Annotated in this window: 98 protein-coding genes, 1 pseudogene and 1 riboswitch (1 of these 100 running past the window's edge); of the genes and pseudogenes, 69 read left to right on the forward strand and 30 right to left on the reverse strand. The window is 70.1% G+C overall.

What is annotated here, in order from left to right; translation table 11 throughout:
* The 3 genes from ACGFX9_RS17935 to ftsH form a co-directional block, all read left to right on the forward strand.
* Positions 1-540, forward strand: partial view of a [protein-PII] uridylyltransferase gene (locus tag ACGFX9_RS17935; RefSeq protein ID WP_393472137.1) — the end only. It extends 1,914 nt beyond the left edge of the window; the window shows 540 of its 2,454 coding nt (coding positions 1,915-2,454); the start codon falls outside the window, past its left edge; it ends in the stop codon at positions 538-540.
* 365 nt (positions 541-905) lie between these two features.
* Positions 906-2,462, forward strand: a complete 1,557-nt coding sequence (ffh, locus tag ACGFX9_RS17940) for a signal recognition particle protein (protein WP_393472140.1) — start codon at positions 906-908, stop codon at positions 2,460-2,462.
* Between the two features lie 118 nt (positions 2,463-2,580).
* Positions 2,581-4,518, forward strand: a complete 1,938-nt coding sequence (gene ftsH / locus ACGFX9_RS17945) for an ATP-dependent zinc metalloprotease FtsH (protein ID WP_393472142.1) — start codon at positions 2,581-2,583, stop codon at positions 4,516-4,518.
* Here ftsH and ACGFX9_RS17950 read toward each other — a convergent pair.
* Positions 4,515-5,138, reverse strand: coding sequence for a maleylpyruvate isomerase family mycothiol-dependent enzyme (locus ACGFX9_RS17950; protein ID WP_393472144.1), 624 nt, complete (start codon positions 5,136-5,138; stop codon positions 4,515-4,517). The genes ftsH and ACGFX9_RS17950 overlap by 4 nt on opposite strands.
* A gap of 70 nt (positions 5,139-5,208) precedes the next feature.
* Between ACGFX9_RS17950 and ACGFX9_RS17955 the strand changes: the two genes are divergently transcribed.
* Positions 5,209-6,117 (forward strand): LysR family transcriptional regulator, encoded by a 909-nt coding sequence (locus ACGFX9_RS17955; protein ID WP_393472146.1) that lies wholly within the window; start codon positions 5,209-5,211, stop codon positions 6,115-6,117.
* Positions 6,118-6,137: 20 nt separating this feature from the next.
* Here ACGFX9_RS17955 and ACGFX9_RS17960 read toward each other — a convergent pair whose 3' ends face one another.
* Positions 6,138-6,998 (reverse strand): SAM-dependent methyltransferase, encoded by an 861-nt coding sequence (locus tag ACGFX9_RS17960; protein WP_393472149.1) that lies wholly within the window; start codon positions 6,996-6,998, stop codon positions 6,138-6,140.
* Between the two features lie 216 nt (positions 6,999-7,214).
* On the opposite strand from ACGFX9_RS17960, the gene proS reads away from it, so the two are divergent.
* The 18 genes from proS (at position 7,215) to ACGFX9_RS18050 (ending at position 21,888) form a co-directional block, all read left to right on the forward strand.
* The gene (proS, locus tag ACGFX9_RS17965) at positions 7,215-8,654 is read left to right on the forward strand and encodes a proline--tRNA ligase (protein WP_393472153.1); all 1,440 of its coding nucleotides are present in this window, start codon (positions 7,215-7,217) and stop codon (positions 8,652-8,654) included.
* Positions 8,655-8,915: 261 nt separating this feature from the next.
* Positions 8,916-9,512, forward strand: coding sequence for a hypothetical protein (locus ACGFX9_RS17970; RefSeq protein ID WP_393472155.1), 597 nt, complete (start codon positions 8,916-8,918; stop codon positions 9,510-9,512).
* A gap of 199 nt (positions 9,513-9,711) precedes the next feature.
* Positions 9,712-10,149, forward strand: coding sequence for a 30S ribosomal protein S16 (gene rpsP, locus ACGFX9_RS17975; RefSeq protein ID WP_393472158.1), 438 nt, complete (start codon positions 9,712-9,714; stop codon positions 10,147-10,149).
* A gap of 2 nt (positions 10,150-10,151) precedes the next feature.
* Positions 10,152-10,391: an RNA-binding protein gene (locus tag ACGFX9_RS17980; RefSeq protein ID WP_119295199.1), complete on the forward strand. Its 240-nt coding sequence runs from the start codon at positions 10,152-10,154 to the stop codon at positions 10,389-10,391.
* 80 nt (positions 10,392-10,471) lie between these two features.
* Positions 10,472-11,032: a ribosome maturation factor RimM gene (gene rimM / locus ACGFX9_RS17985; RefSeq protein WP_393472160.1), complete on the forward strand. Its 561-nt coding sequence runs from the start codon at positions 10,472-10,474 to the stop codon at positions 11,030-11,032.
* A complete protein-coding gene (gene trmD, locus ACGFX9_RS17990) occupies positions 11,032-11,853 on the forward strand; it encodes a tRNA (guanosine(37)-N1)-methyltransferase TrmD (RefSeq protein WP_393472163.1) in 822 nt (273 codons plus the stop codon). Before rimM ends, trmD begins: the two co-directional genes overlap by 1 nt.
* 132 nt (positions 11,854-11,985) lie before the next feature.
* A complete protein-coding gene (gene rplS / locus ACGFX9_RS17995; RefSeq protein WP_351165399.1) occupies positions 11,986-12,336 on the forward strand; it encodes a 50S ribosomal protein L19 in 351 nt (116 codons plus the stop codon).
* Positions 12,337-12,381: 45 nt separating this feature from the next.
* Positions 12,382-13,101, forward strand: coding sequence for a signal peptidase I (gene lepB, locus ACGFX9_RS18000; RefSeq protein ID WP_393472166.1), 720 nt, complete (start codon positions 12,382-12,384; stop codon positions 13,099-13,101).
* Positions 13,094-14,173, forward strand: a complete 1,080-nt coding sequence (gene lepB / locus ACGFX9_RS18005) for a signal peptidase I (protein WP_393472169.1) — start codon at positions 13,094-13,096, stop codon at positions 14,171-14,173. Before lepB (ACGFX9_RS18000) ends, lepB (ACGFX9_RS18005) begins: the two co-directional genes overlap by 8 nt.
* Positions 14,064-15,035 carry a signal peptidase I gene (gene lepB, locus ACGFX9_RS18010; RefSeq protein ID WP_393472172.1) on the forward strand — a complete coding sequence of 324 codons (972 nt, stop codon included), beginning with the start codon at positions 14,064-14,066 and terminating at the stop codon, positions 15,033-15,035. The genes lepB (ACGFX9_RS18005) and lepB (ACGFX9_RS18010) overlap by 110 nt, the downstream gene beginning before the upstream one ends.
* Positions 15,036-15,116: 81 nt before the next feature.
* Entirely contained in the window at positions 15,117-15,884 is a 768-nt protein-coding gene (lepB, locus tag ACGFX9_RS18015; RefSeq protein ID WP_393472176.1) for a signal peptidase I, read from the forward strand.
* On the forward strand, positions 15,874-16,371 hold the full coding sequence (locus ACGFX9_RS18020; RefSeq protein WP_393472178.1) for an NUDIX hydrolase: 498 nt from the start codon (positions 15,874-15,876) through the stop codon (positions 16,369-16,371). The genes lepB (ACGFX9_RS18015) and ACGFX9_RS18020 overlap by 11 nt, the downstream gene beginning before the upstream one ends.
* A 55-nt stretch (positions 16,372-16,426) precedes the next feature.
* Positions 16,427-16,735 (forward strand): DUF2469 domain-containing protein, encoded by a 309-nt coding sequence (locus ACGFX9_RS18025; RefSeq protein ID WP_003965949.1) that lies wholly within the window; start codon positions 16,427-16,429, stop codon positions 16,733-16,735.
* 139 nt (positions 16,736-16,874) lie between these two features.
* Positions 16,875-17,252, forward strand: coding sequence for a YraN family protein (locus ACGFX9_RS18030; RefSeq protein WP_393472181.1), 378 nt, complete (start codon positions 16,875-16,877; stop codon positions 17,250-17,252).
* Positions 17,252-18,871: a YifB family Mg chelatase-like AAA ATPase gene (locus tag ACGFX9_RS18035; protein WP_393472184.1), complete on the forward strand. Its 1,620-nt coding sequence runs from the start codon at positions 17,252-17,254 to the stop codon at positions 18,869-18,871. The genes ACGFX9_RS18030 and ACGFX9_RS18035 overlap by 1 nt, the downstream gene beginning before the upstream one ends.
* The gene (gene dprA / locus ACGFX9_RS18040) at positions 18,868-20,028 is read left to right on the forward strand and encodes a DNA-processing protein DprA (protein WP_393472187.1); all 1,161 of its coding nucleotides are present in this window, start codon (positions 18,868-18,870) and stop codon (positions 20,026-20,028) included. Before ACGFX9_RS18035 ends, dprA begins: the two co-directional genes overlap by 4 nt.
* A gap of 328 nt (positions 20,029-20,356) precedes the next feature.
* On the forward strand, positions 20,357-21,199 hold the full coding sequence (gene whiG / locus ACGFX9_RS18045) for an RNA polymerase sigma factor WhiG (RefSeq protein WP_393472190.1): 843 nt from the start codon (positions 20,357-20,359) through the stop codon (positions 21,197-21,199).
* Positions 21,200-21,330: 131 nt separating this feature from the next.
* Positions 21,331-21,888, forward strand: coding sequence for a TetR/AcrR family transcriptional regulator (locus tag ACGFX9_RS18050; protein WP_393472534.1), 558 nt, complete (start codon positions 21,331-21,333; stop codon positions 21,886-21,888).
* Positions 21,889-21,991: 103 nt separating this feature from the next.
* Here the strand turns inward: ACGFX9_RS18050 and ACGFX9_RS18055 are convergent.
* Positions 21,992-22,570, reverse strand: a pseudogene (locus tag ACGFX9_RS18055) (peptidoglycan DD-metalloendopeptidase family protein); the annotation flags it as partial.
* Positions 22,571-22,883: 313 nt separating this feature from the next.
* On the opposite strand from ACGFX9_RS18055, the gene rpsB reads away from it, so the two are divergent.
* The 9 genes from rpsB to ACGFX9_RS18100 all read left to right on the forward strand — a co-directional run bounded on the left by rpsB (position 22,884) and on the right by ACGFX9_RS18100 (position 32,758).
* Entirely contained in the window at positions 22,884-23,834 is a 951-nt protein-coding gene (gene rpsB, locus ACGFX9_RS18060; protein ID WP_393472193.1) for a 30S ribosomal protein S2, read from the forward strand.
* 93 nt (positions 23,835-23,927) lie between these two features.
* Positions 23,928-24,764, forward strand: a complete 837-nt coding sequence (gene tsf, locus ACGFX9_RS18065; RefSeq protein ID WP_393472196.1) for a translation elongation factor Ts — start codon at positions 23,928-23,930, stop codon at positions 24,762-24,764.
* Between the two features lie 185 nt (positions 24,765-24,949).
* Positions 24,950-25,711, forward strand: coding sequence for a UMP kinase (pyrH, locus tag ACGFX9_RS18070; protein ID WP_393472199.1), 762 nt, complete (start codon positions 24,950-24,952; stop codon positions 25,709-25,711).
* 151 nt (positions 25,712-25,862) lie between these two features.
* Complete coding sequence (gene frr / locus ACGFX9_RS18075) at positions 25,863-26,420, forward strand: ribosome recycling factor (RefSeq protein WP_365824123.1); 558 nt, start codon at positions 25,863-25,865, stop codon at positions 26,418-26,420.
* Positions 26,421-26,454: 34 nt separating this feature from the next.
* Positions 26,455-27,528, forward strand: a complete 1,074-nt coding sequence (locus tag ACGFX9_RS18080) for a phosphatidate cytidylyltransferase (protein ID WP_393472202.1) — start codon at positions 26,455-26,457, stop codon at positions 27,526-27,528.
* A gap of 87 nt (positions 27,529-27,615) precedes the next feature.
* Entirely contained in the window at positions 27,616-28,722 is a 1,107-nt protein-coding gene (gene rlmN, locus ACGFX9_RS18085; RefSeq protein WP_393472204.1) for a 23S rRNA (adenine(2503)-C(2))-methyltransferase RlmN, read from the forward strand.
* Between the two features lie 39 nt (positions 28,723-28,761).
* Positions 28,762-28,878, forward strand: a riboswitch (TPP riboswitch).
* A gap of 78 nt (positions 28,879-28,956) precedes the next feature.
* On the forward strand, positions 28,957-30,057 hold the full coding sequence (locus tag ACGFX9_RS18090; protein WP_393472207.1) for a thiamine ABC transporter substrate binding subunit: 1,101 nt from the start codon (positions 28,957-28,959) through the stop codon (positions 30,055-30,057).
* A 50-nt stretch (positions 30,058-30,107) separates the two neighbouring features.
* A complete protein-coding gene (locus ACGFX9_RS18095) occupies positions 30,108-31,718 on the forward strand; it encodes an ABC transporter permease (RefSeq protein WP_393472211.1) in 1,611 nt (536 codons plus the stop codon).
* Complete coding sequence (locus ACGFX9_RS18100) at positions 31,718-32,758, forward strand: ABC transporter ATP-binding protein (protein ID WP_393472214.1); 1,041 nt, start codon at positions 31,718-31,720, stop codon at positions 32,756-32,758. The genes ACGFX9_RS18095 and ACGFX9_RS18100 overlap by 1 nt, the downstream gene beginning before the upstream one ends.
* 118 nt (positions 32,759-32,876) lie before the next feature.
* Here the strand turns inward: ACGFX9_RS18100 and ACGFX9_RS18105 are convergent, their stop codons facing one another.
* From ACGFX9_RS18105 to ACGFX9_RS18130, 6 genes are all read right to left on the reverse strand, one after another.
* A complete protein-coding gene (locus ACGFX9_RS18105) occupies positions 32,877-34,049 on the reverse strand; it encodes an LOG family protein (RefSeq protein WP_393472216.1) in 1,173 nt (390 codons plus the stop codon).
* Positions 34,050-34,086: 37 nt separating this feature from the next.
* On the reverse strand, positions 34,087-34,491 hold the full coding sequence (locus ACGFX9_RS18110) for a VOC family protein (RefSeq protein WP_393472218.1): 405 nt from the start codon (positions 34,489-34,491) through the stop codon (positions 34,087-34,089).
* A gap of 163 nt (positions 34,492-34,654) precedes the next feature.
* On the reverse strand, positions 34,655-35,824 hold the full coding sequence (locus ACGFX9_RS18115; protein ID WP_393472220.1) for a hypothetical protein: 1,170 nt from the start codon (positions 35,822-35,824) through the stop codon (positions 34,655-34,657).
* The gene (locus ACGFX9_RS18120) at positions 35,806-36,609 is read right to left on the reverse strand and encodes an ABC transporter ATP-binding protein (protein WP_393472222.1); all 804 of its coding nucleotides are present in this window, start codon (positions 36,607-36,609) and stop codon (positions 35,806-35,808) included. The genes ACGFX9_RS18115 and ACGFX9_RS18120 overlap by 19 nt, the downstream gene beginning before the upstream one ends.
* Before the next feature lie 204 nt (positions 36,610-36,813).
* Positions 36,814-38,193, reverse strand: coding sequence for an aspartate aminotransferase family protein (locus ACGFX9_RS18125; RefSeq protein ID WP_393472225.1), 1,380 nt, complete (start codon positions 38,191-38,193; stop codon positions 36,814-36,816).
* Positions 38,178-38,675 (reverse strand): Lrp/AsnC family transcriptional regulator, encoded by a 498-nt coding sequence (locus ACGFX9_RS18130; RefSeq protein WP_393472228.1) that lies wholly within the window; start codon positions 38,673-38,675, stop codon positions 38,178-38,180. The genes ACGFX9_RS18125 and ACGFX9_RS18130 overlap by 16 nt, the downstream gene beginning before the upstream one ends.
* Positions 38,676-38,851: 176 nt before the next feature.
* Between ACGFX9_RS18130 and ACGFX9_RS18135 the strand changes: the two genes are divergently transcribed.
* From ACGFX9_RS18135 to ACGFX9_RS18155, 5 genes are all read left to right on the forward strand, one after another.
* Positions 38,852-40,291 carry a gamma-aminobutyraldehyde dehydrogenase gene (locus ACGFX9_RS18135; RefSeq protein WP_393472230.1) on the forward strand — a complete coding sequence of 480 codons (1,440 nt, stop codon included), beginning with the start codon at positions 38,852-38,854 and terminating at the stop codon, positions 40,289-40,291.
* A gap of 249 nt (positions 40,292-40,540) precedes the next feature.
* The gene (locus tag ACGFX9_RS18140; RefSeq protein WP_393472232.1) at positions 40,541-43,135 is read left to right on the forward strand and encodes an MXAN_6230/SCO0854 family RING domain-containing protein; all 2,595 of its coding nucleotides are present in this window, start codon (positions 40,541-40,543) and stop codon (positions 43,133-43,135) included.
* A 109-nt stretch (positions 43,136-43,244) separates the two neighbouring features.
* Entirely contained in the window at positions 43,245-44,435 is a 1,191-nt protein-coding gene (locus ACGFX9_RS18145; protein ID WP_393472235.1) for a spermidine/putrescine ABC transporter substrate-binding protein, read from the forward strand.
* Between the two features lie 340 nt (positions 44,436-44,775).
* On the forward strand, positions 44,776-45,594 hold the full coding sequence (locus ACGFX9_RS18150; protein ID WP_393472537.1) for a hypothetical protein: 819 nt from the start codon (positions 44,776-44,778) through the stop codon (positions 45,592-45,594).
* Positions 45,591-46,256 carry a class F sortase gene (locus ACGFX9_RS18155; RefSeq protein WP_393472237.1) on the forward strand — a complete coding sequence of 222 codons (666 nt, stop codon included), beginning with the start codon at positions 45,591-45,593 and terminating at the stop codon, positions 46,254-46,256. Before ACGFX9_RS18150 ends, ACGFX9_RS18155 begins: the two co-directional genes overlap by 4 nt.
* A 36-nt stretch (positions 46,257-46,292) precedes the next feature.
* Here the strand turns inward: ACGFX9_RS18155 and ACGFX9_RS18160 are convergent, their stop codons facing one another.
* The 4 genes from ACGFX9_RS18160 to ACGFX9_RS18175 form a co-directional block, all read right to left on the reverse strand.
* Positions 46,293-47,468: a serine hydrolase domain-containing protein gene (locus ACGFX9_RS18160; RefSeq protein ID WP_393472240.1), complete on the reverse strand. Its 1,176-nt coding sequence runs from the start codon at positions 47,466-47,468 to the stop codon at positions 46,293-46,295.
* A gap of 361 nt (positions 47,469-47,829) precedes the next feature.
* On the reverse strand, positions 47,830-47,997 hold the full coding sequence (locus ACGFX9_RS18165) for a hypothetical protein (protein ID WP_393472243.1): 168 nt from the start codon (positions 47,995-47,997) through the stop codon (positions 47,830-47,832).
* 29 nt (positions 47,998-48,026) lie between these two features.
* Positions 48,027-48,725, reverse strand: coding sequence for a glycerophosphodiester phosphodiesterase (locus tag ACGFX9_RS18170; protein WP_393472246.1), 699 nt, complete (start codon positions 48,723-48,725; stop codon positions 48,027-48,029).
* A 20-nt stretch (positions 48,726-48,745) separates the two neighbouring features.
* Positions 48,746-49,804: an adenosine deaminase gene (locus ACGFX9_RS18175; RefSeq protein ID WP_393472249.1), complete on the reverse strand. Its 1,059-nt coding sequence runs from the start codon at positions 49,802-49,804 to the stop codon at positions 48,746-48,748.
* Positions 49,805-50,141: 337 nt separating this feature from the next.
* Here ACGFX9_RS18175 and ACGFX9_RS18180 point away from each other — a divergent pair, with 337 nt between their 5' ends.
* Complete coding sequence (locus ACGFX9_RS18180; protein ID WP_393472252.1) at positions 50,142-50,591, forward strand: DUF4190 domain-containing protein; 450 nt, start codon at positions 50,142-50,144, stop codon at positions 50,589-50,591.
* Between the two features lie 310 nt (positions 50,592-50,901).
* Here the strand turns inward: ACGFX9_RS18180 and ACGFX9_RS18185 are convergent, their stop codons facing one another.
* Positions 50,902-51,453, reverse strand: a complete 552-nt coding sequence (locus ACGFX9_RS18185; RefSeq protein WP_393472255.1) for an NADAR family protein — start codon at positions 51,451-51,453, stop codon at positions 50,902-50,904.
* A gap of 207 nt (positions 51,454-51,660) precedes the next feature.
* Here ACGFX9_RS18185 and ACGFX9_RS18190 point away from each other — a divergent pair, with 207 nt between their 5' ends.
* The 7 genes from ACGFX9_RS18190 to ACGFX9_RS18220 all read left to right on the forward strand — a co-directional run bounded on the left by ACGFX9_RS18190 (position 51,661) and on the right by ACGFX9_RS18220 (position 59,481).
* On the forward strand, positions 51,661-53,163 hold the full coding sequence (locus ACGFX9_RS18190) for a gamma-aminobutyraldehyde dehydrogenase (protein WP_393472258.1): 1,503 nt from the start codon (positions 51,661-51,663) through the stop codon (positions 53,161-53,163).
* A 53-nt stretch (positions 53,164-53,216) separates the two neighbouring features.
* A complete protein-coding gene (locus tag ACGFX9_RS18195; protein ID WP_393472261.1) occupies positions 53,217-54,461 on the forward strand; it encodes a PotD/PotF family extracellular solute-binding protein in 1,245 nt (414 codons plus the stop codon).
* Positions 54,462-54,525: 64 nt separating this feature from the next.
* Positions 54,526-55,686 carry an ABC transporter ATP-binding protein gene (locus tag ACGFX9_RS18200; protein ID WP_393472264.1) on the forward strand — a complete coding sequence of 387 codons (1,161 nt, stop codon included), beginning with the start codon at positions 54,526-54,528 and terminating at the stop codon, positions 55,684-55,686.
* Positions 55,683-56,612 carry an ABC transporter permease gene (locus ACGFX9_RS18205; protein ID WP_393472267.1) on the forward strand — a complete coding sequence of 310 codons (930 nt, stop codon included), beginning with the start codon at positions 55,683-55,685 and terminating at the stop codon, positions 56,610-56,612. The genes ACGFX9_RS18200 and ACGFX9_RS18205 overlap by 4 nt, the downstream gene beginning before the upstream one ends.
* The gene (locus ACGFX9_RS18210; protein ID WP_393472271.1) at positions 56,612-57,415 is read left to right on the forward strand and encodes an ABC transporter permease; all 804 of its coding nucleotides are present in this window, start codon (positions 56,612-56,614) and stop codon (positions 57,413-57,415) included. The genes ACGFX9_RS18205 and ACGFX9_RS18210 overlap by 1 nt, the downstream gene beginning before the upstream one ends.
* Positions 57,416-57,447: 32 nt before the next feature.
* Entirely contained in the window at positions 57,448-58,875 is a 1,428-nt protein-coding gene (locus ACGFX9_RS18215) for an NAD(P)/FAD-dependent oxidoreductase (protein ID WP_393472274.1), read from the forward strand.
* A gap of 129 nt (positions 58,876-59,004) precedes the next feature.
* Positions 59,005-59,481 (forward strand): hypothetical protein, encoded by a 477-nt coding sequence (locus tag ACGFX9_RS18220; protein WP_393472278.1) that lies wholly within the window; start codon positions 59,005-59,007, stop codon positions 59,479-59,481.
* A 27-nt stretch (positions 59,482-59,508) separates the two neighbouring features.
* Here the strand turns inward: ACGFX9_RS18220 and ACGFX9_RS18225 are convergent, their stop codons facing one another.
* From ACGFX9_RS18225 to gabT, 4 genes are all read right to left on the reverse strand, one after another.
* Positions 59,509-60,810, reverse strand: coding sequence for an McrC family protein (locus tag ACGFX9_RS18225; RefSeq protein ID WP_393472281.1), 1,302 nt, complete (start codon positions 60,808-60,810; stop codon positions 59,509-59,511).
* Between the two features lies 1 nt (position 60,811).
* Positions 60,812-63,322, reverse strand: a complete 2,511-nt coding sequence (locus ACGFX9_RS18230) for an McrB family protein (RefSeq protein ID WP_393472284.1) — start codon at positions 63,320-63,322, stop codon at positions 60,812-60,814.
* Between the two features lie 22 nt (positions 63,323-63,344).
* Positions 63,345-64,025, reverse strand: a complete 681-nt coding sequence (locus tag ACGFX9_RS18235; RefSeq protein ID WP_393472286.1) for a phosphatase PAP2 family protein — start codon at positions 64,023-64,025, stop codon at positions 63,345-63,347.
* Between the two features lie 379 nt (positions 64,026-64,404).
* On the reverse strand, positions 64,405-65,739 hold the full coding sequence (gene gabT, locus ACGFX9_RS18240; RefSeq protein ID WP_393472288.1) for a 4-aminobutyrate--2-oxoglutarate transaminase: 1,335 nt from the start codon (positions 65,737-65,739) through the stop codon (positions 64,405-64,407).
* Positions 65,740-66,051: 312 nt separating this feature from the next.
* On the opposite strand from gabT, the gene ACGFX9_RS18245 reads away from it, so the two are divergent.
* From ACGFX9_RS18245 to ACGFX9_RS18290, 10 genes are all read left to right on the forward strand, one after another.
* Complete coding sequence (locus ACGFX9_RS18245) at positions 66,052-68,238, forward strand: ATP-binding protein (protein ID WP_393472290.1); 2,187 nt, start codon at positions 66,052-66,054, stop codon at positions 68,236-68,238.
* Between the two features lie 223 nt (positions 68,239-68,461).
* A complete protein-coding gene (locus ACGFX9_RS18250) occupies positions 68,462-70,060 on the forward strand; it encodes a PucR family transcriptional regulator (RefSeq protein ID WP_393472293.1) in 1,599 nt (532 codons plus the stop codon).
* Between the two features lie 145 nt (positions 70,061-70,205).
* Positions 70,206-71,651: an aldehyde dehydrogenase family protein gene (locus ACGFX9_RS18255; RefSeq protein ID WP_393472296.1), complete on the forward strand. Its 1,446-nt coding sequence runs from the start codon at positions 70,206-70,208 to the stop codon at positions 71,649-71,651.
* A gap of 223 nt (positions 71,652-71,874) precedes the next feature.
* Positions 71,875-73,821 carry an acyl-CoA dehydrogenase family protein gene (locus tag ACGFX9_RS18260; protein WP_393472298.1) on the forward strand — a complete coding sequence of 649 codons (1,947 nt, stop codon included), beginning with the start codon at positions 71,875-71,877 and terminating at the stop codon, positions 73,819-73,821.
* Positions 73,822-73,931: 110 nt separating this feature from the next.
* Complete coding sequence (gene dxr / locus ACGFX9_RS18265; protein WP_393472301.1) at positions 73,932-75,188, forward strand: 1-deoxy-D-xylulose-5-phosphate reductoisomerase; 1,257 nt, start codon at positions 73,932-73,934, stop codon at positions 75,186-75,188.
* Entirely contained in the window at positions 75,185-76,486 is a 1,302-nt protein-coding gene (locus ACGFX9_RS18270) for a M50 family metallopeptidase (protein WP_393472304.1), read from the forward strand. Before dxr ends, ACGFX9_RS18270 begins: the two co-directional genes overlap by 4 nt.
* 163 nt (positions 76,487-76,649) lie before the next feature.
* Positions 76,650-77,807 (forward strand): flavodoxin-dependent (E)-4-hydroxy-3-methylbut-2-enyl-diphosphate synthase, encoded by a 1,158-nt coding sequence (gene ispG / locus ACGFX9_RS18275; RefSeq protein ID WP_393472306.1) that lies wholly within the window; start codon positions 76,650-76,652, stop codon positions 77,805-77,807.
* Positions 77,808-78,606: 799 nt separating this feature from the next.
* The gene (locus ACGFX9_RS18280; RefSeq protein WP_393472309.1) at positions 78,607-79,455 is read left to right on the forward strand and encodes a GNAT family N-acetyltransferase; all 849 of its coding nucleotides are present in this window, start codon (positions 78,607-78,609) and stop codon (positions 79,453-79,455) included.
* A gap of 81 nt (positions 79,456-79,536) precedes the next feature.
* The gene (locus tag ACGFX9_RS18285) at positions 79,537-80,082 is read left to right on the forward strand and encodes a GNAT family N-acetyltransferase (RefSeq protein ID WP_393472313.1); all 546 of its coding nucleotides are present in this window, start codon (positions 79,537-79,539) and stop codon (positions 80,080-80,082) included.
* Between the two features lie 105 nt (positions 80,083-80,187).
* Entirely contained in the window at positions 80,188-81,885 is a 1,698-nt protein-coding gene (locus ACGFX9_RS18290; RefSeq protein WP_393472316.1) for a proline--tRNA ligase, read from the forward strand.
* 117 nt (positions 81,886-82,002) lie between these two features.
* On the opposite strand, the gene ACGFX9_RS18295 is transcribed toward ACGFX9_RS18290, so the two are convergent.
* Genes ACGFX9_RS18295 through ACGFX9_RS18305 form a run of 3 tightly spaced genes read right to left on the reverse strand, consistent with a single transcriptional unit; the run spans position 82,003 to position 83,933 of the window.
* The gene (locus tag ACGFX9_RS18295) at positions 82,003-82,896 is read right to left on the reverse strand and encodes an aminoglycoside phosphotransferase family protein (RefSeq protein ID WP_393472319.1); all 894 of its coding nucleotides are present in this window, start codon (positions 82,894-82,896) and stop codon (positions 82,003-82,005) included.
* A 54-nt stretch (positions 82,897-82,950) separates the two neighbouring features.
* Positions 82,951-83,409 carry a ferritin-like domain-containing protein gene (locus ACGFX9_RS18300; protein ID WP_393472322.1) on the reverse strand — a complete coding sequence of 153 codons (459 nt, stop codon included), beginning with the start codon at positions 83,407-83,409 and terminating at the stop codon, positions 82,951-82,953.
* Positions 83,406-83,933: a hypothetical protein gene (locus tag ACGFX9_RS18305; RefSeq protein WP_393472325.1), complete on the reverse strand. Its 528-nt coding sequence runs from the start codon at positions 83,931-83,933 to the stop codon at positions 83,406-83,408. Before ACGFX9_RS18305 ends, ACGFX9_RS18300 begins: the two co-directional genes overlap by 4 nt.
* 252 nt (positions 83,934-84,185) lie before the next feature.
* On the opposite strand from ACGFX9_RS18305, the gene rimP reads away from it, so the two are divergent.
* The 9 genes from rimP to ACGFX9_RS18350 all read left to right on the forward strand — a co-directional run bounded on the left by rimP (position 84,186) and on the right by ACGFX9_RS18350 (position 96,224).
* Complete coding sequence (gene rimP / locus ACGFX9_RS18310) at positions 84,186-84,686, forward strand: ribosome maturation factor RimP (RefSeq protein ID WP_393472328.1); 501 nt, start codon at positions 84,186-84,188, stop codon at positions 84,684-84,686.
* A 2-nt stretch (positions 84,687-84,688) separates the two neighbouring features.
* Positions 84,689-85,687 carry a transcription termination factor NusA gene (nusA, locus tag ACGFX9_RS18315; protein WP_393472331.1) on the forward strand — a complete coding sequence of 333 codons (999 nt, stop codon included), beginning with the start codon at positions 84,689-84,691 and terminating at the stop codon, positions 85,685-85,687.
* Positions 85,688-85,766: 79 nt separating this feature from the next.
* Positions 85,767-86,057, forward strand: coding sequence for a YlxR family protein (locus ACGFX9_RS18320; RefSeq protein ID WP_393472334.1), 291 nt, complete (start codon positions 85,767-85,769; stop codon positions 86,055-86,057).
* Positions 86,058-86,202: 145 nt separating this feature from the next.
* Positions 86,203-89,415, forward strand: coding sequence for a translation initiation factor IF-2 (infB, locus tag ACGFX9_RS18325; protein WP_393472336.1), 3,213 nt, complete (start codon positions 86,203-86,205; stop codon positions 89,413-89,415).
* 139 nt (positions 89,416-89,554) lie between these two features.
* Entirely contained in the window at positions 89,555-89,848 is a 294-nt protein-coding gene (locus ACGFX9_RS18330) for a DUF503 domain-containing protein (RefSeq protein WP_363310789.1), read from the forward strand.
* A 31-nt stretch (positions 89,849-89,879) separates the two neighbouring features.
* Complete coding sequence (gene rbfA / locus ACGFX9_RS18335) at positions 89,880-90,353, forward strand: 30S ribosome-binding factor RbfA (protein WP_393472339.1); 474 nt, start codon at positions 89,880-89,882, stop codon at positions 90,351-90,353.
* Positions 90,350-91,258 carry a tRNA pseudouridine(55) synthase TruB gene (gene truB, locus ACGFX9_RS18340; protein WP_393472342.1) on the forward strand — a complete coding sequence of 303 codons (909 nt, stop codon included), beginning with the start codon at positions 90,350-90,352 and terminating at the stop codon, positions 91,256-91,258. Before rbfA ends, truB begins: the two co-directional genes overlap by 4 nt.
* 177 nt (positions 91,259-91,435) lie before the next feature.
* Complete coding sequence (locus ACGFX9_RS18345) at positions 91,436-95,155, forward strand: trypsin-like peptidase domain-containing protein (RefSeq protein WP_393472344.1); 3,720 nt, start codon at positions 91,436-91,438, stop codon at positions 95,153-95,155.
* A gap of 115 nt (positions 95,156-95,270) precedes the next feature.
* Positions 95,271-96,224, forward strand: a complete 954-nt coding sequence (locus ACGFX9_RS18350; RefSeq protein ID WP_393472346.1) for a bifunctional riboflavin kinase/FAD synthetase — start codon at positions 95,271-95,273, stop codon at positions 96,222-96,224.
* 25 nt (positions 96,225-96,249) lie between these two features.
* Here ACGFX9_RS18350 and ACGFX9_RS18355 read toward each other — a convergent pair whose 3' ends face one another.
* From ACGFX9_RS18355 to ACGFX9_RS18380, 6 genes are all read right to left on the reverse strand, one after another.
* Positions 96,250-97,248: an ABC transporter ATP-binding protein gene (locus tag ACGFX9_RS18355; protein WP_393472348.1), complete on the reverse strand. Its 999-nt coding sequence runs from the start codon at positions 97,246-97,248 to the stop codon at positions 96,250-96,252.
* Between the two features lie 95 nt (positions 97,249-97,343).
* Positions 97,344-98,495 (reverse strand): ABC transporter ATP-binding protein, encoded by a 1,152-nt coding sequence (locus ACGFX9_RS18360; protein ID WP_393472351.1) that lies wholly within the window; start codon positions 98,493-98,495, stop codon positions 97,344-97,346.
* A complete protein-coding gene (locus tag ACGFX9_RS18365; RefSeq protein ID WP_393472355.1) occupies positions 98,384-99,316 on the reverse strand; it encodes an ABC transporter permease in 933 nt (310 codons plus the stop codon). Before ACGFX9_RS18365 ends, ACGFX9_RS18360 begins: the two co-directional genes overlap by 112 nt.
* Complete coding sequence (locus ACGFX9_RS18370) at positions 99,313-100,395, reverse strand: ABC transporter permease (RefSeq protein ID WP_393472359.1); 1,083 nt, start codon at positions 100,393-100,395, stop codon at positions 99,313-99,315. The genes ACGFX9_RS18365 and ACGFX9_RS18370 overlap by 4 nt, the downstream gene beginning before the upstream one ends.
* A gap of 3 nt (positions 100,396-100,398) precedes the next feature.
* Positions 100,399-102,288, reverse strand: a complete 1,890-nt coding sequence (locus ACGFX9_RS18375; RefSeq protein ID WP_393472363.1) for an ABC transporter substrate-binding protein — start codon at positions 102,286-102,288, stop codon at positions 100,399-100,401.
* Between the two features lie 400 nt (positions 102,289-102,688).
* Entirely contained in the window at positions 102,689-105,943 is a 3,255-nt protein-coding gene (locus ACGFX9_RS18380; protein ID WP_393472365.1) for an SCO5717 family growth-regulating ATPase, read from the reverse strand.
* A gap of 584 nt (positions 105,944-106,527) precedes the next feature.
* On the opposite strand from ACGFX9_RS18380, the gene ACGFX9_RS18385 reads away from it, so the two are divergent.
* Positions 106,528-108,012 carry a PQQ-binding-like beta-propeller repeat protein gene (locus tag ACGFX9_RS18385; protein ID WP_393472368.1) on the forward strand — a complete coding sequence of 495 codons (1,485 nt, stop codon included), beginning with the start codon at positions 106,528-106,530 and terminating at the stop codon, positions 108,010-108,012.
* Between the two features lie 77 nt (positions 108,013-108,089).
* Here ACGFX9_RS18385 and ACGFX9_RS18390 read toward each other — a convergent pair whose 3' ends face one another.
* Positions 108,090-108,410, reverse strand: coding sequence for a DUF397 domain-containing protein (locus ACGFX9_RS18390; RefSeq protein WP_393472371.1), 321 nt, complete (start codon positions 108,408-108,410; stop codon positions 108,090-108,092).
* 318 nt (positions 108,411-108,728) lie between these two features.
* Here ACGFX9_RS18390 and rpsO point away from each other — a divergent pair, with 318 nt between their 5' ends.
* From rpsO to ACGFX9_RS18415, 5 genes are all read left to right on the forward strand, one after another.
* On the forward strand, positions 108,729-109,016 hold the full coding sequence (gene rpsO / locus ACGFX9_RS18395) for a 30S ribosomal protein S15 (RefSeq protein ID WP_160507553.1): 288 nt from the start codon (positions 108,729-108,731) through the stop codon (positions 109,014-109,016).
* 517 nt (positions 109,017-109,533) lie between these two features.
* Positions 109,534-111,762 carry a polyribonucleotide nucleotidyltransferase gene (locus tag ACGFX9_RS18400; protein ID WP_393472374.1) on the forward strand — a complete coding sequence of 743 codons (2,229 nt, stop codon included), beginning with the start codon at positions 109,534-109,536 and terminating at the stop codon, positions 111,760-111,762.
* Complete coding sequence (locus tag ACGFX9_RS18405) at positions 111,759-113,138, forward strand: M16 family metallopeptidase (protein WP_393472377.1); 1,380 nt, start codon at positions 111,759-111,761, stop codon at positions 113,136-113,138. Before ACGFX9_RS18400 ends, ACGFX9_RS18405 begins: the two co-directional genes overlap by 4 nt.
* A gap of 40 nt (positions 113,139-113,178) precedes the next feature.
* Complete coding sequence (dapB, locus tag ACGFX9_RS18410; RefSeq protein ID WP_393472380.1) at positions 113,179-113,931, forward strand: 4-hydroxy-tetrahydrodipicolinate reductase; 753 nt, start codon at positions 113,179-113,181, stop codon at positions 113,929-113,931.
* 20 nt (positions 113,932-113,951) lie between these two features.
* A complete protein-coding gene (locus ACGFX9_RS18415; protein WP_365866697.1) occupies positions 113,952-114,404 on the forward strand; it encodes a hypothetical protein in 453 nt (150 codons plus the stop codon).
* Positions 114,405-114,432: 28 nt separating this feature from the next.
* Here the strand turns inward: ACGFX9_RS18415 and ACGFX9_RS18420 are convergent, their stop codons facing one another.
* Both ACGFX9_RS18420 and ACGFX9_RS18425 read right to left on the reverse strand, forming a co-directional pair.
* The gene (locus tag ACGFX9_RS18420) at positions 114,433-114,990 is read right to left on the reverse strand and encodes a hypothetical protein (protein WP_393472384.1); all 558 of its coding nucleotides are present in this window, start codon (positions 114,988-114,990) and stop codon (positions 114,433-114,435) included.
* 110 nt (positions 114,991-115,100) lie between these two features.
* Positions 115,101-115,340 carry a hypothetical protein gene (locus ACGFX9_RS18425; RefSeq protein ID WP_393472387.1) on the reverse strand — a complete coding sequence of 80 codons (240 nt, stop codon included), beginning with the start codon at positions 115,338-115,340 and terminating at the stop codon, positions 115,101-115,103.
* Positions 115,341-115,343 lie beyond the last annotated feature (3 nt).

Genomic DNA, 115,343 nt, shown 5'->3' on the forward strand with positions numbered 1-115,343 from the left:
CCGGACCAGCCTGGCGTGCTGTCCGCGGTCGCGGGGGTGCTCGCCACGCACCGGCTCGCCGTGCGGACCGCGGAGTTCCGGGGGATGGGGGTGCCGACCGGGGGCGATGACTCCGTGCTGCTCCTGAACTGGCGGGTCGCGGCGGAGTACGGGTCGCTGCCGCAGGCCGCGCGGTTGCGGGCGGACCTGGTGCGGGCGCTCGACGGCTCCCTCGACATCACGGGCCGCCTCGCCGAGCGGGACGCGGCCTACCCGAGGCGCCGGGGCACGGTGGCTCCGCCCCCGCGAGTGACAGTGGCTTCGGCAGGCTCCCGCCTCGCAACGGTCATCGAGGTACGGGCCCAGGACGCACCTGGCCTCCTGCACCGCATCGGCCGGGCGCTGGAGTCGGCGGGGGTGGTGGTGCGCAGTGCGCATGTATCGACGCTGGGGTCGAACGCGGTGGACGCGTTCTACGTGACGGGCACCGAGGGTGCGCCGCTGTCGGGGGAGGGGGCCGCGGGGGTGGCGAGGGTTGTGGAGGAGGCGTTGAGGGGGTAGCTCCCACTGTGGGCAGGCGTTCCGCAGGGCGATGGGGGTCCCCCCGCTCGAACGGAGTTGAGAGTGGGGGAGGGTGGGCACAGCCCGGAGCTGCGGGGTGGCGAGATACTCAGGGCCCGCTCTGGTGCGGGCGGGAGGCCCGAAGCTGCCGGGCAGCAAGGCATTGGACGTACGCCGAGGCGGGAGCGGAAGGCCTGAAGCTGCCGCGTGGCCGCGAAGCCGAGGCCCGCAGACCCCGCTCCCCCCGCCAGGGCACAACGCAGCGACGGTGCAGATACCCTGGAGGGCGACCTATCCGCCCTCCCCCACGCTCAGCTCCGCGCGAGCGGGGGGCGCCCCCTTCGACCCGAGGATTCGCGACCGCCGTGTTCGACACTCTCTCCGACCGCCTCGCAGCGACATTCAAGAACCTCCGGGGCAAGGGCCGCCTGTCCGAGGCGGACATCGACGCCACGGCCCGCGAGATCCGCATCGCGCTGCTCGAAGCGGACGTCGCCCTCCCCGTCGTCAGGGCCTTCATCAAGCAGGTCAAGGAGCGCGCCGCCGGCGTCGAGGTCTCCCAGGCCCTGAACCCCGCCCAGCAGGTCATCAAGATCGTCAACGAGGAGCTCGTCGGCATCCTCGGCGGCGAGACGCGACGCCTCCGCTTCGCGAAGAACCCGCCGACCGTCATCATGCTCGCGGGCCTTCAGGGTGCCGGTAAGACCACCCTCGCCGGAAAGCTCGGCCTCTGGCTGAAGGGCCAGGGCCACTCCCCGATCCTCGTGGCGTGCGACCTTCAGCGCCCCAACGCCGTCAACCAGCTCTCCGTCGTGGCCGAGCGCGCAGGCGTAGGCGTCTTCGCCCCCGAGCCGGGCAACGGCGTGGGCGACCCCGTCCAGGTCGCCAAGGACTCGATCGAGTTCGCCAAGACCAAGCAGTACGACGTCGTCATCGTCGACACCGCGGGCCGCCTCGGCATCGACCAGGAGCTGATGCAGCAGGCCGCGGACATCCGCGACGCCGTAAGCCCGGACGAAGTCCTCTTCGTGGTCGACGCCATGATCGGTCAGGACGCGGTCAACACGGCCGAGTCCTTCCGTGACGGTGTCGGCTTCGACGGCGTGGTCCTGTCGAAGCTCGACGGTGACGCCCGCGGTGGTGCCGCGCTCTCCATCGCGCAGGTCACCGGCCGTCAGATCATGTTCGCCTCCAACGGCGAGAAGCTGGACGACTTCGACGCGTTCCACCCGGACCGCATGGCGTCCCGCATCCTCGGCATGGGCGACATGCTCACGCTGATCGAGAAGGCCGAGCAGACCTTCTCCCAGCAAGAGGCCGAGAAGATGGCCGCCAAGCTGCAGGGCAGCAAGGGCGGCAAGGACTTCACGCTCGACGACTTCCTGGCCCAGATGGAGCAGGTCAGGAAGATGGGCAGCATCAGCAAGCTGCTCGGGATGATGCCCGGCATGGGGCAGATCAAGGACCAGATCAACAACCTGGACGAGCGGGACGTCGACCGCACCGCCGCGATCATCAAGTCGATGACGCCCGCCGAGCGGCAGGACGCGGCGATCATCAACGGCTCGCGCCGTGCTCGTATCGCCAAGGGCTCCGGCGTCGAGGTCAGCGCCGTCAAGAACCTGGTCGAGCGGTTCTTCGAGGCCCGCAAGATGATGTCGCGGATGGCCCAGGGTGGCGGAATGCCGGGTATGCCCGGGATGCCGGGCATGGGTGGTGGCGCCGGCAAGCAGAAGAAGAAGCAGAAGCAGGCCAAGGGTAAGCAGCGCTCCGGCAACCCGATGAAGCGCAAGCAGCAGGAGCAGGAGGACGCCGTCCGCCGCGAGCAGGCGGGTCAGGAGGGTGGCGCCTTCGGCCTCCCCGAAGGGCAGCAGGCGCAGAACTTCGAGCTGCCGGACGAGTTCAAGAAGTTCATGGGCTGACGGCTCATATCTCGTACGCAGCTTCGTACGCCGCCTGGGGCGCCCCTCTGTCGAGAGGGGCGCCCCAGGCGTTTTCGGAGCGGGTGCCCGGCTTCGGTTTCTGTCGTAACGTCCGGATATGAGCAACCCTGTGCCGCCGCGCCAGGCGCCCGACCAGCCATGGCGCTCCGAGGGCGCGCCTCCGCCCGCGCCCGCGCCGCCGCCGAAGAAGAAGATGCCGGGCGGGTGGCGCGGGCTCATCCTCACCGCGCTCATCGTCTATCTCATCGCCAACCTCGTCCTCTCCTTCTTCAACGAGGGCGACGAGCCGACGATCTCGTACACGGAGTTCAGCAAGCAGGTCGACTCCGGCAACGTCACGAAGATCTACTCCAAGGGCGACGCGATCCAGGGCCAGCTCAAGAAGGAGCAGCCGAAGCCGGGCGACGACAAGGGGAACTACACCAAGTTCACCACCCAGCGGCCCGCCTTCGCCGACGACAGACTCTGGGCCGACCTCACCAAGCACGACGTCACCGTCACCGCCGAGCCGGTCGTCCATGAGCGCAGCTTCCTCTCCAACCTGCTCATCTCGCTCGCCCCGATGCTCTTGCTGGTCTTCCTGTGGATCTTCATCGCCCGGCGGATGAGCTCGGGTATGGGTGGCGCGGGCGGCATGCTCGGGCGCAAGGCGCCGCCGAAGCCGGTGGAGCTCGAACCCGGCGAGCAGCGCACCACCTTCGAGGACGTGGCGGGCATCGACGAGGTCGAGGGCGAGCTCAGTGACGTCGTCGACTTCCTGAAGAATCCCGCCGCCTACCGCGAGATGGGCGCCAGGATGCCGCGGGGCGTGCTGCTCGCGGGCCTGCCCGGCACCGGCAAGACGCTGCTCGCGCGGGCCGTCGCGGGCGAGGCCGGGGTGCCCTTCTTCTCCGCGTCCGCCTCGGAGTTCATCGAGATGATCGTGGGCGTCGGTGCGTCGCGCGTACGGGAACTCTTCGCCGAGGCGCGGAAAGTCGCGCCGTCCATCATCTTCATCGACGAGATCGACACCATCGGGCGCGCGCGGGGCGGCGGCAGCGGGATGGGCGGGCACGACGAGCGGGAACAGACGCTGAACCAGATCCTCACCGAGATGGATGGTTTCAACGGGTCCGAAGGCGTCATCGTGCTCGCCGCCACCAACCGGGCGGACATCCTCGACCCCGCCCTGACCCGCCCGGGACGCTTCGACCGGGTCGTCACCGTCAGCCCGCCCGACCGCGGCGGACGCGAGGCCATCCTCAAGATCCATACCCGTGAGATGCCGATGGCGGGCGACACCGACCTCGCCCAGGTCGCTCGTACGACACCGGGGATGACCGGCGCCGAACTCGCCAACCTCGCCAACGAGGCCGCTCTGCTCGCCGTCAAGCGCAAGCAGAAGGAAGTGACGCAGTCCGACCTCTCCGAAGCGCTGGAGAAGGTCCAGCTCGGTGCCGAGCGGCCTCTCGTCATGCCGGACGAGGAGCGGCGGCGCACGGCGTACCACGAGAGCGGGCACGCGCTCCTGGGGATGCTGCAGCCGGGCGCCGACCCTGTCCGCAAGATCACCATCGTGCCCCGGGGGCGCGCGCTCGGCGTCACCCTGTCGACGCCGGACGCCGACAAGTACGCGTACACGGAGGAGTATCTGCGTGGCCGCATCGTCGGCGCCCTGGGCGGCATGGCGGCCGAGCACGTCGTCTTCGGCGTCGTCACGACGGGCGCCGAGAACGACCTGGAGCAGGTCACCAACATCGCCCGCGGCATGGTCGCCCGCTGGGGCATGAGCGAGCGTGTGGGCCGTCTCTCCGCCCTGCCGAGCGACGCCCAGCAGGCCTACGGACTCTCGGCAGCCCCGGTCACCCTCGACACGATCGACCACGAGATGCGGCGCATCGTGGACGAATGTTACGAGAGCGCCTGCGGGCAACTGAGGGACCACCGGGGCCAGCTGGACGCCCTGGCCGCCGCACTCCTGGAGAACGAGACGCTGGAGGAGGAGGCCGCATACCGGGTCGCCGGCATCACACGCCTCACCAAGGCGCCCGACTAGCCCCCTCCGATAACGAAACGACTCTGCGGCTCCCCCCGGAGACGGCCCGGGGGGAGCTTCCTGCCGTACAGGACAAGGAGAAGATCCTGCGCCGCGCCGGTCAGAAGCGTGCCTTTCCCATAGCTCCAGTCGAGGTCGTCGGCCCGCAGCTGGATGCCGTCGACGTCCGCCCCGAAGAACCTGGTGCTCTTGGGCGTGACTTTCTTAAGAAGGGTGTGCACACGGTCCAGGGGAACCCTGCGTCCGAGGCCGAGGGCGACCGAGATGTCGAGCCCGTGCACCACGTCGTGCCCCAGCGCTCCCTCGGGCCCGGTCATAGGCGGCTGCCAGGGATGGTCCGCGTTGTCCCTGAGGAACGCGGCGAGCTGACCGTCCGGGAAGGCCGCGGCGTCCCTGCGGGCACAGCGGTCGGTCATCCGGTGGAGGCTGCCGCGTGCTTTGACGAGTTCGGCAAGGGTCTTCGGGAGGGAGTACCGGAAGCCCAGCGACATATGGGCCGCGACCTCCCGAACGCTCCACCCGGCGCACAGAGTTGGCGCCTCCCACTTCACGGGCGGCAGGGCGTCGAGGAGATCGGCGAGGTCATGACGTTCGGCGGCGATCGCGGTTCTGATGTCCACCACTCCAGGGTGTCCACCGTCTCGCCATAAGTCCAAGAGCTGGATCTTCTGCCAACTAGCATGCCCAGTTATGGAACTCCGGCAGCTCCAGTACTTCGTCGCCGTCGTCGAAGAAGCCAACTTCACTCGCGCCGCCGCCCGTCTGCACCTGGCCCAGCCAGGAGTGAGCGCTCAGGTCCGGCAGTTGGAACGGGAGCTCGGGCAGCCGCTCCTCGACCGTTCGGGGCGCTCGGTCACGCTGACGGAGGTGGGCGAGGCCGTCCTGCCCTTCGCCCGGGCCGCGCTAGCCGCCGCCGAGGGCGTGCGACACACCGCGGACGAGTTCACCGGGCTGCTGCGGGGGCACGTGAGGGTCGGTCTCGTGTCGGGGGCGGCCACCCACGAGTTCGACGTGGTCTCTGTCCTGGCCGACTTCCATGACGCCCACCCCGACGTCGAGATCGCCCTCACCGAGGACACATCGGACCGGATGCTCGCCGCGCTGCGCCGCGGTGAACTGGACATCGCGCTGCTCGGCCTCGCGGACGAGGAGCCGCCACCGGGCGTCTCCACGCAGCTCGTGATCGACGAATCCCTGGTCGCCGTCGTGCTGCCGGGCGACGAACTCCTCACGCCCGAGAACCGTACGGGCGTCCCGCTCGCCGAGCTCCGCGACCGCCCGCTGATCAGTCTGCCGCGCGGCACCGGCGTACGCGGGGTGCTCGACCGTGCCTGCGCGCAGGCGGGCGTCCGGCCACGCATCGCGTTCGAGGCGGCCGCCCCGCAGGTCCTTGTGCAACTCGTCGTCCGTGGCCTGGGGGTGGCCGTCCTTCCGGCACTCGAACCCCGTACGGCAGCCGCGTACGGACTGCGGACGCTAGAGATCACAGAGCCCCGCCTCCGTGGCCGGATCGCGCTGACCTGGCGCACGGACGGGCCCGCAGGACCCGCGGCCGGAGTCCTGCTCGACCGGCTGCGGGCCGCCTTGGGCGGAGGCTAGGCCCTGTTGAGAGCAGCCCGCTACGGCGTGCGTGCGATCAAGTACCGGAACACATTGGGCATCCACACCGTGCCGTCACGCCGCTGATGCGGATGCAGGGCTTCCGTCAGCTCCTTGTCGACCTGCACCTGATCCGTCGCGCCCACCGCCGCGTCGAAAAGACCCGTCGAGAGCAGCCCGCGGACCGCGCTCTCCGTGTCCGCGTACCCGAAGGGGCACGCGACGCGGCCCGAGCCGTCCGGCTTGAGGCCCGCCCGCTGGGCGACCTCCTCCAGGTCGTCCCGGAGCGCGGGGCGCCAACTGCCGGTGTTGCGCAGCGGATCGGCGAGCTTGGCCGCCACCCTCAGTACAGAAGAGGTCGTGCAGCGCTCCGGCGGACCCCAGCCGGCCAGCACCACCGGCGTGCCGCGTTCGGTCAGTGAAGCGGTGGCCTCCAGGAGGCCGGCGAGGCCTTCGGAGTCACCCGCCATGCAGCCGATCGGCTGGAACGCGGTCACCATGTTGAAGGCGGGCACGCCCGGCCCCGACACATCAGCGGGGCCCCCTTCCACGAGCCGGGTATCACCCCGCGGCCGTGTGCCCCAGCCCGCGTCGGGCAGCAGCCGTTCGCGCGCCAGGGCGAGCCGTTCGGGCGCCGATGGGTCGACGCCGGTGACCGACGCGCCCCGCGAGGCCGCCATCAGGAGAGCGAGTCCGGAGCCGCAGCCCAGGCCGAGAAGCCGGGTCTTGCCGCTCACGTCGAGTCGTTCGTACACCGCTTCATAGAGCGGAACCAGCATCCGTTCCTGGATCTCCGCCCAGTCACGCGCGCGTGCGCACCGGTCCACACGCGGGGTCGCGCCCGCGCGGGGGAGGTGCGGTTGCACGAGTGTAGGTGTCATCGAAAGCGCCCCAATCCGCCGAGAGTTACTGGAGTGTCGTATTCCAACGGTTTACCCGCCTCCGTGCAGTGCGCTCGCACTCCCCCCGTATGCCAGAGAACTCCGCATCCGTCGCGGCGTCCAGAGGTTGTGGGGCAATGCTTGTGTGCCACCGTTGTGCGCCCCCCGGATGAATTCAATTCACACCCTCCGGAGGCCGCCCGTACCATGCGCGCCATGGCTAAGGCACCCGTTCTCACGCCCCGGGCGGAAGACTTCCCGCGCTGGTACCAGGACCTGATCAACAAGGCCGAACTGGCCGACAACGGCCCGGTGCGCGGCACCATGGTGATCCGGCCATACGGCTACAGCCTGTGGGAACGCATGCAGCAGGACATGGACGCCCGCATCAAGGAGACGGGTACCCAGAACGCCTACTTCCCGCTCCTCATCCCCCAGTCGTACCTGACCAGGGAGGCCGAGCACGTCGAAGGCTTCGCCCCCGAACTGGCCGTCGTCACACACGGCGGCGGCAAGGAGCTCGAAGAGCCGGTCGTCGTGCGCCCCACCTCCGAGACGATCGTCAACGAGTACTTCTCCAAGTGGGTGCAGAGCTACCGCGACCTGCCGCTCCTGATCAACCAGTGGGCGAACGTGGTCCGTTGGGAGCTGCGGCCCCGGCTCTTCCTGCGCACGTCGGAGTTCCTCTGGCAGGAGGGCCACACGGCGCACGCGACGTACGAAGAAGCACGCGATTTCGCCGCCCGCATCCACCGGCACGTCTACGGGGACTTCATGCGGGAGGTCCTCGCCATGGACTTCGTCCTGGGCCGCAAGACCGCCAAGGAGCGCTTCGCGGGCGCCATCAACACCCTCACCCTCGAAGGCATGATGGGCGACGGCAAGGCCCTCCAGCTCGGCACGAGCCACGAGCTCGGCCAGAACTTCGCCAAGGCCTTCCACACCCGGTACCTGTCCAAGGAGGGCAAGCAGGAGCTCGTCTGGCAGACCTCCTGGGGCAGCACGACGCGGATGGTCGGCGCCCTGGTGATGATGCACGGCGACGACAGCGGCCTGCGGGTGCCGCCGCGCCTGGCGCCCGTCCAGGCCGTCGTCCTGGCCATCAAGGGCGACGACGCCGTGCTCGCCAAGGTCCGCGAGATCGGCGACCGCCTGAAGGCCGCGGGCGTACGCGTCCAGGTCGACGACCGCACGGACATCCCCTTCGGGCGCCGCGCCGTCGACTGGGAGCTCAAGGGAGTGCCGGTCCGCGTCGAGATCGGCCCGCGCGACCTGGAGAACGGCACCGCGATGCTCGCCCGCCGGATCTCGGACAAGCACAGCAAGCACAGCAGAGGCGGCAAGGAGCCCGTCGCGATCGACGCCCTCGCGGCGCTGATCCCCACAGTCCTCGAAGAGGGCCAGCAGCTGCTCCTGGACCAGGCCCGCGAGCGGCGCGAGTCCCGCACATCGGACGTCACCACCATCGACCAGGCCGTCGAGGCGACGGCCGCGGGCGGCTGGGCGCGCATCCCCTGGTCCACACTCGGCCCCCAGGGCGAGGCGAAGCTCGCCGAGCACTCCGTGTCCGTACGGTGTCTGGTCACGGAGGAAGGGGCGGTGCCGGACGCCGATGAGACCCCCGGTAACGTCGCTGTAGTGGCCCGCGCCTACTGAGGGGCGCGCCTCCGGTACCAGCGCGCTCCTGCCCGGCTCGTACGCCTGCCCAGGCATCACAAGCCCCGGTGTGCGGAGTCGCTCTACGCGCCGGGGCGTACGCGCCGCTACGTACCGGCTTGCGATGAGGTGCGAGGCTTCTATGCAGATCAGCGCACCCGCCCTCGTCCGGACGCATCAATGGCAACTGACGGGTACGTGCAAATTATTTGAGATGCCCCGGAATGGAACCCCCGGGCTTCCCTGCTCGTTGTTCACGACGTGAGCACGACACCACCTGTTCTCGCCGCAGAGCTGGCACAGGCGTGGGCCGATATTCAGCGGCACCACCCCGAGCTGCCCGATCTTGCCGCGCCCGAATCCCTGATCGGAGAGTCGTCGTCCGCCTGCGGCGCCGAACTCTCCTTCGAGCGACTGCTCCATGAGGCAGTCCATGGCATCGCCGCGTCACGCGGCGTACGCGACACCTCACGCGCGGGCCGCTATCACAACCGCAGATTCCTGGCCATCGCCGAGGAACTGGGCCTCGACCACCCCGAGGAGCCGCATCCCAGCAGCGGCTTCTCGCTGGTCACGCTCAACCCCGAAGCGAGGAAGCGCTACCGCCCGACGATCGAGCGCCTCCAGCGCGCCCTCAAGGCGCACACCGTGGCGACCGCCGCCGACACGGCACGCAGCTTCCGGGGCCCGGCCGCCCGGCATGGCTCCTCCGGGGGCGGCGTCCGCGTCAAGGCGGTCTGCGACTGCGGGCGCAACGTCCGCGTGGTCCCGTCCGTGCTCGCCCAGGCACCCATCGTCTGCGGTGGCTGCGGCAAGCCCTTCCGCATTCCGGAAGTGGTCGGTGCCGCCGCGGGCTGACCGGCCTGAGCTGGATGGGGGTGGCCGGACCGCGTTCGGCTGCCCCGGCGACGTATGGCACAATGGCTAGCTGTACTCGACAGCCGCATAGGAACCCTCTCGCCTCCGGCTGACGCGTCCATCGGGCACCCCGAGTACCGCAACCCCACGTGGCATCTCGTTGTGCCCAACCACGTCAAGACCAGGAGACACCACTCCAGTGGCAGTCAAGATCAAGTTGAAGCGTCTGGGCAAGATCCGCGCGCCTCACTACCGCATCGTCGTCGCCGACTCCCGTACCCGCCGTGATGGCCGGGCCATCGAGGAGATCGGTCTGTACCACCCGGTGCAGAACCCCTCGCGTATCGAGGTCAACTCGGAGCGCGCCCAGTACTGGCTCTCCGTCGGCGCTCAGCCGACCGAGCCCGTCATGGCGATCCTGAAGCTCACCGGTGACTGGCAGGCGCACAAGGGCCTTCCGGCCCCCGCGCCGCTGCTCGTCGCCGAGCCCAAGGACAAGCGCGCCGCGTTCGAGGCCTTCACCAAGAGCCTCGAGGGCGACGAGTCCAAGGGTGAGGCCATCACCCAGAAGGCCAAGAAGGCTGACAAGAAGGCGGATGCGGCCGAGGCCGCGCCCACCGAGTCGACCGAGGCCTGAGCATGCTCGAGGAGGCTCTCGAGCACCTCGTGAAGGGCATCGTCGACAACCCCGACGACGTGCAGGTCGCCTCGCGCAACCTGCGCCGAGGGCGTGTGCTCGAGGTCCGGGTCCACCCGGAAGACCTCGGCAAGGTGATCGGCCGTAACGGTCGTACCGCACGCGCTCTGCGGACCGTCGTGGGCGCCATCGGCGGCCGCGGTGTCCGCGTCGACCTCGTCGACGTGGACCAGGTTCACTGAACCACAGGTAGCACCGGCTCGGGCCGGGGAGGGCTTACGAGCCGTCCCCGGCCCGTAGTCGTAACTGAGGAGAAAACGCAGTGCAGCTGGTAGTCGCGCGGATCGGCCGCGCCCACGGCATCAAGGGTGACGTCACCGTCGAGGTGCGCACGGACGAGCCGGAGCTGCGGCTCGGGCCCGGCGCCGTCCTCGCCACCGACCCCGCCTCCACGGGCCCGCTGACCATCGAGGCAGGCCGGGTGCACAGCGGGCGCCTGCTGCTGCGCTTCGAGGGCGTACGCGACCGCACGGGCGCCGAAGCGCTGCGCAACACGCTGCTGATCGCGGAGATCGACCCGGAAGAGCTCCCGGAGGACGAGGACGAGTACTACGACCATCAGCTGATGGACCTCGACGTCGTCACCAAGGAAGGCGTCGAGGTCGGCCGGATCACCGAGATCTCGCACCTGCCCTCGCAGGACCTGTTCATCGTGGAGCGGCCAGACGGCAGCGAAGTGATGATCCCCTTCGTGGAGAAGATCGTCACCGAGATCGACCTGGAGGAGCAGCGGGCGATCATCGATCCGCCCCCCGGCCTGATCGACGACCGCGCGGAGGTCGTCTCCGCCAGGGACGACGCCCCCTCGGGAGACGACGCCTGATGAGGCTCGACGTCGTCACGATCTTCCCCGAGTACCTGGAACCCCTGAACGTCTCCCTCGTGGGCAAGGCACGCGCGCGTGGGCAGCTCGACGTGAATGTGCACGACCTCAGGGAGTGGACGTACGACCGGCACAACACGGTCGACGACACCCCTTACGGCGGCGGCCCCGGCATGGTCATGAAGACCGACCCCTGGGGCGCGGCACTCGACGACGCGCTCGCCGACGGATACGAGGCGGGTGCCCACGGGCCCGTCCTGGTCGTCCCGACGCCCAGCGGACGGTCCTTCACCCAGGAACTCGCCGTCGAGCTCTCCGAGCGGCCCTGGCTTGTCTTCACGCCGGCGCGCTACGAAGGCATCGACCGCCGCGTCATCGACGAGTACGCGACCCGCATGCCGGTCTACGAAGTGTCGATCGGCGACTACGTCCTCGCGGGCGGCGAGGCGGCCGTCCTGGTCGTCACCGAGGCCGTGGCCCGCCTCCTGCCGGGAGTCCTCGGCAATGCCGAGTCCCACCGCGACGACTCCTTCGCGCCCGGCGCGATGGCCAACCTCCTTGAAGGACCCGTCTACACCAAGCCGCCCCAATGGCGCGGTCACGGCATCCCGGACGTCCTGGTGAGCGGTCACCACGGCAAGATCGCGCGCTGGCGCAGGGACGAGGCGCTGCGGCGCACGGTCCGCAACAGGCCCGATCTGATCGAGCGCTGCGACCCCGCCGCCTTCGACAAGAAGGACCGCGAGATGCTCTCGATCCTTGGGTGGAGGCCGGGCCCCGACGGCCGATTTGGGCGAGACCCCGAGGCCGTGGAAGAATAGGCCGCTGCTGTACGTCCAGCGTGCGCCCCTGCCACAGGGGGAAAGTCGCCCGTCCGACGCGAACAGCTATCGAATCCTCATCACAAACTTCCCGCTGATGACCTGTGGCATCAGTGAAGAAAGCAGACGATCATGGCTAACCTGCTCGACTCCGTCGACAGCGCTTCGCTGCGCACCGACATCCCGGCCTTCCGCCCGGGTGACACCGTCAACGTCCACGTGCGCGTCATCGAGGGCAACCGCTCCCGTGTCCAGCAGTTCAAGGGCGTAGTCATCCGTCGCCAGGGTGCCGGCGTGCGCGAGACCTTCTCGGTCCGCAAGGTCTCCTTCTCCGTCGGCGTCGAGCGCACCTTCCCGGTGCACACGCCGATCGTCGAGAAGATCGAGCTCGTCTCCCGCGGCGCCGTGCGCCGCGCGAAGCTGTACTACCTCCGTGAGCTGCGCGGCAAGGCCGCGAAGATCAAGGAGAAGCGCGACAACTGAGCTCGCGCACGGGTCCACAGCGGAGCCGGATAGCATCTGGCCCCGATGGACACCGAAGCACAGCACACGGAGCGCGACCGCTCCTCCCCACCCACCGATTCCCAGGACGCCGAGCGCGTCGGGGGATCCGAGGGGCCGGAGGACCGGTCGCGCTCCGCTTTTATGTCGCTCGTGTCCTGGCTGCCCGGCGGCAGAGCCACCCTGACGCTGCTCACCTGCATGGCTTTCCTGCTGCTCGTCAGCACCTTCGTGATGCAGCCCTTCCAGATCCCCAGCGGCTCCATGGAGCCCACGTTCCGGGTCGGGGACCGCGTACTCGTCAACAAGTTGGCGTACCGTTTCGGTTCCGAGCCGCAGCGGGGTGACGCGGTCGTCTTCGACGGCAGTAGTTACTTCGGGGATGCCGACTACATCAAGCGGGTCGCAGGTGTGGGGGGAGACCGGGTGGTCTGCTGCGACAAGCGGGGGAGGATCAAGGTGAACGGCGAGCCGGTCGACGAGCCGTATCTCTTCCCGGGGGATGCCCCTTCCACGGTGCGCTTCGTCGCCGTCGTACCCGAAGACAGTCTCTTCCTTCTCGGTGACCACCGAAGCGACTCCCGTGACTCCCGCGACCATCTCGGTCAGCCCGGCGGCGGGATGATCCCCGTCGACTCCGTGATCGGCAGGGCGGACTGGATCGCCTGGCCCATCGGCCACTGGACCTCCCTGGAGCGTCCCGACGGCTACGCGCGCGTGCCGGCACCAGGCGGCGCGCATGGGTAACCGCGGGCGGACCCGGGCCGCCAGCCATCGGGCCGACACCCGGCTGCCCACCGGATCCCGTCCCACCAGCGGTCCCGTACTGCCCGGAAGGGCCGAGCGGCGCAAGCTCGCGCGGAAGGTCAAGCGGCGCAGGCGGCGTTCGGCGATCAAGGAGATACCTCTCCTCATAGGTGTCGCGCTGCTGATAGCCCTGGTCCTGAAGACCTTCCTGGTGCAGGCCTTCGTGATCCCGTCGGGCTCGATGGAGCAGACGATCAAGATCGGTGACCGCGTCCTCGTCGACAAGCTGACCCCGTGGTTCGGAGCCAAGCCCGAGCGTGGCGACGTCGTCGTCTTCAAGGACCCCGGCGGCTGGCTCGAGGACGAGAACGCCAAGAAGAAGGACGACCCTGTAGGGGTCAAGCAGATCAAGGAAGGGCTCGCCTTCATCGGACTGCTGCCATCCGACGACGAGCGCGACCTGATCAAGCGCGTGGTCGGCGTCGGCGGTGACACCGTGAAGTGCTGTGACAAGAACAAGAAGCTCACGGTCAACGGAGTGCCGCTCACCGAGCCGTACATCAACCCGGGTGATGACCCCTCGTCCTTCGAGTTCGAGGTGAAGGTCCCCAAGGGGCGCTTCTTCGTCATGGGCGACCACCGTTCCGACTCGGCCGACTCCCGTTTCCACCGCACCGAGAAGTTCAGCGGCACGGTCTCCGAGGACAGTGTCGTGGGACGCGCGCTCGTCATCGCCTGGCCCTTCGACCACTGGCGCAAGCTGGAGGAGCCCGATACGTACGCGTCTGTGCCCGACGCGCCTGCGGATGCGGACGTCGGCCCCGGCCTGTCGCATAGGGTGGCCCCTGGCGATCGATACGGATTGACCGGACTCCCGACCCCTGCGGAACTCCCGCTCGTTATGGGAGTGGTGGGCCTGCATCGCATCAGGAGCGGGCAGCAGCACGGACTGAGGAGTGGATGTGGGGGATGTGGCGGTCGGCGCACGGTCCGGACACGGTGGGCCCGAGGAGCAGCCAGGGCGATCAGACGAGCCGGAGGTCGCGGCGGACGGCGTGAACCCCGGGAGTGAGGGTGACCGCGCGGGAGGCTCGCCCGCACCCGATGAGCTGGACGGGAAGCCGGCCAAGGGGGCGAAGAAGCCTCGCTCCTTCTGGAAGGAGCTTCCCCTCCTCATCGGTATCGCGCTGATCCTGGCGCTGGTGATCAAGACCTTCCTGGTGCAGGCGTTCTCGATTCCCTCGGACTCGATGCAGAACACGCTCCAGAAGGGCGACCGCGTCCTGGTCGACAAGCTGACGCCGTGGTTCGGCTCGGAGCCCGAGCGCGGCGAGGTCGTCGTCTTCAACGACCCGGGTCACTGGCTCGACGGTGAGCCGACGCCCGACCCGAACGCGATTCAGCGGGTTCTCGGCTGGGTCGGCCTGATGCCGTCCGCGGACGAGAAGGACCTGATCAAGCGCGTCATCGCGGTCGGCGGCGACACCGTGGAGTGCAAGGGCACCGGCCCGGTGAAGGTCAACGGCAAGGCACTGAACGAGCCGTACGTCTTCGAGGGCAACACCCCTTGCAGCGTCGACGACCAGGGTGGCCAGTTCAAGGTCACCGTGCCCGCGGGCAAAATCTGGGTCATGGGTGACCACCGGCAGAACTCGCTGGACTCCCGCTACCACCAGAACCAGCCCGGCGGCGGCGCCGTCCCCGTGGACAACGTCGTGGGCCGCGCGATCGTGATCGCCTGGCCGCCCACCCGCTGGGCGACGCTGCCCAAGCCGGACACCTTCGACCAGCAGGGCATCAACGCCGCGATGAGCGCGGCGCCCGCCGCCCTCGGGCTCGCGGGTGCGGTGCCGGTCGTCCTCTGGCGCAGGCGTCGGCTCACGGTGGCCGCCGCGCAGAGCGCGAGGGTTTCTGGCGGGGGTACCGCCGGGTAGGGTGCCGTCCCAGATCGCTGATCTTCCGTGTCCCTGTTCGAAGGGTGCGCGGGGTCGTCTCCGATATGGGGGAGCACTGGGATGAGCAGGACACAACGTACGGACGAGGGCCGCGGGCGGCTCGGCAGCGTGCTGTCGGGACTGGCCGTGGCCCTTGGCTGTGTGCTCTTCCTCGGCGGCTTCGTGTGGGGCGCCGTCCTGTACCAGCCCTACACCGTCCCCACCGGCTCGATGACGCCGACGATCGGCGCGGGCGACCGGGTCCTGGCGAAGCGGATGGACGGCAGTGACGTGCGCCGTGGTGACGTCGTCGTCTTCCGGCAGGCGAGCTGGGGCGATCTGCCGATGGTCAAGCGCGTCGTGGGCATCGGCGGTGACCGGATCTCCTGCTGCACGGACGGCAAGCTGATGGTCAACGGCAAGGAAGTCGCAGAACCGTATCTTCCCGAGGGCAAGGGCGCCGCGGCCACCGGAATCCCGGCCACCACGGTGCCCGAGGGCAACCTGTTCCTGCTCGGCGACGAGCGCAGCGGCTCCCTGGACTCCAGCGTCCACCTGGGCGACTCCAACCACGGCTCCGTGCCGCGCAGCGCGGTGGAGGGGCGGGTCGACGCGGTGGCCTGGCCGATGGACAAGTTCGGGACGCTGGAGCGCCCGGACGGATTCGCGGACATGCCGGGCGGCATCTCGGAGCCGGGGCCCGTGGGCCTGATGGTGTGGGCGGTGGTGGTCGGCGCGGTGCTCGTGCTGGGCGGCGCCGCGTACGGCCCGGTGGCCAAGCGACTGGGGCGCGGGCGTGAGCGGCCCCGGAGCCCCGGTCGTACGGGGGCGGACGCCCATGCCGGCTGAGGCGCGGCCGCTGCGAAGGGTCGCGCGGGTCGTGCTCCTCGATCCGCGGGACCGCATCCTGCTGCTGCACGGCCATGACCCGGAGGACGTGGCCGACGACTGGTGGTTCACGCCGGGCGGCGGTCTGGAGGGCGACGAGACGCATGAACAGGCCGCTCTGCGAGAACTCATGGAAGAGACGGGCATCACCGAGGTCGAGCTCGGCCCCGCACTGTGGCAGCGGATCTGCTCCTTCCCCTTCGCCGGACGGCGCTGGGACCAGGACGAGCGGTACTACCTGGCGCGTACGTCGCAGACGTCCACGCAGGCCACAGGGCTGACGGAGCTGGAACGGCGGAGTGTCGCGGGAGCGCGTTGGTGGACGTGCCAGGAACTGACCGAGGCACATGAGACGGTGTATCCGACCAGGCTCGCCGAGCTGCTTCGCAGGCTGCTCGACGAGGGTCCCCCGAGTCACCCAGAGACCCTCGACACGGAAATCGCGTAGAGGCTCCAGAGGCTGACGCACAATAGGGGGACGCACGGCTGAAGGGGAACATGCCATGAGCGCCGAGGACCTCGAGAAGTACGAGACCGAGATGGAGCTGAAGCTCTACCGGGAGTACCGCGATGTCGTCGGTCTGTTCAAATATGTGATCGAGACCGAACGGCGCTTCTATCTCACCAATGACTACGAGATGCAGGTGCACTCGGTCCAGGGTGAGGTTTTCTTCGAGGTGTCCATGGCGGACGCCTGGGTGTGGGACATGTACAGGCCCGCACGGTTCGTGAAGCAGGTGCGGGTCCTCACGTTCAAGGACGTGAACATCGAGGAGCTCAACAAGAGCGATCTTGAGCTGCCGGGGGGCTGAGTCCACGGCTTTCGCGGCTGTGGGCGTGGCCGAGTTCACCGGGACGGGTGAGCGAGTTATCCACAAAAGGTGACTCGTCCACCAAGATCCACAACGTTCGGGGCCTGGCCTCAGTGTGGGTGTCGGAGGTGGTGCCGACATGAACGCACGGGGGGCACTCGGGCGGTACGGCGAAGATCTGGCCGCGCGGCGGCTGGGCGAGGCCGGAATGACGGTTCTGGAGCGCAACTGGCGCGGTGGCAGAACCGGCGAGATCGACATCGTGGCCATGGATGGCGAAGCGCTCGTCATCTGTGAGGTCAAGACCCGCAGGGCGGGCCTGGTGGGCTCGGAGATCTATCAGCACCCGATGGCGGCCGTGGGCCGCGCCAAGGCGGAGCGGCTGCGGCGTCTCGCCGAGCGCTGGATCGAGCAGCGCGGCGGCCCGCCGCCGGGTGGAGTCCGGATCGACCTCGTCGGCGTACTGATCCCACGGCGCGGCGCCCCCGTCGTGGAGCACGCGCGGGGGGTGGCCTGATGGGATTCGCGCGTACGTGTTCCGTGGCGCTGGTGGGCGTAGAAGGTGTGGTCGTCGAGGTGCAGGCCGACCTGGAGCCGGGCGTCGCGGCGTTCACGCTGGTCGGGCTCCCGGACAAGAGCCTGACGGAGAGCAAGGACCGGGTCAGGGCCGCGGTGGTCAACTCGGGCGGGGAATGGCCCCAGAAGAAGCTCACGGTGGGCCTGAGCCCGGCGTCGGTGCCCAAGGGAGGCAGCGGCTTCGATCTCGCGGTGGCCTGTGCGGTGCTCGGGGCGGCGGAGCGGATCGACCCACGGGTCCTGACCGACATCGTGATGATCGGCGAACTGGGGCTCGACGGACGGGTGCGGCCGGTGCGCGGGGTGCTGCCCTCGGTCCTGGCGGCGGCGGACGCGGGCTATGAACAGGTCGTCGTCCCGGAGTGCACCGCGGCCGAGGCGGCGCTGGTGCCGGGGATCTCGGTGCTCGGGGTGCGCAGTCTGCGCCAGCTGATCGCCGTGCTGACCGATGAGCCGGTGCCCGAGGAGGAGCCGGACGAGCCGGGCCGGCCCGACCCGATGCTCGCGGGGCTCTGTGTGCCGGGAGCCGGGGTGGGGACGGGGCTCAGCGGCGGTCTGGACGACGCGCATGCGCTTGACCTGGCCGATGTCGTCGGACAGACGGCGGCTCGGACCGCCGTGGAGGTGGCGGCAGCGGGCGCGCACCACATCTTTCTGCAGGGCCCACCGGGCGCTGGAAAGACGATGCTCGCGGAACGGCTGCCGGCGATCCTGCCCCGGCTGACCCGCGAGGAGTCCCTGGAGGTGACGGCCGTGCACTCGGTGGCGGGCATGCTGCCACCGGGGAAGCCACTGGTGGACACGGCGCCGTACTGCGCGCCGCACCATTCGGCGACGATGCAGTCGCTCGTGGGCGGCGGCAAGGGAGTCGCGCGGCCGGGGGCGGTCTCGCTGGCTCACCGGGGCGTCCTGTTTCTCGACGAGGCGCCGGAGTTCAGCAGCCAGACGTTGGACTCCTTGCGCCAGCCCCTCGAATCGGGGCATGTGGTGATCGCGCGCAGCGCGGGAGTGGTGCGGCTGCCCGCGAGATTCCTGATGGTCCTCGCGGCCAACCCCTGTCCTTGTGGCCGTCACACGCGCAGGGACGACAGCTGTGAATGTCCCTCGTCGGTCGTCCGCCGCTATCAGGCACGGCTCTCGGGCCCACTGCTCGACCGGATCGACCTGAAGGTCGAGGTGGAGCCCGTCACGCGCTCCCAACTGGCCGGGCACGGGACACGGGGGGACTCCACACAGACGGTCGCGGACCGGGTGCGCACCGCCCGGGAGAGAGCGGCGGCCAGGCTGGCGGGGACCCGTTGGCGAATGAACAGCGAGGTCCCCGGGCATGAGCTGCGCACACGGTGGCCCGCAGAGCCCGGCGCCCTCGAAGTAGCCGAACTCGACCTGGAGCACGGGTTCCTGACGGCTCGCGGGCTCGACCGCGTCCTGCGGGTCGCCTGGACCGTCGCCGACCTCGCGGGACGGGACCGCCCCTCCGCACAGGACGTCGCCCTCGCGCTGCAGTTGCGTACGGGGGTGTCGCGGGGCGTGCCGATGGCGATCGGGGCGGTGACATGACGTCCGGCTCCCTCCCGGACGAGGAGCGGCTGGCGAGGGCCGCCCTGACGCGGATCGTCGAACCGGGGGACGAGGTGGCCGGGCGGTGGCTGCGGGAGACCGGTGCCGTCGAAGTGGTGCGGCGCCTCGCCGCGGGGGATGAGCGGCTCGCCGGGGTGACGCCCGCGCGGTGGGAAGGACTGCGGGCCCGGGCCGCGAAGGCGCGGCCCGAGCGTGACCTGGCGGTGGCGCGGGACGCGGGGGTGCGGTTCGTCTGCCCGGGGGAGGCGGAGTGGCCCGTGCAGCTGGACGACCTGGGCAACGCGCGGCCGGTCGGGCTGTGGGTGCGGGGGCGGCCGAGCCTGCGGATATGGGCGCTGCGGTCGGTGGCCGTGGTCGGCGCCCGGGCCTGCACGGAGTATGGGGCGCACATGGCGGCGGGCCTGGGGGCGGGGCTTGCCGAGCGGGGGTGGGTGGTGGTGTCCGGGGGTGCCTACGGGGTGGACGGGGCCGCGCACCGGGGGGCTCTGGGGGCGGGCGGGGCCACGGTGGCCGTGCTCGCTTGCGGGGTCGACCGGCCCTACCCACGAGGACACGCCGAGTTGATCAGGAGGATCGCGGAACAGGGTCTTGTGGTGGGGGAGTTGCCGCCCGGTGATCATCCGACTCCGAGCAGGTTCATCCTCCGTAACCGTGTGATCGCCGCCCTCACCCGCGGCAGCGTCGTGGTCGAAGCGGCTTACCGAAGCGGTGCGCTCGTCACGGCGCGCAGTGCGCAGGAGCTCGGCCGCTTCACGATGGGGGTGCCGGGCCCCGCGACCAGCGGACTCTCGGCGGGGGTGCATGAACTCCTGCGGGGTGACGGCGTGCTGGTGACCGATGCGGCGGAAGTCGTCGAGCTGGTGGGTGACATGGGCGAGCTGGCCCCGGAGCGGCACGGTCCCGTCGTGCCGCGCGACCTGCTCGACCCGGGCGCCGCCCGTGTGCTGGCCGCGCTGCCCTCGCGGGGGAGCGCGTCGGCGCGGGAGATCGCGCTCGGTGCGGGCACCGTGGTGGACGAAGTTGTCGGTCGGTTGTACGAGTTGCGCTCACTGGGGTTCGTCGAACGACACGGCGATGGCTGGCAGTTGACACGCCAGGCGATCGTGTCGGTCTTCCCACAGACGGACGGGTTGTGACCGAGCGTATTCGGCCGTCTGGATGAACCCCTGATGGCCTTGGAACGACGCGTAGTTGGCGCTCCGCGCTTGTCACACAGGGCGACGAGAGGAACCCCGTGGGGCGCCCAGCGGAACGTATCTGCGGCCTCCCGATCCCCTACTCTTCGCACACTGCGACGCTCCAGTCACGCTACGCTCACAAGGATTCCGACGCGGACAGGCAACCACAGGCAATCAGACGGACAACCTCATTCACTTCACGCAAGCTCACCACTTCGCGAGCGCGGGCGAATCCGCCGGCTCGCGTGACCCCACCAGTTCACGGCAGAACGGCTCAAGGCGACGCATGCCCCAGCACACCTCAGGGTCCGATCGGGCGGCAGCTCCCCCCGCCGCCCGTAGTGGCGAGCGGGAGCGGCCCCCCGCACCCTCGTCGCTGGACGAGCTGTGGCGGTCGTACAAGGAGACGGGGGACGGGCGGCTGCGCGAGCAGCTGATCCTGCACTACTCGCCGCTCGTGAAGTACGTCGCGGGCCGGGTGAGCGTGGGTCTTCCGCCCAATGTCGAGCAGGCGGACTTCGTCTCGTCAGGGGTGTTCGGTCTCATCGACGCGATCGAGAAGTTCGACATCGAGCGGTCCATCAAGTTCGAGACGTACGCGATCACGCGTATCCGGGGCGCGATGATCGACGAACTCCGGGCGCTCGACTGGATCCCCCGGTCCGTTCGGCAGAAGGCGCGCAACGTCGAGCGCGCCTACGCCACGCTTGAGGCGCAACTGCGGCGTACGCCGTCGGAGAGCGAGGTCGCCCACGAGATGGGGATCGCGCTGGAGGAACTGCACGCCGTTTTCAGCCAGTTGTCGCTGGCGAACGTGGTGGCCCTGGAGGAGCTGCTGCACGTCGGCGGTGAGGGCGGCAACCGGCTGAGTCTGATGGACACGCTCGAGGACACCGCGGCCGACAACCCCGTGGAGGTCGCCGAGGACCGCGAGCTGCGAAAGCTGCTCGCACGGGCGATCAACACGCTTCCGGAGCGGGAGAAGACCGTCGTCACCCTCTACTACTACGAGGGCCTCACGCTCGCGGAGATCGGCAATGTGCTCGGGGTGACGGAGAGCCGGGTGAGCCAGATCCACACGAAATCGGTGCTCCAGCTGCGGGCGAAGCTGGCGAGTTTTGGCCGCTGAGGGCGCTGAATCGTCCCTGCCCCCGGCGGCTGCCGAGGGGTGCGGATGGCGAGTCTTCCGGGATGTATCGACTCCCGCCCCGGCGATCGCGTCCGTAGAGTGGAGGCGTGCCAAGGATTCGAGCGGCCTCTGTGGCCGAGCACCGGTCGATGCAGCGCGGCGCCCTGCTGGACGCCGCGCGGTCCCTGCTGTCCGAGGGCGGTACGGAGGCGCTGACCTTCCCCGCCCTGGCTGAGCGCACGGGGCTCGCGCGGTCATCCGTGTACGAGTACTTCCGCTCGCGTGCCGCGGTGGTGGAGGAGCTGTGCGAGGTCGACTTCCCCGTCTGGGCGGCGGAGGTCTCGGCGGCGATGGAGCGGGCCGAGTCCGCCGAGGACAAGGTCGAGGCGTATGTGCGCCAGCAGCTGGCCCTGGTCGGCGACCGCAGGCACCGGGCCGTGGTCGCCATCTCGGCCGGCGAGTTGGACGCTGGTGCGAGGGAGAAGATCCGTGCCGCGCACGGGGGTCTGATCGCCATCATCGTCGAGGCGCTCAAGACGCTGGGGCATGAGCAGCCCCGCATGGCGGCGATGCTGCTGCAGGGGATCGTGGACGCCGCGGTGCGACGGATCGAGCTCGGCGTCGCCGAGGAGCCGGCCGCCATCACGGAGGCAGCGGTCGCCATGGCGCTGAGGGGCGTGCGGGGCTGAGGCCCCGGTCGCCTGCCCCCGACGGAAGCGGTCGCAGGGTCGCGCCTCCCCGGAGCGGAAGCGGTCGCAGGGCCGCGCCCGCCCACACCGGGACCAGCCGCAGGACCGGCACGTCGATCACCGGCAGCAAGCGGGACGCCCCGCGCCGCAGCAGCCACGGCGGCAGCAGCGACAGCGGGTCGAGGTATGCCTCGGCCCTCAGCAGACCCCAGTGAAGACAGCTGCCCGGGCAGTGGGCCGTAGGGAGTTCAAGCACCCCCAGTGCCTCGCCCGCCGCCACCTCGGCGCCCTTCTTGACCGTGGCCCGCACCGGTTCGTACGTCGTGCGCAGAGGTGGATCACCCGTTCCTGACAGCTCCACCGCGACCACCCCGCGGCCCGCCACCCGGCCCGCGAACGAGACCCGGCCCGCGGCCACCGCCCGCACCACGGCGCCCGGCGGCGCGGCGAGGTCCACGCCCCGGTGGCCCCGGCCGTACTCCGTCGCCGGGGGCTCCCATCCCCGTACGACAGGAGGGCGCACCCCCACCGGCCACGCGCCGCCCACCTGGGGCACCGGCTCCCCGCCGTTCACCCCCGCCACGGGTTCCCCGGCGGCACCGGCGGGCAGCACCACCGCAGTGATCAGCGCCACGGTCAGCAGCACCACGGACAGCAGCGCCAAGCTCAGCTCTCGTCGCATGTGAGACATGCGAGAACCGTCCCGCGTCGGCCCCGTCCGCGGGGATCATGAACCGGATCTGTGGACTACCAGCCGGTTGTGGACAACGGCGTCACCCACTGGTGGACAGCGGCGTCACCCGGTGCCTCGCGGGTCCCGTACACTTCTTGTGGCGATCCGGGTCACCGGGTCGACTTCGCACGCCCCGACACCAGGTCTTCAAAAGCCAGGTGCCAGCGCCTCTCGGTCCTTTGCGGCACGGCGTATCGCGGGCGTCAGGCGCGACTGCCATCCGGCGGACGCGGCACAACCGAGAACACCAAGGAGTACGGCCATGGCCGTCGTCACGATGCGGGAGCTGCTGGAAAGCGGCGTCCACTTCGGTCACCAGACCCGTCGTTGGAACCCGAAGATGAAGCGCTTCATCTTCACGGAGCGCAACGGCATCTACATCATCGACCTGCTCCAGTCGCTGTCGTACATCGACCGCGCCTACGAGTTCGTCAAGGAGACCGTCGCCCACGGCGGCACGGTCATGTTCGTCGGCACGAAGAAGCAGGCGCAGGAGGCGATCGCCGAGCAGGCGACCCGCGTCGGCATGCCCTACGTGAACCAGCGCTGGCTGGGCGGCATGCTCACCAACTTCTCGACCGTCTACAAGCGCCTGCAGCGCCTGAAGGAGCTCGAGCAGATCGACTTCGAGGATGTGGCCGCGTCCGGCCTCACCAAGAAGGAGCTGCTCGTCCTCTCCCGCGAGAAGGCCAAGCTGGAGAAGACCCTCGGCGGTATCCGCGAGATGTCCAAGGTGCCCAGCGCCGTCTGGATCGTGGACACCAAGAAGGAGCACATCGCTGTCGGCGAGGCCCGGAAGCTCAACATCCCGGTCGTCGCGATCCTCGACACGAACTGTGACCCCGACGAGGTCGACTACAAGATCCCGGGCAACGACGACGCGATCCGCTCCGTCACCCTGCTCACCCGCGTGATCGCCGACGCGGTCGCCGAGGGCCTCATCTCCCGCTCCGGTGTCGCCACGGGCGACCAGAAGCCGGGCGAGAAGGCCGCCGGCGAGCCGCTCGCCGAGTGGGAGCGCGACCTGCTCGAGGGTGAGAAGAAGGCTGACGAGCCGAAGGCCGACGAGGCCAAGGCCGACGAGCCGAAGGCTGAAGAGGCCGAGGTTCAGAAGTCCGCCGAGACCGAGCAGGCCGCCGACGCCGAGCAGGCCGAGGCCCCCGCCGAGGTTGCTGCCGCCGAGGCCCCCGCCGCGGAGACCGAGCAGGCCTGACCTTCACAGGTTCGGTAGTTGACGGCGGGGGCCTGCTGGCCCCCGCCGTTCACCCGTAGATCTTTCAGACCTCCGAAAGAGAATTTCAGGATCATGGCGAACTACACCGCCGCTGACGTCAAGAAGCTCCGTGAGCTCACGGGCGCCGGCATGATGGACTGCAAGAAGGCGCTCGACGAGGCCGAAGGCAGCGTCGACAAGGCCGTCGAGGCCCTGCGCATCAAGGGCCAGAAGGGCGTCGCCAAGCGCGAGGGCCGCTCCGCCGAGAACGGCGCCGTGGTCTCCCTCATCGCTGACGACAACACCTCCGGCGTCATCGTCGAGCTGAAGTGCGAGACGGACTTCGTCGCCAAGGGCGAGAAGTTCCAGGCCGTCGCGAACTCGCTGGCCGCGCACATCGCCAAGACGTCCCCGGCCGACCTCCAGGCGCTGCTCGCCTCCGAGATCGAGGCCGGCAAGACCGTCCAGGCGTACGTCGACGAGGCCAACGCCAACCTCGGCGAGAAGATCGTCCTGGACCGCTTCGCGCAGTTCTCGGGCGCCTTCGTCACCGCGTACATGCACCGCACCATGCCCGACCTGCCCCCGCAGATCGGTGTCCTGGTCGAGCTGGACAAGGCCGACGCCAACCTCGCCAAGGGCATCGCGCAGCACATCGCCGCCTTCGCGCCGAAGTACCTCTCCCGTGAGGACGTTCCGGCCGAGGTCGTCGAGTCCGAGCGTCGCGTCGCCGAGGAGACCACCCGCGCCGAGGGCAAGCCCGAGGCCGCGCTGCCCAAGATCGTCGAGGGTCGCGTCAACGGCTTCTTCAAGGAGGCCACCCTCCTCGGCCAGCCGTACGCGCTCGACAACAAGAAGTCCGTCCAGAAGGTCCTGGACGAGGCCGGTGTCACCCTGAAGCGCTTCTCGCGCATCAAGGTCGGCATCTGAGTCCGTACCGCGATCGACGGTAGACCCCGCTAGGGTCGACAGTGGTCGCCCGCGTACCCACGCAGTACGCGACGTACGACCGCAGATCTGACGAGGAGGCCATTGCCGAGCATGGGATGCGAACGACACCCCACCGGCAGTGGCCTTCTTCGTATGTGCGCCGAGCAAAAAGAAGTGAGAACACCATGACCACCAAGGCCGACACAAACAGTGGTGACGACAAAGTCGCCGGTCGTTTCCTGCTGAAGCTCTCCGGCGAGGCATTCGCTGGCGGGGGCGGCCTTGGCGTCGACCCCGATGTGGTGCACGCGGTCGCCAAGGAGATCGCCGCCGTCGTCCGTGACGGCGCCCAGATCGCGGCCGTCATCGGTGGCGGCAACTTCTTCCGCGGCGCGGAACTGCAGCAGCGCGGCATGGACCGGGCCCGCTCGGACTACATGGGCATGCTCGGCACGGTCATGAACTGCCTTGCCCTCCAGGACTTCCTGGAGAAGGAAGGCATCGAATGCCGCGTCCAGACCGCCATCACGATGGGCCAGGTCGCGGAGCCGTACATCCCGCTGCGCGCCGTGCGGCACCTGGAGAAGGGCCGCGTGGTCATCTTCGGCGCCGGTATGGGCATGCCGTACTTCTCCACTGACACCACCGCGGCCCAGCGCGCCCTGGAGATCGACGCCGAGGCCCTCCTCATGGGCAAGAACGGCGTCGACGGGGTCTACGACTCCGACCCCAAGACCAACCCGGACGCGGTGAAGTACGACGCGCTCGGCTACGGCGAGGTCATCACCCGCGACCTGAAGGTCGCCGACATGACGGCGATCACGCTGTGCCGCGACAACAAGCTGCCCATCCTGGTCTTCGAGTTGCTCGCCGCAGGCAATATCGCCCGTGCCGTCAAGGGTGAGAAGATCGGCACACTCGTGGGCGACGAGGGCACCCGCGCCTGAACTCGGGGACGCCTCCCGAGGGATGGACAAAGCCCTGCCGGTCGGACACGGTGCAGGGAAAGAGACGCGACGCAGCCGACGCCCCATGGACTCCCCCTACTTCACCGTGTGGGGGCGCCCCCAGCCCACTCACAACACGCAGGAGCAAGTGGTGATCGAAGAGACCCTCCTCGAGGCCGAGGAGAAGATGGAGAAGGCCGTCGTGGTCGCCAAGGAGGACTTCGCCGCGATTCGCACAGGCCGTGCGCACCCGGCGATGTTCAACAAGATCGTGGCCGACTACTACGGCGCCCTTACGCCGATCAACCAGCTGGCCTCGTTCTCGGTGCCCGAGCCGCGGATGGCCGTGGTGACCCCGTTCGACAAGAGCGCGCTGCGCAACATCGAACAGGCGATCCGCGACTCCGACCTCGGCGTCAACCCCGGCAATGATGGAAACATCATCCGGGTGACGTTCCCCGAGCTGACGCAGGACCGCCGCAAGGAGTACATCAAGGTCGCCAAGACCAAGGCCGAGGACTCCAAGATCTCGATCCGCTCCATCCGCCGCAAGGCCAAGGAAGCGATCGACAAGGCGATCAAGGACGGCGACATCGGCGAGGACGAGGGCCGTCGCGCGGAGAAGGAGCTCGACGACACCACCGCGAAGTACGTCGCTCAGGTGGACGAGCTGCTCAAGCACAAGGAAGCCGAGCTGCTCGAGGTCTGAGGGCTCGAAGTCTGAGGACTGAGGAATCCGATCCGTGAACGACTCTTCCTGGGGGGCGCCTCCCAGAGCCGGGTACTGGGGGCCGCCCGACCAGGGCCCTGCTCAAGGGGCTGCCCCGGCAGGTCCCGCGTACGATGCGCATGACGCCCTGTATCCAGCAGAGACGCAGCCCATGCCCATCGTGCCCGACATGCCTGACGTGCCTGATGTACCCCAGGAGCCCATGGCCAGCGCATCACAGCCCGCCCCCGAGGCGCCGCGAGCGCCTCAAGCGCCCAAAGCGCCGCAGAAGAAGAGCGCGGGCCGTGATCTCGGGGCGGCCATAGGAGTCGGCGTGGGGCTCGGCGCGGTGATCGTCGCGTCGCTCTTCATCGTGAAGGCCGTCTTCATCGGCGTCATAGCGGTCGCCGTCGTGGTCGGTCTCTGGGAGCTCACCTCGCGGCTCCAGGAGCGCAAGCAGATCAAGGCGCCGCTGGTCCCGCTCGCGGTGGGCGGCGCCGCGATGGTCGTCGCCGGGTACGTCCGCGGGACCGAGGGCGCCTGGGTCGCCATGGCGCTCACCGCGCTCGCGGTGCTCGTCTGGCGGATGACCGAGCCGCCCGAGGGCTATCTGAAGGACGTCACGGCGGGCGTCTTCGCGGCGTTCTACGTCCCGTTCCTCGCGACGTTCGTGGCGCTGATGCTCACCGCGGACGACGGCGCCCAGCGGGTGCTCACGTTCCTGCTCCTGACCGTCGTCAGCGACACCGGGGCGTACGCGATCGGCTGGCGCTTCGGCAAGCACAAGCTCGCCCCGCGCATCAGCCCCGGCAAGACCCGCGAGGGCCTGGTCGGCGCGGTGACGTTCGCGATGGCGGCGGGCGCGCTGTGCATGGAGTTCCTGATCGACGGCGGCGCGTGGTGGCAGGGCCTGCTCATCGGCCTGGCGGTCGCCGCGAGCGCGACGCTCGGTGACCTCGGCGAGTCCATGATCAAGCGTGACCTCGGCATCAAGGACATGGGCACGCTGCTGCCGGGCCATGGCGGCATCATGGACCGACTGGACTCGCTGCTGCCGACGGCGCCGGTGGTGTGGCTGCTGCTGGTCATTTTCGTGGGGTCCGGCTGAGGGCTGGCCTGCGTCCATGCGCGTGAGGGGTTCGTTGTCCACAGGGCGGCGGGCCCCTTGTCGTATGTCTGCGACACTGGATGGACCATGCCTGTACCCGGAGAACTCACCTTCGTCGCGCCCCGCGGAGCCAAGAAGCCGCCGCGGCATCTCGCCGACCTCACGCCCGCCGAGCGCAAGGAAGCCGTCGCCGCCGCCGGCGAGAAACCGTTTCGCGCCAAGCAGCTCTCGCAGCACTACTTCGCGCGGTACGCGCACGACCCGGAGCAGTGGACCGACATTCCCGCCGGTTCGCGCGCGAAGCTGCAGGAGGCGCTGCTTCCCGAGCTGATGTCCGTGGTGCGGCACATCAGCTGTGACGACGACACCACCCGCAAGACGCTGTGGCGCCTCTTCGACGGGACGCTCGTCGAGTCCGTGCTCATGCGCTATCCCGACCGCGTCACGATGTGCATCTCGTCGCAGGCCGGGTGCGGGATGAACTGTCCGTTCTGTGCGACGGGGCAGGCCGGGCTCGACCGGAATCTGTCGACCGCCGAGATCGTGCATCAGATTGTGGACGGGATGCGCGCTCTGCGGGACGGGGAGATCCCGGGTGGGCCCGCGCGGCTCTCGAACATCGTCTTCATGGGGATGGGCGAGCCGCTCGCCAACTACAACCGCGTGACGGGCGCCATTCGCAGGCTGACGGATCCCGAGCCGGACGGTGTGGGGCTCTCGCAGCGTGGCATCACCGTGTCCACGGTCGGTCTGGTGCCCGCCATCCACCGGTTCGCCGACGAGGGCTTCAAGTGCCGCCTCGCCATCTCGCTGCACGCACCCGACGACGAGCTCCGCGACACCCTCGTGCCCGTCAACACACGGTGGAACGTGCGCGAGGTCATGGATGCCGGATGGGAGTACGCCGCCAAGTCGGGGCGCCGCCTCTCCATCGAGTACGCGCTGATCCGCGACATCAACGACCAGGCCTGGCGCGGTGACCGTCTCGGGCGGCTGCTCAAGAACAAGCCCGTTCACGTGAACCTGATCCCGCTGAACCCGACGCCGGGTTCGAAGTGGACCGCCTCGCGGCCCGAGGACGAGAAGGCCTTCGTGGACGCCATCGCCGCCCATGGGGTACCTGTCACGGTTCGTGACACTCGTGGCCAGGAGATCGACGGGGCGTGCGGTCAGCTCGCCGCGTCCGAGCGTTAGTCTGGCCGGAACACAACTTCATAGCCGGGACACATCTTCATATTCCGACAGGGGAGCGCCACAGCGCTGAGAGTGCGGCACCAAGGACAGGTTGGCCGCAGACCCTCTGAACCTTGCCCGGGTCATTCCGGGTAGGAAGTTCGGACGCCACTCAAGCTGTTGCGCCCTGCCCGGGGACCGGTTCGATCCGGTCCGCGGGCAGGGCCGCGTCTCTTCCTGGTCACTCCAGGAGGAATGAACTCAGTGAGCACCACCACCAAGAAGGTCACGGTCACCGCGGTCGCGGTGGCCCTCGGGCTTGTCGCGCTCTCCGCGTGCGGCGGCTCGTCCGACAGCAGCGGCGACAAGACTGCGTCCAAGAGCGTCACGCTTGTCAGTCATGACTCCTTCAACGTCTCCAAGGACGTACTGAAGGCGTTCGAGAAGAGCTCCGGCTACAAGGTCAACGTCCTCAAGGACGGTGACGCCGGAGCCGCCGTGAACAAGGCGATTCTGTCGAAGGACAATCCGCAGGGCGACGTCTTCTTCGGCGTCGACAACACACTGCTCTCGCGTGCGCTCGACAACGGCCTCTTCCAGTCGTACGAGGCCAAGGGCTCGGACCAGGTCATGTCGCAGTTCCGCGTCGATCAGGACAAGCATCGCGTGACACCCGTCGACAGCGGCGACATCTGCGTCAACTACGACAAGAAGTACTTCGCCGACAAGAAGCTGGCGCCGCCGAAGTCCTTCGAGGACCTCGCCAAGCCCGCGTACAAGAACCTCCTCGTGACCGAGAACGCCGCGACCTCCTCGCCCGGCCTCGGGTTCGTCCTCGGCACCGCCGCGAAGTACGGCGACGACGGATGGCAGGGCTACTGGAAGAAGCTCAAGGCCAACGGCGTCAAGGTCGTCGACGGCTGGGAGCAGGCCTACAACGAGGAGTTCTCCGGGTCCGCCGGCGGCAAGAAGGCCAAGGGCGAGCGGCCGCTCGTCGTCTCGTACGCCTCGTCGCCGCCCGTCGAGGTGCTCTACGCCAAGCCGCAGCCCAAGGAGGCGCCGACCGGCGTCGCGACCGGCACCTGCTTCCGGCAGGTCGAGTACGCGGGGCTGCTCAGCAACGCCAAGAACGAGAAGGGCGGCAAGGCGCTGCTCGACTTCCTGATCAGCACCGAGTTCCAGGACGACATGCCGCTGAACATGTTCGTCAACCCGGTGCGGAAGACCGCCGAGCTGCCCGAGCTGTTCGTCAAGCACGGGGTGAAGATCGACCACCCGGAGACCATGGAGCCGGGGAAGATCGCCGACAACCGTGATCAGTGGGTCAAGTCGTGGACCTCGCTCGTACTGAAGTAAAGGGGTCCCGTAAGGGGCTCCCGCGCGGGAGCGCGGCTCGGCTCGGCCTGATGGCCGTGCCCGTCGCGTTCTTCGCGGTCTTCTTCGCCTATCCGGTCGCCGCGATCGTCGCGCGCGGCCTGAAGGTGGGCGGCCAGTGGCAGTTCGGGCGGATCGCGGACGTCATCGGGCAGTCCGACGTGCGGCACGTGCTGTGGTTCACCACCTGGCAGGCGCTCGCGTCGACGGCGCTCACTCTCCTCGTCGCGCTCCCCGGCGCGTATGTCTTCGCGCGCTTCGATTTCAGGGGCAAGCAGATTCTGCGGGCGGTCGTCACGGTTCCGTTCGTGCTGCCGACGGTCGTCGTCGGGACCGCGTTCCTCGCGCTGCTCGGGCGCGGCGGGCTGCTCGACGAGATGTGGGGGGTGCGGCTCGACACGACCGTGTGGGCGATCCTGCTCGCTCATGTCTTCTTCAATTACGCCGTCGTCGTACGCACGGTGGGCGGGCTCTGGTCGCAGCTCGACCCGCGCCAGGAAGAGGCCGCGCGGATGCTCGGCGCCTCGCGGTGGCGGGCCTGGCGGACGGTGACACTGCCCGCGCTCGGACCCGCCGTCGCCGCCGCGGCGCTCATGGTCTTTCTGTTCACCTTCACCTCCTTCGGCGTCGTACAGATCCTCGGCGGACCCGCGTACTCGACGCTCGAAGTCGAGATCTACCGGCAGACCGCCCAGCTCCTCGACCTGCCGACAGCCGCCGTCCTGACGATCGTGCAGTTCGCCGCGGTCGGCGTCATCCTCGCCGTGCACGCGTGGACCGTGCGCCGCCGGGAGACCGCCCTGAAGCTGGTCGACGCCTCCACGGCCGCGCGGCGGCCACGCGGGGCGGGCCAGTGGGCGCTGCTCGGCGGTGTCATGCTCACCATCGCCGTACTCATCCTGCTGCCGCTCGGCGTCCTGATCGAGCGCTCGCTGAGCACCCCCGACGGCTACGGCTTCACGTACTACAAGGAGCTGACCTCGGCGGACGGCGGCGCGTTCCTCGTCCCGCCGATCGACGCGATCTGGAATTCGCTTCAGTACGCGCTCGCCGCCACCGCCATCGCCCTGCTGATCGGCGGGCTCGCCGCCGCGGCGCTGACGCGCAGGGCGGGGCGGCTGGTGCGCGGCTTCGACGCCCTGCTGATGCTGCCGCTCGGCGTCTCCGCGGTGACGGTCGGCTTCGGGTTCCTGATCACGCTCGACAAGCCGCCGCTGGATCTTCGCTCCACGTGGATCCTGGTGCCGCTCGCGCAGGCCCTGGTGGGTGTGCCGTTCGTCGTACGCACCATGCTCCCCGTCCTGCGTGCGGTGGACGGACGGCTGCGCGAGGCGGCGGCCGTGCTCGGCGCGTCGCCGCTGCGGGCGTGGCGGGAGGTCGATCTGCCGATGGTGCGACGGGCCCTGCTGATCGCCGCCGGGTTCGCCTTCGCCGTGTCCCTGGGGGAGTTCGGCGCGACCGTGTTCATCGCGCGGCCGGACAACCCGACCCTGCCGGTCGCCGTCGCGCGTCTCCTCGGGCGGGCCGGTGAGCTCAACTACGGGCAGGCGATGGCACTTTCGACGATCTTGATGGTGGTGTGCGCGGTGTCGCTGCTGCTGCTCGAACGCCTCCGTACCGACCGCACGACTGGGGAGTTCTGATGAGTGTGGGCCGGGGTGCGGGTCTGCTGACGCTGGTGGACGCGACGGTGCGGTTCGGGGCCCGGGCCGTCCTTGACGGCGTCGGCCTTGAGGTCGGCGAGCACGAGATCGTGTGCGTGCTCGGACCGAGCGGCAGCGGAAAATCGACGCTGCTGCGGGCCGTCGCCGGGCTCCAGGAACTCGACGGCGGACAGGTCCTGCTGGACGGCCGCGATCAGCGGGGCCTGCCCGCGCACAAGCGTGGCGTCGGCCTGATGTTCCAGGACCACCAGCTCTTCCCGCAGCGCGATGTGGCGGGCAATGTCGGCTTCGGGCTGCGGATGCATGGCGCGTCGCGCGGTGAACGGGCCGGCCGGGTGGCCGAGTTGCTCGAACTGGTGGGACTGCCGGGAGCGCAGCGGCGGGCCGTCGCCTCGCTCTCGGGCGGTGAGCAGCAGCGGGTCGCACTCGCGCGAGCGCTCGCTCCCAGGCCGCGGCTACTCATGCTCGATGAGCCGCTCGGTCAGCTCGACCGTTCGCTGCGGGAGCGGCTCGTCGTCGAACTGCGCGAACTCTTCGACGAGTTGGGTACGACGGTGCTCGCGGTCACGCACGACCAGGGCGAGGCCTTCGCGCTCGCGGACCGGGTCGTGGTGATGCGGGACGGTCGAATCGCCCAGTCCGGTACGCCACTTGAGGTCTGGCGGCATCCGGCGGATGAGTTCGTGGCGCGGTTCCTGGGCTTCGGGAACATCGTCGACGCGACGGTGGCGGGCGATGTGGCGGACACCGTCTGGGGGAAGGTGCCGGTCCCTGAGGACGCGGTGGACGGGCGGTGCCGGGTGCTGGTGCGGCCTGCCGGGGTGCGGCTGATGGCGGCGGAGGAGGGGCTGCCGTGCGTGGTGACGGCGCGGACGTTCCGGGGCACTCATGTCGCCGTCCACCTGGAGCCGCCGGCGGGCCCGCGGCTCGAGGCGGCCTGTGCGTTGCGGGATGCGCCGGGGGTGGGGGAGACGGTGGGGGTCGGGTTTGATGGGGAGGACGTTGTGGTGCTGGGCTGAGGGGTGCCGGGAGGCGCGGGGGCCTTGTGCACAGGTCGCGGGCCCGGAGGCCTTGCGCACAAGCCGCGGGCCCGGGGGCCTTGCGCGCCGCTCATCACCGGCTTCGCCGGGTTCGTCCTCAAACGCCGGACGGGCTGGATTGTCCGCCGGACGAGAGCGATGCCAGTACCGCCGGAGCCTCCTCCACGTTGCCCACCAAGGCGATCCTCGACTCCATCGAGCGCCCCCGCGCCAACGCCTGCAGCAGGGGCCAGGCCGGTAGCCGCTCCGTCCAGTGCTCGCGGTTCACCAGGATCATCGGGACCGGTTCGCCTCGCGACTCGTAGTAGTTGGGCGTTGCCGCGTCGAAGATCTCCTGGACCGTGCCGGCCGCGCCGGGGAGGAAGACCACGCCCGCGTTCGAGCGCGCGAGCAGGCCGTCCTCGCGGGTGGCGTTGGCGAAGTACTTGGCGAGGTGGGTGGCGAAGGCGTTCGGCGGCTCGTGGCCGTAGAACCAGGTGGGGATGCCGACCGACGCGCCGCCCGAGGGCCAGCGCTCGCGGACGTCGAAGGCCGCCCGCGCCCAGTCACCGATCGACGGGGTGAAGGAGGGCGCCTTGGCGAGGAGTTCGAGGGCCTCGTCCAGCATCTCGTCGCGGAAGACGGACGCGTACGCGCCCAGGTTCGCCGCCTCCATCGCGCCGGGGCCGCCGCCCGTGGCGACCGTGAACCCGGCACGGGCGAGCGAGCGGCCGAGCCGGGCCGCGCCCTCGTAGGCCTCCGTGCCACGGGCCATCGCGTGGCCGCCCATGACGCCCACCACCCGTGCGCTGACGAGCAGTTCGTCCAGGGCGTCCGAGATCGAGTCGTCGTGGATCGCGCGGAGCATCGAGGCGAAGACGTCGCCGTCTGCCTTGGTCTCCTGGAACCAGGCGTACGCACGGGCGTCAGGAGTCGCCTCGTACCCACCGTCCGCGAGGCCCTCGAACAGTTCGTCCGGCGTGTAGAGAAGTCCTCGGTAGGGGGCGAACGGCAGCCCGGGTACGGGCGGGAACACCAGCGCCCCCGCGGTCCGCAGCGCCGCCGCCGCGCTCTCCTCCATCGGGCAGCCGAGGAAGACCGCACCGGTGGCGTCGCAGGTCGCGAGGGCGGCCGTACGTTCCATCAGGTCTATGGCCTGGACGCGGCACCCGGCGAGCGAGCCGCGCGCGGCGAACTCGTCGAACTCCGCGAGGGTCTCGATCTCGCGGTCGCCGACCGGAGGTTGGGGCGAGTGCCTGCGGGCGGACGCTGGTTCGGGAGTCGGCTGCATCCGCCCATGCTAAGCAGGCCGCGCCGGGCGGCGGGGCTCAGCCCTGGACCTGGGAGGGGTCCATCCACATGATTTCCCAGGTGTGGCCGTCCAGGTCGTCGTAGGCGCGGCCGTACATCGTGCCGTAGTCCTGGGTCTTGCCCGCCGTGCCACCGGCTGCCAGGGCCTTGTCGACCAGCTCGTCGACCTTCTCGCGGCTCTCGGCGCTCAGACAGAGCAGCGTCTCGCTGGTCGTACGCGAGTCCGCGATCTGCTTCTCCGTGAACTGCTGGTAGTGCTTCTTGCCCAGCATCATCGCGATGATCGTGTCGCTGATCACGACACAGGCGCAGTCGTCCGTCGAGAACTGGGGGTTGATCGCGTAGCCGAGGTCCGTGAAGAACTTCTTGGAGGCGGCGACGTCGTCCACTGCCAGGTTCACGAAGATCATCTGCTGGTACATGTGAGGTCTCCCGTTGCGTCGAGTTCCGCGTGGCGCGTCCGTCTGCGTCCGTGCCGCGTGCCTGCGTGCCTTACGGAGGGGTAGACGCACGTTCGATGCGGAACTCATCGGTGGTCGGGAACTTTCTTGCGGTGAATTCCTGCGGTGAATTCCTGGACCACCCTCAGCCCGCCAGCGGCAGCGCCGCCAGCTGCGCGACCACCCAGGTCAGCGGGACGAACACCGCCGCCAGCGCGCCCGCCCGCAGCGCCGCGACGCCGCGCAGCTTCGACGCGGGCGCCCCGAGCTGGAGCAGCGCGGACGTCGTGTCCGCCCGCGCGTGTTTGACCTCGACCGCGGCCGTGGCCAGCGTGAGGACCGCGCAGCCCGCGACGAGCAGCGAGCCGAGCTGGGTCAGCGGGCCGATGTCGGGCCGGTCGCCGGAGTACAGCGTGAGCGCCGCGTACGCCGCCGACCCCACCGCGCAGAGCACCCCGAGCGGCCGCCCGATCCGCCGTGCCTCCTCCTGGAGGCCACGCCCCGCCAGGAGCCGCATCGCCCCGGGCCTGACCGCCTGGAGGAGCCGCCCGCACAGATGCGTGAGGCCGGGCCCCGCGAGCACCAGGCCGACCGCGGTGAGCGCCCACCCGGCGAGTACCCCCACGGGGCTGCCGGCCAGTCCACCCGGCAGCGTCAGGTCCGAGTCGCCCGGGGAACGGCTCGCGTAGGTCTCGACGGCGAGGCCCGCCGCGAGCAGCGCGACCCCCCAGGGCAGCCCGCTCGGCGCGGCGGCCGGGGCGTCGGGCGGCGCCGTGTCGTCCTGCTTCCCCGCCCTGGGGCTCGCGGCGCGAGGCCGCAGGGCGGCAGCGCTGGCCGCGGAGGCGGTCAGCGGGACCAGGGCGAGCAGGGTGAGGGCGGCGGGGAGCGGCAACGGACGGCCCGCGGCGAGGAGTTCGGACGAGGCGTTGTCGAAGGGCAGCCCGGTCAGATCGCCGCGCAGGTGCAGGAAGAGCAGCAGCGCCACCAGAGAACCGAGCGTGCACGCCACGGCAGTGGAGATCGCGGCGAGCACCGTGAGCCTGGCCGGACCGAGTCCCACCGCGGAGAGCCCGGAGCGCGGCCGGGTCGCCGGGTCGGTGCGCGCGACGGTGACGGCGAAGTACACGGTGGCGGCGATCGGCGCGACGCACCAGGCGAGCCGCAGCGCGGCCCCGCCGGACGCTTCCGGATGTCCCATCGCGTAGCCCAGCGTGCACAGCAGCAGGAAGCCGGTGCCGGCCGACGCCGCGGCGACGAGCAGCCGGCGCAGCTGGACCAGGGGATGGGCGCCGCGGGCTAGACGGAGAGCGAGCACGCGGCCCGGCCTTCCGCCTCGTCGGAGTCGTCGCCGGACCCAGCCGTACCCGGGGCACCCGCGCCGTCGACCGCCGCCGCGAGCTCCTCGGCCCCCGGCAGATGGACGGTGTTCACGCGCCTCCCGTCGAGTAGGGCGACCGACTGGTCGGCGAGCGCGGCGATCTCCGTGTCGTGCGTGGCGAGGACGACCGTGATGCCGTGCGAGCGGGCCGCGGTCGTCAGCGTACGAAGGACGTGGGCGCGGTCGGCGCGGTGCAGTGGCGCGGTCGGCTCGTCGGCGAAGATCACGGACGGCATGGTGACCAGGGCGCGGGCGATGGCGATGCGCTGGCGCTGGGCCTGGAGGAGCGCGTGCGGACGCTTGCGGGCGCAGTCGCCGATGTCGAGGCGGTCGAGCCAGTCATGGGCGGTGGTCTTGGAGAGGCGCCGTGCCTCGCCGCGCAGCATCAGTGGCAGCGCGACGTTCTCCCAGGCGGAGAGCTCGGGCACGAGGTGCGGCTCCGGGTCGATCCAGCCGAAGCGGTCACGGCGCAGGCGCTCGCGGACCAGTGGGCCCATCGTGTGCACCGGCGTGCTGTTGAACCAGACCTCGCCCCGCTCGGGCAGGAGCTGGCCGGAGAGACAGCGCAGGAGAGTCGTTTTGCCGCTGCCGCGAGGGCCGGTGACGGCGAGGATCTCGCCTTCGCGGACACCGAGCGATACGCCGGTGAGCGCGGGCGAGCCGTTGTGTGTGACGTGCAGGGCGCGTGCCCACAGCACGTCGTTGTCCGGCGGGGCCACCATCACGTACACCTCGGTTCAGATCAGTTTGCCTCCCCCTTACGGGGGAACGAAGGCGGGGCCGATCGGTCACTGGGCACGCTAGGGATCCAGGCGCCGCTGCCTGGAAAAGACGCGGCCCGGGGGCGCCCGTTCTCACTCGAACGGGCGCCCCCGGGGCCGGTGTTGATCACTCCATCACACGATGGATCAGAGGGATCAGAGGGATCAGAGCTTCGTCCAGGCCTCCGTGAGGACCTGACGGAGGATGCCCTCGATCTCGTCGAAGGTCTCCTGGGTGGAGATCAGCGGCGGGGCGAGCTGGACGACCGGGTCGCCGCGGTCGTCGGCACGGCAGTACAGGCCGTTCTCGAAGAGCGCCTTGGAGAGGAAGCCGTACAGGACGCGCTCGGTCTCCTCGTCGTTGAACGTCTCCTTGGTGGCCTTGTCCTTCACGAGCTCGATGCCGTAGAAGAAGCCGTTGCCGCGGACGTCGCCGACGATCGGCAGGTCGTGCAGCTTGCGCAGGGTCTGGAAGAACGCGTCCTCGTTGTCGAGCACGTGCTGGTTGAGACCCTCCTTCTCGAAGACGTCGAGGTTGGCGTTGCCGACCGCGGCCGAGACCGGGTGGCCGCCGAAGGTGTAGCCGTGCAGGAAGGTGTTGTCACCCTTGTAGAACGGCTCGGCGAGCCTGTCCGAGATGATGCAGGCGCCTATCGGGGAGTAGCCCGATGTCATGCCCTTGGCGCAGGTGATCATGTCCGGGACGTAGTCGAACTTGTCGCAGGCGAACATCGTGCCGAGACGGCCGAAGGCGCAGATGACCTCGTCCGAGACGAGCAGCACGTCGTACTTGTCGCAGATCTCGCGCACACGCTGGAAGTACCCGGGCGGGGGCGGGAAGCAGCCGCCCGCGTTCTGCACCGGCTCCAGGAAGACGGCCGCGACCGTCTCGGGGCCCTCGAAGAGGATCTCCTGCTCGATCTGGTCGGCGGCCCAGCGGCCGAAGGCCACCGGGTCGTCGGCGTGGATCGAGGCGCGGTAGATGTTCGTGTTCGGCACCTTGTGCGCGCCCGGTACGAGCGGCTCGAAGGGGGCCTTGAGCGCGGGCAGACCGGTGATGGACAGGGCGCCCTGCGGGGTGCCGTGGTAGGCGACCGCGCGGGAGATGACCTTGTACTTCTGGTGGTTGCCGGTGAGCTTGTGGTACTGCTTCGCCAGCTTCCACGCGGTCTCGACGGCCTCGCCGCCACCGGTGGTGAAGAAGACCTTGTTCAGGTCGCCCGGCGCGTAGTTCGCGAGGCGCTCGGCGAGCTTCACGGCCTGCGGGTGGGCGTAGCTCCAGATGGGGAAGAAGGCCAGTTCCTGCGCCTGCTTGTACGCGGTCTCCGCGAGCTCGTGACGACCGTGACCGGCGTTGACCACGAACAGGCCGGAGAGGCCGTCGAGGTACTTCTTGCCCTTGTCGTCGAAGATGTAGGTGCCCTCGCCACGCACGATGGTGGGCACGGGTGCGTTCTCGTAGTCCGACATGCGGGTGAAGTGCATCCACAGGTGGTCGTACGCGGTTTGGCTGAGGTCCTTGCTCACGGCTATCGGGTTCCCCACATATAGGTCTGCTTCTTGAGCTTCAGGTAGACGAAGCTTTCGGTGGAGCGCACGCCGGGGAGGGCGCGGATGCGCTTGTTGATCACTTCGAGAAGGTGGTCGTCGTCCTCGCAGACGACCTCCACCATCAGGTCGAAGGAGCCCGCGGTCATCACCACGTACTCACACTCGGCCATGGCCGTCAGCGCTTCCGCGACCGGATCCAGATCGCCTTCGACGTTGATGCCGACCATCGCCTGGCGCCTGAACCCCACGGTGAGCGGGTCCGTGACGGCGACGATCTGCATGACGCCCTGGTCGAGCAGCTTCTGGACGCGCTGACGCACGGCCGCCTCGGAGAGGCCCACGGCCTTGCCGATGGCGGCGTACGGGCGGCGTCCGTCCTCCTGAAGCTGTTCGATGATCGCCAGGGAGACGGCGTCGATGGAAGAAGAGCTGTTCCCGTGTCGGGAACTACTGGGATCTGCGCTGCGACTGGCCACGACCCCATGGTGCACAGGACTCGTCAGTTCCGCAAGGTCAGATCGATGTAATTCGTTGTTTGGAGCTTCGATACTCACGGATTTCGCAGTTCTGGGGCTCCGGGTATGTTGAAAGCGTCGGTAGAACGACTAGGGTGGGTGTCTCATCCACTGGACATCTGACTGGAGGGCCGGAAGTGACCACCGAGCTGCGCCGTCTGCGTAACTACATCAACGGCGAATTCCGGGACGCCGCCGACGGCCGGACCACCGAGGTCGTCAACCCGGCCAACGGCGAGTCCTACGCCACCGCGCCGCTGTCGGGCCAGGCCGACGTCGACGCCGCCATGGACGCGGCCGCCGCCGCGTTCCCCGCCTGGCGCGACCTGACGCCCGCCGAGCGGCAGAAGGCCCTGCTGAAGATCGCCGACGCCTTCGAGGAGCGCGCCGAGGAGCTCATCGCGGCCGAGGTCGAGAACACCGGGAAGCCGACCGGGCTCACGCGGTCCGAGGAAATCCCGCCCATGGTCGACCAGATCCGCTTCTTCGCGGGCGCGGCCCGAATGCTCGAAGGCCGCGCGGCCGGCGAGTACATGGAGGGTCTGACCTCCATCATCCGCCGCGAGCCGATCGGCGTCTGCGCGCAGGTCGCGCCGTGGAACTACCCGATGATGATGGGTGTTTGGAAGTTCGCCCCGGCGCTCGCCGCGGGCAACACCGTCGTCCTCAAGCCCTCGGACACGACCCCCGCGTCGACGGTCCTGATGGCCGAGATCATCGGCTCCATCGTCCCCAAGGGCGTCTTCAACGTCGTCTGCGGCGACCGTGACACGGGCCGCGCGATGGTCGAGCACCACACCCCGGCGATGGCCTCCATCACCGGCTCGGTGCGCGCCGGCATGCAGGTCGCGGAGTCCGCCTCCAAGGACCTCAAGCGGGTCCACCTGGAGCTGGGCGGCAAGGCGCCGGTCGTCGTCTTCGAGGACGCCGACATCGCCAAGGCCGTCGAGGACATCTCCGTGGCGGGCTTCTTCAACGCGGGTCAGGACTGTACGGCCGCCACGCGCGTGCTCGTCCACGAGTCCATCCACGACGACTTCGTGACGGCGCTCGCCAAGGCCGCGTCCGACACGAAGACCGGGCAGCCGGACGACGAGGACGTGCTCTTCGGCCCGCTCAACAACGCCAACCAGCTGAAGCAGGTCTCCGGCTTCATCGACCGGCTTCCGGCGCACGCCAAGGTCGAGGCGGGCGGTCAGCGGGTCGGCGAGAAGGGCTTCTTCTACGCCCCGACCGTCGTCTCCGGCCTGAAGCAGGACGACGAGATCATCCAGAACGAGGTCTTCGGGCCCGTCATCACCGTCCAGTCCTTCACGGACGAGGCGCAGGCCGTCTCGTACGCGAACGGCGTGGACTACGCGCTCGCCTCCTCGGTCTGGACGCAGAACCACGCGCGTGCGATGCGCATGGCCAAGGTCCTCGACTTCGGCTGCGTCTGGATCAACACGCACATCCCGCTGGTCGCGGAGATGCCGCACGGCGGCTTCAAGAAGTCCGGGTACGGCAAGGACCTTTCCGCGTACGGGTTCGACGACTACACGCGGATCAAGCACGTCATGACGTCGATCGAGGGCTAGTTCGTCTGCCTGGTTGCTCGCCGTCGGCCTCCGCGGCTCGCGGTTGGCTGATCGCGCAGTTCCCCGCGGCCCTGACGGGGCACTGCGCGCACCCGGCGATTAATCGTGTGACGCCCCTTCCGCCCCCGCGTACCGTTGTGTACGCGGGGGCGGCTCCGTTGTGTGCTTCCTTCTTCCTCTTATGCAAAAAGATCCGTAGCGCACACACTCCCCGCCCCCGCCTTTCTGCGACCACGGGGGTGGGACCTGATGACGACGACCGACGATCTCGCCGGACTTCTGCTGCGCCGCCGGCAGAGTGTGTACGTTCCTTCCGGCGCCGGACGGTCCTCGGTGACCGACGCCGCCGTGGTCGTCCTCGAAGCCGAACTCGCCGACCGCGGGCACCTGTTGACAGTCCCGCTGCGCCGCGCGCTGACCGCGCTTTCCGTCCCCGACCTCGCCGCGACCGGGCAGAAGCTGCTCGCCGACATCGACGCGCTCATGGGCTCCGACCGGCGCCACGCCCCGCTGTTCCAGAACTTCCCCGACAACACCCCGTACCGGCACGCGCGTGACCGGTACGCCACCCTCGTCGTCGAGTACCTCGCCGTCCAGCCCCACCAGCCCTGCATGAACTGCGGAAGCACCAAGGCCCGCGTGCGCGCGCTCGTCCCCTGCGCGCACCTGCTGTGCGAGGACTGCCACGGCAAGCAGGAGGACTGGGGCTGCTGCGACTTGTGCTGCCTCTGGTACGCCTGCCCGGTCTGCGAGAACCGCTACGAGACGGACGGCCCCGTCAACCCCTGGATCGACACCGGCGCGGGCCTCGGCGGCGACGGCGGCGCGGTCCTGCGCGCGCTCAGCTTGGCGGCGCCGGGTGATGCTTCCGCCGAACTCGCCGCGCTGCTCGCCCGTCGTACGCCGCTGAGCCCGCAGGACCACGACGACCTGGTGCTGCTTCTGGGGCACCTGGACCCAGCGGGAGCAGCCGACTGGCTCCCGGCGGCGATACCCCTGCGCGAGAGCAAGGCACTCGCCCTCGCGCCGCTCCTCGACCTGCCCTCGACGCGCCCGCTGGTCATGCGGCACGCCGATACCGCCACCGATGTGCTGCGGATCCTCGTCGTACGGTCCGGGGGCGATCCCGATCTCCTCGAACTGCCGCGTCTGCGCGGGCTGTCGCGGCCCGTACGTCGTGAACTCCTCGCCCTGCTCGACGGGTTCGACCTCCGCCGGCTCGCCGAGGACATGGCCCGCCACCCGCGCGCCTGGAAGCGGGCCGGCGAACTCCTGCACCCCTACGAGCAGGCCCACCGGCACGCGCGCGTGGCGCTCGCCTTCGCCGTCCTGCGCGGGACCCGCATCGGCGACGGCGCGCTGTCCGATGTGCTGCTCGCCGAGGCCGCACGCCACGAGGACGTCCGCTTCGAAGGCGACCGGCTGCGGATCGTCACCTGGCAGGGGCGGGTGGAGGAGGCCCTCGCCCGCTGGGACACCACGGCCGCGGCGGGCCTGCTGCGCGAGCGACCCGGTGAACTCCTGCGCCGCCTGGACCTGTTGCTGGCCCGGTCGGGTGCGGTGACGCTCCCGGACGCGGTGGGCGAGGCGCTCGCGAAGGCCCTGCCGCTCACCGCTCCCGGCCCGCTGCTCGGCGCGTACGGCCGCATGAAGGTTCGTTCCGAGCCGGGGCACCGCCGCGTCTTCTTCCCGCGCGGCCGGATCACCCAGGCGTACGCGGTGGACGACCACCGGCCGCCGCTGCCCTCCCGGGTCGCGGGGCGGGCCGGGGAGCTGATCGAGGCGGAGGCCGTGCGGCGGCTCGCTCGGCGGGAGGGGGAGCGGTACGACCTGGCCGTCCTTGACGCCTCGCTCGCCGACCTGCCGGTGCCGTTCGCCGAGCGCGCTTCGGCGGCCTCGCTGGTCGCGGTGCCGCGCGGCAGCTCGCTGCCCATGCCCGCGGACAGCGAGACCGTGCGGCTCTTCCTGCACTGGCAGCAGCCCAAGGGCGTCCGCGTCGACCTCGACCTGTCGGTCGCGCTCTACGACGACCTGTGGCGCTTCATAGGCCTGTGCGACTACACGCAGCTGGCGTACGCGGGCGGCGCCGCCCGGCACTCCGGTGACCTCACCTCGGCGCCCGCCCCGCACGGGGCCACCGAGTACCTGGACCTGGACCTGCCGCGGCTCGCCCACACGGGGGTGCGCTTCGTGGTGCCCGCGGTCCTCTCGTACAACAACGTCCCCTTCGATGAACTGCCGGACGCCTTCGCGGGGTTCATGGCCATCGAGAGCAGCGCGCGGGCCACGTACGACCCGCGCACGGTCCGCCAGCGCTTCGACCTCGCGGGCCAGGCGGCGCTGCGCGTGCCGATGATCGTGGACCTGCGGACGCGCCGCGCCTGGTGGGCCGACGTCACCCTCGGCACGGGCGACGGCAACCACGACGTGTGGCGCTACCGCAAGCAGCTCGGCCGCATGGGCAACGACCTGCTCGACACCTTCCAGCCGTGCGGCCGGGCCACCCTGTGGGACCTGGCCTGCTGGACCGCCGCGGCCCGCACCGACGGCGAGGTGTACGTGCGGGGACGTGACCAGGTCCTGCGGGGCTACCGCCGTGCGGAGGACGAGCCGCGCGCGGACTTCGCGGTGCGGATCCGCGACGGCTGGGATGCCGACGTGCCGCGCGTGGAGCCGGAGTTCGCGGGCCGCCGGGCGCTTCTGGCGCTGCTGCACGGTGAGTTGGATGGCGCGGAGGATGCGGGGGCGGGCACGGTGTACCGGCTCTACCCGGGGCAGGTCGACGCCTCGCCGTTGGAGGGGATTACGGCAGGGGAGCTGGCGGGGTGGCTGGAGCCTGGGTGACGGCGCGATCATGGTGACCGGGACCGATCGACAGGGTGTCGGTTCCGGACCGCTCGGCTCGACGCAGCGTCCATTGCTTGTACGTGACACGCAGGCGCATGCTGCCGGGGTGCGAGCGAACCCCAGAGCCTCTTCAGTCTCCCGCCGTTCCCTGCTCCGAGTCCTGGGCGGAGGTGCGGCGATCGGTACGCTCGCGGGCTGCGGGGTGCCCGCCGCGTACATAGGGCCCGGCGAGCGCGCCGCCGGGGACCGCTCCCGGCAGGACAAGAGCCTGGCCTTCGCCAACTGGCCGCTCTACATCGACACGGACGACGACGACTCGACGAAGCGCCCTTCGCTCGACACCTTCGAGAAGCGGACCGGCATCGACGTCCGCTACACGGAGGAGATCAACGACAACGACGAGTTCTTCGGCAAGATCAGCCCGTCCCTGATGAACCACCAGGAGACCGGCCGCGACCTCATCGTCATCAGCGACTGGATGTGCGCCCGCTTCGTGACGCTCGGCTGGGTGCAGGAGATGGACCGCGCCCGGCAGCCGAACGTCACCAAGTACCTTGACCCGCTGCTGCGTTCGCCGAGCTTCGACCCCGGCCGCAAGTACACGGTGCCCTGGCAGTCGGGCATCACCGGCATCGCGTACAACAAGCGCAAGCTGGGCCGCGAGATCAAGCAGGTCTCCGATCTGTGGGCCGACGACCTCAAGGGCCGCGTCACGCTGCTGTCCGGGCTCGACGAGTCGTTCGCGCTGCTCATGCAGGGCGACGGGGTCGACATCACCAAGTGGAAGGCCGACGACTTCCACCGGGTGTGCGACCGGGTGGAGAAGCTGGTGGCCTCGAAGCACATCCGCCGCTTCACGGGCAACGACTACATCAAGGACCTCTCCAGCGGCGACGTCCTGGCCTGCCAGGCGTACAGCGGCGACGTGATCCAGCTCCAGGCCGACGACCCGGACATCGAGTTCGTGGTGCCCCAGGAGGGCGCGGAGCTGTGGGCCGAGTCCCTGATGGTCCCGAACCTGGCCCGCCACAAGCGGAACGCGGAGCGGCTCATCGACTACTACTACGAGCCCGAGGTGGCCGCGGAGCTCGCCGCCTGGGTCAACTACGTCTGCCCCGTCCCGGCCGCCCGCGACATCCTCGCCTCCTCCAAGGACAAGGAGCTCGCGGAGCTGGCCGATGACCCGCTGATCTTCCCGGACGACGCGATGCGGGGGCGGCTCGCGATCGCGCGGGACATCACGTCGGAGGAGCGGACGGAGTTCGCGAAGCGGTGGAACGCGATCGCGGGGTTGTAGCGGGGCTGTTGTTCAGGAGCGGGGTCGGCTCACCATTGACCCGCGCCGCGGTGCCTGCCGCCGTGAAGGCGAACCCCCATGGTGAATCCAGCTGTCCTCGGCCCCGCTGGGCGCGTATTTCCCGCGCTCACTTTGAACACCCGGGAGTCTCGTTGCGTTTCATGGGTAACTGCACGGCTCGCCACCCGGAGGCCGACCGCCTCTATGGCCTGGCGGGGGCAACTGCCGTGCGGTCAGGGGGAGTTGATGCCCTGCGCCGCTAGGTGGGGCGTGCGGGCATCGCCAGGAATTCCGTACGACAAGCGGCCTTCCCGATCGGTGCCGCGGAAAAGGAACGAACCTGATGCCCAAGCGAACCGGCCTTCTCACGGCGCTCGCCGCTCTGCCCGCAGCCCTCCTCACCGTGGCCGTCGCGCCCCCGGTGTTCGCGGCTGATCCCCCGGCCTATCAGATCGACCTGACGCAGCTGAACGACTCCGGCTCCACGGGTACGGCCCTCCTGAGCCTGCGCGGCAACGCGCTGACCGTATGGATCAAGTCCGAGGGCATGGTGCCGGGACAGCCATCGGCGCAGCACCTGCACGGATCCACCGACGGGCACGACTTCCAGTGCCCGGACGACGGTGACGACACCAACGGCGACGGCATCCTCGACAACACCGAGGCCACCGTCCACTACGGCGACATCAACATCTCGCTCACCGAATCCGGGGGCACCGACGCGGGCAGCGGCCTCGCCGTGGACCGGATGCCGGTGGCCGACGCGCAGGGCAAGGTCTCCTACAAGCGGACCATCACCGTGGGGCAGGACGTGGTCGAGCACATCAAGGACCTGCACATCGTGCAGCACGGCGTCGACCGCAACGACAACGGCAAGTACGACTTCGAGGGCGCGGGCAAGAGCGAACTCGACCCGAAGCTTCCCCAGGAGGCCACCGCTCCGACCAACTGCGGTGTGGTCAAGGGCGCCGCTGTGGGGTCCGTCCCCGTCGGCGGGGTCGAGACCGGCGGCGGCACCGCGGACGAATCGTCTTCCGGCCTCGTGACCGGTATCGCCGGGGCGGCGACGGCCGCCGGGATGCTGGTCATCGCGCGTCGGCGCAAGGTGCCCGCCGCCGCCGACGCGGGCGCGGTCGCGAAGACCAGGGACGCCGCGTGAGCCGCTCGGTCCGGCGGATGTGGACCGGGATCCGGCGTTCCTCCGCCGCTGCGTTCGCCGCCGTCGCGGCGGCTCTGGTGCTCACCGCGTGCGCGGGTCAGGACAGCGCGGCGGCCCCACCTTCGGCACCCCGCCAGAACGCGGCCCAGGACGGCACGGCGGCCGCCCCCACGCCGTCGACCGGATCGGGCAAGGCTGCCGCGCCCCTGGGCCGGTCGGTTCCGCAACGGGTCGTCATCCCCTCCCTGGGCGTCTCCAGCGCGCTGGAGACGCTGGGGCAGGGCGGGGGTGGGGCGATGACGACGCCGAAAGACCCCGATCTGGCGGGCTGGTACGAACCCGGCCCCACCCCCGGCTCCCGGGGCCCGGCGGTGATCGCCGGACATGTGACCTGGAACGGTGCGGACGCGGTCTTCAAGAAGCTGAAGACGATGAAGGCCGGGGACAGCATCGAGGTGACCCGCGCGGACGGGAAGACGGCCACCTTCACGGTGGACCGGGTCGAGGAGTACCCGAAGAAGGAATTCCCCACCCTGGACGTCTACAAGAACATCGACCACGCGGGGCTGCGCCTGATCACCTGCGGCGGCGATTTCGACGCGGACCGGCACTACTACGACAGCAACGTGACGGTGTTCGCGAGCATGACGGGTGTCGCGTAGTTGCCGTGCTCGGCCCATTCGGCCCATTCGGCCCGCTTAGTCCCGGCTGCCCCGGCTCAGGGCGGCTCGGGCGATCCGCTCGGCGACCGGGTTCATGTCCGTGCCCTTCGCGTCGGTCGCGTTGACCGAGTAGACCAGCGTGCGGGTGCCGTCCTCCGTCGAGGCGAGCATGTTCGAGTAGCCGTAGCGGGAGCCGGTCTTGAGCCAGAACACCTCGCCGTCGATTTCCATCCGCTGGAGCCCCGCGCCGAAGATGGCCTCGGGGGCGCCCGGCGCCAGCTTCGGCAGGGTGAACATTTCCTTCAGCTGTGGTTCCGGTACGACCTCTCCGCCGAACAGCGCCTGCGTGAAGACCTCAAGGTCGGCGGTGGACGAGATCATGTCGCCCGCCGCGAAGCGGTCCAGCTGGTTCCACGCGGTGACGTCGACGAGCCGGGTGGAACCGTCCGGCTGCTTCATGCTCTGGTAGCCGCGGTTGTGCGGGCCGCGGATACGGATCTCGGTGCCGGGGAAGTAGGTGTCGCGCAGCCGGAGCGGCTTGAAGATCCGCTGCGAGGCCTGATGGGCGTACGAATCCCCGGTGACCCGCTCGATCAGCAGGCCGAGCACGGTGTAGCCGATGTTGCGGTAGTGCTGTTCCGCCCCGGGGGCATGCGCGGGACCCTTGGAGATGGCCGAGGCGACGACCGTCCGCGGATCCAACGTGTCGTAGCGATGGGCGTATTCGTCGTCGAAGCCGTCGCCCGACTCTAGTCCGCTGGTGTAGTTGAGCAGGCTGCGGACGGGGATGGGGTCGAAGGTCTTCTTCGGGAACAGGCCCGGCATGTAGTGCTGCACCGGCTTGTCGAGGTCCAGCTCGCCCTCCGCGGCGAGCTGCAGCGCCACGGCCGCGGTCACGATCTTGGTTATCGACCCGGCGCGGAAGCAGCCGTTCGGATCGGCCTTCCGTCCCGTGACCAGGTCGTGTACGCCGGAACTGCCGCGCCAGGTCCCGTCCGTCGCGCCCACGCGGACCAGGGCGGCGGTCGCGTCGGCGTTCGGGAGCCCCTTGATCGCGGCGCGCAGCGCCTTGGCATCCGGCGCGGAGCCCTCGGAGGCGTACTGCGCGGCGGCCGGGGCGTGTGCGGCGTCGGCGAGGGCCGGGGCGGTCGCGGCGCCGGTGAGGCCGAGGACCAGGGCGGCGGCGAGAGCGGTACGGGCGGGGAGCTGCACGGCGTGACTCCAGGGTGGGATGTGGTGGGGCGCTGCGCTTGTGGGTCCCATCCTGGTGATCGGCGGGGCGGGCTGGATCCTCACTGGGGAGGGGGCGAGCCCGGTGATCCCTGAGGGTCAACCCCCGTGTGGATCAGGGGTGTTACCAGGGGCGCCCCCTAAGGGTGCGTCGGCAGGGGCGCCGGCCAAGGGGCATCGCTCGCTGCGGTGCCGCCATGAGTTCGTACTCGGCCTGAAGAGGCCCGAAGAGCCCCGCTTCACCTCCGAAGCGCCCCCGCGCCGCCTCCGAAGGGCCCCCGAGCCGCCTCCGAAGCGCCCTCACGTCGCGCCCCGAAGGCCCCCGCGCCGCCTCGAAGAGCCCTCACGTCGCCATGAGGAGCAGGACCAGCACGATGCCGACCACGAGCGCGACCGTCAGCATGAATCCCGCGGGATGCCGTGGATTGAGCCGGTGGCCCCGATAGCCCCGTTCGTCACGCTCGTACACGAAGAGCGGCTCGTCGCGCCTGTCGTCGTCTCTGTTCCCCATGCCCACAAGCTAGTTGAGTGACCGCCCGGCTACGAGAGGGTGCCTTCGGACACACCGCGCAGGGCGTGCAGCACGTCGACGCGGTTGGTCGTGATCGCGTCGACGCCGATGTCGATGAGGCGGCGCATCGCACGCTTCGTGTCGGGGGTCCAGGCCGAGACGAGGAGGCCCTTGCGCTGCACCTCGACGACCAGTTCGCGACTCAGGAGAGAGAACCGGTAGTTGAGCCAGCGAGGCCTGATCGCGTCGAGCACGGCGGCGCGGGGCGGGGCGAGGGTCGTGCGGGTCAGGGCGATCTCGGCGGCGGGATCGGCGGCGCGCACCGCCAGCATCGTCTGCGCACCCGCGCAGTAGTACGTCCGTTCCGCCGCCCCGCAGTCGGCGATGGCGCCGACGACGGCACGGACGGAGTCGGGCGTCGCCCCCGGCAGATCCACCATGAGCCGGTGGCCCTCGGTCGCCTCGACGGCCTCTTCGAGGGTCGGTACGCCGTCCTCGGTGAGGCCGCGCAACTCGTCCACGGAGAGTGCGGAGAGGGGCCGGTCGAGGTCCCACAGACGTTTGAGGGACGCGTCGTGCAGCAGGACGGGGACACCGTCACGGCTGAGGCGGACGTCGATCTCCACCGCGTCCGCACCCCGGTCGAGCGCGGAGCGCAGCGAGGGGAGGGTGTTCTCGCGGAAGCGGTAGGGATCGCCTCGATGGGCCACGGCAGTCACGGTGTGCATGGGCCCATTGTGATGCCGCTCTACGGAGCGAGCCAGGTCTCCGTGTACGTGTCGATCTCCGCGGCGAGCTTCGACTTGCCCGCCGGGTCGAGGAACGACGCCTCGACCGCGTTCTTCGCCAGCGCCGCGATGCCGCGCTCGTCGAGGTCGAGGAGGCGGGCGGCGACCGCGTACTCGTTGTTCAGGTCGGTGCCGAACATGGGCGGGTCGTCGGAGTTGACGGTCACCGGGACCCCGGCGGCGACGAACTGCTTGATGGGGTGCTCGTCGAGGGTGGCGACGGCGCGGGTCGCGATGTTCGACGTCGGGCAGACCTCCAGCGGGATGCGGTGCTCGGCGAGGTGGGCGAGCAGCTTCGGGTCCTGGGCCGCGGTCGTGCCGTGGCCGATGCGCTCGGCGCGCAGATCGGTCAGGGCGTCCCAGATCGTCTGCGGCCCCGTGGTCTCACCGGCGTGCGGGACGGAGTGCAGGCCCGCCGCGATCGCGCGGTCGAAGTACGGCTTGAACTGCGGTCGCGCCACGCCGATCTCGGGCCCGCCGAGCCCGAAGGAGACGAGGCCCTCGGGGCGCAGCGTGTCGGTGGTCGCGAGCCGCACGGTCTCCTCGGCGGATTCGAGCCCCGCCTCGCCGGGGATGTCGAAGCACCAGCGCAGCACGACACCGAGCTCGGCCTCGGCCGCCTTGCGGGCGTCCTCTATGGCATCCATGAAGGCGCGGTCGTCGATGCCGCGTCGCACGGAGCTGTAGGGGGTGACGGTCAGCTCGGCGTAGCGGATGTTCTGCCGGGCCATGTCGCGGGCGATCTCGTACGTGAGCAGCTGTACGTCGTCCGGGGTGCGGACCAGGTCCACGACCGAGAGGTAGACCTGGATGAAGTGGGCGAAGTCCGTGAACGTGAAGAAGTCGGCGAGGGCTTCTACGTCGGTGGGCACTGCGGAGTCGGGGTGCCGGGCGGAGAGCGCGGAGACGATGCGGGGGGATGCCGAGCCGACGTGGTGCACATGCAGTTCCGCCTTGGGCAGTCCGGCGATGAAGGCATGTGGGTCGCGTTGCTGGTCTGCGGTGCGCGGATCGGTCACGGTTTCCTCCCCAGGAACGGGCTTGATCGGCTGATCGATGGGTCGGGGATCATCGTAGGCGGCGTGCTTCCGATGCCGGGCGGTGGCCGTAGCATGACGGAACGTACGAAAGAGGTGACGCGGCATGTCGGAGGGCTCGGGGGGTTCGGATACGTCCGGGGGGCGGGATCCTTGGGCTCCGCCGGAGGAAATGCCGCCGGGGGCGGGAGCGGGAGCGGGGGCGGGAGCGGGGGCCGGGCAGCCCGGGGGTTTCGCGCCGCCGCAGCCTCCGCCGGGCACGGGGCCCGCGGGGGAGCCGGTGCCGCCGCCTCCGATCGGGCCTGAGGGGCCTGGGCAGGTGCCTTACGGCTATCCCGGGTTTCCGGCCCACCAGGGGCACCCCGGTTATCCGGGCTATCCCGGGTACGCCGGTTATCCGGGTCAGCAGGGGCAGGGCCCTCCCGGGTACGGCTGGCCCGCGATGCCGATGGCCCCCGCCAACGGCATGGGCGTGACCGCCCTCGTCCTCGGGATCATCGCGGCAGCGGGCTTCTGCGTGTGGCCCCTGGCGATCGTGCTCGGGATCCTCGCGATCATCTTCGGGGCGATCGGCCGCGGCAGGGCACGGCGGGGCGAGGCGGCGAATCCCGGGCAGGCGCTGGCGGGGATGATCTGCGGGATCGCGGGCATCGTGCTGGCGGTGGCGCTGCTTGTGGTGCTGATCGTGACGCCGGCCGATGTGTTCGAGGAGGACGGGGCTTCGGGCGATGCGGCGTTTCTGGCGGGGGCGCCTTTCGCACTGCCCTGAACCGCCGCTTCGCGGCGGATGTCTCCCACCCACCCGCCCGATTACCCTGCGGTGCAGGGTGAGCGTAGGAGCCTCGACGGGGGTGATCGGGTGCCCCCGACCACGGTGCAGGGTGAGGGTATGGGCCTTGACGCGGGGTGATCGGGTGAGTGGGCGGGAAAGATCCGCCGCGAAGCGGCGGCTGAAAGCGAAAGCCGCCCCGCACAGAAGACCCGCCCCGCGCAGCAGCAGCTCGGCGCGGCACCGCCCCCGGCCAAGAAAGAGCCGCCAAGCCCCGCCCCGGGGGCCCGTACAGCCCAGGCCCCGCGCCCTAGCGCAACCGCTCCCGCGCCCCCATCAAAGCGAAGCCCAGCAGATTCGGCCCCCGCCACCTCTCCGGGTCATGCGCCCGCTCATCGTCCGCCGCCAGGCCGATTCCCCAGACGCGGTCCATCGGGCTCGCTTCGACCAGTACCCGCGAACCCGTGCCGACAAGGAAGGACGAAAGATCGGCAGAGGACGCGAACTTGTGGACGCTCCCCTCGACCACGATCCCGAACCGCTCCCGCGCCCATATCGCCTCGTCGAAGCCCCGCACCAGACGTCCCGCGTTCTTCGCCTCCGCGGGCGTACGCGCCGCAAGGACCGCCCTCTCCGCCTCCGCGTCGGCGAACAGGCGGGCCTTGGCGGCCATCATCCAGTGCTCCGCCGTCCCGTACTCCACCCCGTCCACCGTGAACGGCGAGGGCCACCACTGGCTCAGGCAGCTCGCCCCGAGCGTCCCGTCCCGCCTGGGCGTGTGGCCCCAGAAGTGCAGATACTTCACAGGTTCTCCGGCCCGCAACGCCCCGACCAGCGCGTCCACCGAGTCGATCTTCGTCATACACGCGAGTCTGGCACGCACCACTGACACTCCGTCCTGGGTTTTCCAGGACGACTCGACAACTGGTCGACAGATTCCGTCGCGTAACCAAAAGGAAACAACGGAATCACTTGTTGGAGCACCACCCCTCTGTCAGGATCGGCACTCAAATCGATCTGGAGCTACGCCGGCCCCCTGGGACGGGGGGCCACGGCGGAGGAGAGCGTCATGCACAACTTCCAGGCGCAGGACCACTTCGCGGAAGGCGCGCAGTACATCGCGGGACGGCTGACCAAGGGCACCTCGGGGCGCTCCCACGCCGTCATCGACCCGGCCACGGGCGACGAGGTCCACCGCTACGAACTCGCGGGCGAGAAGGACGTCGACGCCGCGGTGGCCGCCGCCGCGCACGCCTTCCCCCAGTGGGCGGGCGCGACCCCGGGCGAGCGCTCCGACGCCATGCACCGCTTCGCCGCCGTACTGGCCGACCGCGCCGAGGAGTTCGCGCAGGCCGAGTCGCTCCAGTGCGGCAAGCCCATCAAGCTGAGCCGGGAGTTCGACGTGCCCGGCACGGTCGACAACGCCGCCTTCTTCGCGGGCGCCGCCCGGCACCTCCAAGGGCAGTCGGCCGGTGAGTACTCCGGCGACCACACCTCGTACGTACGGCGTGAGCCCATCGGTGTCGTCGGGTCCATCGCCCCCTGGAACTACCCCCTCCAGATGGCCGCCTGGAAGGTCCTGCCGGCCATCGCCGCGGGCAACACGATCGTCCTGAAGCCCGCCGAGCTCACCCCCTTCACCTCGCTCCTCTTCGCACAGGCGGCCACCGAGGCGGGCATCCCCGACGGCGTCGTCAACATCATCAGCGGCGCCGGGCGCGACGCGGGCGAGCGGCTCGTGGGGCACCCGGACGTCGCGATGACCTCCTTCACCGGGTCCACCGGCGTCGGCAAGCGCGTCGCCGAGATCGCCACCTCCACCGTGAAGCGGCTGCATCTGGAGCTCGGCGGCAAGGCACCCTTCGTCGTCTTCGACGACGCCGACCTCGAAGCCGCCGTGCACGGCGCGGTCGCCGGTTCGCTCATCAACACCGGCCAGGACTGCACGGCCGCCACGCGCGCGTACGTGCAACGTCCGCTCTACGACGCCTTCGTGGAGGGTGTCGCCGAGCTCATGGAGAGTGTGCGGCTCGGTGACCCGTTCGCCCCGGACACCGATCTCGGGCCGCTCATCTCGCACGTCCACCGCGACCGCGTCGCCGGTTTCGTCGACCGGGCACGCTCCTACGCGCGCGTGGTCACCGGTGGCGAGGCGCTCGACCACCCCGGTGCGTTCTACAAGCCGACCCTCATCGCCGACGCCGCGCAGGACAGCGAGATCGTGCAGTCCGAGATCTTCGGGCCTGTTCTCGTAGTGCTGCCGTTCGACTCCGACGAAGAAGGCATCCGGCTCGCCAACGACACCCCCTACGGCCTCGCCGCCTCCGCCTGGAGCCGCGACGTGTTCCGCGCCAACCGCGCCACCCGCGAGATCAAGGCGGGCTGTGTATGGGTCAACGACCACATCCCGATCCTCAGCGAGATGCCGCACGGCGGATACAAGGCATCCGGCTACGGAAAGGACATGTCCGCCTACTCCTTCGAGGAGTACACGCAGATCAAGCACGTCATGTTCGACAACACCGCGGTCGTCCGCAAGGACTGGCACCGCACGATCTTCGGGGACCGATAGCCGATAGGCCGCCCGACCAGCGGCCCCATCCTCCCGAAAGGGCAATCAAGCGCATGGAGCAGTACGAGCCCGACAGCCTCTCCCCGGCCCAACTGGCCGCCATGCACCGCAGCCTGAGGAACGGCAGGGGTGCCCTCACCCGCCGTTCGCTGCTGCGCGCCGGCACTGGCGGCGCGTTCGCCATCGGTGGGCTCGGGGCACTCAGTGCCTGCGGGATCCCGGCGGCGAGCAAGAGCCAGGGCGAGGTCTCGTCCGAGGACCACTCGGCCAAGGAGAAGCAGATCAGCTTCTCCAACTGGACCGAGTACATGGACGTCGACGACGACGAACGCCGCCCCACGCTGGACGCGTTCACCAAACGCACCGGCATCAAGGTCAAGTACACCGAGGACATCAACGACAACGTCGAGTTCTTCGGCAAGATCAAGCCGCAGCTCGCGGCGGGCCAGGACACCGGACGCGACCTCATCTGCGTCACGGACTGGCTGGCCGCCCGGCTCATCCGCTTCGGGTGGGTCCAGAAACTGGACCCGGCCAACCTGCCGCACGCGTACACCAATCTGGCCTCCCAGTTCCGCAACCCGGACTGGGACCCCGGACGGTCCTACTCGTATCCCTGGACCGGCATCTCCACCGTCATCGCCTACAACAAGAAGGCGACCGACGGCGAAAAGATCACCTCCGTGTCGCAGCTCCTGGACAACCCCAAGCTCAAGGGCCGCGTCGGCTTCCTCTCCGAGATGCGCGACAGCGTCGGCATGACGCTCATCGACATGGGCAAGGACCCCTCGAAGTTCACCGACGACGACTTCGACGCGGCCATCGCCCGCCTCCAGAAAGCCGTCGACAAGAAGCAGATCCGCCGCTTCACGGGCAACGACTACACCTCGGACCTCGACAAGGGCGACCTCGCCGCGTGTCTGGCCTGGGCCGGTGACATCGTCCAGCTGAAGGCCGACAACCCGGACATCGACTTCCACATCCCCGACCAGGGCTACATCACGTCGACGGACAACCTGCTCGTCCCGAACAAGGCGCGTCACAAGTCCAACGCCGAGCGGCTCATCGACTACTACTACGAGCCCGAGCCCGCCGCGCGTCTCGCCGCGTACATCAACTACGTCTGCCCCGTGGACGGCGTGCGGCCCGAGCTCGCGAAGCTCGACGCGGACGCCGCGAAGAACCCGCTGATCCTCCCGGACAAGGAGATGGCCGCGAAGTCGCACGGGTTCCGCTCGCTGACGCCGAAGGAAGAGACGGCGTACGAGGAGAAGTTCGCCAAGCTGACCGGTGCCTGACGCTCCTCGCGCCTGTGTAGTCCCTGTAGTCCCTCGACTCTCCCCTCGACCCCCTGGACGCACCATGACGACTGCTACAGAACACGGCGGCGACGTCCGCCTGACCGGGATCAGCAAGACGTACGGCTCCTTCAAGGCCGTACGACCGCTTGACCTCACCGTGCCGCACGGGTCCTTCTTCGCGCTGCTCGGCGCGTCCGGCTGTGGCAAGACCACCACGCTCCGCATGATCGCGGGGCTTGAGGAGCCCAGCTCGGGCACCGTGCACCTCGGCGAGCAGGACGTCACGGCGCTGCCGCCCTACAAGCGGCCCGTCAACACCGTCTTCCAGTCGTACGCGCTCTTCCCGCACCTCGACATCTTCGAGAACGTCGCCTTCGGCCTGCGCCGCCGCGGCATCAAGTCCGTGAAGGGGCAGGTCGGCGACATGCTCGACCTCGTCCAGCTCGGCGAGCAGGCCCGCAAGAAGCCGCACCAGCTCTCCGGCGGCCAGCAGCAGCGCGTCGCCGTCGCCCGCGCCCTGATCAACCACCCCAAGGTGCTGCTCCTGGACGAGCCGCTCGGCGCCCTCGACCTGAAGCTGCGCCGCCAGATGCAGCTCGAACTCAAGCGCATCCAGACCGAGGTGGGCATCACGTTCATCCACGTCACGCACGACCAGGAGGAGGCCATGACGATGGCCGACCAGGTCGCGGTGATGAACTCGGGCCAGGTCGAACAGCTCGGCGCCCCCGCCGACCTCTACGAGAACCCGAGCACCACCTTCGTCGCCAACTTCCTCGGCACGTCCAACTTCATAGAGGCCGAGATCGCGGGACGCAGCGGCGACGACCTCACCCTGAAGGCGGGCGACGGCAAGCTCGTCCTGCCCGCCGCGCGATGTAAGGCGCCCACCGCCACGGGCGGCAAGGTCATCCTCGGCGTACGCCCCGAGAAGATCTCCCTCACGCACGCCGACGACGCGGGGCAGATCCCGGAGGGGCGCAACCGCATCACGGGCCGCATCGCCGACAGCAGCTTCATCGGCGTATCGACGCAATACGTCATCGACAGCCCGCTCTGCGACGCGTTCGAGGTCTACGCCCAGAACATCGAGCGCGACACCCGCCTGGTCCCCGGCGTCGAGGTCGTCCTGCACTGGAACCCCGCACACACCTTCGGCCTCGACGCCGCCCAGGACATCGACGCGGGCGTCGAGAAGGTCGAGGAGGACGCCTCCGCATGACGACCACCCTCACCAAAGAGCCCCCGGCGAAAGAGCCCGAGGCGCCGCCACGCAAGACCCGCAAGCGCGGCCGGCTCGTCCCCTACTGGCTGCTGCTTCCCGGCATCCTGTGGCTCATCGTCTTCTTCGCGCTCCCGCTGGTCTACCAGGCCTCGACATCCGTACAGACCGGGTCGCTCGAAGACGGCTTCAAGGTCACCTGGCACTTCGCCACCTACTGGGACGCCCTCAACGACTACTGGCCGCAGTTCCTGCGCTCGGTGATGTACGCGGGCGCCGCCACCATCCTGTGTCTGCTGCTCGGCTATCCGCTCGCGTACCTCATCGCGTTCCGCGCGGGCCGCTGGCGCAACCTCATCCTCGTACTCGTCATCGCGCCGTTCTTCACCAGCTTCCTCATCCGTACGCTGGCGTGGAAGACGATCCTCGCGGACGGCGGCCCCGTCGTGGGCGCCCTCAACACGCTGCACGTCCTGGACGTCACCAGCTGGATCGGCGTCACGGACGGCGACCGGGTCCTCGCCACTCCACTGGCGGTGATCTGCGGACTCACGTACAACTTCCTGCCCTTCATGATCCTGCCGCTCTACACCTCCCTCGAGCGCATCGACGGCAGACTGCACGAAGCCGCCGGCGACCTCTACGCCAAGCCGTCCACGACGTTCCGCAAGGTGACCTTCCCGCTCTCCATGCCGGGCGTCGTCTCCGGAACGCTGCTCACCTTCATCCCGGCGGCGGGCGACTACGTGAACGCGGACCTGCTCGGCTCCACCGACACCCGCATGGTCGGAAACGTCATCCAGACGCAGTTCCTGCGCATCCTGGACTATCCGACGGCCGCGGCGCTCTCCTTCATCCTCATGGCCGCGATCCTGGCCATGGTCACCGTCTACATCCGTAAGTCCGGGACGGAGGATCTCGTCTGATGGCTGCCTTCTTCCGCTGGCTCCGCGGCAAATTCGTCGTCATCGCGGGTCTGCTGACGCTCGCGTATCTGCTGCTCCCGAACGTCGTCGTGACGGTGTTCTCCTTCAACAAGCCCAAGGGCCGCTTCAATTACGCCTGGCAGGAATTCTCGCTCGACGCCTGGAAGGACCCCTGCGGCGTCGCCGACATGTGCGGCTCGCTCTCGCTGAGCCTGCAGATCGCGCTCTGGGCGACGATCGGCGCGACCGTGCTCGGCACGATGATCGCCTTCGCGCTCGTGCGGTACCGCTTCCGGGCGCGTGGCGCGGTCAGCTCACTGATCTTCCTGCCGATGGCGATGCCCGAGGTGGTCATGGCCGCCTCGCTGCTCACGCTCTTCCTCAACATGGGCGCGCAGCTCGGCTTCTGGACGATCCTCATCGCCCACATCATGTTCTGCCTCAGCTTCGTGGTGACCGCCGTCAAGGCACGCGTGATGTCCATGGACCCGCGCCTGGAGCAGGCCGCGCAGGACCTCTACGCGGGCCCCGTGCAGACCTTCGTCCGGGTCACGCTGCCGATCGCCGCACCGGGCATCGCGGCGGGCGCGCTGCTCGCCTTCGCGCTCTCCTTCGACGATTTCATCATCACGAACTTCAACGCGGGCTCCACCGTGACGTTCCCCATGTTCGTCTGGGGATCGGCACAGCGTGGTACGCCCGTTCAGATCAATGTGATCGGTACGGCGATGTTCCTCGTCGCCGTTCTCCTGGTGCTCAGCGGAATGATCGTCTCCAAGCGCCGCAACAAGCAGTCCGCCTAAAGCTGCTCAAGTATTTCGAAGGAGTGGAAATCATGGCCCCAAGCGCCATGACCCGTACGGCCCGTTGGACCAAGTCCCTTTCCGACGCCCAGCCGGTCTCGTACTGGCTGGACGACCCCGGAAAGCCCCGCGCCGAGCCCGCCCTCACCGGTGACGAGCAGTGCGATCTGCTGGTCGTCGGCGGTGGCTACAGCGGCCTGTGGACCGCGCTCATCGCCAAGGAGCGCGACCCGGGCCGCGAGGTGGTCCTGGTCGAAGGCCGCGAGGCGGGCTGGGCCGCCTCCGGCCGCAACGGCGGATTCTGCGCCGCATCCCTCACGCACGGCATCTCCAACGGCCTGTCCCGCTGGCCCGGCGAGATCGCGAAGCTTGAGGAGCTCGGCGCCCGCAACCTCGACGAGATCGAGGCGGCCGTCAAGCGCTACTCCATCGACTGCGACTTCGAGCGCACCGGCGAGATCGACGTGGCCACCCAGCCGCACCAGCTCGCCGAACTGCACGAGATGTACGCGGAGATGGCGGAGCACGGCCTCGCGGGCGGCTCCGAACTGCTCGACGCGGACGCCCTGCGCGAGCACGTCGACTCGCCGACCTTCCTCGGCGGCCTCTGGGACCGCGAGGGAGTCGCCATGCTCCACCCGGCGAAGCTCGCCTGGGGCCTGAAGCGCGCCTGCCTGGAGAAGGGCGTACGCGTCTACGAGCACACGCCCGCGCTCCAACTCGCCTCGTCCGGCGCCGGAATGGCCGTACGCACTCCGTACGGCCGGATCCGCGCCCGGCAGGTCGCGCTCGCCACGAACATCTTCCCGTCACTGGTCAAGCGCGTGCGGTCGTACACGGTCCCCGTCTACGACTACGCGCTGATGACGGAACCGCTGACCGAGGACCAACTGGCGGCCATCGGCTGGAAGAACCGCCAGGGCCTCGGCGACAGCGCCAACCAGTTCCACTACTTCCGGCTCTCCGCCGACAACCGCATCCTGTGGGGCGGTTACGACGCGATCTATCCGTTCGGCGGCAAGTTGCGCGCCGAGCACGACCACCGTCCCGAGACGTACGCGAAGCTGGCGGGCCACTTCTTCACCTGCTTCCCGCAGCTGGAGGGCGTCCGGTTCACGCACGCGTGGGGCGGCGCGATCGACACCTGCTCGCGCTTCTCGGCGTTCTTCGGCACGGCCCACGCGGGCCGTGTCGCGTACGCGGCCGGCTACACGGGCCTCGGTGTCGGGGCCACCCGCTTCGGTGCCGACGTCATGCTGGACCTGCTCTCGGGCGAGCGCACGGAACGTACGTCCCTGGAGATGGTCCGCACGAAGCCGCTGCCGTTCCCGCCCGAGCCGTTCGCGTGGACGGGCGTCGCACTGACCAAGTGGTCGCTCGCGCGTGCGGACGAGAACGGCGGCAGGCGCAATCTGTGGCTGAAGACGATGGACAAGCTGGGCCTCGGCTTCGACAGCTGACAGACGGCCACCACGGCTCACTGTCGACGCTTCGTCAACAAGTTCCCCGAACCCGCGTAATGCTGCGGCCCGGGCCCCCTCTCTCCTGTGACAGGAACAGCTGCCACACAGGAAAAGGGAGGTCCCGCCATGGCTGGCGCGGGTTCTGGAGCGAAGTCGGCGGTCGAATGGCTGGTGTCGGTGGCGCCGGATCCGGAGGCCTGCCGCTGGGAATGGGAGCGCAACCCCCTCGGGGTCGCGCTCCTTCCCGCGGGCAGGCTCTGGGACGTACTCATCCTTCCCGGTGAACTCGGCTATCCCACGCTCGACGTACTGACCCGCTGCGTCGACCGCCCGGGCCCGGTGCTCGCCGACTTCGGCGACTCCCGCATGGGGTTCTTCGTCCCGGCGGGCACGGTGGCCCGCTGGATCGGCACGGGCGTACGCGGCGCGGGGCGCGGCACCTGGATCGTGGTCCCCTACCCGGGCCGCGCCACGGGCGGCGTCCGCTGGCTCGTCCCGCCCGACGGCTCGGGCACGCTGACGGATCCGGCGCTGCTGGAACTCGCGATGCACGAGGCGGCGGCGCAGCTGGCGCCGCGGGACGGGGAGGGGGCGGGGGAGTAGCCGCTGCCATCAGCTTCGTCAACGGGGTCAGGCCAACGCCTGCCCCCATACCCGGGCGAGCGCATCCCGTAGCCCCGGGCCCCCAGCAGCCAACGCGTCGAGAAGTGACGGCAGTTCGAGCGGCAGCGATCGTACGCGCGCCGACGTCCCGCCGGTCCAGTGGCGCACGGCGACGCTCGCGCGCGGTGCCGCGCGGTCGCCGGGGTGCAGCAGCACGCAGGTCGGGGCCTCGCCGTCCGGCTGCTGTGCGAGCGAGTGGGCGTACAGGAAAGCCTGATAGAGATCGGCGGTGGCGAGCTTCTTGCCGCTGCCGTACAGCTTGTACTTCACGTCGACAGGGCGCCGGAACGCCGTCCCGTCCCGGTGGCCGGAGATCATGATGTCGGGCCTGACCTCGCTGTAGGGCCGTCCGGTCAGCTCGTCGTGCAGCACCCCGCGCTCGCGCGACTGGTCCCTGACCCTGCAACCGGTGCCCGCCGACGCGTCGGTGAGCAGCCGGGTCGCGAAGGACTCGAAGAGCGTGTTCATGTCGATGAGGAACGCCCGCGACACGAGCGGCCCGAACGCGAACAGATCCCCCACGCCGCCACCCGTCAGGAGCAGCGCCGCCCAGCGGTGGGCCGGACGGTAGTGCTCGTTGTGCCGGTGGTAGTCGAGCCGCGCCAGAGCTGTACGCGGATCACCGAGCGGCGTCGGGGCGAACTGTGCGAACTGTGCCGCCGCGCGCCGCGCCCTCGCCCGCACGGCGGGGGAGCGGGCGGTGCGGGCGGCGAGATCGACGGCCGCGGCGCACAGCCGATTGTCCAGGACGTCTGCGTCGTGCTCGTCGAAACGGCAGGCGAGACGGTCCAACCGGCCGTGGTGCCGCATGACTTGACGGTCGGCGAGGAGCCGGCCGCGCACTGCCGGAAGGTCCTCCTCGACCGTCACATAGTCGCGGTGCACCCCGTGCGCGAGCAGCCGTTCACAGTGCTCGGCGACGAGGAGAGCCACCAGGTCCCGCAGATTGGGCGCTCCTTGGGCGATGGCGCGCAGCGCGTCCAGCGGCGGACAGCTGCCGTCGGCCGCGTAGGCGACCATGCGCAGCACATCGAGCTCCTCGCCCAGATACTTCGGCCGGATGCGGATCTCGCAGGCGTCGAGCTGGACGACGCCCACATATTGACCGGCGGTCAGCTCCAGACGGTCGTCGGCGAGTTCGCGTATCCGGATGCGTTCCGCGAACTGCCCGGAGGCACACAGGCGGCGGTCGGTGCCGCTGAGCCGGACGCCGTCGACGACGGTGCTGCCGTACTCCCGGAGCCCCACCACCACCGGCTTCGGCGGCACGCTACTCGCCCCCGCCCTTGACCTGCAGCTCGGTGTAGAGGGCGGTCACCAGGCCTTCGTCGGTGAGGTCCTTGAGGGTGTGCGTCTCGGAGTCCACGAGGTCCTCGCCGAGGAAGGCCGCGAGGAGGGTGTAGTCGTCGTAGGCGTAATCCTGCAGCAGAGGAAGGATCTCGCCGCGGACGATTCCCGCGAGCTCGGCCGCCGAGTCGACGGGCGCCCCGTCCGGCAGGAAGAAGGCGTGCCCGATCTGCTTCTCGCGGTCGAGCAGGGTCCGGATGCGCTGATTGAGCGCGTCGAGGAGGTCCGCCAAGTGCAGCTCCTCGACATGGCAGCCCTGGAGCGGACCCGAGTCGGGCAGCAGCTCCAGGAACACGAAGCGGCGGCGGATGGCCGCGTCGAGGGTGCGGATGGAGCGGTCCGCGGTGTTCATCGTGCCGATCAGATACACGTTGGGCGGAATGCGGAACAGCTCCTGGCTGAGCGGCAGCGTGATAGCGCGCCCCCGCTTGTCCTTCTCGAGCAGGGTCACCAACTCGCCCAGGATCTTGGGGAGATGGCCGCGATTCAACTCGTCGATGACCACGAGATAGGGGTGTGTGGGATCGGCGGCAGCGGCCTCGCAGACGCGCTTGAAGACGCCGGCGGTGAGGTCGAGGCTGAGGCCCCCGCCTGTCGTGCCTGTCTTGCCCGCCGCCGCGCTCCGCACGGGCCGGAATCCCTCGACGAAGTCCTCGTATCCGTAGCTGGGGTGGAAGGCGACCATCGTCAGGCGCCCTGCCTCGGTCAGCGAGTCCAGCGTCGCGTCGAACGCCTCCGTGCCCGGCTCGGCGTACGGGTCCACGCCGGGAAGACCGCCGGACAGTTCACCCAGCCAGCGCACCGCGAAGCGCAGCGCCATATACGTCTTGCCGGTGCCGGGCGGGCCGAACAGGACAGCCTGGCACCGGCGTTCGAGGGCGTCGGCGAGTGGGCGGAGATCGGCGTCGAGGGGCTGCGTGGCCACGACCTCCGCCTCCTCCGCCGGGGTGGTGTCCGTGTCGGCGGACGGGCCAAGAGGCGTGGATCTGGCGCCCCGGATCTTGTTCCACAGGGCGATGGGGACATCCTTGACGGTGACGGTCGCCCAGGACCGCTCGGGTTCGTCGAGCCGGGTGGCGTAGCTCTCGTCCCAGTCGACACAGACGGTGTGACGGTGGTCGGGCAGGTCGTCGCGCCATTGGTAGCCGTCGCCCATCACGCGCCCGACGCCGTGGATCTGACTCGCTCCCGTGTTGGCGACCACGAGGTCACCGGGCCGCAGACTCTGCAGTTTCCAGACCTCGTTGGCCTTCGCGGAGATCTTCGACTTGAAGCCGTTGTACTCGTCGCTGTACGCCGCCGTGAACGCCGCAAGGAACTCGTCCTTGTCGGCGAAGGAGCGCAGATCCGGCACGTGGTCCCAGCCGACGGCGATGTATCCGCCCGCGCGGCAGTCCCTCCACAGGTTGCCGTCGTGTCCGGCCGCGATCTTCACGATCTGCCGGGTGCGCCAGGGGCTGGCCCACCATTCCAGGAACCGCACCACCAAGTCGTACGACCAGCCGGCGAACCGCTCGTCGGCGTCGATGACGTCCTTGAGCCTGGCCCGCAGCGCGAACGGCTCCATCTTCGGGACGGGTTCGCCCGTCAGGCGCTCCAGATAGTGCTGCACGAAGCCCGTCGAGTAGACCGCGAACGCGGCATCGGGGGCGTACACCCGCAGGGTCTTGGAGATCAGGGACGGCCCGGAGCGGACCGCGTCGACTGCGTCGATGTCAGCCATCCGGCCCTCACGGGCGGCGGTGACCGCCTCGATGATCCCGGCGCGTACGTTCTCCCAGGCCTCATCGGGTCCGCTGTAGCGGGAGTCGTGCCACCAGGAGTTGGAGCGCTCGCGCCAGTAGATGAGGTGCTTGCGGGAAGAGCCGCCCGCGATGCTGCCGAGTGCGTTGCTGCCGAACTCGGCGAGGTAGCAGTACGGCTTGGTCGCGCTGCTGTGGCCCTGACCGAGCGCGTATCGCTCAAGGGGCAGTGTCGGCCACTCCTCCCAGGGGAAGGCCTCACGGATCCGCCGCGCCTGTGCCTCCATCTCGCGGAGCGCGGCCTCGTGACGTGCGGGGTCGAAGGCGGCTATCGCCTCGGCGAGCGGCCAGGGGCGCATCGTCTCGGCCTGGGTGGGCGAGACGGGCCTGAGGACGCAGCCGCACAGGCCGATCATCGGCTGCCCGGCGGCGCCGAGCAGTCCGATGCTGCGGGCGAACAAGGTCCGGCCCTCGGTGTCGCCCGACGGCGCCGAATCGAGGATCTGGCGCCACAACAGCTTGTCCGGATCGGGGAAGCGGGGCAGATCCCCGGAGTCCGTCAGATGTCCGCACGCGGAGTCGTGATGGATCTTGCGGCCGTTGAGCGGCAGGATCACTTCACCGGGCGACGGCGTGAGCGCGAAGTCGTGTCCTTCATAGGTGACGGCCAGCCGCCCCTGCTCGTCGGCCATGACGCTCCCTCGCACTGCTGGGTCATTCCTCGGTCGGCCCTCGACCGTATCGCGCGATGGCCAGCGCCATGAGCTGGAGGAGCATCCCGAACAGCAGCCACGACGCCACCACGTCCAGCGGCCAGTGATACCCGCGCCGCACAAGCCCGAGCCCGACCCCGAAGTTCAACAGAGCGCAGGCGATGACCAGTTCACGCCGGACGTATGTGCCGCGCAGGTACGGCAGGAGGAGCAGCGCCGCCCCGCCGTAGGCGACCAGGGCGGTGGCGGTGTGGCCCGAGGGGTAGTAGCCGCTGCCGTCCATGCCGGGCGGGCCAGTGCGGCCGGTGAGTTCCTTGAGCGGGATCACGAGTGCCGGGACCGCCAGCATGGCCACGGCGGCGGCCACCGGGCCGAGCCACCAGCGGAACGCGCCGGCGCTGCGGCCTCGCCATCCCGCGTAGGCGATGGCGGCGGCGAGGACGGGCACGGCGAAGGCGACGCCACCGAGATCGGCGAGGAGTTCCGCTGCGCCGTCCGGGAGGCGGCTGCCGGTGATCCAGGGGCCGAGCCGCTCGTCCGCGTCGCGGAGGGGGCCGTCGGCGACCACTTGCCAGGTGATGAGCGCGAAGAGCGGCGCGCAGAGGCAGAAGAGGAAAATGGTCGGCCGCCCCGGAACAGGGGGGGTAGTTCCGAGGCGGCCGTCCTGACCGGTGTGCCGCACGCCCCGGGGGGTTTGGGGCGGGCGGCCATCCGATCGGTGAGGAGTTCCGGAGCCAGTGACTCCGGGTGTGTGCGCGGTGGCACGACCAAGACGGGGCTGGGGAGGCTCCGTCCCGGTGTCGCCCACAGTCCCCTGTGGGCGGGGTGTTTCTCTCATCTGCAGAAACCGTACGTCAGGTGGTGAGCGGCCGACAGGCGGAACGGCAACCCGGCATGGGTCCCGCACACCTTCTTCACATGCCCTGCCCGTCACCCCAGGTCACGGTTGTCTCACCGCGCGAGGTACACACACGTCAGGGCATGTGCGGATACATACGGAGCCGGGATCTTCCCCCTTTGGGGTGATCCCGGCTCCGCTGAGCGCTTTCGAAAGGCGGCGATCAGATACGCGCGAACGCGGCCTCGATGATGTCCAGGCCCTCGTTGAGGAGGTCCTCGCCGATGACCAGCGGCGGCAGGAAGCGCAGGACGTTGCCGTACGTGCCGCAGGTGAGGACGAGCAGGCCCTCGGCGTGGCAGGCCTTGGCGAGGGCGGCGGTCGCCTCGGCGTTCGGCTCCTTCGTGGCGCGGTCCTTGACGAGCTCGATGGCGATCATCGCGCCACGGCCGCGGACGTCGCCGACGATGTCGTACTTCTCCGCGATGGCGTTCAGGCGGGCCTTCATGACCGCCTCGATCGCCTTCGCCTTGCCGTTGAGGTCGAGCTCCTTCATCGTCTCGATGGCGCCGAGCGCACCGGCGCAGGCCACCGGGTTGCCGCCGTAGGTGCCGCCGAGGCCGCCGGAGTGCGGGGCGTCCATCATCTCGGCGCGGCCCGTGACGGCGGCGAGCGGCAGGCCGCCCGCGATGCCCTTGGCGGTGGTGATCAGGTCCGGGACGATGCCCTCGTCCTCGCACGCGAACCACTGGCCCGTGCGGCAGAAGCCGGACTGGATCTCGTCGGCGACGAAGACGATGCCGTTGTCGTTGGCGAACTGCACGATCGCGGGCAGGAAGCCCTTCGCGGGCTCGATGAAGCCGCCCTCGCCGAGCACCGGCTCGATGATGATCGCGGCGACGTTCTCGGCGCCGACCTGCTTGCTGATCTGGTCGATGGCCTGCTTGGCGGCCTCGGGCCCGGCGTTCTCCTCGCCGGTCGGCCAGCGGTAGCCGTAGGCGACCGGGACGCGGTAGACCTCGGGGGCGAACGGGCCGAAGCCGTTCTTGTACGGCATGTTCTTGCTGGTCAGCGCCATCGTCAGGTTCGTACGGCCGTGGTAGCCGTGGTCGAAGACGACGACCGCCTGGCGCTTGGTGTGCGCGCGGGCGATCTTGACGGCGTTCTCGACGGCCTCGGCGCCGGAGTTGAAGAGCGCGGACTTCTTCGGGTGGTCACCGGGCGTCAGCTCCGCGAGCTGCTCGGCGACGGCGACGTATCCCTCGTACGGCGTCACCATGAAACAGGTGTGGGTGAAGTCGGCGAGCTGCGCGGTCGCACGGCGTACGACGGCCTCGGCACTGGCGCCGACCGACGTCACCGCGATGCCGGAGCCGAAGTCGATGAACCGGTTGCCGTCGACGTCCTCGATGATCCCGCCACCCGCACGCGCCGCGAACACCGGCAGCACGGAACCCACGCCACCGGCGACCGTGGCGGTACGGCGGGCCTGAAGCTCCTGTGACTTGGGCCCGGGGATGGCGGTGACGACGCGGCGCTCCTGCGGAAGTGCGGTCATGGGGTGCTCCTGGGGGTGGGGCGAGGCGGACGCTCGATGCTTGCTTTCTTTGCTGCTTTCTTTCGCAGGTTAGGGGCGGAGAGCGGGGGCGGGCATGCTCCACGGGGGAGTTGTTGGGCGTGGCGGTTGTCCGTGGTGGACATAGCGGGGGGTGGGCGGGGTGCGGCTTTCGTCCCTTTTGGTGGACCGTACGGTTATGGGGTGCGCGGCGGTGTTCCCGCAGGCCCTGGGCGCGTATCCGGTGAACTGCCCCTGTGGGGGCACTAGATTGACGGCTGAACCGACAGACCGGCAGGTCAGGGGGTAAGGGCCATGGACTCCGAAGGCACGCACGACGCTCGCGGCACACACGCCACACCGGTGCCGCGTCCGGCGGGGCCCCACGGCTCCTCCGGGCAGCGGGGCGTGCCCCCGGGCTCGGCCGGTCAGCAGGGCGCGCACGTCACTCCGCCGCGGCCCGTGCGGGCGCCGGAGGCCGGGGCGGACGGGTTGCCGCCGCTGCCGGACGGCTCCGCCTTTCTGACCTGGCTGCGGACGCCGCGGCCTGGCGCGCAGCCGGGGGTGTGGCGGCTCGGGCACACGCCGCGGCCGGAGCAGGAGCCGGAGATCACTCCGGCGCGGCAGCTCTTCAGCGGGGCGCTCATCGCGTTCCTGGTGGGCTGGCTGCTCTGGTCGCTGCTCTGGAACGGCTACCTCGGCGGCTGGTGGGTCGTGCCCCTGGAGCTCTTCATGCCGGACGCCTGGCTCTACAGCGGCAACCGGATCGGCAACGCGGTCGTCTGGTACGGCTACTACACCCTCATCGTGCTCGTCATCATGATCGGCCTGGGGCGAATCGGCCGCTGGGACGAGATCTGGCGCCGCTACGGCGCCCCCCGCTTCCGCCGCGCCGCCCCTCCGCTGGCGCCCCCCGCCCCCGGCGAGGACCCCGCCCACTGGCCCCAGCTGCGGGAAGCCGGTGCGGACGCCGCCGCCGAGCGGCTTGCCGCCGACGCGCGGGCCGGGCTGATGCGGGACGTCGACCACGCCCGGATCACGCGGGCCTGGCGCTCCGTGCGGGCCGGGCGCAACACCCTCTCCGCGTTCAGCGAATCCGTCGTACGGGACGGCGCCGCCGCCTGCGCCCATCCCTCGGGAGACCGGGACCTGCCCTCGCGCGCCGCCCGCCACGACCTCGCCACCGCCCAGGTGCGCCTTGGGACGACGGCCGACGACCCGCGTAATCCCTACGCCTACCGGGGGACCGGTCTCGGGATCGGGCCCGAGCTGCTCGGGACCTCACTGCTCGCCGTGGGCCCCGCCGGGTCAGGCAAGACCAGCGGTGTCGTGTGGCCCCTCGCCGAGTCCCTGTGCCTGGGGGCGCTCGCCGGACGGGCCGCCGTGGTCGTGGTCGGGGCGGCGGGCGCCGGGCTCGGTCCCGCGGAGGACTACGACGTCGTGGTGCGGATCGGGCACCCCGACTCCGTGTACGACCTCGACCTGTACGGCGGCACGAACGACCCGGACGAGGCCGCCGCCGTGCTCGCCGAAGCGCTCGTCGGCGACCTCGCCGACCCGCACCCCGGCGGGGACAGCCGCCGCTCGACGACCGTGCTCGCCCAGCTGCTCGGCCCCTACTACGCGGTGCACCGGCGCTTCCCCTCCGTGCCCGAGCTGCGCGCCCTGCTCGACGGCGCCCCCGGCCCGCTCGGCGCCCTGCGCAAGGCCCTCCAGGAGTCGGGGCAGGAGGCGATGCTGCGCGAGCTCGACGCCCGCGAGCGGCAGTTGGGGCACCCCGGCGATCCGGGCGCCGTCATCGCCGACCGCATCGCGCTGCTCGACCGCCCGGCCTTCGCCTCCTTCTTCGACACGTCAGGCCAGAGCACGCCCTTCTCGCTGCGGGCCCTCGACCATCCCGTACGCGTCCGAGTCGACCTGCCCGAGCGCGGTCACGCCGACGCCTCGCGGATCCTCGCCCGCCTGATGCTCGCCCAGTTCATGGCGAGCGCCATCGCCCGCGAGGACCGTTCGCTCTTCGCCTGTCTCGTCCTGGACGACGCGACGGGCACGGTCACCCCGGAGTCCGTACGCCGTCTGCAGCGGCTGCGCTCCGCCAACGCCGGGGTCGTGCTGACCCTGCGTACGCTCGACGACGCGCCCCGCCCGCTGCGTACCCCGCTGCTCGGCTCGATCGGCTGCCGTATGGCGCTGTCCGGGCTGACCCCGTGGGACGGGCAGGACTTCGCCGAGGTCTGGGGCAAGGAGTGGATCGAGGCGCGGGACGTCACCGACCGGCAGATCATCGCCGAGACCCCCCTCGGCAAGACGGTGCACATGCTGCGCCGGGTGATCACCGGCAACGCCCCGACCGCGCGCGCCGTCACCGTCCGCCAAGTGGAACGCGAACGCTGGTCAGCCTCCGAACTGGCGCACGGAGTGCCCCCGGGGCACGCGGTGCTCTCGCTGACGGATGTGCGGGGGGAGCACGCGCCGCCGCTGCTCGTGGATCTGCGGGGGTAGCCCGGGGGCGAAAAAGCGGCGGTGGTGCGGGGTGCACTTACGGGGTATTCGGTCTCCTACGTACCATACGGTGAGGCAGAATCGGCACAGGTAGTTCATACGTACCGGCCAAAAGATCCACATCTCGTCCGGGATTCAATGGCCGGCCGGACAGATGGGTCGCCCGCCGCCCCTGACCGTCCCCGCAGCACCCCCTGACCTGCTGAGCCGACCTGAAGGTCCCATGCCGCCCACGCTCGCCTCCCTCGTCCATCACTCCGCGCTGAAGCTCACCGTGCGCGCCGGTGAGGAACATCTGGACGCGCCTGTGCGCTGGGCGCACGCCAGTGAGCTCACCGACCCCGTGCCCTACATGGAGGGCGGCGAGCTGCTCCTGATCACCGCGCTCAAGCTGGACGCGGAGGACCCGGAGGCCATGCGCCGCTATGTGAAGCGGCTCGCGGCGGCGGGCGTCGTCGGGCTCGGGTTCGCGGTCGGCGTGCATTACAAGGACATCCCCGAAGCCCTGGTCGTGGCCGCGGCGGACGAGGGGCTTCCGCTCCTTGAGGTACCGCGGCGCACCCCCTTCCTCGCCATCAGCAAGGCCGTGTCCGCCGCCATCGCCGCCGACCAGTACCGCGCGGTGACGGCAGGCTTCGCCGCCCAGCGCGAGCTGACCAAGCAGGCGCTGAGCGACGGCCCCGAAGGGCTGCTCGGCGCGCTTGCCGCACAGGTGGACGGCTGGGCCGCGCTGTACGACGCGTCCGGCGCCGTCGTCGCCACGGCACCCGAGTGGGCCTCCCGCAGGGCCGCCCGCCTCACCTCCGACGTCGAACGGCTGCGGGAGCGGGCCGCACCCGCGAGCGCGGTCGTCGCGGGCGCCGAGGACCGCGTGGAACTGCACTCGATCGGCACGGGACGGCGGCCCCGCGCCGCGCTCGCCGTCGGCACCGCCTCCACCCTCGGCACCGCCGAGCGCTACGCCCTGCACTCCGCCATAGCGCTGCTCACCCTCACCACCGAACGCAGCCGCTCGCTCCAGGCTGCCGAGGCGCGGGTCGGCTCCGCGGTCCTTCGGATGCTGCTCGCGGGCGAGCCGGACCACGCCAGGACGGTGGCGGGGGAGGTCTACGGAGGCCTGCTCGACGCCCCGTTCCGCCTGGTGGTCGCGGAGGTACCGGCCTCCGCCCCGGCCTCCGCCCCCGAAGACGGCGACCCGTTCACCGAGCTCACCGAAGCCGTCGAAGCGGCAGCGGCGCGCGCCGGCGAGGCACTCCTCGTCGTCCCCTACGGCGAGCGGCTCGTGCTCCTCGTCGTGGACGGCGGCGCGGGCGCCGCGGCGTGCATCGCCTACGCCCAGGCGCTGGAGTCCGGCCGCTCCGAGGGGCGGGAACAGGGCGCCGCCGACGAGACACCCCTCCTCCTCGGGCTCTCCGCCCCGGCGGGGCCGATCGCCGCCGCCACCGCGTACAAGCAGGCCGACCAGGCGCTGTCCATCGCGCGCCGCCGGGGCCGCGCCATGGTCGAGCACGAGGACCTCGCGGCGGGCTCGGTCCTGCCGCTGCTCGCCGACGACGCCGTACGGGCGTTCGCCGACGGCCTCCTTCGCGCCCTGTACGAACACGACGCCACCGGCCGCGGCGACCTCATCGCCTCACTGCGCGCCTGGCTCTCCCGACACGGCCAGTGGGACGCCGCCGCCGCGGACCTGGGCGTACACCGCCACACGCTGCGCTACCGCATGCGCAGGGTCGAGGAGATCCTGGGCCGCTCCCTGGACGACCCGGACGTCCGGATGGAGCTGTGGCTCTCACTGAAGGCGACATCGAGCGGTACGGAGTGACTCCGGGGGAATTCCTCCCCTGCCAAAGCGGCGCGAGACCCCCGGCCAGTACTCCGCGTCGGACAAACGACCGGCACCCATACCGCCCCTACGGTGGGGAACGTACCCCCCAAGACACACCTTCGCGGAAGGGCCGGGAATCGACATGACTTCCATCCACGCCTTCTGGCTCGCCGGTCGCCAGACCACCGGTGAGACCACGCTCGACGTCAACTCGCCCTGGGACGGGCGGCTCGTCGGCAAGGCGGCCGTCCCGACCGACGCCCAGGTCGAGGAGGCCGTGGCCGCCGCGTACGCCGTGCGCGACGAGTTCGCCGCGACCCCGGCGCACGTGCGGGCCGCGGCCCTCGACCACGTGAGCCGCAGGCTCGTCGAGCGCACGGAGGAGATCGCCCAGCTCATCTCCGCCGAGAACGGCAAGCCGATCAAGTGGGCCCGTGGCGAGGTCGGCCGTGCCGTCTCCGTCTTCCGGTTCGCCGCGGAGGAAGCCCGCAGGTTCAACGGCGGCGAGGCCCAGCGCCTGGACACCGACGCAGGCGGCCAGGGCCGCCTCGCCTTCACCCGCCGCTTCTCCAAGGGCGTCGTCCTTGGCATCGCGCCGTTCAACTTCCCGCTGAACCTCTGCGCGCACAAGATCGCCCCGGCCATCGCCGTCGGTACGCCGATCATCCTGAAGCCCGCGCCCGCGACCCCCCTGTCCGGACTCGTCATCGGCGAGCTGCTCGCCGAGACCGACCTGCCGGCCGGTTCCTGGTCCGTGTTCCCCGTCGCGAACGACAAGATGCCCGCCCTGGTCCAGGACGAGCGCCTTCCCGTCATCTCCTTCACCGGCTCCGACAAGGTCGGCTACGCGATCCTGGACTCGGTGCCGCGCAAGCACTGCACCCTGGAGCTCGGCGGAAACGGCGCCGCGGTCGTCCTCGGCGACTTCTCATCCGACGAGGACCTCGACTGGGCCGCCTCGCGCATTGCGACCTTCTCCAACTACCAGGGCGGCCAGTCCTGCATCTCGGTGCAGCGCGTCATCGCCGACGCGTCCGTGTACGACCGGCTCGTGCCGCGCGTGCTCAAGGCCATCGAGGGCCAGGTCACCGGCGACCCGTCCGACCCGAAGACCGACGTCGGCCCGCTCGTCAACGAGGACGCCGCAAAGCGCGTGGAGTCCTGGGTCGACGAGGCCGTCCAGGCGGGCGCGCAGCTCCTCGCCGGTGGCAAGCGGGACGGCGCCGCGTACGCGCCGACCGTGCTCGCCGACGTACCGGCCGATGTGACCATCGCCTGCGAGGAGGTCTTCGGACCGGTCCTCACCCTCAAGAAGGTCAACGGCGAGGCGGAGGCGTTCGCCGCCGTCAACGACTCCAAGTACGGCCTCCAGGCGGGCGTCTTCACGCACGACGTGCAGACCGCCTTCCGCGCCCACCGCGCCCTTGAGGTCGGCGGTGTCGTCATCGGCGACGCGCCCTCCTACCGCGCCGACCAGATGCCGTACGGCGGCGTCAAGCAGTCCGGCGTGGGCCGCGAGGGCGTGCGGTTCGCGATGGAGGACTACACCTACGAGCGCGTCATGGTCCTGACGGGCCTCGCCCTCTAGGCGGTTCACGAACCGAACGGCCGGAGCCCACTGTGCGGGGGCTCCGGCCGTTCTCGTGCGCGCGGACGCGATGCGCCGAACGCTGCGCGAGGACTGGTGGGCCCGGGACGAATCGGGTACACACGATCCATACGATCGAGTAGCACCAGTCAGTAACCGACCGGGTCAAGATCGGGTCAATCGGAGCCGATCGGCCCCCCTTCGCGGCGAGGTGAGCTCCTCAATGCCCGCACCAACCACACCCCCTTCCGGGCCGTCCGTGACCGAACGCGAGGCCCGGCAGGTCGCCGAGGCCGCACGCGAGCAGGACTGGCGCAAGCCGAGCTTCGCCAAGGAACTCTTCCTCGGCCGCTTCCGGCTCGACCTGATCCACCCGCATCCCATGCCCCCCGACGAGGACGCCCGGCGCGGCGAGGAGTTCCTCGCCAAACTCCGGGACTTCTGCGAGACGAAGATCGACTCGGCCCGCATCGAGCGCGAGGCGCAGATCCCCGACGAGGTGATCAACGGCCTCAAGGAGCTCGGCGCGCTCGGCATGAAGATCGACACGAAGTACGGCGGGCTCGGCCTCACCCAGGTCTACTACAACAAGGCCCTGGCCCTCGTCGGCTCCGCGAACCCGTCGATCGGCGCGCTGCTCTCCGCCCACCAGTCGATCGGCGTACCGCAGCCCCTCAAGCAGTTCGGCACCCAGGAGCAGAAGGACGAGTTCCTGCCGCGCTGCGCCCGCACGGACATCAGCGCCTTCCTCCTGACCGAGCCGGACGTCGGCTCGGACCCGGCGCGTATGGCGATGGCCGCCGTCCCGGACGGCGACTCGTACGTCCTGGACGGCGTGAAGCTGTGGACGACGAACGGCGTCGTCGCCGACCTCCTGGTCGTCATGGCGCGCGTACCGAAGTCCGAAGGACACAAGGGCGGCATCACGGCCTTCGTGGTGGAGGCCGCCGCGGAGGGCATCACGGTCGAGAACCGCAACGCCTTCATGGGCCTGCGCGGCCTGGAGAACGGCGTGACGCGCTTCCACCAGGTGCGCGTCCCCGCGGCGCACCGCATCGGCCCCGAGGGCGCGGGCCTGAAGATCGCCCTGACGACCCTCAACACCGGCCGTCTCTCGCTGCCCGCGATGTGTGTCGGCGCGGGCAAGTGGTGCCTGAAGATCGCGCGTGAGTGGTCGGGGGCGCGGGAGCAGTGGGGCAAGCCCGTCGCGTTCCACGAGGCGGTCGGCGCGAAGATCTCCTTCATCGCGGCCACGACCTTCGCCCTGGAGGCCGTACTCGACCTCTCATCCCAGATGGCTGACGAGGACCGCAACGACATCCGCATCGAGGCGGCGCTCGCCAAGCTGTACGGCTCGGAGATGGGCTGTCTGATGGCGGACGAGCTGGTGCAGATCCGCGGCGGCCGCGGCTTCGAGACGGCCGAGTCCCTCGCGGCCCGCGGCGAACGCGCCGTCCCGGCCGAACAGGTCCTGCGCGATCTGCGCATCAACCGCATCTTCGAGGGCTCGACGGAGATCATGCATCTGCTGATCGCCCGCGAGGCGGTGGACGCGCACCTGAAGGTGGCGGGCGACCTGATCGACCCGGACAAGTCCCTGTCCGACAAGGCGAAGGCGGGCGCGAGGGCAGGCGGCTTCTACGCGCGCTGGCTGCCGAAACTGGTCACGGGTCCTGGCCAACTCCCGCGCTCGTACGGCGAGTTCCACCCCGCGGGCCACGCGGACCTCTCCCCGCACCTGCGCTACGTGGAACGCAGTGCCCGCAGGCTGGCGCGCTCCACCTTCTACGCCATGTCGCGCTGGCAGGGGAAGATGGAGACCAAGCAGGGCTTCCTGGGCCGTGTCGTCGACATCGGCGCGGAGCTCTTCGCGATGAGCGCGGCGTGCGTGCGCGCCGAACTCCTGCGGACCACGGAAGACCACGGCCGCGAGGCCTACCAGCTGGCCGACACGTTCTGCCGCCAGTCCCGCATCCGCGTCGACGAGCTCTTCGACCGGTTGTGGAAGAACACGGACGACATCGACCGCAAGGTGGTCAAGGGCGTCCTGTCCGGTACGTACACCTGGCTGGAGTCCGGTGTCGTCGACCCCAGCGGCGAGGGGCCGTGGATCGCGGACGCGTCACCGGGCCCGACGCAACGGGAGAACGTCCACCGCCCGATCCGCTGACGGGCCTTCCGGGGCGTTCCCTCCCACGGGAACGCCCCGGAACACGATTCCGACCGGCCGGATCGGGGCGCAGTGTCCCTTCGCACAGCCGCCCAGGCAAGAATGGGGGGATGAGCGACAGCCCAGCCCCCCTCGCCGACCCGCACCTCGTCTTCGACCCCGTCGTCGCCGAAGGACCGCGGGACATCGTCATCCTCGGCTCCACCGGGTCGATCGGCACCCAGGCCATCGACCTCGTCCTGCGCAACCCCGGCCGCTTCCGCGTCACCGCGCTCTCCGCCGCCGGCGGCCGTGTCGGCCTGCTCGCCGAGCAGGCGAGGCAGCTGCGGGTGCGGACCGTCGCCGTGGCCCGCGAGGACGTCGTACCGGCGCTGCGCGAGGCGCTGAAGGGGCAGTACGGCGGTGAGCCGCTGCCCGAGATCCTCGCCGGGCCCGACGCGGCCACGCAGCTCGCGGCTTCCGCGTGCCACACGGTCCTGAACGGCATCACCGGGTCCATCGGCCTCGCGCCCACCCTCGCCGCCCTCGAAGCGGGCCGCACCCTCGCGCTCGCCAACAAGGAGTCGTTGATCGTCGGCGGCCCGCTGGTGAAGGCGCTGGCCAAGCCGGGGCAGATCATCCCCGTGGACTCGGAGCACGCCGCGCTCTTCCAGGCGCTCGCCTCGGGCACCCGCGCCGATGTGCGCAAGCTGGTCGTCACGGCCTCCGGGGGCCCGTTCCGTGGACGTACGAAGGCGGATCTCGCCGACGTCACACCGAAGGACGCGCTCGCCCACCCGACCTGGGCCATGGGCCCGGTCATCACCGTCAACTCCGCGACGCTCGTCAACAAGGGCCTGGAAGTCATCGAGGCGCACCTCCTCTACGACATCCCCTTCGAGCGCATCGAGGTCGTCGTCCACCCCCAGTCCTACGTCCACTCCATGGTCGAGTTCACGGACGGATCGACGCTGGCCCAGGCCACGCCGCCCGACATGCGCGGCCCGATCGCCATCGGCATCGGCTGGCCCGAGCGCGTGCCGGACGCCGCCCCCGCCTTCGACTGGACGAAGGCCTCCAACTGGGAGTTCTTCCCCCTCGACGACGACGCTTTCCCGTCGGTCGGGCTCGCCCGGCATGTGGGGAAGCTCGCGGGCACGGCCCCGGCAGTGTTCAATGCGGCCAACGAGGAGTGCGTGGACGCGTTCTTGAACGGCGCCCTGCCCTTCAACGGGATCATGGAGACCGTCACCGAGGTCGTCGCCGAACACGGCACACCGTCCGCGGGAACTTCCCTGACCGTCGCGGACGTCCTCGAAGCGGAGACCTGGGCGCGTGCCCGGGCCCGTGAACTGACGGCGAAGGCGACCGCGGAGGCCCGCGCATGACGACCTTGATGATGATCCTCGGCATAGTCGTCTTCGCGGTCGGGCTGCTGTTCTCGATCGCCTGGCACGAGCTGGGGCACCTGTCGACAGCCAAGCTGTTCGGCATCCGCGTACCGCAGTACATGGTCGGCTTCGGCCCGACGATCTTCTCGCGCAAAAAGGGCGACACCGAGTACGGCGTCAAGGCCATCCCCCTCGGCGGCTACATCCGCATGATCGGCATGTTCCCGCCAGGACCGGACGGCCGCATAGAGGCACGGTCCACGTCCCCGTGGCGCGGCATGATCGAGGACGCGCGGTCCGCCGCGTTCGAGGAGCTCAAGCCCGGCGACGAGACGCGGCTCTTCTACACGCGCAAGCCGTGGAAGCGCGTGATCGTGATGTTCGCGGGCCCGTTCATGAACCTGATCCTCGCCGTCGCGATCTTCCTCGGCGTGATGATGACCTTCGGCATCAGTACGCAGACGACGTCGGTCGGCAAGGTGTCCGACTGCGTCATCCAGCAGAGCGAGAACCGCACGAAGTGCGAGAAGGGCGACACGGTCGCGCCCGCCAAGGCGGCGGGCCTGAAGCTCGGCGACAAGATCGTGGCCTTCCAGGGCAAGCCCGTCGACGACTGGTCCGCGCTCCAGACGAAGATCCGCGACACCATCGGCCCGGCCACCATCACGGTCGAGCGCGATGGCAAGCAGGTCGACCTGCACGCCACCCTGATCAAGAACCAGGTCAGCAAGACCAACGGCGACGGCGGCTATGTGGAGGGCGAGTACGTCGACGCGGGCTTCCTCGGCTTCACTCCCGCCACCGGCATCGTCCAGCAGGGCTTCGGCGACTCCGTGAACCGCATGGGCGACATGATGGAGAACGGTGTCCAGTCGCTCATCGCGCTGCCGTCCAAGATCCCCGACCTGTGGGACGCGGCCTTCGGGGACGGCGACCGCAAGCAGGACTCCCCGATGGGCGTCGTCGGCGCGGCCCGCGTGGGCGGCGAGGTCTTCACGCTCGACATCCCGCCGGAGAACCAGATCGCGATGATGCTGTTCCTGGTGGCGGGCTTCAACCTCTCGCTGTTCCTGTTCAACATGCTGCCGCTGCTGCCGCTCGACGGCGGTCATATCGCGGGCGCCCTGTGGGAGTCCGTGCGGCGCAAGGCGGCGAAGCTCCTGAAGCGGCCCGATCCGGGCCCCTTCGACGTCGCGAAGCTGATGCCCGTCGCCTATGTGGTGGCCGGGATCTTCATCTGCTTCACGATCCTCGTCCTGATCGCCGATGTGGTTAATCCGGTAAGAATCTCCTAGTAACGCGAAGTTTGCGGCGGCCGGGCACTCTATGTGTCCGGTCGCCCACCATTGGGTGGAGTTGGGGGCGGGATGTGCCCGGCCCCGGTGGGGTGCCGTAATCTCGAAGCCTGGAGCCCGCCGATCTCGGGACCTTGATCCACACCTTGGGGATGCACGCCAGATGACTGCCGTTTCTCTCGGAATCCCGTCCGTACCGACCAAGCTCGCCGACCGCCGGGTCAGCCGCAAGATCCAGGTCGGTACGGTCGCCGTCGGCGGGGACGCACCTGTGTCGGTGCAGTCGATGACGACGACGCGTACGTCCGACATCGGGGCGACGCTGCAGCAGATCGCCGAACTGACGGCGTCCGGCTGCCAGATCGTGCGGGTCGCCTGTCCTACGCAGGATGACGCGGACGCGCTTGCGACGATCGCGCGGAAGTCGCAGATCCCGGTGATCGCCGACATCCACTTCCAGCCGAAGTACGTGTTCGCGGCGATCGACGCCGGTTGCGCGGCGGTGCGTGTGAACCCCGGCAACATCAAGCAGTTCGACGACAAGGTGAAGGAGATCGCGCGCGCCGCGAACGACTCCGGCACCCCGATCCGGATCGGCGTCAACGCGGGTTCGCTGGACGCGCGTCTTCTCAAGAAGTACGGGAAGGCCACTCCGGAGGCGTTGGTCGAATCTGCGCTCTGGGAGGCGTCGCTCTTCGAGGAGCACGGCTTCCGGGACATCAAGATCTCGGTGAAGCACAACGACCCGGTGGTCATGGTCAACGCCTACCGCCAGCTCGCGGCGGCGTGCGACTATCCGCTGCACCTCGGTGTGACCGAGGCAGGACCGGCTTTCCAGGGCACGATCAAGTCGGCGGTCGCCTTCGGTGCGCTGCTGAGCGAGGGCATCGGCGACACCATCCGCGTCTCCCTCTCGGCCCCGCCGGTCGAGGAGATCAAGGTCGGCATGCAGATCCTGGAGTCGCTGAACCTCAAGCAGCGCCGCCTGGAGATCGTCTCCTGCCCGTCCTGCGGCCGTGCCCAGGTCGACGTCTACAAGCTGGCCGAAGAGGTCACGGCGGGGCTCGACGGCATGGAGGTGCCGCTGCGTGTCGCCGTCATGGGCTGCGTCGTGAACGGCCCCGGCGAGGCCCGTGAGGCCGACCTCGGTGTCGCTTCCGGCAACGGCAAGGGGCAGATCTTCGTCAAGGGCGAGGTCATCAAGACCGTGCCCGAGTCGAAGATTGTGGAGACGCTCATCGAAGAGGCGATGAAGATCGCTGAGCAGATGGAGAAGGACGGAATCCCCTCCGGGGAGCCGACGGTCGCCATCGCCGGCTGACCCTCCCACGAAGGCCCCGCCACCGCCCCGGTGACGGGGCCTTCGTACGCCTGTTTCCGCCTACGCCTGGTCCTACCTCCCTTTGCCTGCGGCCCGCCTCGCCTTCGCCTCCGCTTTCGCGGCCCGCCGTCGCCTGCGGCTCGCCTCGCCTTTGCCTGCGCCCGCCAGCGCCTGTGGCCGCCTCGCCCTTGCCTCCGCCTGCGGCTTGCCTCTGCCCTGAACCGCCGCTGCGCGGCGGATGTCTCCCGCCCACCCACCCGATTACCCCGGGGCAGCCGGGCGGGGGAGCCCGCCGAGAGCCCACAGAGACAGCCCCGCCCCACGGCGCGGGGTGATGCGGGGCAATCGGGCGGGTGGGCGGGAAACCCCGCCGCGAAGCGGCGAAATGGCCTCAGCCCAAGCGAGGCCGCACTCGCCCGCGGCGAGGAGCCCCAGCGCCGAAAAGGCCAGGCCCCCGCCAGGCCGCGCCCGCCCGCGGCGAGGAGCCCCCGCGGCGAAATGGCCTCGGCCCAAGCGAGGCCGCACTCGCCCGCGGCGAGGAGCCCCAGCGCCGAAAATGCCAGGGCCCCGCCAGGCCGCACCCGCCCGCGGCGAGGAGCCCCCGCGGCGGAATGGCCGCAGCCCAAGCGAGGCCGCACCCGCCCGCGGCGAGGAGCCCCCGCGGCGAAAAGGCCTCAGCCCAAGCCAGGCGCGCCCGCCCGCGGCGAGGAACCCCGGGGGACAGAAGGCACCCCGCACAAGGCGCCCCCGCCAGGTACAGTTCGGGGATCTAGCAGACCGTATGGTGAGGCCCCCGCACGTGTTGACTCAGACCACCACCAGGGTCCTCGAACCGAGTGACCTGGACGCCGCGCTCGCCGTGCTCGACCGTGAGCCGGTGGCCAACGCCTTCGTGACCTCCCGGGTCCGGGTCGCGGGCCTCGACCCGTGGCGGCTCGGCGGCGAGATGTGGGGCTGGTACCAGGACGGAATGCTGGAGTCCCTCTGCTACGCGGGCGCCAACCTCGTCCCGATCTGCGCGACCCCGCGAGCGATCCGCGCCTTCGCGGACCGCGCCCGCAGGGCAGGCCGCCGCTGCTCCTCCATCGTCGGCCCCGCCGAACCCACCGCCCAGCTGTGGCGGCTGCTCGAACCGTCCTGGGGCCCCGCCCGCGAGGTCCGCACCCAGCAGCCCCTGATGGTCACCGACCGACTCCCACGTGACATCGCCCCCGATCCCCGCGTCCGTCGCGTCCGCAAGGACGAGATGGAGACGATCATGCCCGCGTGTGTGGCGATGTTCACCGAAGAAGTCGGCATCTCGCCGCTCGCCGGTGACGGCGGCCTGCTCTACCAGGCGCGGGTCGCCGAACTCGTCGCCGCCGGACGCTCGTTCGCCCGCCTCGACGGAGACGGCAAGGTCATCTTCAAGGCCGAGATCGGCGCAGCCACAACGCACGCCTGCCAGGTGCAGGGCGTCTGGGTGGCCCCCGAGTACCGGGGACAGGGCTACGCGGCACCAGGCATGGCCGCCGTCCTGCGCTACGCCCTGGAGGACATCGCCCCCGTCGTCAGCCTCTACGTCAACGACTTCAACACCGCGGCGAGGTCGGCGTACCGACGGGTGGGGTTCCAGGAGGTCGGGGCGTTCATGAGCGTCCTGTTCTAGCTCCCCCACGCCTCGCACCGCGCTCCTCACGTACGCGCCTTCGCGAGTTCGTACGCGCCTTCGCGAGTTAAAGTTCGGCGCATGACTGACGACGTCGTGATCGGGCCGCTGGACCTCGCCACGCACGTGGACGAAGCGCTGCGGGTGCAGGCCCACGCCTTCGGGCTCAGCGACGACGAGGTGGCCGTGCGGCGGCAGATCGTGCTGCGGCACATCACCTACCCAGGCGCCCGCGCGCTGGGCGCCACCACCCCCGAGGGACGGCTCGTCGGCTTCGTCTACGGGATGCCCAACGACCGCGCCCACTGGTGGTCCACGGTCGTCGAGCCGTATCTGCGGGACGAGGGCATGGACGGCTGGCTCGACGACTCCTTCGTGATCACCGAGCTCCATGTGCAGCCGGGCCACCAGAACCGAGGCGTCGGCCGCACCCTCATCACCACCATCACGGACGCCGTCGTACAGCCCCGCTCGATCCTCTCCGCGATCGACGTCGAGAGCCCGGCACGCGGTCTCTACCGCTCCCTCGGATACGCCGACCTGGCCCGCAGAGTCCTCTTCCCCAGCGCCCCGAAGCCGTACGCGGTGATGGGCGCACCCCTGCCGCTGCGGCGGCCCGGCGCCTGACCGATTTCCGCCCGCGCCCGCGCCCCGGTTAACCTCCTGCCATCACCTCCCCCAAGCTTTCGGCTCCGCCGGAGCAGGGGGGACCCCCTTCCGCAGGAGTTCACCATGGCCCAGGTCCAGCGCATGTCCCGATTGATGATCAAGACACTGCGCGACGACCCGGCGGACGCCGAGACGCTCAACCACAAGCTCCTCGTCCGGGCCGGTTACGTACGCCGCACCGCCGCCGGCATCTGGTCCTGGCTGCCGCTCGGCAAGAAGGTCCTGGAGAACATCACCCACGTCGTCCGCGAGGAGATGGACGCCATCGGCGCCCAGGAAGTCCTCCTGCCCGCGCTCCTGCCCAAGGAGTCGTACGACGTGACGGGCCGCTACGACGAGTACGGCGACCTGCTCTTCCGCCTCAAGGACCGCAAGGGCGCCGACTACCTCCTCGGCCCCACGCACGAGGAGATCTTCACCCAGATCGTCAAGGACCAGTGCTCGTCCTACAAGGACCTGCCGGTGATCCTCTACCAGATCCAGACGAAGTACCGCGACGAGGCCCGCCCCCGCGCCGGTGTGCTGCGCGGCCGTGAGTTCCAGATGAAGGACTCGTACTCCTTCGACACCACGGACGAGGGCCTCGCCGAGTCCTACGCCCTGCACCGCGCCGCCTACATCCGGATCTTCGAGCGCCTCGGCCTCGACCACCGCATCGTCTCCGCCGTCTCCGGCGCGATGGGCGGCTCGGCATCCGAGGAGTTCCTGGCGCCCGCGCCGGCCGGTGAGGACACCTTCGTGGACTGCCCCGCGTGCGACTACGCGGCCAACACCGAGGCTGTCTCCTTCGTCGCCAAGGAAGCCGTCGACGCATCGGCGCACGGGCCCGTCGAGGAGCTCGACACCCCCGACACCCCGACCATCGAGACGCTCGCCGCGCACCTCGGCGTCCCGGCCTCGGCGACCCTGAAGAACCTCCTGGTCAAGGTCGACGGCGAGATCGTCGCCGTCGGTGTCCCCGGCGACCGCGAGGTCGACCTCGACAAGCTCGGCGAGCACCTGGCGCCCGCCGTCGTGGAGCTGGTGACGGCCGAGGACTTCGAAGGTCGCGACGATCTCGTACGCGGATACGTCGGCCCGCAGGGTCTTGGGAAGGTCCGCTACATCGCCGACCCGCGGGTGTCCGCCGGCACGGCCTGGATCACCGGCGCCAACAAGGTCGGCACGCACGCGAAGAACGTCGTCGCGGGCCGTGACTTCGAGGTCGACGACTACCTCGACGTCGTCGTCGTCCAGGAGGGCGACCCCTGCCCCAAGTGCGGCACCGGCCTGAAGCTGGACCGCGCCATCGAGATCGGCCACATCTTCCAGCTGGGCCGCAAGTTCGCCGACGCCTTCCAGCTGGACGTCCTCGGCCAGCAGGGCAAGCCGGTCCGCGTGACCATGGGTTCGTACGGCATCGGCGTCTCCCGCGCGGTGGCGGCGCTCGCCGAGCAGACGGCGGACGACAAGGGCCTGTGCTGGCCCCGCGAGATCGCCCCGGCCGACGTCCACGTGGTGGCCGCGGGCAAGGCGCTCCAGACGGAGCTGGCCCTCGACGTCGCCGAGCAGCTGAACGCGGCGGGCGTACGGGTCCTGGTCGACGACAGGGCAGGCGTCTCGCCCGGCGTGAAGTTCACGGACTCGGAGCTGATCGGTGTGCCGCAGATCCTGGTCGCGGGCCGCCGGTCCGCCGAGGGCGTCCTGGAGCTGAAGGACCGCCGCACCGGGGAGCGCGAGGAGCTGACGGTGGCTGAGGCTGTTGCGCGTCTGACAGCCTGAGTTCGGCTCGGGACAAAGATGGCCTCAAACGCCGGCCGGGCTGGATATAGCCCGTCCGGCGTTTGAGGACGAACTCGGCGGAGCCGGTGACGACGGCAAGCAAGGCGCCCCCGCCAGCTAAAGCCACCCCGCGAACTCCAGCAGCAGCTCCGCATCCTGCTCCCGCCCCACGCGCCGTGCCCGTACCCCGGACTCCACCGCACGGAACAACGTCCAGCCCCGCAGCCGCTCCTGGTCCACGTCCAGCGACTCGGCCAGCTTCTTCACCCGGCGGCGGGTGATCGCGGCCCCCGAGGGCGAGGCGATCAGATCCTCGACGCGGTCACGCACGAGCCGCGCCAGGTCGAAGGCACACTCGCCCACCACCGGATCGGGCCCCACGGCCAGCCACGGCACCCGGTCACCCTGAAGGACCTTGCTCTGCCGGAACGTGCCGTGCAGCAGCCGGACCTCCGCGTCCCCGGTGAGCAGCTCGTCCCTGGCGGCGAGCGCCGCGTCGACCAGCGGCGTGACCTCCGCGTCGGCGGACGCCCGCATCGCGTCGGCCTGCCGTCCCGTCCGCTCGGCGACCGTCTCGAAGCGGTGCCCCGGCGGCGGCTGGACCCACAGGCGGCGCAGCGTGCCCGCCGCTTCGAGCAGGGCCTTGGCCTCGGGCAGCGAACGTACCGACACATCGCGGTGCAGCCGCTCCAGCAGAAGGGCGCCGTCCGCGGCGGACGGGTCCAGGAGCCGCACCGCGCCGAAACCGTCCCAGTGCGCGAGCGCGGCCCGCTCGCTCTCGGGGCGCGACCTCGGCGGCACCAGCTTCAGCACCGCGGGCGTGCCGTCCGGCAGGCGCACCATGACGACGAGGCCGCTGCGTCCGCCGGGCATGTGGACCCGCTCGACGGTCAACTCGCGCAGAGCGACGGCCTGTTCGGCTGCCGCGGGCAGCTTCTGAAGCCAGTCGTCGCCGTCCTGCGTCGTCTCACCGAGTGCGGTGACGAGACGCTGGGGCGGTTCGAATGCCATGCGCGCGTTGTTCCTTCCTGAACTTCCTGGATCCCGGACCGGCTCCCGGACTGGCTACGCCTTGGGCGGCTCGGAGGCCGCCCCGGCGGACCGCTCGGCGAGCCCAGGGAAGGTTACGCTCCCGCCGCGCCACCGCGCCGCACGTACCGCCGCCTCACGGAGCGCCTCGGCGGCGCTCTTGCGCCGGGCGCCCGTGGAGGCCCGTACGAGATCCGCGTAGACCCCGGCGACCCGCTCCTCCAGCTCGGTCGCGAGCCGCACGGCCGCCGCGGAGTCCGGCACCGCGAACGGCAGCGCGTACGCCGCCGCCGAGGCCTCCGGCTCGCCGCCGAGGTCCCGAACGGCGCGCTGGAGCTCGTCGCGCCGTGCGCGATGCGCGTCGTACGCCGTGCGCGCCTCCGCCCTGCGGCCCTCGCCGGTCCGGCCGCCGACGACCCCGTAGCCGTACACAGCCGCGTGCTCGGCACCGAGCGCGGCCTGCACCGCCTTCAACTCGTCCTCGGAATCGCTCACTTGTCGCCCTCCGTCAGCAGAAACGCGTGCGCGGCGCCCGCGGCCGCCACCGATGCGAGGAGCCTCGCCAGCTCACCGGGCGCGTCGAGCAGCGCGCTCCCGCGCCGCCCGGCCAGCTCCCGCTCGGCCTTGGCAAGCTCGCGCACGGCGTCCTTCTCGTCCTTGGGCACCGAGGGCACCGAGGGGGCAGTCGACGGAGAGGCGGAGGGGGCGGGGAGCCCGGCCGCGAACGCCGTCTTGTGCCGCTTCACCTCCGCCCGCAGCGGATCGAGCCGTCCGGCCAGCGAAGGGTGCGCGGCGAGGACGGCGTCGTACCGGCCGAGCAGCTCACCGCTGTCCCGGGCTGCACCCGCGCGCAGCCGATCGGCGGCGGACGAACGCTCGTCATCGGAAGAGGCGGGATCCGAGCAGCCCGAGAGCAGCACGGCCCCGGCCGTCGCGGCGGCCCCGGTCAGCAGAGTCCTCCGGCGCGGCCCCGAGCGGGCGTACGAGGGGGCGTACGGGGAGGTGGGATACGACGGCACGGCAGACGTCCTCGGCAGGAAGGCCAGAAAGGCAGGCAGTCAGAAGGTGGGCGAGCCGGGCGCGAGCCCGGTGATCACCGTACCTGCGGCCTGCCCTCGTACGCGTGAGCGGCTCGGTGGAGGGTGGGCGGAGGACGGTTGACGGCCGGACGGCGGCCCTCCGGCGGCGGCAACACCCCTCGGGACCGGATACCCTTTGACCTGACACGCGAACGATCCCACAACAGCACACGCGGCCGAGGAGTCACCCGGATGAGCACCACCCAGAGCGAGAGGCTGCGAGAACTGCTGGAACCGCTCGTCAGCTCGAAGGAACTGGATCTCGAAGAGATCGAAGTGGCCTCGGTCGGACGTAAGCGTGTGCTGCGAGTCGTGATCGACTCCGACGACGGCGTGGACCTGGATCAGATCGCTGAGATCAGCCGCGAGATCTCCGAGAAGCTCGACGAGAGCGACGCGATGGGCGAGGGGGAGTACACCCTCGAAGTCGGCTCCCCGGGCGCCGAGCGCTCGCTGACGGAGCACCGCCACTATCTGCGCGCCGTCGGCCGCCTTGTGAGGTTCCAGCTGACGGAGGGCGGCGACGAGCTGATCGCCCGCATCCTCACGGTGGACGACGAAGGCATGGATCTTGAAGTACCGGGCGTGAAGGGGCGCAAGCCCACCGCCCGCAGGCTCACCTTCGACGCGATCGCCAAGGCGCGCGTCGAGGTCGAGTTCAACCGCAAGGACAAGAAGGAAGAGGAGGCGTAGCCGTGGACATCGACATGAGTGCCCTGCGGGGTCTGGTCCGGGAGAAGGAGATCTCCTTCGACCTGCTGGTCGAAGCGATCGAGTCGGCCCTCCTCATCGCCTACCACCGCACCGAGGGCAGCTTCCGTCGCGCCCGCGTGAAGCTGGACCGCGAGAGCGGCCACGTGACGGTGTGGGCGACGGAGGACCCGGCCGACCTCGAAGAGGGCCAGGAGGCCAAGGAGTTCGACGACACCCCCTCCGACTTCGGCCGCATCGCCGCGACGACCGCCAAGCAGGTCATCCTGCAGCGCCTGCGCGACGCCCAGGACGACGCGACCCTCGGCGAGTACGCGGGCCGCGAGGGCGACATCGTCACGGGCGTGGTCCAGCAGGGCCGCGACCCGAAGAACGTGCTCGTCGACATCGGCAAGCTCGAAGCCATCCTGCCGGTGCAGGAGCAGGTGCCGGGCGAGGACTACACCCACGGCCTGCGCCTTCGTTCGTACGTCGTCCGGGTGGCGAAGGGCGTCCGTGGCCCCTCGGTCACGCTGTCCCGTACGCACCCGAACCTCGTCAAGAAGCTCTTCGCGCTCGAGGTGCCCGAGATCGCCGACGGATCGGTCGAGATCACGGCCATCGCCCGCGAGGCCGGTCACCGGTCCAAGATCGCGGTCCGTTCCACCCGCTCCGGGCTCAACGCCAAGGGCGCCTGCATCGGTCCCATGGGCCAGCGTGTGCGCAACGTCATGGCCGAGCTCAACGGCGAGAAGATCGACATCGTCGACTGGTCGGAGGACCCGGCCGAGATGGTCGCCCACGCGCTCTCCCCGGCACGGGTCAGCAAGGTGGAGGTCGTCGATTTCGCGGCCCGTTCCGCCCGGGTGACGGTGCCCGACTACCAGCTCTCCCTCGCCATCGGCAAGGAGGGCCAGAACGCCCGCCTCGCCGCTCGGCTCACGGGCTGGCGCATCGACATCCGTCCGGACACCGAGCAGCCGCAGGGCTCCGAAGAGGCCTGATCGGGCTCCTGATCAAGACAACAACCGTTCGATTTTTGCCCCGAAGGGGTGAGGTCGGTGCGGGGAGGTAGACTTAATCGTGTCTGGCCGGACGCAAGCCCGAGCATGCCCTGAACGCACCTGTGTGGGGTGCCGGGAGCGAGCGGCCAAGAGCGATCTGCTGCGCATCGTGGCGAAAGAGGGCGCTTGCGCCCCCGATCCAAGCGGTACGCTGCCCGGCCGGGGTGCGTACATCCACCCCGTTCCGGTCTGTCTCGACCTGGCGGTCCGACGCAGAGCGTTCCCGAGGGCCCTCAAGGCCCCGGGCCCGCTCGACACGGCGGACTTGCGCCGAGTCGTCGAGACAGTTGCCCAGCAGGCAACACCGTAAGGAAGGTCGCGCGGAACCCCGCGCGGCCCTGGTATTCCGCGAGTTGGAAGTAGGTCGAGATTGCGATGAGCACTCGATGAGCACGCGATGAGTACGCCCATGAAGTAGCGACGGTCCGGCGTAACCCGGACCTAAAAGGAGCGAAGTGGCTAAGGTCCGGGTATACGAACTCGCCAAGGAGTTCGGCGTAGAGAGCAAGGTCGTCATGGCCAAGCTCCAAGAACTCGGTGAATTCGTACGTTCGGCGTCCTCGACGATCGAGGCGCCCGTAGTACGCAAATTGACTGACGCATTGAACCAGGGTGGTGGCAACGGCAAGCCCGCCGCCGCCAAGCCCGGGGCGCCGCGCAAGCAGGCCGCCCCCAAGCCGCCGGCCCCCTCGGGCTCGGCATCCCCCTCTTCCGCGCAGGCCGCCCGTCCGGGTCCGGCCGCGCCCAAGCCGCCGGCGCCCAAGCCCGCCGCGGCTGAGCAGCCCGCGGCCGAGAAGCCCGCGGCCTCTCCGGCTGCCCCGGGCCCGCGCCCGGGTCCCAAGCCGCCGACGCCCAAGCCGGCACCGGCAGCTCCGGCTGCCCCCGCCGCGCCGGTCACCCCGGCTCCGGCCTCCCCGGCACCGGCCGCCCCGGAGTTCACCGCTCCGCCGGCCGCTCCGGCTGCCTCCTCGGCTCCGGCAGGCCCCCGTCCGGGCGCTCGCCCGGGTGCCCCGAAGCCCGCGAGCCGTCCGGCCCCCGGCCAGGGTGGCCAGGGTCAGGGTCAGGGCGGTCGCAGTGACCGTGGCGACCGTCAGGGTGGCGCTCCGCGTCCGCAGGGCCAGGGTGGCGCTCCGCGCCCCGGTGGCCGTCCGGCAGGACCGCGTCCCGGCAACAACCCCTTCACCTCTGGTGGCTCCACCGGCATGGCGCGCCCGCAGTCGCCCCGTCCGGGCGGCGCACGCCCCGGTCCCGGTGGACCTGGCGGCCAGGGTGGCCCCGGCGGTCCCGGCGGCGCCCCGCGCCCGCAGGGCCAGGGCGGCGGCCAGGGTGCTCCTCGTCCGCAGGGTCAGGGCGGCGCTCGCCCCAGCCCCGGCGGCATGCCTCGCCCGCAGGGCGGCGCTCCGCGTCCCGGTGGCGGTGCCCCCGGCGCAGGCGGTAACCGTCCGAACCCCGGCATGATGCCGCAGCGTCCCGCTGCGGGACCGCGTCCCGGTGGTGGCCCCGGCGGTGGCCGTGGTCCCGGTGGTGGCGGTCGTCCCGGCGGTGCCGGTGGCGGCGGCGGTCGTCCCGGTGGCGGCGGCTTCGCGGGTCGTCCCAGCGGTCCCGGTGGCGGTGGCGGCGGCTTCGCCGGTCGTCCCGGCGGTCCCGGTGGTGGCGGCGGCGGTTTCGCCGGTCGTCCCGGTGGCGGCGGTGGCCGTCCCGGCTTCGCAGGTCGTCCGGGTGGTCCCAACGCCCGTGGTGGCACGCAGGGCGCCTTCGGCCGTCCGGGCGGTCCCGCGCGTCGTGGTCGCAAGTCGAAGCGGCAGAGGCGCCAGGAGTACGAGTCGATGCAGGCTCCGTCGGTCGGCGGCGTCATGCTGCCGCGCGGCAACGGCCAGGCGGTCCGCCTGTCCCGTGGTGCCTCGCTGACCGACTTCGCCGAGAAGATCAACGCCAACCCGGCGTCGCTCGTCGGCGTGATGATGAACCTCGGCGAGATGGTCACTGCCACGCAGTCCGTCCCGGACGAGACGCTGAAGCTGCTCGCGGACGAGATGAACTTCGTCCTTGAGATCGTCAGCCCCGAGGAGGAGGACCGCGAGCTGCTCGAGTCCTTCGACATCGAGTTCGGCGAGGACGAGGGCGGCGAGGAAGCACTCGTCGCGCGTCCGCCGGTCGTGACCGTCATGGGTCACGTCGACCACGGTAAGACCCGACTTCTGGACGCGATCCGCAAGACGAACGTCATTGCGGGCGAGGCCGGCGGTATTACGCAGCACATCGGTGCGTACCAGGTCGGTGCCGAGGTCAACGGCGAGGACCGCCGCATCACCTTCATCGACACCCCCGGTCACGAGGCGTTCACCGCCATGCGTGCCCGTGGTGCGAAGTCCACCGACATCGCGATCCTCGTGGTCGCGGCCAACGACGGTGTGATGCCGCAGACGATCGAGGCGCTGAACCACGCCAAGGCGGCCGACGTGCCGATCGTGGTCGCGGTCAACAAGATTGACGTCGAAGGTGCCGACCCGACCAAGGTGCGCGGCCAGCTCACCGAGTTCGGTCTGGTGGCCGAGGAGTACGGCGGCGACACGATGTTCGTCGACATCTCCGCCAAGCAGGGCGAGAACATCGAAGCCCTCCTCGAGGCCGTGGTCCTGACCGCGGACGCCTCGCTCGACCTGCGGGCCAACCCGGACCAGGACGCGCAGGGTATTGCGATCGAGTCCCACCTGGACAAGGGCCGCGGCGCCGTCGCGACCGTCCTCGTCCAGCGCGGTACCCTCCGCGTCGGCGACACGATGGTGGTCGGCGACGCGTACGGCCGAGTCCGCGCGATGCTCGACGACAAGGGCGAGAACGTGGAAGAGGCGGGTCCCTCGACTCCGGTCCTCGTCCTCGGTCTCACCAACGTGCCGGGTGCCGGCGACAACTTCCTGGTTGTCGACGAGGACCGTACGGCCCGTCAGATCGCCGAGAAGCGTGCCGCCCGTGAGCGCAACGTCCGCTTCGCCCGCAAGGGTGTTCGGTTCTCCCTGGAGAACCTGGACGAGGCCCTCAAGGCCGGTCTTGTGCAGGAACTCAACCTCATCATCAAGGGCGACGCGTCCGGTTCGGTGGAGGCTCTCGAGTCCTCGCTGCTCCAGCTCGACGTCGGCGAAGAGGTCGACATCCGCGTCCTGCACCGCGGCGTGGGTGCCGTCACCGAGTCGGACATCGACCTGGCGACCGGCTCCGACGCGATCGTGATCGGCTTCAACGTCCGTGCGGCCGGTCGTGCCGCCCAGATGGCCGAGCGCGAAGGCGTGGACGTCCGGTACTACTCGGTCATCTACCAGGCGATCGAAGAGATCGAAGCGGCCCTCAAGGGCATGCTCAAGCCGGAGTACGAAGAGGTCGAGCTCGGCACGGCGGAGATCCGCGAGGTCTTCCGCTCGTCCAAGCTGGGCAACATCGCCGGTGTCCTGGTCCGGTCGGGCGAGGTCAAGCGCAACACCAAGGCGCGCCTCATCCGCGACGGCAAGGTCATCGCGGAGAGCCTCAACATCTCCGGTCTGCGCCGCTTCAAGGACGACGTCACGGAGCTCCGCGAAGGGTTCGAGGGCGGTATCAACCTCGGCAACTTCAACGACATCAAGATCGACGACGTCATCGCGACGTACGAGATGCGCGAGAAGCCGCGAGGCTGATCACCGCAGCTCTTGTCGGGGCCGGTCGAAGGGACGTAAATCCCTTCGATCGGCCCCGGCCGTTCCGTGTACGGTTCTTGTGTCCCTGCCAAGCGGTTGGCGGGGCACGAACCCGAACCGGCGGGACATCCGGACTTACATGTATGTGGGGACACTGTCCTTCGATCTGCTCCTCGGCGACGTTCACTCGCTGAAGGAGAAACGCTCCGTCGTCCGTCCGATCGTCGCCGAACTCCAGCGCAAGTACGCGGTGAGTGTGGCGGAGACCGGCAACCAGGACCTCCACCGCAGGGCCGAGATCGGCCTGGCGCTGGTCGCAGGGGAGACGGGGCACCTCACCGACGTACTGGACCGGTGCGAGCGCCTGGTCGCCGCCCGTCCCGAGGTGGAGCTGCTCTCCGTTCGACGCAGGCTCCACAGCGACGAAGACTGATTGCACAGCAAGGCGAAGAAGGAGACGGGCAGTGGCCGACAACGCGCGGGCGAAAAGGCTGGCGGACCTCATTCGAGAGGTGGTTGCCAAGAAGCTGCAGCGCGGGATCAAGGACCCGCGGCTCGGTACGCATGTGACCATCACGGACACCCGGGTCACGGGTGACCTGCGGGAGGCGACCGTCTTCTACACGGTCTACGGGGACGACGAGGACCGCGCGGCTGCCGCCGCCGGTCTGGAGAGCGCCAAGGGCGTCCTGCGTTCCGCGGTCGGCGCGGCGGCGGGCGTGAAGTTCACCCCGAGCCTCGCCTTCGTGGCGGACGCGCTGCCGGACAACGCCAAGGCCATCGAGGACCTCCTCGACAGGGCCCGGCAGTCGGACGAGAAGGTGCGCGAGGTGTCCGCGGGCGCCGAGTTCGCCGGCGGGGCCGACCCGTACCGCAAGCCCGAGGACGAGTCCGACGTAGAAGACGAAGACGAAACGGACGGCGACGCCCGCGCATGAGCAGCACCGGCAACAAGACGCCGGACGGCCTTGTCATCGTCGACAAGCCGTCCGGCTTCACTTCGCATGACGTGGTCGCCAAGATGCGCGGGATCGCCAAGACCCGCCGCGTCGGCCACGCGGGCACCCTCGACCCGATGGCGACGGGCGTCCTCGTCCTCGGCGTCGAGCGGGCGACCAAACTCCTCGGCCATCTCGCGCTGACGGAGAAGGAGTATCTCGGCACGATCCGGCTCGGCCAGAACACGGTCACGGACGACGCCGAGGGCGAGCTCACCTCGTCGGCGGACGCATCGGCGATCAAGCGGGACGCCATCGACGCGGGCATCGCCAAGCTCTCCGGCGACATCATGCAGGTGCCGTCGAAGGTCAGCGCCATCAAGATCGACGGCAAGCGGTCCTACGCGCGTGCCCGCGAGGGCGAGGACTTCGAGATCCCGGCCCGCCCGGTGAAGATCTCCGCCTTCACGGTGTACGACGTCAGGGACGCCGTCGCCGATGACGGCACCCCCGTTCTCGACCTGGTCGTGTCGGTGGTCTGCTCGTCGGGGACATACATCCGCGCCCTCGCCCGTGACCTCGGCGCGGACCTCGGGGTCGGCGGCCATCTGACGGCGCTGCGGCGCACCCGCGTCGGGCCGTACAAGCTGGACACGGCCAGGACCATCGACCAGCTCCAGGAGGAGCTGACGGTGATGCCCGTGGCCGACGCCGCTTGTGCCGCGTTCCCGCGCTGGGACGTGGACGAGAGGCGGGCACGGCTGCTGCTCAACGGCGTGCGGATAGAGATGCCGGGTGAGTACGCGGGCGCCGGACCCGTCGCGGTCTTCGACGCCGAGGGCAAGTTCCTGGTCCTGGCCGAGGAGCTGAAGGGCAAGGCCAAGAGCCTGGCCGTCTTCGCCTGATCTCTCGTTCGCCTGATCCCTCAGATGTATCCCCCGCACCCCGCCGGTTCACCCCATCGGACGGGCGCTCGGAGTGAACCGAGGGGGCGGAAGGGGGCGCGTTCGCGACGCGTTCTGTCCCGCTGATCACCGTCGACCTACCGTCAGAAAGACGGGGCGTGGCGGGGAGGTTCGGGCATGGCGGGACAGGGCGACCCGGCGGCGCTCGACGACGCCCTGGTGCGGATCTGCGATCTGGCCGGGCGCCCGCGGGGGATGGGATTCGCCGCCGACGACCACGGCACGGTGATCACCAGCCATGAAGCGGTCGACGGCCTCGCGCGCCTGGTGCTGCACGCCGCGGGGGAGCGCGTCTGCGTGGTGACCGCCGCCGACGTGGTGGCACTCCCCGAAACCGACCTCGCCCTCGTCCGCACGGAGGGGCTCGGGCTGCGGCCTGCGCCCATCACCGTGCGCGAGACCGTTCCCGTCGGTGCGTACGTCCGTATCGCCGCGCGCGGCTGGCGCCAGGCGCGGGTCCTTGGACTCGCCCCGGTGACGTACACCGCGACCGACCGCTTCCATCTGATCGACGCCGCGATGGAGCTGGCCATCGGCACCGACGGCACGGACGCGCTGCGGCTCGGCGGAGGGGCCGCGGGAGGACCGGTCGTCGACGCCTCCTCCGGTGCCGTGCTCGCCGTCCTCGGGACCGCGCTGCACGGCGAGCACCGGGCGGCCGGGTTCGCCGTGCCGCTGCGGGAGGCCGCTGCCGCCGACCCCGGCGGGCCGCTCGCCGAGCTCCTTGCCCGCAACGCGGCGACCGTCCCGGCGTACGACCTCGATCTCAACCTCGCGGGCGCGCTGCATCTGACGGCGACATCGGTGGGCTCCGACGGGCCGCGCCCCGCCCTCCTCGAACCGGTCGAACGCCCCGATACGACACGGGAGTTGGCGGAGTTCGCGGCGGGGCCCGCGCAGGTGCTCGGCCTGGTCGGCGCCCCCGGCACCGGCCGGACGACGGAACTGGCAGCCCTCGCCGCACGGCGGGCCCGCGGGGCCGAACCGGCGCCCACGCTGTGGCTGCGCGGCGCCGACCTCCAGGGCGCGGACACCGGTGTGGGGGACGCGGTGGAGCGGGCCCTGGAGCGGGCGGGGCGGATCCTGGCCGCTTCGCAGGAGGTGCTCACCGCGGCGGACGGCGGGCTCGGGGACATCTCGGCGGGGCGCGTCGCGCGGCTTGTGCGGGACGAGGGGCGGCCGTTGCTCCTGCTGCTCGACGGACCCGAGGAGATGCCGCCGGTGCTCGCGCACCGCCTCGCGGAGTGGAGCGGGGGTACGGCCCGGTGGCTGCGGGAGACGGGGGCGCGGCTGGTGGTGGCCTGCCGTCCGGAATACTGGGAGCAGGCCGGGGCGCACTTTCCCGCTGAGCTGCAGCCGGGGTGTGTGCGTCTTGGGGAGCTGCCCGAGCGGCAGGCACGGATCGCCCGCGCCCGGTACGGCATCCCGGACGGCGCCCTTGCCGCGGCCGACGCAGGGCATCCGCTCGCGCTGCGGCTGCTCGCCGAGGTGCGGGCGGCCCTGCCGGAGGAACCGCTGCCGGGGCGCCCCGACCGGGAGGAGATCTTCGAGGCCTACTTGGACGTGCTGTGCCTACGGGTGGCGGTACGCCTCGCTGCGGCGAAGGGTCTCCGGGGCGCGGCGGTGCGGCGGCTCGCGGCGAAGGTGTCGGGGCAGGTGCATGAGGCTGCCCGGCGGTGCCTGGGTCCGGGGCAGGGGGAGCTGGACCGGGCGTCGTTCGAGGAGGTGTTCCCGTGGGGGACCGAGTGGGCCTCGGCGGTGCTCACCGAGGGGCTGCTGGTTCCCGCGGGGGAGGGCTACCGATTCGCGCACGAGGAGCTGGCGGACTGGATCCAGGGGATGCATCTGGATGTGGACGGGGCGTTGGGGGCACTGGTCCATCGGCACCGGCGCCGCGATCCGGCGCAGGAGACCGCGCTGCCGGTGCCCCGGCACCGGATCGGCCCCGTGATCCAGGCGTTGCTGCTCCTGGGGCGGCAGCGGGGGGCGGGGGAACTTGAGGCTCGGCTACGGGGGTTGGCGAGGTTCGGGGAGTGTGGCGTACCGCTGGCGGGGCCGGGGCCGGGGCCGGGGCTCGGCGATGAGGGCTGTGCCTACCTGTCCTGTCCTGCGCGGGGTGGATCTGGGGTGTCTGTTGGTGGGGTGCGCGGTAATCGGGTGGGCGGTTGCGAGGTCGGTGGGTCTGGGGCGTCTGCTGGTGGGGCGCGGGGTGATCGGGTGGGTGGGCGGGAAACCTGCCGCGAAGCGGCGAATGCCCAACCGTTGCGCGGCAAGGCGGGCAGCGGGCCCGGGGCGTCTGCCGGTGGGACGCGGGGTGATCGGGTGGGTGGGTGGGAAACCTGCCGCGAAGCGGCGAAGAGCCGGCCCCCGGGAGGAAGCGAAGCCGGGCCGGAGGCCAGGGGCCAGGAGGACGCACTGTGGTGGGCCGGTCGCCTCCTGGAGGAGACCCTCTCCCGGGTGGGCGACGCGGGACCCTACCTCGGGCTACTGAAAGAGCTGGCCCGGCAGGGCGGATACCCCGCCGGGTTCTGGCTCGGCCTGCCCCTCGCCGAAAGCGACCGATTCGACCTGCTGCGGGACGCGGTGATCCACGACGCCCCGCCCGGCCCCGGCCCCGGCCCGGCCCGCTGCCTGGACGCGGTGGCCGAGCTCCTGGCGGCCGACCCCGCCACAGTGCAGTCACACCTGACCCGCTGGTTCACGGACGAGCGCCCCCTCGAAGCCACCCCCCACGCCACAGTCGCCTCCGCGGCCCAGGCCCTCCTCCACACCCACCGGCACCGCGCCATCGACGACCTCACCGAAGCCCTGGTCGACTGCGTCCACCCCCGCGCCGACGAACTGCTTGCCGCGCTCGCCGAGGAGGAGCCCTCCGCCATCTGCCGAGCCGTCGACCGCTGGGTCCACGACGAGCGGCCCGCACGCCATGTCGCCGCCGTCGCCTACGGACTGCGCGCCGCCCCGCACGCCGCCACCGACGCCGACCGCACCCTCCTGCGGTACGCGGCCTTCACCCTCCTTGCGCGCACCGGCGAGGGCGGCGCCCTGCACGGCGCCGCCCTCGCCCTCCTCGTACGCGACCCGCAGACCCGCGCCCGCCATCTGCCGTCCGCCCTCAAGCACTTCACCGCCGGCGACCCGCACCTGCCCGCGAGCGCCCTCGTCGCCGCCCTGGACACCCACCCCGAGCCGGTCATCGCCGCCTTCCGGACCCGGCTGCACGGCCCGGGCCCCGCGCCCGGAGACGTACTGCGCGCCCTGGCCGACGTGACGGCGCCGGGGCTCGCCCGGCGGGTGGCCGATCTCGTACGCGACGTGCTCGAGCTGCGCCCCGACCTCGCGGGGCACGTGGCCGCCTACCTCGACCTGCGCCTGGAGCAGGGGCCCGAGGTCCGAGCCGTCCTCCACCCCCTGGCCGTGGGCCTCCTGCGGGACCGCCCGCCCCCGGTACGCGCCGCGCTCGCCGCGGCCGTCGCAGCGCCCGGCACCGACGCCTCGCGCGCCCTGCGTACCGAGCTGCTGGAAGTGCTGCTCACCCAGGAGCGGGAGCCCGACGTCCTGGACGCCGTGCTCTGCGCGGTGGCGGGCGGCGACACCAACGACGACAAGGAACGGGTGCGCGAGCTGGTGCACCGCACCGGCGCGCTGCTGGTCCGCACCCCGGAGGGAGCGGCCTGCTTCGACCGGCGCCTGGTCGCGCTGGCCCGCTCCGTACCGGGCTTCTCCACCCTGGTCGGCCAGTGGATGTGCGAGGCCCCTCAGGACTGGGCCGCGCTCGTCGGTCCCAGCGCCCGCCGCATGATCGAGAACCTCGCCGGATCACGCGTCCCCGCGTGACCCCCGCCACCCCCTCCGATGCGATCCGGATCGCCCGGGCATGGCAGTCTTAGACCTGCGCAATGGGCAATGGGACGTACACACACGTACACAGGTTCGGCGAGGAGCAAAGACAGTGCAGCGCTGGCGTGGCTTGGAGGACATCCCCCAGGACTGGGGGCGCAGCGTCGTCACCATCGGTTCCTACGACGGCGTACACCGCGGGCACCAGCTGATCATCGGCCGTGCGGTGGAGCACGCCCGCGAGCTCGGCGTTCCCGCCGTCGTCGTCACCTTCGACCCGCACCCCAGCGAGGTCGTGCGCCCCGGCAGCCACCCGCCGCTGCTCGCCCCGCACCACCGGCGCGCCGAACTCATGGCGGAGCTCGGCGTCGACGCGCTCCTCATCCTGCCGTTCACCACGGAGTTCTCGAAGCTGTCGCCCGCCGACTTCGTCGTGAAGGTCCTGGTCGACAAGTTGCACGCGCGCCTGGTCGTCGAGGGCCCCAACTTCCGCTTCGGCCACAAGGCCGCGGGCAACGTCGCCTTGCTGACCGAGCTCGGCGCCACATACGACTACGAAGTCGACGTCATCGACCTGTACGTGAGCGGCGAGGCAGGCGGCGGCGAGCCCTTCTCCTCCACTCTCACCCGGCGCCTGGTCGGGGAGGGCGACGTGCGGGGCGCGGCGGAGATCCTCGGCCGTCCGCACCGCGTCGAGGGCGTCGTCGTACGCGGCGCGCAGCGCGGACGTGAACTCGGCTTCCCCACCGCCAATGTGGAGACGCTGCCGCACACCGCCATCCCCGCCGACGGCGTCTACGCCGGGTGGCTGCACGCCCAGGGCGAGGCGATGCCCGCCGCGATCTCCGTCGGGACGAATCCGCAGTTCGACGGGACGGAGCGGACGGTCGAGGCGTACGCGATCGACCGCGTCGGGCTCGACCTGTACGGCCTGCACGTCGCCGTCGACTTCCTCGCCTTCGTACGGGGGCAGGCGAAGTTCGACTCGATCGACGCGTTGCTTGTCGCCATCGGGGATGACGTGAAGCGGTCCCGGGAGCTTATTGAGGCCGCCGAGTCCGAGTAGCGGCTGGATCAGACGCCGGACGGGCTCAGACGCCGGACGGGCTCAGACGTGCCGCCGCCCAGTGGCACGCCACCTGTGTCTCGCCGCCGCCCGAGAGCACCGGCAGGTCCTTCGTCCGGCAGCTGTTCGCCACGCCCGCCCGCTCCGCCTCGCCCGAGGCCAGGATCTGGCAGCGTGCGTGGAAGCGGCAGCCGGCCGGGATGCGGGAGGGGTCCGGGGGTTCGCCGGTGAGGACCACGGGATCGCCCGGAGCCTCCGGAAGGACCGACAACAGGGCCTGGGTGTAAGGGTGCTGAGGGGACGTCAGGACCTCCTCCACCGTCCCCGTCTCCACGATCCGGCCCAGGTACATCACCGCCACCCGGTCCGCGATGTTCCACGCGAGCCCCAGGTCGTGCGTCACCACCAGTGCGGACAGGCCCAGTTCGTCGCGCAGGCGCAGCAGCAGGGCGAGGATCTCGCCGCGTACGGACGCGTCGAGCGAGGCCACCGGCTCGTCCGCGACGATCAGTTCGGGTTCGAGGACCAGCGCGCCCGCGATGACGACACGCTGACGCTGGCCGCCCGACAGCTCGTGCGGATAGCGCAGGAAGAACCGCTCGGGCGGCCGCAGACCGGCCCGGGAGAGCGCGTCGGCGACCGCCGCCTGCTCGTCACCCCCGTACTTGTGGATGCGCAGACCCTCGGCGACGGCCTCGTACACGGTGTGACGGGGATTCAGGGACCCGCTGGGATCCTGGAGCACGAGCTGGACGCGTTTGCGGTACGCCTTCAGGGCGCGACCCGAGTAGTTGAGCGGCTTGCCGCCGAAGGTCACCTTGCCTGAGGTGGGCGCCACCAGGCCGAGCAGGGAACGGGCCAGGGTCGTCTTGCCGCAGCCGGACTCGCCGACAAGGGCCACGATCTCGCCCGGCTTGATGTCCAGGTCGACGCCGTCCACGGCCCGCGCGGGGGGCGCGCCGCGGCGGCCGGGGAACGTGATGTGCAGGTCGCCCGCCGAGAGCAGGGGATCATCGGTGGTCATGCGTCGCCGCTCCTCGGTGCGTGATCTGTCGGTGCTCACGGGATCGGTGCTCACGGGATCGGCGCTCATGGGGTCCGGGCCCACCCGGTCGGCGCTCACGGAGTCCGCTCCGCCGTCGCCGGTGCCGATGTCGGCTGCGCCGGAAGCTGCGCGCCCGCGTGTACGCACGCCGCGCGGTGCCGGGGGCCCGCGTCCCGCAGGGCCTGGTCCTCCGTCGTGCAGGAGTCGATGGCGACCGCGCAGCGCGGATGGAACGTACAGCCCGTGGGGAGCGCGGACGGGTCCGGTGGGTCGCCGGGCAGACCGCGCGGTGCGAAGCGGGACGCTGTGTCGCCGATGCGAGGGAAGGCCGCCGACAGGGCCTTTCCGTACGGGTGCCGGGCGTTCTCGTAGACGTCGGAGGCCGGGCCCTCCTCGACGATGCGGCCCGCGTACATCACCGCGAGCCGGTCGCAGGTGTCGGAGAGCACCGCGAGGTCATGGCTGATCATGATCAGGCCCAGGTCCTGCTCGGCCACCAACTGCTCGATGAGGCGCAGGATCTGAGCCTGGATCATCACGTCAAGGGCCGTCGTCGGCTCATCGGCGATGATCAGACGCGGATCGCAGGCAAGGGCCATCGCGATCATCACGCGCTGGCGCTGACCGCCGGACAGCTCGTGCGGATACGCCTCGGCGCGGGCGGCGGGCAGCCCCACCTGCTCAAGGAGCTCACCGACCTTCTTCTTCGCGCCCGCCGGTGTCGCCTTCTTGTGCAGCAGGATCGGCTCGGCGATCTGGTCGCCGATGCGATGCACGGCGTTGAGCGAGTGCATCGCGCCCTGGAAGACGATCGAGGCGCCCGCCCAGCGGACCGCGCGGACCTGCCCCCACTTCATGGTGAGGATGTCCTCGCCGTCGAGCAGGACCTCGCCTGTCACCTTCGTCCCGGCGGGCAGCAGCCGCAGCAGCGCAAGGGCGAGCGTGGACTTGCCGCAGCCCGACTCGCCCGCGACGCCGAGCTTCTGGCCCGCGTCGACCGTGAGGTTCACGCCGCGCACGGCGGCGGCCCCGGACGCGTACGTCACTTCGAGATTGCGTACGTCGAGAAGGCGCGCTTCCGTCACTTCGGTCTCCGTCACTTCGATCGCACCACTCAACGGGAGACCCCCAGCCTGGGGTTGAGCACGGACTCCACGGCGCGCCCGCACAGCGTGAACGCGAGCGCGACGACGGCGATGGCAAGGCCGGGCGGGGCGAGATACCACCAGTCGCCCGCGCTGACCGCGCCCGCCTCGCGCGCGTCCTGGAGCAGTCCGCCCCAGGAGACGACCGTCGGGTCACCGAGGCCGAGGAAGGCCAGGGTGGCCTCGGTGAGGATGGCAGCGGAGATGACGAGCGTGGTCTGGGCGAGCACCAACGGCATGACGTTGGGCAGCACATGACGGCCCATCACATGACCGTGCCCGCCGCCGAGCGCCTGTGCGCGCTCGATGTACGGGCGCGACTCCACCGCCAGGGTCTGGGCGCGGACAAGCCGCGCGGTCGTCGGCCAGGTCGTCACGCCGATCGCCAGGATGATCGTCCAGATGGACTTGGACATCACCGAGGCGAGCGCGATGGCGAGCACCAGCGTCGGCATCACGAGGAACCAGTCCGTGACGCGCATGATGACGGTGGAGTACCAGCCTTTGAAGTGCCCGGCCGTGATCCCCACGATCGTGCCGATCGCCACCGAAAGGACGGCGGCAAGCAGCCCGACCGTCAGCGAGATCCGCGCGCCCCAGACGAGAAGCCCGAGCAGATCACGCCCGAACTGGTCGGTACCCAGCGGGAATTCACCGCTCGGCGACTCCATCGGCTTGCCCGGCGCGTCCGTCACGTTCTGCGCGTCCGAGCCCGCGATGAGCGGCGCGAACACGGCGATGAGCGCGATGACGACGAGCGCGGCCAGGCCGAAGAGCCCCGCCCGGTGGGTGCGGTACTCGCGCCAGAAGCGGGCGGCGGAGTGACGTCTGCGGGTCCAGGCCAGCGCCCGCGGGCTCTTCGCGACCGTGACCTCGGCCTTGGTCGGTTCGGTCGTCGTCATCGGCCCACCCTCGGGTCGAGCAGCGGATAGATCACGTCGGCCAGGGTGTTCATCAGGATCACCGCTGCGGCGAAGACGAAGAACAGACCCTGCACGAGCGGCAGGTCGGGCACGCTGAGCGCGGCGTAGAAGAGCCCGCCCAGCCCCGGCCAGGAGAAGACGGTCTCGACGAGGATCGCGCCCGCCACCACCGTGCCGAGGTTCACGAACATCAGGGTGACGGTGGGCAGCATCGCGTTGGGGACGGCATGGCGACGGCGTACGAGATCGTCCCGCAGCCCCTTGGCGCGCGCGGTCGTCAGATAGTCGCTGCCCATCTCGTCCAGGAGCGAGGAGCGCATGACCAGGAGCGTCTGCGCGTAGCCGACCGCCACCAGAGTGATGACGGGCAGCACCATGTGGTGCGCGACATCGAGGACGTACGCGATGCCCGTCTCGCCGCCCGATTCGAGACCGCCGGTCGGGAAGAGCCCCGGGATCGGGCCGATCCCCACCGAGAAGGTGATGATCAGCAGCAGCCCGAGCCAGAAGGACGGCACGGAGTAGAGGGTGAGCGCCAGGCCTGTGTGGACGCGGTCCCCGAGCCCGCCGCTGCGCCAGGCCGTGCGGGTGCCGAGCCAGATGCCGATGAGGGTGTAGAGGACGAACGCGGTGCCCGTGAGCAGGAGCGTCGCGGGCAGCGCGTCGGTGATCTTGTCCATCACGGGGGAGTGGAACTGGTAGGAGGTGCCGAAGTCGCCGGTCAGCGCGTTGCCGCAGTAGTCGAAGAACTGCGTCATGACCGGCTGGTCGAGGCCGAACTCCTTGCGCATCGCGTCCAGCTGTTCGGCCGATACGCGCTTCCCGCCGGTCATCTGCTTCACCGGGTCGCCCGGGATGAGCCGGAACAGGAAAAAGCTGGTGACGAGGACGGCGAACAGCGAGACGGCGGCGCCGCCCAGCTTTCCCGCCACGTACTGGAGATAGGCGCGGGTGCCCGGGGCCCGGGGGCCGCGGGCCGACGGCCCGGCGAACGCCGGGTCGTCGGTCGCCGCGGCGCCCTTGGTGTCGAGCAGTGCGGGATTGCTGTCAGCGGTCATGCGTTACTCGCGGTCCTCTGCGGTCGAACGGCGGCGCAGGGCGAACAGGACTCCACCGCCGACGAGCACCACCGCGGCGGCGGCGATACCGATGATGACACCGGTCGAGCTTCCATCCTTGGAGGAACTCTTCCCATCCGCGGGCACCGCTGACCACCAGGACCAGTAACCGTCCTGGCCGTAGATGTTGCCCGCGGCTGACGGCATGGTGGTGATGGACTTGATCTGGTCGGTGCGGTAGGCCTCGACGGCGTTCGGGTACGCCAGGATGTTCATGTACCCGGAGTCGTAGAGCCAGGACTGCATCTCCTTGACGATCTCGGCGCGCTTGGCCGGGTCGTACTCGGCCAGCTGCTTGTTGTAGAGCTCGTCGTACTTCTTGTCGCAGATGAAGTTGTCCGTCGCGGCGCTCTCCTTGGCCTTCACCGGGAGCGCGTTGCAGGCGTGGATGCCGAGGACGAAGTCAGGGTCCGGGTTGACCGACCAACCGTCGAACGCGAGATCGTACTCACCCGCGTACCAGGGCACGGACACGTCATCGAGGCAGTTGACCTTGAGTCCGATCCCAAGATCCCCCCACCACTCCTTCAGATACTTGCCGACGGCCTTGTCGTTCGGGTCGGTGGCGTGGCAGAGGATGCGGAAGTCGAGCGGCTTCCCGTCCTTGCCCACGCGCTTGCCATCGCCGTTCTTCTTGTAGCCCGCCTCGTCCAGGAGTTGGGCCGCCCTCTTGGGGTCGTACGAGAGTTTCTGCTCGGCGGACGGCTTCCAGGCGTAGTCCGAGAAGCGGGGCGGGATGTAGCCCTCGCCCTCGACGGCCTGACCCTGGAAGACCTTGTCGACGAGTGCCTCGCGGTCGACGGAGAGGAAGAGCGCCTGGCGCACCTTCTTGTCCAGGAGGGCTTTGTTCCCGTCACCGAACTTCTTGCGGTCGCGGGTCTGGGCGCCGGGGTTGGTGGCGAGCGCGAAGAAGCGACGCCCGGGCCCCTCGTTCACCTTGACGTTCTCCGTGCCCTTGAGCTCGGCGGCCTGCGCCGGGGTGAGGGCGGGCTGACCTGCGACGAAGGAGACCTCGCCCTTCTTCAGGGCCGCGACAGCCGCGTCCTGGTCCTTGTACGTCTTGAAGACCACCTCGTCGAACTTGGGCGCGCCGCGCCAGAAGTCCTTGTTGGCCTTCAGCTTCACGTACTGGTCGGTCTTGTAGTCGGTGAGGACGAAGGGGCCGTTGCCGACGATGGGGAAGGTCTTGTCGTTGTTGAACTTGGAGATGTCCCCGACCTTCTCCCAGACGTGCTTGGGAACGATCGGCACGTCCAGGGCGGCCATGGTGGCCTGCGGCTTCTTCAGCTCGACGACCAGCTCGGTGGGGCTGGGAGCGGTCACCTTCTTGAAGTTGGCGATGAAGCCGGAGTTGGCGGTGGCGGTGCCCTGCTTGGACATCAGCTTGTTGAACGTCCAGGCCGCGTCCTCGGCGGTCGCCTTCTTGCCGTCCGACCACTTGGAGTCGGACCGGATGGTGTACGTCCAGGTCAGCTTGTCGGCAGAGGGCTTCCACTTGGTGGCGAAGCCGGGGATCGCGTGGTTGTCCTTGGCGTCGTAGTTCGTCAGGTACTCGTTGGTGAGGCGCAGGATGCTGGTGCTGAGCAGCCGCTGGGCGAGGAAGGGACTGAGCGAGTCGACGCTCTGGGCCACCGCGACGGTGAGGGTCTTCTTGCCGTCCGCCTTGGCCTCGGCCTGCTGGGGCGCGGCGTTGAGGGGAGTGGCGAGGCCTGCCGTCAGGGCCAGGGCGCCGGCTCCGGCCGCCAGGACGAGACGGAGGCGGGCCGGCGCCTTCGGGGGCGCCTTGGTGGTGGGGTGAGACCGTGTTCTGCCGTGCTGATCTTGTGTGTCCATGGGTCGGTGACCTCGCGTCATCGCTCGCGCAGAGATGGCTAGTTGATCAAGTAACGCCGGCTGGTTGATGTGTGTGTCTACCAGCGCCAGTCTGCGTCAGTCAACGGCAGGTGAACCCCATGTGGCCTGCGGAAATAACGAGTTGACCCGGATTTCATCCGCATTGGTCAAGACCTGTGAAGCGTGGCTGGTCGGGGGGTGGCGGTGGGGGGAGGGGCAGGTGGGGGAGGTTGGGAGGCGGGGGCTGCGCTTTCCCCCTTTCTGCCGTTGCTTGGTCGCTGCGGGGTGATCGGGTGGGTGGGCGGGAAAGCTTGTTCGTCAGCGGATACGGCGGCGCGCCGCGGAAACGAACCGGGCCCGCACCAGGGTTCGGTGCGGGCCCAGTCGGGATCGGCAGAGGCTACTGCTGCTGGGGCGGTTCCGGCGCGGAGTACGGAGCCCCAGGCTGGTACGGCTGCCCGGGCTGAACAGGAGGCGCCGCCTGGAACGGCTGCCCTGGGGCCGGGGCCTGGGCCTGCGGCTGCTGCGGGGGCGCGGCATTCTGCCACCCCTGCGGAGGCTGCGGGGCCTGCGGCTGCTGCGGATAAGGCTGCCCGCCCGGCTGAGGCTGAGGCTGCTGGGGGTGAGGCGGCTGCGGCTGCGGCTGGGGAGCGTACGGCTGCTGCCCAGGCTGCGGCGCCTGCCCGGGGTAGGGCTGCTGCCCGGGAACCCCGGGGTACCCGCCCTGCCCCGGCAACGGCGGAGCCACAGTCGGCGGCGGATTCCCATCGGAAGTCCACAGCCCCTGCTGCTGCTGAGCCCGCACAAAGTCCTCGGCCACCATCGCCGACAGATTGAAGTACGCCTCCCGCACCTTCGGCCGCATCATGTCGAGATCGACCTCCGCGCCGGCAGCGAGATGCTCATCGAACGGAATGACGACAACGCCCCGGCACCGCGTCTCGAAGTGCGACACGATGTCGTCGACCTTGATCATCTTCCCGGTCTCACGCACTCCCGAGATGACGGTGATGGACCGCGAGACGAGATCGGCGTACCCATGGGCCGACAGCCAGTCAAGCGTCGTCGAAGCACTGCTGGCCCCATCCACGGACGGCGTCGAGATGATGATCAACTGATCGGCGAGATCGAGAACACCGCGCATGGCGCTGTAGAGCAGCCCCGTACCGGAGTCGGTCAGAATGATCGGGTACTGCTTCCCGAGCACATCAATCGCGCGCCGGTAGTCCTCGTCATTGAACGTGGTCGACACGGCAGGATCGACGTCATTGGCGATGATCTCGAGCCCGGACGCGGCCTGCGAGGTGAAGCGCCGGATGTCCATGTACGAGTTGAGGTACGGGATCGCCTGGACGAGGTCACGGATGGTGGCCCCGGTCTCACGGCGCACGCGGCGCCCGAGCGTACCGGCGTCGGGGTTGGCGTCGATGGCAAGGATCTTGTCCTGCCGCTCGGTGGCGAGGGTCGACCCGAGCGCGGTGGTGGTCGTGGTCTTACCGACACCACCCTTCAAGCTGATGACGGCGATGCGATAGCAGGACAGAACCGGAGTCCGGATGAGCTCCAACTTCCGCTGCCGCTCGGCCTCTTCCTTCTTGCCGCCGAGCTTGAACCGGGACCCGCCGGCAGCGGGCCGGCTGCTCTTGGCCTTGGGCTTGGTGTTGCGCAGCAGCCGGTCGGATGAGAGCTCGACGGCGGCGGTGTAACCAAGGGGCGCACCGGGGTTGGTCCGCTCCCGCTGATCATGCTGCACGGCCTGCGGCCAGGCGGCACCGGTGCGGGGATCGACGGGGGGCTGCCCCGGCTGCGGCTGGGCCTGGGGGTACGGCTGCTGAGGCGGCTGAGGCTGAGCCGGGGGCTGCTGCTGGTGCGGGAGAGGCGGGTTCGGGTGCTGGGGGGCCTGCGGCTGGCCTGCGGCGGGCGGCAGCGGCTGGGGTGCCTGGGGCTGCGGGGCCTGCGGCTGCTGGGACTGGGGCGCGGGCTGCTGGGGGAAGCCGTAGCCACCGGCGTGGGCAGGCGGGTTGCCCTGCTGGGAAGACTGCGGAGGCTGCGGAGGCTGCTGGTTCGGCTGCCCCTGCTGCGGGAAGCCGTAACCGGCCGGCGGCGTCGCGGGGACGGAACCGGACTGCGGGAAGCCATAACCACCGGCGTGGGCAGGCGGATTGGGGGCGACGGGCGCGGCCGGGGCGGGCGCACTGGGCTGGCTCTGCTGAGGCAACTGCTGCGGCTGACCCTGCTGACCCGGCTGCGGGAACCCGTAGCCGGTCGGCGGTGCCTGAGCCTCGGGGGCCGGGGCGACAGGGCCGGTGGGGGAGGGCCAGGCGCCGGGCCCAGGCTGAGGAGCCTGCGGCTGAACCGGCGCGGGCTGCGGGGCTTGCTCCGGCTGCGCGGCCGGAGGGACAGGTCCCTGCGTCGGCGCGGGCTGCGGGGCTTGCGCCTGCACGGGCTCAGGCTGCGCAGCCGGCGGAACCGCCCCCTGCGTCGGCACGGGCCACTGCGGCGCGGAGGTCGGGGCAGCCGGCTGGAAGGCGGGCGGCAACGGCGGAAGCCCGGCCTGCGGCGCGGGCGGCGGAGTCCAGGAGGGCGGAACGGAGTCCTGCACCTCATCGACAGGAGCGGAGTCCTGGGGGGCCACATCCTCGGCCGCGGCAACCTCAGGCACGTCATCTACGGGAGCGGCATCTTCAGGAACGTACGCCGTGTCCTGCGCGTCGTCATCGACCAGGCTCGGCTCGACACCCCCGGAGACATCAGCAGACGAACCGGAATCCGAATCCGCACCGGAGTCACCGGCATCGACGTCAACATCGGCATCGGCATTCGAACCCGCACTACCCGCACCACCAGCCGCGGCAGCAGCGGCCCGCTCCTCAAGCTCCCGCAGCTCGCGCTTCAAGGCGTGAGAGGAGAAACGCATGGTGGCGCCACTCTCCAGATCACCACTGCCGAAGCTCTCGGAAGCCCCATCGGACCCACCGGAGTCAGCAACGCCGACGGCGTCAGCTTCTCCCTCTACGTCATCGACGTCATCTACTTCATCGGCTGCTTCGGCGAGGGCGGCATCGACCTCGCTCTTGGGCACCACGCCGGTCACATGAACCGAGGCAGCAGGCCCGGCAAGAGCCCCACTCCAGTCGGAGGCCGAAGCGGAGACGGGAGCCGCACCGGACGCCTCGGGCTCAACGGAGTCCTCGCTGTCACCATCTCGAACGGCAGGCTGGAACCCGCCCCCCACGGGAAGCTTCGGCAGCGCACTGGGAGCAACGGGCGGAACCGGCCCAGTGGGCGGGCTCAAGGGCGGAGAGACGGGAGGCGGAGGCGGCGTCGGAGCCGAAGCGAACGGCGAGGCCGGCACGGAGGACGGACCGGCATCAGACACGGGAGCCGACGCAGCCGAAGAATCAGAGTCAGGTGATTCAGGCGAGGCAGGCGACGGAGTGGGCGCGGACGACGGGGTGGATCCAGGCGCCGGAGTAGCCGCGGGCGGCGCCGAAGGCGTCTCACCCGCGCTGCCCGACGCGTTCTGTGTGTACCAGGCGGGCGGCGCGTAGTCGATGGTGAACTCGCCCGTCGTCTCAGCAGCGGACTCCGCGTCGGACTGATCATCGACGGGTGAATCCCAGCCCCCGCGGATCTCGTCCCGATCGCTGTTCACAATGCCTCCTGGTGTGGTCGAGCACCCTCGTGCCGTGGTGGGGGGCGACCGTTCCTGTCGTCCGATCCGCCGTGGCTTTCCCCGTTGGGGACGCGAACCACCCGCTCGCGGGTTCTGGAGTCGCGCCCTGTCCCAGCCTAATCACCAAAACCACGAGCACGGCAGGGCAGTCCACCCCACCAATGCTGTCCATTGCGTCACGCTTCACCCAGAAGCGATCGCCGCACCGAATCCAGTGACGGACAAATCCTCCAACAAGCGACAAACGGCTGCCAATTCAAAAAGCTGCCCGACGCCGCCCCTCGCTGACTCCATGCCCGCCGCCTGCCCAACAATCCGGTCTCGGTATCCGCGACCGGAACCACCGCGCCCCGCGCTGCGCATGAGCTTTGGCGCAGGTACGGAGGAACTCCCGCTCCGCAGCATGGCGTTGGTCGCCTTTACGCCCTCTCGGTGGATCAACGGACTGCGCGCACACGTACGATCATTCGCTCCGCCCCGGTGTAGGTGCCCCACGCCCATGCCCCCACAGCCCATCCCCCACAGCCCATCCCCCCACAGACGCAGACAAGGACCTCAACGACGTGAGCTTCGGCCCGGCTCCCTCTTCCTTCACCCAGTCCACGCTGGCAGCGGACGGAGCCCGCAGGAATCGTCGGAGGCGGCTGGTCGGCGTCATGGCCGCCGTCCTCGTCGCGGTGCTGTGCGCCGGTGGCGGGTTCCTCTGGTTCGGGTCCGGCGGCCCGGCACCCGACGATGACAAGCCCGACGCCATCCCTCAGGGCAGGCTCGATGTCAGGGAGACGGTCGAGAAGCGGCCGGAGACCAACAGGGGCCAGATGGGCTTCCGGTTCTCCGTCGACGACATGAGTCCCGGCGAGGATTACCAGATGCCGGGCACGTGGGCGACGGACAAGATCCTCGCCAAGGGCATCAACAGAACGCTCGTGGGCTTCAAGATCGGCAAGGATGCCTCCACGGGTGATGAGACCTGGCGTACACCACTCGCCGGCCCCATCTGTGGAGTCACTCGGCATGTGACCGTGGAAGCCCGCACGGCAGTGCTCCACAGGTCCAAGAACGATCCCGAGGCGCCGTGCGATCACGTGGCTTTCATCGACATCGACACGGGTGAAAAGGTCTGGGACAAGATGTTCCCGACGTCCAAGACCGTGTTCGGGCAGGACCCGACGAGTGTGTCGATGACGCGTGGCACCGTCGCCGTGACGTGGGGCAACGGCTCGTCGGCGTACGACATGGACACGGGGGACCGCCTGTGGAAGAAGGCCCGCGTCTCAGGCTGCGAGCACCGAGGCCTGGCGGGTGGGCGTGGTCTGCTCATGCTGTTGGCCTGTGTCCACCCCAAGGACGCCACGTACCAGGTGCAGAAGCTGAATCCTCGTACCGGCTACGCGAAGTGGACGTACCAGGTCGCCGAGGGAGTCAAGGGCGTCAGCCTGCTGTCCTCCGAGCCCGCGGTCATTGCTCCCGCAGCAGGTGACATCGACGTGACGCATCTGATCTCGATCGACGACCGCGGAAAGCGACGCGCGACGATAGGGCTCGAAGGAGGTCACTATGTCGTCGATTGCGAGACCGCGTCGGGCTTCGACGAGGTCGACAACTGTCCCTCGACGGTGGTCAGCGGCGACCAGGTCTTCGTCATGAGCCGCGAGGACCCGCACGGCGACATGGTCAACAACTCGAATCGCATCGTGTCGTTCGACCTCGCGACAGGCAAGACCGTCAAGAAGTTCGAATCGGGGCATGGCCAGCTGCTCTACCCGATGCGCATGAGTGGTGACCAGCTCCTTGCTTACCGGGAGAGCAGCGACCACATCACGCCCATGGGAGTGGTGAGCCTGAACCCACGGACCGGCAAGGAGACCCCGTACTTCTACTTCGACCTGCCCGTTGAAGGCTGGACGCTCGCCGATCTTGAACTGAGTGACGTAGTGATCCAGGACGGGCGGATCTTCTTCGGCAGCAGGCACGCGACCGGGCCCAGTGCCGAGAAGAAGAAGGAATGGTCGTGGCTGGTCATCGGCATCGAAGGCGCGAAGCGGTAGATCCACTCGGTCTCCGGTGCGGGCGCGGGCCCCAGGAGGTCCCGGCTCGCCCGCGTCCCGGTCGGCCCGCGTCCCGGTCAGCCCGCGTCCTGGCCGCCATCGTGTGGGGCCGCCGGCTCCAGATCGAACTCCCCGTCCCGAGCCCCGAGCACAAAGGCCCGCCACTCCGCCTCGGTGTACCGCAGCACGGTCTCCGGTTCGAGGGACGATCGCATGGCCACCGCGCCATCCGGCAGGTACGCGATCTCCACGCGCTCCTCATCCGCCTCCGTGCCCGGTGCGCTGTGCCACTCGACGCCGGAGATGTCGAGAGCGTAGAGCTCGTTCTTCTCCCGCTCCTTGCGCGCCTTGACGTCCTCGTCCTGCGCCTGAGCGCCCTTGCTCTCCGCCTCGGCCATGATGAGCTGGCCCCTCCTCGACATACGAGTGAACTGTGGGGTCAGACTACTGGCGGGCCCCGAGCGGCGACCGAGTATCGGATCATGCGCACACCGCGAGGGTGAATGAGGTAATGGGCCCTCGGTGATCCATGCCCGAACCGACTGGTACCCTGTGTAACGGCCGTATGTATACGCGCCCCCGGCTCCCCTCGATCAATCCCTGACCGAGGACCTGGAGGCCGCGCCCAGCGGACCTCGCCTCCCGAGTTATGGAAGCTCCCCTGAGACTTAGACCAGGGGCACTCGGTGGCCACGTACAGACTACGAGGAGTAAGCGTGTCGCTCGACGCCGCTACGAAGAAGCAGATCATGACCGAGTTCGGCCAGAAGGAGGGCGACACCGGCTCCCCCGAGGTCCAGGTCGCCATGCTCTCGCGCCGTATCTCGGACCTGACCGAGCACCTCAAGACCCACAAGCACGACCACCACTCCCGTCGTGGTCTGCTGATCCTGGTCGGTCAGCGCCGCCGTCTGCTGCAGTACCTGGCCAAGAAGGACATCAAGCGCTTCCGTGCGCTGGTGGACCGTCTGGGCATCCGTCGCGGTGCGGCGGGCGCCAAGTAAGACATCGTGAAGGGAGCGGTTCCCCACGCAAGAGGGGACCGCTCCCTTTGCTGTATGCGCGATCCGTTGCTGTATGCCGATCTGTGTGACTGTGACTGTGACTGTGACATCGAGATCGGCATCGACAACATCGACAACACCGCAGTACAGAAGCGTGCCGCACCAAGCGTCTCGCAGCGTGCCCCACGCGCTGCACCCACGCTCTACGTGCGGAGTGCCGCCGGCGCTTTGTAGGCTGGTCGCACAACGACATAGACAACGTCATACGCGGACCCATACCGGACTGGGCAGAATCGGACTGCACGGTTCGGAGACGTAACGGCGTCGCACATGGCGACGAGACGACGTCACACCGAACGAGGAGAAGCGCGCCTCAAGGAACGCCGCCGCCGGTCCTCGGTAGTGGCCCCCGGGGAACACCCGGGTGCTTCGATCGAAGACCGGCCCGCGCCAGTAGGAGCGCTTCTCCGTCCCCGTGCCACACGGGCCAGGGGACGAAGACGAGGAGAAAACGCTAGTGGAGAACGAGACCCACTACGCCGAGGCTGTTATCGACAACGGCACTTTCGGCACCCGCACCATCCGCTTCGAGACGGGCCGCCTGGCCAAGCAGGCCGCAGGCTCCGCCGTCGCATACCTGGACGACGACACCATGGTGCTGTCGGCCACCACCGCTTCCAAGCGGCCCAAGGACCAGCTCGACTTCTTCCCCCTCACGGTGGACGTCGAGGAGCGGCAGTACGCCGCCGGCAAGATCCCCGGTTCGTTCTTCCGTCGTGAGGGCCGTCCCTCCGAGGACGCGATCCTGACCTGCCGCCTGATCGACCGCCCGCTGCGTCCTTCCTTCAAGAAGGGCCTGCGCAACGAGATCCAGATCGTCGAGACGATCATGGCGCTCAACCCCGACCACCTGTACGACGTGGTCGCGATCAACGCCGCCTCCTGCTCCACGCAGCTGGCAGGACTGCCCTTCTCGGGCCCGATCGGCGGCACGCGTGTGGCGCTCATCAAGGGTCAGTGGGTCGCCTTCCCGACGCACACCGAGCTCGAGGACGCCGTCTTCGACATGGTCGTCGCCGGTCGCGTCCTCGAGGACGGCGACGTCGCGATCATGATGGTCGAGGCCGAGGCCACCGAGAAGACCATCCAGCTCGTCGCGGACGGTGCCGAGGCGCCGACCGAGGAGATCGTCGCCGCCGGTCTGGAAGCCGCGAAGCCCTTCATCAAGGCGCTCTGCAAGGCCCAGTCGGACCTCGCCGCGAAGGCCGCCAAGCCCACCGGTGAGTTCCCGGTCTTCCTGGACTACCAGGACGACGTCCTTGAGGCCCTGACCGCCGCCGTGAAGTCCGAGCTCTCCCAGGCCCTGACCATCGCCGGCAAGCAGGAGCGCGAGGCCGAGCTCGACCGCATCAAGGAGATCGCCGGCGAGAAGCTGCTCCCGCAGTTCGAGGGCCGCGAGAAGGAGATCTCCGGTGCCTACCGCGCGCTGACCAAGAAGCTGGTCCGCGAGCGCGTCATCAAGGACAAGGTCCGCATCGACGGCCGTGGCGTCACGGACATCCGTACGCTCGCCGCCGAGGTCGAGGCCATCCCGCGCGTGCACGGCTCGGCGCTGTTCGAGCGTGGCGAGACCCAGATCCTGGGCGTCACGACGCTGAACATGCTCCGCATGGAGCAGCAGCTCGACACGCTGTCGCCCGTGACGCGCAAGCGTTACATGCACAACTACAACTTCCCGCCGTACTCGGTCGGCGAGACCGGCCGCGTCGGTTCGCCCAAGCGCCGCGAGATCGGCCACGGAGCGCTCGCCGAGCGCGCCATCGTGCCGGTGCTCCCCTCGCGCGAGGACTTCCCGTACGCGATCCGTCAGGTTTCCGAGGCCCTCGGTTCGAACGGCTCGACGTCCATGGGCTCGGTCTGTGCCTCCACGATGTCGCTGCTCAACGCCGGTGTGCCGCTGAAGGCCGCCGTCGCCGGTATCGCCATGGGTCTGATCTCGCAGGAGATCGACGGCCAGACGCACTACGTCGCCCTCACCGACATCCTCGGTGCGGAGGACGCGTTCGGTGACATGGACTTCAAGGTCGCCGGTACGAAGCAGTTCGTGACCGCGCTCCAGCTCGACACCAAGCTCGACGGCATCCCCGCCTCGGTCCTGGCCGCCGCGCTGAAGCAGGCCCGTGACGCGCGTCTGCACATCCTCGACGTGATGAACGAAGCGATCGACGTTCCGGACGAGATGTCCCCGAACGCGCCGCGCATCATCACGGTCAAGATCCCGGTGGACAAGATCGGTGAGGTCATCGGCCCGAAGGGCAAGATGATCAACCAGATCCAGGAGGACACCGGCGCCGACATCACGATCGAGGACGACGGCACCATCTACATCGGTGCCCAGCAGGGTTCGCAGGCCGAGGCCGCCCGCGCCACGATCAACGGCATCGCCAACCCGACCATGCCGGAGGTCGGCGAGCGCTACCTGGGTACGGTCGTCAAGACCACCACCTTCGGTGCGTTCGTGTCGCTCATGCCGGGCAAGGACGGTCTGCTGCACATCTCGCAGATCCGCAAGCTCGCCGGCGGCAAGCGCGTGGAGAACGTCGAGGACGTCGTCGGCGTGGGCCAGAAGGTCCAGGTCGAGATCGCCGAGATCGACTCCCGCGGCAAGCTCTCCCTCATCCCCGTCGTCGAGGGCGAAGAGGGCGACGAGAACGCAGCCGACACGAAGGACGACACCGACAAGTGACGTCGCGTAGCACCACGACGACGGCCCGCCCCTCTTCGGAGGGGCGGGCCGTCGCCCGTACCCAAACCCTGCTCAAGGGCAAGGACGGCATCGGCACGGTCCGCCGTACGACGCTTCCGGGCGGCCTGCGGGTCGTCACGGAGACCTTGCCCTCCGTACGCTCGGCGACCTTCGGGATCTGGGCGAACGTCGGCTCCCGTGACGAGACCCCTGCTCTGAACGGCGCGACGCACTACTTGGAACACCTGCTCTTCAAGGGCACCAAGAAGCGCAGCGCGCTGGACATCTCGGCCGCGCTCGACGCGGTCGGCGGCGAGATGAACGCCTTCACGGCGAAGGAGTACACGTGCTACTACGCACGCGTGCTCGACACCGACCTGCCGCTGGCCATCGACGTCGTCTGCGACATGCTGACGGGCTCCCTGATCCTCCAGGAGGACGTCGACGCCGAACGCGGCGTCATCCTCGAAGAGATCGCGATGACCGAGGACGACCCGGGCGACTGCGTGCACGACCTGTTCGCGCACACGATGCTCGGCGACACCCCCCTCGGCCGCCCCGTCCTGGGCACGGTCGACACGGTCAACGCCCTTGACGCGGACCGGATCCGGCGCTTCTACAAGAAGCACTACGACCCGACCCGTCTGGTGGTCGCGGCCGCGGGCAACGTCGACCACAACAAGGTCGTACGCCAGGTCCGCTCGGCCTTCGAGAAGGCGGGCGCCCTCAAGCGCACCGACGCCACCCCGGTCATCCCGCGCCAGGGCTCCCGCAGCCTGCGCACCGCCGGCCGCGTCGAGGTCGTCAACCGCAAGACCGAGCAGGCCCACGTCATCCTCGGCATGCCAGGCCTGGCCCGCACGGACGAGCGCCGCTGGGCCCTCGGCGTCCTGAACACCGCGCTCGGCGGCGGCATGTCGTCCCGCCTCTTCCAGGAGGTCCGGGAGAAGCGCGGCCTGGCCTACAGCGTGTACTCGTACACGTCGGGCTTCGCCGACACCGGTCTCTTCGGCGTGTACGCGGGCTGCCGTCCGAGCCAGGTGCACGACGTACTGAAGATCTGCCGCGACGAACTCGACCAGGTCGCGCAGAACGGCCTGAGCGACGACGAGATCGGCCGCGCGATCGGCCAGCTCGCGGGCTCCACCGTCCTTGGCCTTGAGGACACCGGGGCGCTGATGAACCGCATCGGCAAGAGCGAGCTGTGCTGGGGCGAGCAGATGTCGGTCGACGACATGCTCGCCAAGATCTCGGCGGTCACCCCGGACGAGGTCCGCGAGGTCGCCCGCGACGTCCTTGGCCACCGCCCTTCGCTGTCGGCCATCGGCCCGCTCAAGGACAAGCAGGCCGCCCGTCTGCACGACGCGGTCTCCTAACCCTGACGCGGTCTCCTAACCCCCTTAAGGAATCAGGCACATGAGCAAGCTGCGCGTGGCGGTCATCGGAGCCAAGGGCCGGATCGGCTCCGAGGCCGTCCGAGCCGTCGAAGCCGCCGACGACCTGGAACTGGTCGCGGCGCTCGGCCGGGGCGACTCGCTGGAGACGCTGGTGGAGACCGGCGCCCAGGTCGCGGTCGAACTGACCAACCCCGACTCGGTGCAGGAGAACCTGGACTTCTGCGTACGGCACGGGATCCACGCCGTGGTCGGTACGACGGGCTGGACCGACGAGCGCCTCGCGCAGCTGCGGACCTCGCTGGACGCCTCGCCGCGCACCGGCGTCCTGATCGCCCCGAACTTCTCCATCGGCGCGGTCCTCACCATGAAGTTCGCGCAGATCGCGGCGCCCTACTTCGAGTCCGTCGAGGTCGTCGAACTGCACCACCCGAACAAGGCCGACGCCCCCAGCGGCACCGCCACGCGCACCGCCCAGCTCATCGCCGAGGCGCGTCGTGCGGCGGGCAGCGCCCCGCAGCCGGACGCCACGGTGACCGCGCTCGACGGCGCCCGCGGCGCGGACGTCGACGGCGTGCCGGTGCACTCCGTGCGCTTGCGCGGGCTTCTTGCCCACCAGGAGGTGCTGCTCGGCGGTGAGGGGGAGACCCTGACGGTCCGGCACGACTCGCTGCACCACAGCAGCTTCATGCCGGGCATCCTGCTCGGCGTACGCCGGGTGGTGAACACTCCCGGCCTGACGTTCGGCCTGGAGCACTTCCTGGATCTGAACTGACCCGGGCTGAGCTGACCGTCATGCGAGCAAAGATCACTTACGCCGTCACGGCCGCCGTCCTGGTCGTCTACTTCGTCCTGGTCGGCAGCCGAGGCGTGCTCCTGATACAGCACGGCACCGCGCTCACCGTCACCTTCGGTGTCGCGGTGCTCATCCTGCCGTTCATCGGCGTCTGGTTCCTCTGGAAGAACACCCAGTTCGTCCAGCGCGCCAACCGCCTCGCCGCCGAGCTCGAGGCCGAAGGCGGCCTGCCGGTCGACGAGTTGAAGCGCACGCCCGGTGGCCGCATCGACCGTGACTCGGCCGACGAGGTCTTCGCCAGGCGCAAGGCCGAGACCGAGGACGCGCCGGACGACTGGCGCTGCTGGTTCCGCCTCGCCGTCGCCTATCACGATGCCCGGGACACCCCGCGCGCGCGAAAGGCCATGCAGCGCGCGATCGCGCTGCACGCGGGCAGGCCGGTCAACGTCTAGCGTTCAGGATCAGGTCCAGCGTGGTGGATCAGGCGGTGCGGCGGTACTCGTCGGCCCACACCTCGATGGAGTCGGCCGCCCGGTTGAAGGCCTCGTGCCGCGCCAGGAAGTCGGCGTTGCGGTCGGTGAGCAACGGCGGCTGACCACCGCCCTGATCCCGTCGTACGAGGACGAGCGCCTGCCCCTGCACGGTGCGGGGCAGCCCGAGCCACCGCACGGGCTGCTGTGTCGTCCGCACCGTCACGACCTGCGCCCACGGCACGGTCTGCGTCGTCAGGAAGGCCACCCGACGCAGCCCGTGCGCGCTGACCCAGGTGCCCATCCGCAGCAGCCGCAGCGCGCTCACGATGACGGCCACCGCGAGCCCCGCGCACAGGGCCGCGGCCGCCAGTGAGTCCGCGAACGAAATGATCACGGCGGCCACGAGCACGAACGAGGCGAGCAGCAGAAGCAGCGCGGCCGCTCCCACTCGAAACGGGCCGGGCCGGTAGGGCCGCCGCCAGATGTCACGATCGTCGAACGGCAGCGCGGCGTCGTCCGCTGCCTCGTCAAAGGCGCGGTCAGCCGTCAGGAAGGGCAGGGGCACGACTGATCCTCACTCGATCCACGCATGGGCTGTGCCCGGTGAGGTTATCGAGCCCTGCTACCGCCTACCACCCTTGGGGGTCCGGACGGGGGCAGAGGCCTGGACGGGCGTCATCGGCCGTCCGAGGCTTCGGACTGCTGGTTCTGCGCGGGTGACTGATCGGGCGACAGGGCGGGCATGCCGAACAGCAGGGAACCCGCGAGGCCGGCGACCACGACCAGGCCGACCAGGGTCCGGCCCACCACCTGAGCGGCCGAGGGGCGCTCTCGGGGCGGGGGAGTGACATTGCTGCGGAACTTGTCGGCTTCGGCGATGAAGGCGAACGGAACGGGCTCGCGCCGACGGAACATGGG

This window comes from Streptomyces sp. NPDC048436, assembly GCF_043200355.1.
Classification (GTDB): Bacteria; Actinomycetota; Actinomycetes; order Streptomycetales; family Streptomycetaceae; genus Streptomyces.

Bases quoted from the DNA above. Each gene is read 5' to 3' on its own strand.
- ftsH (WP_393472142.1), top strand. From the start codon at position 2,581: ATGAGCAACCCTGTGCCGCCGCGCCAGGCGCCCGACCAGCCATGGCGC.
- ACGFX9_RS17955 (WP_393472146.1), top strand. From the start codon at position 5,209: ATGGAACTCCGGCAGCTCCAGTACTTCGTCGCCGTCGTCGAAGAAGCC.
- ACGFX9_RS17960 (WP_393472149.1), bottom strand. From the start codon at position 6,998: ATGACACCTACACTCGTGCAACCGCACCTCCCCCGCGCGGGCGCGACC.
- proS (WP_393472153.1), top strand. From the start codon at position 7,215: ATGGCTAAGGCACCCGTTCTCACGCCCCGGGCGGAAGACTTCCCGCGC.
- ACGFX9_RS17980 (WP_119295199.1), top strand. From the start codon at position 10,152: ATGCTCGAGGAGGCTCTCGAGCACCTCGTGAAGGGCATCGTCGACAAC.
- trmD (WP_393472163.1), top strand. From the start codon at position 11,032: ATGAGGCTCGACGTCGTCACGATCTTCCCCGAGTACCTGGAACCCCTG.
- rplS (WP_351165399.1), top strand. From the start codon at position 11,986: ATGGCTAACCTGCTCGACTCCGTCGACAGCGCTTCGCTGCGCACCGAC.
- lepB (WP_393472166.1), top strand. From the start codon at position 12,382: ATGGACACCGAAGCACAGCACACGGAGCGCGACCGCTCCTCCCCACCC.
- lepB (WP_393472169.1), top strand. From the start codon at position 13,094: ATGGGTAACCGCGGGCGGACCCGGGCCGCCAGCCATCGGGCCGACACC.
- lepB (WP_393472176.1), top strand. From the start codon at position 15,117: ATGAGCAGGACACAACGTACGGACGAGGGCCGCGGGCGGCTCGGCAGC.
- ACGFX9_RS18020 (WP_393472178.1), top strand. From the start codon at position 15,874: ATGCCGGCTGAGGCGCGGCCGCTGCGAAGGGTCGCGCGGGTCGTGCTC.
- ACGFX9_RS18025 (WP_003965949.1), top strand. From the start codon at position 16,427: ATGAGCGCCGAGGACCTCGAGAAGTACGAGACCGAGATGGAGCTGAAG.
- ACGFX9_RS18030 (WP_393472181.1), top strand. From the start codon at position 16,875: ATGAACGCACGGGGGGCACTCGGGCGGTACGGCGAAGATCTGGCCGCG.
- ACGFX9_RS18035 (WP_393472184.1), top strand. From the start codon at position 17,252: ATGGGATTCGCGCGTACGTGTTCCGTGGCGCTGGTGGGCGTAGAAGGT.
- dprA (WP_393472187.1), top strand. From the start codon at position 18,868: ATGACGTCCGGCTCCCTCCCGGACGAGGAGCGGCTGGCGAGGGCCGCC.
- whiG (WP_393472190.1), top strand. From the start codon at position 20,357: ATGCCCCAGCACACCTCAGGGTCCGATCGGGCGGCAGCTCCCCCCGCC.
- rpsB (WP_393472193.1), top strand. From the start codon at position 22,884: ATGGCCGTCGTCACGATGCGGGAGCTGCTGGAAAGCGGCGTCCACTTC.
- tsf (WP_393472196.1), top strand. From the start codon at position 23,928: ATGGCGAACTACACCGCCGCTGACGTCAAGAAGCTCCGTGAGCTCACG.
- pyrH (WP_393472199.1), top strand. From the start codon at position 24,950: ATGACCACCAAGGCCGACACAAACAGTGGTGACGACAAAGTCGCCGGT.
- rlmN (WP_393472204.1), top strand. From the start codon at position 27,616: ATGCCTGTACCCGGAGAACTCACCTTCGTCGCGCCCCGCGGAGCCAAG.
- ACGFX9_RS18090 (WP_393472207.1), top strand. From the start codon at position 28,957: ATGAACTCAGTGAGCACCACCACCAAGAAGGTCACGGTCACCGCGGTC.
- ACGFX9_RS18095 (WP_393472211.1), top strand. From the start codon at position 30,108: ATGGCCGTGCCCGTCGCGTTCTTCGCGGTCTTCTTCGCCTATCCGGTC.
- ACGFX9_RS18100 (WP_393472214.1), top strand. From the start codon at position 31,718: ATGAGTGTGGGCCGGGGTGCGGGTCTGCTGACGCTGGTGGACGCGACG.
- ACGFX9_RS18105 (WP_393472216.1), bottom strand. From the start codon at position 34,049: ATGCAGCCGACTCCCGAACCAGCGTCCGCCCGCAGGCACTCGCCCCAA.
- ACGFX9_RS18110 (WP_393472218.1), bottom strand. From the start codon at position 34,491: ATGTACCAGCAGATGATCTTCGTGAACCTGGCAGTGGACGACGTCGCC.
- ACGFX9_RS18120 (WP_393472222.1), bottom strand. From the start codon at position 36,609: ATGGTGGCCCCGCCGGACAACGACGTGCTGTGGGCACGCGCCCTGCAC.
- ACGFX9_RS18140 (WP_393472232.1), top strand. From the start codon at position 40,541: ATGACGACGACCGACGATCTCGCCGGACTTCTGCTGCGCCGCCGGCAG.
- ACGFX9_RS18165 (WP_393472243.1), bottom strand. From the start codon at position 47,997: ATGGGGAACAGAGACGACGACAGGCGCGACGAGCCGCTCTTCGTGTAC.
- ACGFX9_RS18170 (WP_393472246.1), bottom strand. From the start codon at position 48,725: ATGCACACCGTGACTGCCGTGGCCCATCGAGGCGATCCCTACCGCTTC.
- ACGFX9_RS18185 (WP_393472255.1), bottom strand. From the start codon at position 51,453: ATGACGAAGATCGACTCGGTGGACGCGCTGGTCGGGGCGTTGCGGGCC.
- ACGFX9_RS18190 (WP_393472258.1), top strand. From the start codon at position 51,661: ATGCACAACTTCCAGGCGCAGGACCACTTCGCGGAAGGCGCGCAGTAC.
- ACGFX9_RS18195 (WP_393472261.1), top strand. From the start codon at position 53,217: ATGGAGCAGTACGAGCCCGACAGCCTCTCCCCGGCCCAACTGGCCGCC.
- ACGFX9_RS18200 (WP_393472264.1), top strand. From the start codon at position 54,526: ATGACGACTGCTACAGAACACGGCGGCGACGTCCGCCTGACCGGGATC.
- ACGFX9_RS18205 (WP_393472267.1), top strand. From the start codon at position 55,683: ATGACGACCACCCTCACCAAAGAGCCCCCGGCGAAAGAGCCCGAGGCG.
- ACGFX9_RS18210 (WP_393472271.1), top strand. From the start codon at position 56,612: ATGGCTGCCTTCTTCCGCTGGCTCCGCGGCAAATTCGTCGTCATCGCG.
- ACGFX9_RS18215 (WP_393472274.1), top strand. From the start codon at position 57,448: ATGGCCCCAAGCGCCATGACCCGTACGGCCCGTTGGACCAAGTCCCTT.
- ACGFX9_RS18220 (WP_393472278.1), top strand. From the start codon at position 59,005: ATGGCTGGCGCGGGTTCTGGAGCGAAGTCGGCGGTCGAATGGCTGGTG.
- ACGFX9_RS18230 (WP_393472284.1), bottom strand. From the start codon at position 63,322: ATGGCCGACGAGCAGGGGCGGCTGGCCGTCACCTATGAAGGACACGAC.
- gabT (WP_393472288.1), bottom strand. From the start codon at position 65,739: ATGACCGCACTTCCGCAGGAGCGCCGCGTCGTCACCGCCATCCCCGGG.
- ACGFX9_RS18245 (WP_393472290.1), top strand. From the start codon at position 66,052: ATGGACTCCGAAGGCACGCACGACGCTCGCGGCACACACGCCACACCG.
- ACGFX9_RS18250 (WP_393472293.1), top strand. From the start codon at position 68,462: ATGCCGCCCACGCTCGCCTCCCTCGTCCATCACTCCGCGCTGAAGCTC.
- ACGFX9_RS18255 (WP_393472296.1), top strand. From the start codon at position 70,206: ATGACTTCCATCCACGCCTTCTGGCTCGCCGGTCGCCAGACCACCGGT.
- ACGFX9_RS18260 (WP_393472298.1), top strand. From the start codon at position 71,875: ATGCCCGCACCAACCACACCCCCTTCCGGGCCGTCCGTGACCGAACGC.
- dxr (WP_393472301.1), top strand. From the start codon at position 73,932: ATGAGCGACAGCCCAGCCCCCCTCGCCGACCCGCACCTCGTCTTCGAC.
- ACGFX9_RS18270 (WP_393472304.1), top strand. From the start codon at position 75,185: ATGACGACCTTGATGATGATCCTCGGCATAGTCGTCTTCGCGGTCGGG.
- ispG (WP_393472306.1), top strand. From the start codon at position 76,650: ATGACTGCCGTTTCTCTCGGAATCCCGTCCGTACCGACCAAGCTCGCC.
- ACGFX9_RS18285 (WP_393472313.1), top strand. From the start codon at position 79,537: ATGACTGACGACGTCGTGATCGGGCCGCTGGACCTCGCCACGCACGTG.
- ACGFX9_RS18290 (WP_393472316.1), top strand. From the start codon at position 80,188: ATGGCCCAGGTCCAGCGCATGTCCCGATTGATGATCAAGACACTGCGC.
- ACGFX9_RS18295 (WP_393472319.1), bottom strand. From the start codon at position 82,896: ATGGCATTCGAACCGCCCCAGCGTCTCGTCACCGCACTCGGTGAGACG.
- rimP (WP_393472328.1), top strand. From the start codon at position 84,186: ATGAGCACCACCCAGAGCGAGAGGCTGCGAGAACTGCTGGAACCGCTC.
- ACGFX9_RS18330 (WP_363310789.1), top strand. From the start codon at position 89,555: ATGTATGTGGGGACACTGTCCTTCGATCTGCTCCTCGGCGACGTTCAC.
- truB (WP_393472342.1), top strand. From the start codon at position 90,350: ATGAGCAGCACCGGCAACAAGACGCCGGACGGCCTTGTCATCGTCGAC.
- ACGFX9_RS18345 (WP_393472344.1), top strand. From the start codon at position 91,436: ATGGCGGGACAGGGCGACCCGGCGGCGCTCGACGACGCCCTGGTGCGG.
- ACGFX9_RS18355 (WP_393472348.1), bottom strand. From the start codon at position 97,248: ATGACCACCGATGATCCCCTGCTCTCGGCGGGCGACCTGCACATCACG.
- ACGFX9_RS18365 (WP_393472355.1), bottom strand. From the start codon at position 99,316: ATGACGACGACCGAACCGACCAAGGCCGAGGTCACGGTCGCGAAGAGC.
- ACGFX9_RS18370 (WP_393472359.1), bottom strand. From the start codon at position 100,395: ATGACCGCTGACAGCAATCCCGCACTGCTCGACACCAAGGGCGCCGCG.
- ACGFX9_RS18375 (WP_393472363.1), bottom strand. From the start codon at position 102,288: ATGGACACACAAGATCAGCACGGCAGAACACGGTCTCACCCCACCACC.
- ACGFX9_RS18390 (WP_393472371.1), bottom strand. From the start codon at position 108,410: ATGGCCGAGGCGGAGAGCAAGGGCGCTCAGGCGCAGGACGAGGACGTC.
- dapB (WP_393472380.1), top strand. From the start codon at position 113,179: ATGAGCAAGCTGCGCGTGGCGGTCATCGGAGCCAAGGGCCGGATCGGC.
- ACGFX9_RS18415 (WP_365866697.1), top strand. From the start codon at position 113,952: ATGCGAGCAAAGATCACTTACGCCGTCACGGCCGCCGTCCTGGTCGTC.
- ACGFX9_RS18425 (WP_393472387.1), bottom strand. From the start codon at position 115,340: ATGTTCCGTCGGCGCGAGCCCGTTCCGTTCGCCTTCATCGCCGAAGCC.